96 protein-coding genes, 3 tRNA genes and 3 pseudogenes (2 of these 102 running past the window's edge) are annotated in these 115,343 nt (G+C 64.0%); 43 read left to right on the top strand and 59 right to left on the bottom strand.

The features are described from left to right. Positions 1–1,268 carry the 3' portion of a TonB-dependent siderophore receptor gene (locus tag AC4D6D_RS11385; protein ID WP_491325366.1) on the top strand. It extends 829 nt beyond the left edge of the window, so only the last 1,268 of its 2,097 coding nucleotides appear in the window; its start codon lies off the left edge, out of view; the stop codon is at positions 1,266–1,268. Positions 1,269–1,293: 25 nt separating this feature from the next. Here the strand turns inward: AC4D6D_RS11385 and AC4D6D_RS11390 are convergent, their stop codons facing one another. After that, entirely contained in the window at positions 1,294–1,665 is a 372-nt protein-coding gene (locus AC4D6D_RS11390) for a hypothetical protein (protein ID WP_491325367.1), read from the bottom strand. A 269-nt stretch (positions 1,666–1,934) separates the two neighbouring features. After that, positions 1,935–2,750, bottom strand: a complete 816-nt coding sequence (locus tag AC4D6D_RS11395; RefSeq protein WP_491325368.1) for a DUF3800 domain-containing protein — start codon at positions 2,748–2,750, stop codon at positions 1,935–1,937. Positions 2,751–2,828: 78 nt separating this feature from the next. Here AC4D6D_RS11395 and AC4D6D_RS11400 point away from each other — a divergent pair, with 78 nt between their 5' ends. After that, a complete protein-coding gene (locus AC4D6D_RS11400) occupies positions 2,829–3,098 on the top strand; it encodes a hypothetical protein (RefSeq protein ID WP_491327269.1) in 270 nt (89 codons plus the stop codon). Here the strand turns inward: AC4D6D_RS11400 and AC4D6D_RS11405 are convergent. Continuing rightward, positions 3,013–3,258 carry a type II toxin-antitoxin system VapB family antitoxin gene (locus tag AC4D6D_RS11405; RefSeq protein WP_491325369.1) on the bottom strand — a complete coding sequence of 82 codons (246 nt, stop codon included), beginning with the start codon at positions 3,256–3,258 and terminating at the stop codon, positions 3,013–3,015. The two genes, AC4D6D_RS11400 and AC4D6D_RS11405, sit on opposite strands and share 86 nt — an antisense overlap. Positions 3,259–3,915: 657 nt before the next feature. Here AC4D6D_RS11405 and AC4D6D_RS11410 point away from each other — a divergent pair. Further along, complete coding sequence (locus AC4D6D_RS11410) at positions 3,916–4,071, top strand: helix-turn-helix domain-containing protein (protein WP_491325370.1); 156 nt, start codon at positions 3,916–3,918, stop codon at positions 4,069–4,071. 380 nt (positions 4,072–4,451) lie between these two features. Here AC4D6D_RS11410 and AC4D6D_RS11415 read toward each other — a convergent pair whose 3' ends face one another. Continuing rightward, on the bottom strand, positions 4,452–6,209 hold the full coding sequence (locus AC4D6D_RS11415) for a chloride channel protein (protein WP_491325371.1): 1,758 nt from the start codon (positions 6,207–6,209) through the stop codon (positions 4,452–4,454). 87 nt (positions 6,210–6,296) lie between these two features. Between AC4D6D_RS11415 and AC4D6D_RS11420 the strand changes: the two genes are divergently transcribed. Further along, positions 6,297–6,698, top strand: a complete 402-nt coding sequence (locus AC4D6D_RS11420; RefSeq protein ID WP_491327242.1) for a MarR family winged helix-turn-helix transcriptional regulator — start codon at positions 6,297–6,299, stop codon at positions 6,696–6,698. 278 nt (positions 6,699–6,976) lie between these two features. Here AC4D6D_RS11420 and AC4D6D_RS11425 read toward each other — a convergent pair whose 3' ends face one another. Then, a complete protein-coding gene (locus AC4D6D_RS11425; RefSeq protein ID WP_491325372.1) occupies positions 6,977–7,546 on the bottom strand; it encodes a helix-turn-helix domain-containing protein in 570 nt (189 codons plus the stop codon). 10 nt (positions 7,547–7,556) lie between these two features. On the opposite strand from AC4D6D_RS11425, the gene AC4D6D_RS11430 reads away from it, so the two are divergent. Continuing rightward, a complete protein-coding gene (locus AC4D6D_RS11430; RefSeq protein WP_491325373.1) occupies positions 7,557–8,465 on the top strand; it encodes a DMT family transporter in 909 nt (302 codons plus the stop codon). 10 nt (positions 8,466–8,475) lie between these two features. On the opposite strand, the pseudogene AC4D6D_RS11435 reads toward AC4D6D_RS11430, so the two are convergent. Both AC4D6D_RS11435 and AC4D6D_RS11440 read right to left on the bottom strand, forming a co-directional pair. Then, a pseudogene (locus AC4D6D_RS11435) lies at positions 8,476–8,829 on the bottom strand (site-specific integrase); the annotation flags it as partial. 285 nt (positions 8,830–9,114) lie between these two features. Then, positions 9,115–10,143 carry a LacI family DNA-binding transcriptional regulator gene (locus tag AC4D6D_RS11440; protein WP_491325374.1) on the bottom strand — a complete coding sequence of 343 codons (1,029 nt, stop codon included), beginning with the start codon at positions 10,141–10,143 and terminating at the stop codon, positions 9,115–9,117. 141 nt (positions 10,144–10,284) lie between these two features. Between AC4D6D_RS11440 and AC4D6D_RS11445 the strand changes: the two genes are divergently transcribed. The 3 genes from AC4D6D_RS11445 (at position 10,285) to AC4D6D_RS11455 (ending at position 14,424) form a co-directional block, all read left to right on the top strand. After that, positions 10,285–11,247, top strand: a complete 963-nt coding sequence (locus AC4D6D_RS11445) for a dihydrodipicolinate synthase family protein (RefSeq protein WP_491325375.1) — start codon at positions 10,285–10,287, stop codon at positions 11,245–11,247. Positions 11,248–11,416: 169 nt separating this feature from the next. Continuing rightward, the gene (locus tag AC4D6D_RS11450) at positions 11,417–12,829 is read left to right on the top strand and encodes an MFS transporter (RefSeq protein WP_147215330.1); all 1,413 of its coding nucleotides are present in this window, start codon (positions 11,417–11,419) and stop codon (positions 12,827–12,829) included. Positions 12,830–12,936: 107 nt separating this feature from the next. Then, the gene (locus AC4D6D_RS11455; RefSeq protein WP_491325376.1) at positions 12,937–14,424 is read left to right on the top strand and encodes a carbohydrate porin; all 1,488 of its coding nucleotides are present in this window, start codon (positions 12,937–12,939) and stop codon (positions 14,422–14,424) included. 388 nt (positions 14,425–14,812) lie between these two features. On the opposite strand, the gene AC4D6D_RS11460 is transcribed toward AC4D6D_RS11455, so the two are convergent. From AC4D6D_RS11460 to AC4D6D_RS11480, 5 genes and pseudogenes are all read right to left on the bottom strand, one after another. Continuing rightward, positions 14,813–16,012 carry a PepSY-associated TM helix domain-containing protein gene (locus tag AC4D6D_RS11460; protein WP_491325377.1) on the bottom strand — a complete coding sequence of 400 codons (1,200 nt, stop codon included), beginning with the start codon at positions 16,010–16,012 and terminating at the stop codon, positions 14,813–14,815. Between the two features lie 2 nt (positions 16,013–16,014). Further along, the gene (locus AC4D6D_RS11465; protein ID WP_491325378.1) at positions 16,015–18,135 is read right to left on the bottom strand and encodes a TonB-dependent siderophore receptor; all 2,121 of its coding nucleotides are present in this window, start codon (positions 18,133–18,135) and stop codon (positions 16,015–16,017) included. 131 nt (positions 18,136–18,266) lie between these two features. Then, positions 18,267–18,469, bottom strand: a pseudogene (locus AC4D6D_RS11470) (transposase); the annotation flags it as partial. Between the two features lie 14 nt (positions 18,470–18,483). Further along, positions 18,484–19,305: an alpha/beta fold hydrolase gene (locus AC4D6D_RS11475; protein ID WP_491325379.1), complete on the bottom strand. Its 822-nt coding sequence runs from the start codon at positions 19,303–19,305 to the stop codon at positions 18,484–18,486. Between the two features lie 20 nt (positions 19,306–19,325). Continuing rightward, positions 19,326–20,483: an MFS transporter gene (locus AC4D6D_RS11480; RefSeq protein WP_491325380.1), complete on the bottom strand. Its 1,158-nt coding sequence runs from the start codon at positions 20,481–20,483 to the stop codon at positions 19,326–19,328. 100 nt (positions 20,484–20,583) lie between these two features. On the opposite strand from AC4D6D_RS11480, the gene AC4D6D_RS11485 reads away from it, so the two are divergent. Both AC4D6D_RS11485 and AC4D6D_RS11490 read left to right on the top strand, forming a co-directional pair. Beyond that, positions 20,584–21,081 (top strand): MarR family transcriptional regulator, encoded by a 498-nt coding sequence (locus AC4D6D_RS11485; protein ID WP_147215343.1) that lies wholly within the window; start codon positions 20,584–20,586, stop codon positions 21,079–21,081. Positions 21,082–21,530: 449 nt separating this feature from the next. Then, a pseudogene (locus AC4D6D_RS11490) lies at positions 21,531–21,696 on the top strand (IS481 family transposase); the annotation flags it as partial. Between the two features lie 112 nt (positions 21,697–21,808). On the opposite strand, the gene AC4D6D_RS11495 reads toward AC4D6D_RS11490, so the two are convergent. From AC4D6D_RS11495 to AC4D6D_RS11570, 16 genes are all read right to left on the bottom strand, one after another. Further along, positions 21,809–23,011, bottom strand: a complete 1,203-nt coding sequence (locus AC4D6D_RS11495; protein WP_491325381.1) for an IS256 family transposase — start codon at positions 23,009–23,011, stop codon at positions 21,809–21,811. 131 nt (positions 23,012–23,142) lie between these two features. Further along, complete coding sequence (locus AC4D6D_RS11500) at positions 23,143–24,231, bottom strand: nuclear transport factor 2 family protein (protein ID WP_491325382.1); 1,089 nt, start codon at positions 24,229–24,231, stop codon at positions 23,143–23,145. Further along, positions 24,228–24,986, bottom strand: coding sequence for an SDR family oxidoreductase (locus tag AC4D6D_RS11505; RefSeq protein ID WP_491325383.1), 759 nt, complete (start codon positions 24,984–24,986; stop codon positions 24,228–24,230). Before AC4D6D_RS11505 ends, AC4D6D_RS11500 begins: the two co-directional genes overlap by 4 nt. A gap of 25 nt (positions 24,987–25,011) precedes the next feature. Then, complete coding sequence (locus tag AC4D6D_RS11510) at positions 25,012–27,294, bottom strand: TonB-dependent receptor (RefSeq protein WP_491325384.1); 2,283 nt, start codon at positions 27,292–27,294, stop codon at positions 25,012–25,014. A gap of 89 nt (positions 27,295–27,383) precedes the next feature. Then, positions 27,384–28,721, bottom strand: a complete 1,338-nt coding sequence (locus AC4D6D_RS11515) for an aromatic ring-hydroxylating oxygenase subunit alpha (protein ID WP_491325385.1) — start codon at positions 28,719–28,721, stop codon at positions 27,384–27,386. A 156-nt stretch (positions 28,722–28,877) separates the two neighbouring features. Beyond that, positions 28,878–29,546 carry a TetR/AcrR family transcriptional regulator gene (locus AC4D6D_RS11520; RefSeq protein ID WP_491325386.1) on the bottom strand — a complete coding sequence of 223 codons (669 nt, stop codon included), beginning with the start codon at positions 29,544–29,546 and terminating at the stop codon, positions 28,878–28,880. Between the two features lie 327 nt (positions 29,547–29,873). After that, the gene (locus AC4D6D_RS11525; RefSeq protein ID WP_491325387.1) at positions 29,874–30,596 is read right to left on the bottom strand and encodes a FadR/GntR family transcriptional regulator; all 723 of its coding nucleotides are present in this window, start codon (positions 30,594–30,596) and stop codon (positions 29,874–29,876) included. Beyond that, positions 30,593–31,390, bottom strand: a complete 798-nt coding sequence (locus AC4D6D_RS11530; RefSeq protein WP_491325388.1) for a helix-turn-helix domain-containing protein — start codon at positions 31,388–31,390, stop codon at positions 30,593–30,595. The genes AC4D6D_RS11525 and AC4D6D_RS11530 overlap by 4 nt, the downstream gene beginning before the upstream one ends. Positions 31,391–31,445: 55 nt before the next feature. Further along, positions 31,446–32,756, bottom strand: a complete 1,311-nt coding sequence (locus tag AC4D6D_RS11535; protein ID WP_491325389.1) for an MFS transporter — start codon at positions 32,754–32,756, stop codon at positions 31,446–31,448. Between the two features lie 94 nt (positions 32,757–32,850). After that, positions 32,851–34,260, bottom strand: coding sequence for an FAD-binding oxidoreductase (locus AC4D6D_RS11540; protein ID WP_491325390.1), 1,410 nt, complete (start codon positions 34,258–34,260; stop codon positions 32,851–32,853). A gap of 4 nt (positions 34,261–34,264) precedes the next feature. Next, the gene (locus AC4D6D_RS11545) at positions 34,265–36,394 is read right to left on the bottom strand and encodes a TonB-dependent receptor (protein WP_491325391.1); all 2,130 of its coding nucleotides are present in this window, start codon (positions 36,392–36,394) and stop codon (positions 34,265–34,267) included. Positions 36,395–36,599: 205 nt separating this feature from the next. Then, positions 36,600–37,361 carry an SDR family NAD(P)-dependent oxidoreductase gene (locus AC4D6D_RS11550; RefSeq protein WP_491325392.1) on the bottom strand — a complete coding sequence of 254 codons (762 nt, stop codon included), beginning with the start codon at positions 37,359–37,361 and terminating at the stop codon, positions 36,600–36,602. 10 nt (positions 37,362–37,371) lie between these two features. Next, positions 37,372–38,850 (bottom strand): carboxylesterase/lipase family protein, encoded by a 1,479-nt coding sequence (locus AC4D6D_RS11555; protein WP_491325393.1) that lies wholly within the window; start codon positions 38,848–38,850, stop codon positions 37,372–37,374. A gap of 135 nt (positions 38,851–38,985) precedes the next feature. Further along, positions 38,986–39,618 (bottom strand): pyridoxamine 5'-phosphate oxidase family protein, encoded by a 633-nt coding sequence (locus AC4D6D_RS11560; protein ID WP_491325394.1) that lies wholly within the window; start codon positions 39,616–39,618, stop codon positions 38,986–38,988. 49 nt (positions 39,619–39,667) lie between these two features. Beyond that, the gene (locus tag AC4D6D_RS11565) at positions 39,668–40,645 is read right to left on the bottom strand and encodes an alpha/beta fold hydrolase (protein WP_491325395.1); all 978 of its coding nucleotides are present in this window, start codon (positions 40,643–40,645) and stop codon (positions 39,668–39,670) included. 125 nt (positions 40,646–40,770) lie between these two features. Next, positions 40,771–41,631 (bottom strand): LysR family transcriptional regulator, encoded by an 861-nt coding sequence (locus AC4D6D_RS11570; RefSeq protein ID WP_491325396.1) that lies wholly within the window; start codon positions 41,629–41,631, stop codon positions 40,771–40,773. 545 nt (positions 41,632–42,176) lie between these two features. Here AC4D6D_RS11570 and AC4D6D_RS11575 point away from each other — a divergent pair. Together AC4D6D_RS11575 and rpoD are read left to right on the top strand one after the other, a co-directional pair. After that, the gene (locus AC4D6D_RS11575; RefSeq protein ID WP_147215900.1) at positions 42,177–42,848 is read left to right on the top strand and encodes a cold-shock protein; all 672 of its coding nucleotides are present in this window, start codon (positions 42,177–42,179) and stop codon (positions 42,846–42,848) included. Between the two features lie 520 nt (positions 42,849–43,368). Then, positions 43,369–45,396: an RNA polymerase sigma factor RpoD gene (gene rpoD, locus AC4D6D_RS11580; RefSeq protein WP_147215376.1), complete on the top strand. Its 2,028-nt coding sequence runs from the start codon at positions 43,369–43,371 to the stop codon at positions 45,394–45,396. A 230-nt stretch (positions 45,397–45,626) separates the two neighbouring features. On the opposite strand, the gene AC4D6D_RS11585 is transcribed toward rpoD, so the two are convergent. Genes AC4D6D_RS11585 through AC4D6D_RS11595 form a run of 3 tightly spaced genes read right to left on the bottom strand, consistent with a single transcriptional unit; the run spans position 45,627 to position 51,726 of the window. Beyond that, positions 45,627–47,225 (bottom strand): peptidase dimerization domain-containing protein, encoded by a 1,599-nt coding sequence (locus AC4D6D_RS11585; RefSeq protein ID WP_491325397.1) that lies wholly within the window; start codon positions 47,223–47,225, stop codon positions 45,627–45,629. Between the two features lie 5 nt (positions 47,226–47,230). Beyond that, positions 47,231–48,823, bottom strand: coding sequence for an amidohydrolase (locus AC4D6D_RS11590; protein ID WP_491325398.1), 1,593 nt, complete (start codon positions 48,821–48,823; stop codon positions 47,231–47,233). 17 nt (positions 48,824–48,840) lie between these two features. After that, positions 48,841–51,726 (bottom strand): TonB-dependent receptor plug domain-containing protein, encoded by a 2,886-nt coding sequence (locus tag AC4D6D_RS11595; protein WP_491325399.1) that lies wholly within the window; start codon positions 51,724–51,726, stop codon positions 48,841–48,843. 641 nt (positions 51,727–52,367) lie between these two features. Between AC4D6D_RS11595 and AC4D6D_RS11600 the strand changes: the two genes are divergently transcribed. The 3 genes from AC4D6D_RS11600 (at position 52,368) to AC4D6D_RS11610 (ending at position 56,775) form a co-directional block, all read left to right on the top strand. Next, complete coding sequence (locus AC4D6D_RS11600; protein ID WP_491325400.1) at positions 52,368–54,845, top strand: zinc-dependent metalloprotease; 2,478 nt, start codon at positions 52,368–52,370, stop codon at positions 54,843–54,845. A gap of 49 nt (positions 54,846–54,894) precedes the next feature. Next, the gene (locus tag AC4D6D_RS11605; protein WP_186829879.1) at positions 54,895–55,479 is read left to right on the top strand and encodes an Lrp/AsnC family transcriptional regulator; all 585 of its coding nucleotides are present in this window, start codon (positions 54,895–54,897) and stop codon (positions 55,477–55,479) included. A 420-nt stretch (positions 55,480–55,899) separates the two neighbouring features. Continuing rightward, positions 55,900–56,775 (top strand): OmpA family protein, encoded by an 876-nt coding sequence (locus AC4D6D_RS11610; protein WP_147215389.1) that lies wholly within the window; start codon positions 55,900–55,902, stop codon positions 56,773–56,775. Between the two features lie 62 nt (positions 56,776–56,837). On the opposite strand, the gene AC4D6D_RS11615 is transcribed toward AC4D6D_RS11610, so the two are convergent. Then, positions 56,838–57,353: a GNAT family N-acetyltransferase gene (locus AC4D6D_RS11615; RefSeq protein ID WP_491325401.1), complete on the bottom strand. Its 516-nt coding sequence runs from the start codon at positions 57,351–57,353 to the stop codon at positions 56,838–56,840. A gap of 129 nt (positions 57,354–57,482) precedes the next feature. Here AC4D6D_RS11615 and AC4D6D_RS11620 point away from each other — a divergent pair, with 129 nt between their 5' ends. Beyond that, complete coding sequence (locus AC4D6D_RS11620) at positions 57,483–58,139, top strand: glutathione S-transferase family protein (RefSeq protein WP_491325402.1); 657 nt, start codon at positions 57,483–57,485, stop codon at positions 58,137–58,139. Positions 58,140–58,149: 10 nt separating this feature from the next. Here the strand turns inward: AC4D6D_RS11620 and AC4D6D_RS11625 are convergent, their stop codons facing one another. Next, complete coding sequence (locus tag AC4D6D_RS11625; RefSeq protein ID WP_491325403.1) at positions 58,150–60,216, bottom strand: putative bifunctional diguanylate cyclase/phosphodiesterase; 2,067 nt, start codon at positions 60,214–60,216, stop codon at positions 58,150–58,152. A gap of 273 nt (positions 60,217–60,489) precedes the next feature. Here AC4D6D_RS11625 and AC4D6D_RS11630 point away from each other — a divergent pair, with 273 nt between their 5' ends. From AC4D6D_RS11630 to AC4D6D_RS11645, 4 genes are all read left to right on the top strand, one after another. Beyond that, positions 60,490–61,917: a globin-coupled sensor protein gene (locus AC4D6D_RS11630; RefSeq protein ID WP_147215398.1), complete on the top strand. Its 1,428-nt coding sequence runs from the start codon at positions 60,490–60,492 to the stop codon at positions 61,915–61,917. A 118-nt stretch (positions 61,918–62,035) separates the two neighbouring features. Continuing rightward, entirely contained in the window at positions 62,036–62,830 is a 795-nt protein-coding gene (locus tag AC4D6D_RS11635; RefSeq protein WP_491325404.1) for an SDR family oxidoreductase, read from the top strand. 68 nt (positions 62,831–62,898) lie between these two features. Further along, positions 62,899–63,477: an HD domain-containing protein gene (locus AC4D6D_RS11640; protein ID WP_491325405.1), complete on the top strand. Its 579-nt coding sequence runs from the start codon at positions 62,899–62,901 to the stop codon at positions 63,475–63,477. 79 nt (positions 63,478–63,556) lie between these two features. Next, complete coding sequence (locus tag AC4D6D_RS11645; RefSeq protein WP_491325406.1) at positions 63,557–65,311, top strand: chloride channel protein; 1,755 nt, start codon at positions 63,557–63,559, stop codon at positions 65,309–65,311. A gap of 197 nt (positions 65,312–65,508) precedes the next feature. Here the strand turns inward: AC4D6D_RS11645 and AC4D6D_RS11650 are convergent, their stop codons facing one another. Then, a complete protein-coding gene (locus AC4D6D_RS11650; RefSeq protein WP_491325407.1) occupies positions 65,509–67,434 on the bottom strand; it encodes a CocE/NonD family hydrolase in 1,926 nt (641 codons plus the stop codon). A gap of 236 nt (positions 67,435–67,670) precedes the next feature. Here AC4D6D_RS11650 and AC4D6D_RS11655 point away from each other — a divergent pair, with 236 nt between their 5' ends. After that, entirely contained in the window at positions 67,671–67,865 is a 195-nt protein-coding gene (locus AC4D6D_RS11655) for a hypothetical protein (RefSeq protein ID WP_491325408.1), read from the top strand. Positions 67,866–67,934: 69 nt separating this feature from the next. Here the strand turns inward: AC4D6D_RS11655 and AC4D6D_RS11660 are convergent, their stop codons facing one another. Both AC4D6D_RS11660 and AC4D6D_RS11665 read right to left on the bottom strand, forming a co-directional pair. Beyond that, the gene (locus tag AC4D6D_RS11660; protein WP_147215405.1) at positions 67,935–69,308 is read right to left on the bottom strand and encodes a class II 3-deoxy-7-phosphoheptulonate synthase; all 1,374 of its coding nucleotides are present in this window, start codon (positions 69,306–69,308) and stop codon (positions 67,935–67,937) included. A 191-nt stretch (positions 69,309–69,499) separates the two neighbouring features. Beyond that, complete coding sequence (locus tag AC4D6D_RS11665; protein ID WP_491325409.1) at positions 69,500–72,442, bottom strand: M16 family metallopeptidase; 2,943 nt, start codon at positions 72,440–72,442, stop codon at positions 69,500–69,502. 164 nt (positions 72,443–72,606) lie between these two features. Between AC4D6D_RS11665 and AC4D6D_RS11670 the strand changes: the two genes are divergently transcribed. The 6 genes from AC4D6D_RS11670 (at position 72,607) to AC4D6D_RS11695 (ending at position 76,313) form a co-directional block, all read left to right on the top strand. Beyond that, complete coding sequence (locus AC4D6D_RS11670; protein WP_465144921.1) at positions 72,607–73,185, top strand: NifU family protein; 579 nt, start codon at positions 72,607–72,609, stop codon at positions 73,183–73,185. A 7-nt stretch (positions 73,186–73,192) separates the two neighbouring features. After that, positions 73,193–73,855, top strand: a complete 663-nt coding sequence (gene tsaB, locus AC4D6D_RS11675) for a tRNA (adenosine(37)-N6)-threonylcarbamoyltransferase complex dimerization subunit type 1 TsaB (protein ID WP_491325410.1) — start codon at positions 73,193–73,195, stop codon at positions 73,853–73,855. 8 nt (positions 73,856–73,863) lie between these two features. Then, positions 73,864–74,322, top strand: coding sequence for a GNAT family N-acetyltransferase (locus tag AC4D6D_RS11680; RefSeq protein WP_491325411.1), 459 nt, complete (start codon positions 73,864–73,866; stop codon positions 74,320–74,322). A 164-nt stretch (positions 74,323–74,486) separates the two neighbouring features. Continuing rightward, a complete protein-coding gene (locus AC4D6D_RS11685) occupies positions 74,487–74,939 on the top strand; it encodes a Ros/MucR family transcriptional regulator (RefSeq protein WP_147215417.1) in 453 nt (150 codons plus the stop codon). Positions 74,940–75,085: 146 nt separating this feature from the next. Beyond that, a complete protein-coding gene (locus tag AC4D6D_RS11690) occupies positions 75,086–75,523 on the top strand; it encodes a Fur family transcriptional regulator (RefSeq protein WP_147215419.1) in 438 nt (145 codons plus the stop codon). A 94-nt stretch (positions 75,524–75,617) separates the two neighbouring features. After that, positions 75,618–76,313, top strand: a complete 696-nt coding sequence (locus tag AC4D6D_RS11695; protein WP_491325412.1) for a lysophospholipid acyltransferase family protein — start codon at positions 75,618–75,620, stop codon at positions 76,311–76,313. 190 nt (positions 76,314–76,503) lie between these two features. Here the strand turns inward: AC4D6D_RS11695 and AC4D6D_RS11700 are convergent, their stop codons facing one another. Continuing rightward, positions 76,504–77,166: a hypothetical protein gene (locus AC4D6D_RS11700; protein ID WP_147215423.1), complete on the bottom strand. Its 663-nt coding sequence runs from the start codon at positions 77,164–77,166 to the stop codon at positions 76,504–76,506. A gap of 67 nt (positions 77,167–77,233) precedes the next feature. Between AC4D6D_RS11700 and ispH the strand changes: the two genes are divergently transcribed. The 4 genes from ispH (at position 77,234) to AC4D6D_RS11720 (ending at position 80,812) form a co-directional block, all read left to right on the top strand. Further along, positions 77,234–78,208, top strand: a complete 975-nt coding sequence (gene ispH, locus AC4D6D_RS11705) for a 4-hydroxy-3-methylbut-2-enyl diphosphate reductase (protein WP_491325413.1) — start codon at positions 77,234–77,236, stop codon at positions 78,206–78,208. A gap of 15 nt (positions 78,209–78,223) precedes the next feature. After that, the gene (gene thrB, locus AC4D6D_RS11710; protein ID WP_147215427.1) at positions 78,224–79,213 is read left to right on the top strand and encodes a homoserine kinase; all 990 of its coding nucleotides are present in this window, start codon (positions 78,224–78,226) and stop codon (positions 79,211–79,213) included. Next, complete coding sequence (gene rnhA, locus AC4D6D_RS11715; RefSeq protein ID WP_147215429.1) at positions 79,210–79,647, top strand: ribonuclease HI; 438 nt, start codon at positions 79,210–79,212, stop codon at positions 79,645–79,647. The genes thrB and rnhA overlap by 4 nt, the downstream gene beginning before the upstream one ends. Positions 79,648–79,753: 106 nt before the next feature. Next, positions 79,754–80,812 carry an FUSC family protein gene (locus AC4D6D_RS11720; RefSeq protein ID WP_491325414.1) on the top strand — a complete coding sequence of 353 codons (1,059 nt, stop codon included), beginning with the start codon at positions 79,754–79,756 and terminating at the stop codon, positions 80,810–80,812. Between the two features lie 195 nt (positions 80,813–81,007). On the opposite strand, the gene AC4D6D_RS11725 is transcribed toward AC4D6D_RS11720, so the two are convergent. Both AC4D6D_RS11725 and AC4D6D_RS11730 read right to left on the bottom strand, forming a co-directional pair. Next, positions 81,008–82,090, bottom strand: a complete 1,083-nt coding sequence (locus tag AC4D6D_RS11725; protein ID WP_491325415.1) for an NAD(P)/FAD-dependent oxidoreductase — start codon at positions 82,088–82,090, stop codon at positions 81,008–81,010. A gap of 6 nt (positions 82,091–82,096) precedes the next feature. Further along, a complete protein-coding gene (locus AC4D6D_RS11730) occupies positions 82,097–83,104 on the bottom strand; it encodes an alpha/beta fold hydrolase (protein WP_491327243.1) in 1,008 nt (335 codons plus the stop codon). 131 nt (positions 83,105–83,235) lie between these two features. Here AC4D6D_RS11730 and AC4D6D_RS11735 point away from each other — a divergent pair, with 131 nt between their 5' ends. From AC4D6D_RS11735 to AC4D6D_RS11765, 7 genes are all read left to right on the top strand, one after another. Further along, the gene (locus AC4D6D_RS11735) at positions 83,236–83,895 is read left to right on the top strand and encodes an A24 family peptidase (protein ID WP_491325416.1); all 660 of its coding nucleotides are present in this window, start codon (positions 83,236–83,238) and stop codon (positions 83,893–83,895) included. Positions 83,896–83,993: 98 nt separating this feature from the next. Then, a complete protein-coding gene (cpaB, locus tag AC4D6D_RS11740) occupies positions 83,994–85,016 on the top strand; it encodes a Flp pilus assembly protein CpaB (protein WP_491325417.1) in 1,023 nt (340 codons plus the stop codon). Positions 85,017–85,075: 59 nt separating this feature from the next. Next, complete coding sequence (locus AC4D6D_RS11745; protein WP_491325418.1) at positions 85,076–86,611, top strand: type II and III secretion system protein family protein; 1,536 nt, start codon at positions 85,076–85,078, stop codon at positions 86,609–86,611. A gap of 14 nt (positions 86,612–86,625) precedes the next feature. Further along, positions 86,626–87,267, top strand: coding sequence for a CpaD family pilus assembly protein (locus AC4D6D_RS11750; RefSeq protein ID WP_491325419.1), 642 nt, complete (start codon positions 86,626–86,628; stop codon positions 87,265–87,267). Between the two features lie 3 nt (positions 87,268–87,270). Next, positions 87,271–88,545: a pilus assembly protein CpaE gene (locus AC4D6D_RS11755; RefSeq protein WP_491325420.1), complete on the top strand. Its 1,275-nt coding sequence runs from the start codon at positions 87,271–87,273 to the stop codon at positions 88,543–88,545. 29 nt (positions 88,546–88,574) lie between these two features. Further along, positions 88,575–89,546, top strand: coding sequence for a type II secretion system F family protein (locus tag AC4D6D_RS11760; RefSeq protein WP_147215446.1), 972 nt, complete (start codon positions 88,575–88,577; stop codon positions 89,544–89,546). A 9-nt stretch (positions 89,547–89,555) separates the two neighbouring features. Beyond that, a complete protein-coding gene (locus AC4D6D_RS11765; protein ID WP_147215448.1) occupies positions 89,556–90,569 on the top strand; it encodes a type II secretion system F family protein in 1,014 nt (337 codons plus the stop codon). On the opposite strand, the gene AC4D6D_RS11770 is transcribed toward AC4D6D_RS11765, so the two are convergent. From AC4D6D_RS11770 to AC4D6D_RS11780, 3 genes are all read right to left on the bottom strand, one after another. Further along, positions 90,570–91,967, bottom strand: coding sequence for a hypothetical protein (locus AC4D6D_RS11770; RefSeq protein WP_491325421.1), 1,398 nt, complete (start codon positions 91,965–91,967; stop codon positions 90,570–90,572). Between the two features lie 190 nt (positions 91,968–92,157). After that, complete coding sequence (gene folE, locus AC4D6D_RS11775; protein ID WP_491325422.1) at positions 92,158–92,766, bottom strand: GTP cyclohydrolase I FolE; 609 nt, start codon at positions 92,764–92,766, stop codon at positions 92,158–92,160. After that, positions 92,763–94,289, bottom strand: coding sequence for a phospholipase D-like domain-containing protein (locus tag AC4D6D_RS11780; protein ID WP_491325423.1), 1,527 nt, complete (start codon positions 94,287–94,289; stop codon positions 92,763–92,765). Before AC4D6D_RS11780 ends, folE begins: the two co-directional genes overlap by 4 nt. Positions 94,290–94,686: 397 nt before the next feature. Between AC4D6D_RS11780 and AC4D6D_RS11785 the strand changes: the two genes are divergently transcribed. After that, positions 94,687–95,292, top strand: coding sequence for a hypothetical protein (locus AC4D6D_RS11785; protein WP_147215454.1), 606 nt, complete (start codon positions 94,687–94,689; stop codon positions 95,290–95,292). A gap of 142 nt (positions 95,293–95,434) precedes the next feature. Here the strand turns inward: AC4D6D_RS11785 and AC4D6D_RS11790 are convergent. The 4 genes from AC4D6D_RS11790 to AC4D6D_RS11805 all read right to left on the bottom strand — a co-directional run bounded on the left by AC4D6D_RS11790 (position 95,435) and on the right by AC4D6D_RS11805 (position 96,187). Continuing rightward, positions 95,435–95,511: transfer RNA gene (locus AC4D6D_RS11790), tRNA-Arg, on the bottom strand. Positions 95,512–95,569: 58 nt separating this feature from the next. After that, a tRNA-Arg gene (locus AC4D6D_RS11795) sits at positions 95,570–95,646 on the bottom strand. Between the two features lie 42 nt (positions 95,647–95,688). Further along, positions 95,689–95,765: transfer RNA gene (locus tag AC4D6D_RS11800), tRNA-Arg, on the bottom strand. A 44-nt stretch (positions 95,766–95,809) separates the two neighbouring features. Next, on the bottom strand, positions 95,810–96,187 hold the full coding sequence (locus AC4D6D_RS11805) for a (deoxy)nucleoside triphosphate pyrophosphohydrolase (RefSeq protein ID WP_491327244.1): 378 nt from the start codon (positions 96,185–96,187) through the stop codon (positions 95,810–95,812). 501 nt (positions 96,188–96,688) lie between these two features. On the opposite strand from AC4D6D_RS11805, the gene AC4D6D_RS11810 reads away from it, so the two are divergent. Further along, a complete protein-coding gene (locus tag AC4D6D_RS11810; RefSeq protein ID WP_491325424.1) occupies positions 96,689–96,874 on the top strand; it encodes a Flp family type IVb pilin in 186 nt (61 codons plus the stop codon). A 228-nt stretch (positions 96,875–97,102) separates the two neighbouring features. Here the strand turns inward: AC4D6D_RS11810 and AC4D6D_RS11815 are convergent, their stop codons facing one another. Genes AC4D6D_RS11815 through AC4D6D_RS11830 form a run of 4 tightly spaced genes read right to left on the bottom strand, consistent with a single transcriptional unit; the run spans position 97,103 to position 101,594 of the window. After that, positions 97,103–98,620, bottom strand: coding sequence for a M48 family metalloprotease (locus AC4D6D_RS11815; RefSeq protein WP_491325425.1), 1,518 nt, complete (start codon positions 98,618–98,620; stop codon positions 97,103–97,105). Positions 98,621–98,671: 51 nt separating this feature from the next. After that, positions 98,672–99,544, bottom strand: coding sequence for a tyrosine recombinase (locus AC4D6D_RS11820; RefSeq protein ID WP_491325426.1), 873 nt, complete (start codon positions 99,542–99,544; stop codon positions 98,672–98,674). A gap of 5 nt (positions 99,545–99,549) precedes the next feature. Beyond that, on the bottom strand, positions 99,550–101,439 hold the full coding sequence (locus AC4D6D_RS11825) for a hypothetical protein (protein WP_491325427.1): 1,890 nt from the start codon (positions 101,437–101,439) through the stop codon (positions 99,550–99,552). Next, complete coding sequence (locus AC4D6D_RS11830) at positions 101,436–101,594, bottom strand: hypothetical protein (RefSeq protein ID WP_491325428.1); 159 nt, start codon at positions 101,592–101,594, stop codon at positions 101,436–101,438. The genes AC4D6D_RS11825 and AC4D6D_RS11830 overlap by 4 nt, the downstream gene beginning before the upstream one ends. A gap of 58 nt (positions 101,595–101,652) precedes the next feature. Here AC4D6D_RS11830 and AC4D6D_RS11835 point away from each other — a divergent pair, with 58 nt between their 5' ends. The 3 genes from AC4D6D_RS11835 to AC4D6D_RS11845 all read left to right on the top strand — a co-directional run bounded on the left by AC4D6D_RS11835 (position 101,653) and on the right by AC4D6D_RS11845 (position 105,193). Next, positions 101,653–102,234, top strand: a complete 582-nt coding sequence (locus tag AC4D6D_RS11835) for a shikimate kinase (protein ID WP_147215472.1) — start codon at positions 101,653–101,655, stop codon at positions 102,232–102,234. Then, positions 102,225–103,334 carry a 3-dehydroquinate synthase gene (aroB, locus tag AC4D6D_RS11840; protein ID WP_491325429.1) on the top strand — a complete coding sequence of 370 codons (1,110 nt, stop codon included), beginning with the start codon at positions 102,225–102,227 and terminating at the stop codon, positions 103,332–103,334. The genes AC4D6D_RS11835 and aroB overlap by 10 nt, the downstream gene beginning before the upstream one ends. Positions 103,335–103,798: 464 nt before the next feature. Next, the gene (locus AC4D6D_RS11845; RefSeq protein WP_491325430.1) at positions 103,799–105,193 is read left to right on the top strand and encodes a peptide MFS transporter; all 1,395 of its coding nucleotides are present in this window, start codon (positions 103,799–103,801) and stop codon (positions 105,191–105,193) included. A gap of 60 nt (positions 105,194–105,253) precedes the next feature. Here the strand turns inward: AC4D6D_RS11845 and AC4D6D_RS11850 are convergent, their stop codons facing one another. The 9 genes from AC4D6D_RS11850 to gor all read right to left on the bottom strand — a co-directional run. Next, positions 105,254–106,036: a thioesterase family protein gene (locus AC4D6D_RS11850; protein WP_491325431.1), complete on the bottom strand. Its 783-nt coding sequence runs from the start codon at positions 106,034–106,036 to the stop codon at positions 105,254–105,256. Then, positions 106,036–106,407 (bottom strand): tRNA-binding protein, encoded by a 372-nt coding sequence (locus tag AC4D6D_RS11855; RefSeq protein ID WP_491325432.1) that lies wholly within the window; start codon positions 106,405–106,407, stop codon positions 106,036–106,038. The genes AC4D6D_RS11850 and AC4D6D_RS11855 overlap by 1 nt, the downstream gene beginning before the upstream one ends. Beyond that, positions 106,408–108,432, bottom strand: a complete 2,025-nt coding sequence (locus AC4D6D_RS11860; protein WP_491325433.1) for an ATP-binding protein — start codon at positions 108,430–108,432, stop codon at positions 106,408–106,410. A 54-nt stretch (positions 108,433–108,486) separates the two neighbouring features. Beyond that, positions 108,487–109,539, bottom strand: a complete 1,053-nt coding sequence (gene bioB / locus AC4D6D_RS11865) for a biotin synthase BioB (RefSeq protein ID WP_491325434.1) — start codon at positions 109,537–109,539, stop codon at positions 108,487–108,489. Between the two features lie 95 nt (positions 109,540–109,634). After that, complete coding sequence (gene scpA, locus AC4D6D_RS11870) at positions 109,635–111,785, bottom strand: methylmalonyl-CoA mutase (protein WP_491325435.1); 2,151 nt, start codon at positions 111,783–111,785, stop codon at positions 109,635–109,637. Between the two features lie 50 nt (positions 111,786–111,835). Then, positions 111,836–112,273 (bottom strand): methylmalonyl-CoA epimerase, encoded by a 438-nt coding sequence (gene mce / locus AC4D6D_RS11875; RefSeq protein WP_491325436.1) that lies wholly within the window; start codon positions 112,271–112,273, stop codon positions 111,836–111,838. Beyond that, entirely contained in the window at positions 112,270–113,451 is a 1,182-nt protein-coding gene (bktB, locus tag AC4D6D_RS11880) for a beta-ketothiolase BktB (protein WP_491325437.1), read from the bottom strand. Before bktB ends, mce begins: the two co-directional genes overlap by 4 nt. Positions 113,452–113,553: 102 nt before the next feature. Beyond that, positions 113,554–115,080, bottom strand: coding sequence for an acyl-CoA carboxylase subunit beta (locus AC4D6D_RS11885; RefSeq protein ID WP_491325438.1), 1,527 nt, complete (start codon positions 115,078–115,080; stop codon positions 113,554–113,556). Positions 115,081–115,325: 245 nt separating this feature from the next. Continuing rightward, positions 115,326–115,343, bottom strand: partial view of a glutathione-disulfide reductase gene (gor, locus tag AC4D6D_RS11890; RefSeq protein ID WP_491325439.1) — the end only. The gene runs 1,329 nt beyond the window's last position; 18 of the gene's 1,347 nt are visible here — the last part of the coding sequence; the start codon falls outside the window, past its right edge; its stop codon occupies positions 115,326–115,328.

Raw genomic sequence — 115,343 nt, forward strand, 5'->3', positions numbered from 1 at the left:
TGCAATCCCCATCGAAGAACCTGGGCGCCGCATGGATGCAGGGGCGAGGCCGGGAGACCAACCTGCTCGCCCGCGTGAACTACGATTTCACCCGCAACTGGCGCCTGTCCCTTGCCGCCGGCCAGTCCTACCTGACCCGGAGCCGCGCCTATTCCTCGTTCAGCGGCTACAACCTCGACAACGGCAACGGCACGGTCACCGTGGCGATGACCAGCGGGAACGACTACAAGAACGTCATCTATCGCGGCGACATTTCCGGCTCCTTCGAGACCGGACCGATCAAGCACAATATCCTGGTCGGAGTTTCCTACTATACCCGCAACAGCAACGTGCCGACCGCCGTACGCTATACGTTCGCCCAGAACCTCTACGATCCGGTGGATATTCCGCAGCAGGCCCCGGCACCACGCATCATTCCCAATCCTTCGCGGGTCAAGGACCTCGGCGCCTACGTGCTGGATCGTGCCTCGCTCGGGGACTGGCTACAGGCGACGATCGGCTATCGCAAGACCGACTACAGTGACGTCAGCCGCACCTCCAACTACAAGATCAAGCCCGGTACGTGGTCCTACGGCCTCATGGTGAAGCCGGTTTTCTGGGCCAACGCCTATGCGAACTACATCGAGGGCCTCGAACCGGGGCCGATCGCGCAGCAGATCGCCAATAACGCCGGTGAAATTCTGCCTGCGGCCATCAGCAAGCAGAAGGAAGCCGGAATCAAGATCGAGCCGATCCGCAGCGTGCTGATGACGGCGGCCTACTTCCATATCAAGCGCCCCTCCGCCTATCTGAACAGCGCCAACGTCTTCGTGCAGGATGCCGAGGCCGTCTACAAGGGCGCGGAATTCAGCATCGTCGGCGAAGTGCTGCCCCGTCTGTCCCTCTCGGCGAGCGCTCTCACGCTCGACGCCGCGCAGCAGTCCGGAAATGCTACTGTCGTGGGCAAGATGATCGAGAACATCTCGAAGTTCTCGGGCTCGATCTTTGCCGAGTACCGCGTTCCCACAGTCGAGGGATTGCGCGTTTCCGCAGGCATGTTCCATGTCGGCCGGCGCGCGGTCAATGCGCTCAACCAAGCCTTCGTGCCCGGCTACGAGACGTTTGACCTCGGCGCGAGCTACAGCTTCGACCTGGCCGGCAGTCCGACGACACTGCGGGTCTACGGCGAGAACGTAACGGGCAAGCGCTATTGGGCCTCGACCGGATCGAGTCTGTTGGCGCAAGGCTTGCCCGCGAGTGTCAAATTCAGTGTCTCTTCGAGGTTTTGAGCTGAATTGATAAACAAGGCGCCGCTCATTCTGAGGGCAAGGTCTCGTTGATCACATCCAGAGGATGACGTCTGCGGCGGGCGCGATGGCGGAGAAGTAGGCAGGCGAAGTGGGGCCACACCGCCGATTTGCGCGAAGACTTGATCACGGCGTCTCGGACAATGTTTTTCGATCCGTTGCTTCTGATTTTTAAAGATGCCCAAGCGGCAGGCGAGATCGTACCGGGGGAGGAATGCGGTGAAATCGCACGCCTCATCATGACAATGGCGCTGATCGGAGCGCAAATTCCGGATGACCTGCTCGAAAGCTCGCGCTCGATCCCTATCCGCAGCCCCAGAATACGGACTTTCTCAGCTGGGTCATCGTCGAGGGCATCGCGCTGCGCGGTAATTGTCATCGTCACTCCCGTATACGGGCTCGTGCGTGTACGTGCTCATGTAGGTTGCCGCAGTCGCCCAGTGAAGATCGGCCCGGCCGGTCCGAACCCTCTGAAGCCCAATTGCTGATAGCTGGTGCTGTCAGGCGTCGTGCGGGTCAGCGTTATCTCGACCTCACAGAGGTTCTTGGTAAAACGAGACTTTCCTGGCGCCCTCGAGATCGCGAATGCCAAGGTAGAGGCCTACCAGCGCGTAAACCACACGAAGTTCAAGGGAGCCAACCACGCATCTACTGGTCGTACATGTCCAGACGGGTACTTGAAACTGCGATGCAGATCTCGTACATCGGTGTGGCAGGGAGACCTGTAAGGCGAATTGTCTTGGCCCTGTGCTGAGCGAGCGCTGTGGCTACCCAGGCCCATAAAGTCTGGTTGCCGGCCATCACTCCCGCAAGAATTCTCTGAGCCGCCCTTCGGGGCGGCTCATTTGCATCCCACACTAGGTCAATACCGAATCGCTCGCGCACCCCGCGGGCGTTGTAATCTTCGGCGACGATCCATTTATGCGCGTACGCGACGACGTCCGCCAGCTGCAACAGGCGCGATGCCGCAGAGTCCAACCGAACGACCCTGTTCACGCCGCGAAACCGACCATCATCACGCCTGGCGCGCTCCAGTTCGGCCGCGAAGTCAGGATGTTCATTATGTTGGTTCACGTCGGTGATGACATCCACGTTCGAGACGCTGTCACGACCGAGGATAGCGCGAAAACGCTTGAGCCCGATTTTGACCGTCTCGACCACCGCCTGCGCATAGAGGACTGGCGGGTTGCCTTCCTGCACCGGGCATTTCTGGTTGAGCATCACCACCCGCTCGAGAGCCACATCGGCTACCAGCCGATCGAGGAGGCCTTGCAGATAACCGTCCGACAGTTTGACCGCGTGGATCTCATTCGCGTTGGCTTCGAGCAGGTCGCTGAAGCGCTTGTCCAGATGCCCCGCTTCGTTGGCGAGAACGAAGACCGCGCCGAGATGAAAAGGCGCTACCCCGGCCATCCCGTACTCGTCGACGAAACATAGAATCTTCTTGTTGAGCCGAGCGGCCATTCATCCACCTGCCGCCTTCACCACCTTGGCGATCTGGCGCCGATCTTTCAGTCCCGGCCGAGCGGCGGCTTTTCGGACTTGGCGCGCATGCTCGCCCGCTTCCAGGAAATCGGGTTCGATCTACGCAAGCTTATCGACCAGACCTTGGAGGTCGTATTCATTCGAGATCTTGCCGCGATGGCTGGAGCGCCGCTCGATGCGGCGGATGAGACCCATCACTTCCAGGTCGTCCAGGTATCGCTAAACCTGGCGGTCACTCCAATCAGTGGTCACCATAAAGGTCGTCGATGTGGGTCTTGTCTGCTGGCTTACCTGCACGAGGGCCAGACTTTGAATGCAAAAATTTGACGAAGGCTAAACCCGTTTCGACGAGCGACAGGGCCGCGCCCTGCCGCGCGAGCTCATGCCGCAATGCACGACGAACCGCCTCAGTTAAGCCGATCCCTTGTATGGTAGCTAAACGCCGCGCCATTTGCTCGACCTCGGGATCTTTCACGTGAAGAGACATCGAGTCTTCCTCCAAGATCAACGGTACCCCCTAATGAAGCGTCCCGGGCTTTCCGGGGGCTATCCGGCTTGCCTCGGGCAGCCATATCGAGGGTCTCGAGGGCTGTATAGTAATTTGCCCCTGCCTCGGCGGCCAGCATGTAGCCGAGCGGATCGAACAGGCGATGCTCGGTGTACCAGTGGGCCCAAGGGAGCCATTTTGACGGCCGAAGCACTCACCAGGAGCGCCGGCGCCAGATTACCTACGCCTTGTGGAGCCAGTCGATCGTTTGGCCAAGGCCTTGTCGTGCGAGTGCCCGACACTGTCGACTGGAGGAACAAGGCCTAGGCTATGACGGTGAACGGTAACGGCACCGTGCGATTGCCTCAGTGCCCAAGCGTTGTTCAGCGTAGCCACGAGGTGTATGCTGCGACTCGGAAAGCCCAGCTGCGGCACCGAAAATTCAGCAGCTTAGGCCCGGTCCTATACTGGCTCCGACTCCTGCCGCCCCAGCCAGGTTATGTCGGATTTCGCGAAAATCCGCTCCGAATTGCATGACACGCGATTCTGGAACGTTTTATGTCCGATGACTCACCCGACGCCTTTGATTCGTAACGGCGATCTATCGAGAGTGGTTGGTCCTTGACCAACGGACAATTTCTCTAGCAAACTACGATCATGGACGCGAAACTCGCCTGTGATGCGCTGGCTGCGCTAGGTCGGCCTACTCGCCTCAATATCGTCGAACTGCTATCGACTCATCCGGTCGGTCTTTCCGCGGGCGACATTGCGCGAGAACTCGATTTGCCCCCAGCACGCTTTCGACTCACCTAAGTATACTCGCGCGCGCAGGACTGCTGACAGTCGAGAAAACCGGACGGTCATTGGTATACATGTCAGAAAAGCCCGCGTTGGAAGCCCTTGCCTCATATCTATCGCGTCAGGCAGCATAAGCTCTCAATCAGAATTTAAAGAGCGCCCATAGGTGTCCGCCACGGGAGCGCCGTCCACGCCCTGCGTCAGAATGAACGTTTTCTGCGCGTCTGAGAATCTCGATGCCTTCATCGTCCTTCGCTTCTCCCAGCCAGGGAAGATTACGGCGAAAAACTCTAACTCCAAGCGATCCAGTTTTCCGGGATCAGATCAGATGTGCTTATTCAATGTTATTTTGAAATTGGGCGCCAAAGCCAGTTCCATGTGGATTTCCTGACGAATCAAACGAAGCGTGAGCGTCCGACTTCCGCCATGCGGGATGCGCTGCGAGCCTTGAGCAAATCCTGCCGAGTGAGCAGGCCCAGCACTTTGCGGCTGTTCCGGTCGACGATCGGAATACGGCCTATGCCGGTCTCGATAATCAGGTCCGCAACTGCCCCTGCGGATGCTTCCGGAAAAGCCGCCGGCAGGTCTGCATCGGAGATCGTCTCGCCCAGGGTAGCGTCTTTCATGCCGGTTGCTGTCTGCCAGTGCAGCGCATCTGCGCGGGAAACTATCCCGACCAGACGGTTATCCGCGTCCACCACGGGATAGCTGCGGTGCCGGGCTTCTTCGGCAAAGAACGTCACTGCCTGCGCGGCCGTCATGGAGGCTGGCAGAGTTTCCGGCGCATGGGTCATGATCTGGCCAGCCTGCAGCAGATCGAGCGGATCGACGGTGTATTCCTGAAGGACGTGCCGCCCACGCCGGGCGATTTTCTCGGTCAGGATCGATCGGCGCATGAACAATACGCTGACGGCATATGCACCGGCGGCAGCGGCAACGGTGCAGGGAATGGCCTCGAAATTCCCCGTGAGTTCGACCGCGAAAAGCGCGCCGGTCAGCGGTGCGCGCATTGCTCCGCTCATGATGCCGGCCATGCCGATCATCGCCCAGAAAGACGGGTCTCCGGGCAGAAACTGCCCCAGCAGGAAGCCCGCCGTCCCGCCCAGGATCAGAAGCGGTGCCAACACCCCGCCCGAGGTCCCTGAACCCAGTGCGATCAGCCAGACCAGCGCCTTGATAACCAGCAGTGAAACGACCAGTTTCAGCGCCAGAGAACCGTTCAGTAGCGCTTCGATGCTGGCATAACCCGCGCCCAGCACGCGGGCGTCCACAAGGCCGCCGAGGCCGACCGCTATCGCGCCGATTGCCGGCCACCACATCCAGTGCAGCGGCAGCCTGTGGAACAGGTCCTCGACGCGGTAGAGCGAGGTTGAGAGCAGCATCGCTTCGATGCCCATCACGATGCCAAGCGCTGCCGAAGCGAACAGATCCCACGATGTTCCGGGCAAGGTTGCGGACATGGCGAACATCGGACCCGCGCCCAGCAGGTATGGACGGCAGTAATAGGAGATGATCGCCGCCACCACGACCGGGACGAAACTGCGAGGTTTCCATTCGAACAGCAGGACTTCCACGGCCAAGAGGATCGCGGCGAGCGGCGTGCCGAATATCGCGGTCATGCCCGCCGCCGCGCCCGCGACCAGTAGGGTCTTGCGTTCGGCAGCGCTCAGGTGAAAGCACTGGGCGAAGAGGGAACCGATGGCGCCACCCGTCATGATGATCGGCCCCTCGGCGCCGAAGGGGCCGCCACTGCCGATCGAAACTGCTGAAGACAACGGCTTCAGAATGGCAACCTTCAGGGGCAGGCGGCTTTCGCCGTAAAGAATGGTTTCGATGGCTTCCGGAATGCCATGGCCGCGGATCTTGTCGGAACCGAAGCGGGCCATCAGGCCGACGATCAGGCTGCCGATCACCGGGATCGCGATCACCATCAACCCCACCGAGGCGTCGGTGATGGAAACGGTATCGGCCGAGAGGCGCGTGAACCAGAACAGATTCGTAGCCACTGCGATCAGTTTGACGAGAGCCCAGGCGCCCAGCGCTCCGCCCGCGCCAACCACCGTGGCCATCACGGCCAGCAGCGGCATCCTGCTATCGACGCTATGGTCGCCCAGTGGATGGTTTCCACCAGAGCGAATGGGTGTACCTGACATCTTCTGCTATCGCCTTGCTGCCGCGCTTGGTGGCGCAGATATATCGCAATGCGATATAATACAACCTTGGAGACCGCCGTGACGGCGATGGATACCTCATTGGACGATGCCGACTACGCGGCACTGGCCGAATTCCGCCACACGATCCGCCGGTTTCTGGCGTTTAGCGAGGCTCATGCCGCGCGCGTCGGGTTGACGCCGCAGCAGCATCAGGCTTTGCTGGCAATTCGTGCCACCCCACCCCATCAGGCTACCGTCGGGCATGTCGCCGAGCAACTGGTGCTGAAACCCCACAGCGCGACGGGATTGATCGACCGGCTGGCAGCACTGGGATTGATCACGCGGGAAACGGCCGAAAATGACCGTCGCCGTGCATTGCTCCGCCTGACGGAAAAGGCTCTCGGAATCTTGGAAGAGCTGTCCGCCGCTCACCGCGATGAGATCCAGCGTTTACGCCCGGCGCTGTCGGACATTCTCAGCCAGTTTTGAGCAACGTCATGGCAGGTGAACGGCTGGCTTCTGGAACTGCCATTGACTTGGTAGATAACCACTGGCAGCTGATCCATCTGAAGCGGGAATTCGCTCCACCGTTGCGTTTAAGCGTACCGGGCAAGACCGCTTTTCCGGCCGGGCCTGAGGCGCGTTGGAAGGCGGCGCTGAGAGAGCTAGCAGCCGTATGCCCTTGTCCAGCGTGGCTTGGAATTTCGCCGACATAGCGCCCGCTGCCGGAAAGCCGGAATTCGTGACAAGCTGCGACTTCTTCAGGTTCAACAGACAACGACGCGGGTGAACCTGACCACCTCGTTGCCTACGTTCGTGTAGGAAAACGGCTGTGCGCTGCTGTAGATTGCAAAATCTTGGGCAGTGACGATGACCGCTCCGTCGGCCTTGTCGATGCGCAGCCGTCCTGCGGTTACGAAGATCATCTCGTGCCAGCCTGCCGGATCCGGTTCGGCAATATATTGATCGCCGACCTCGAGCGACCAAGACCACAGCTGAGCTGACACAGCAGCAGGAACGCTGCCGAGAAGAACAGCCTTGCTTGCATCGCCACTTCCCCTCCAGGTCAGTGCTTCAATTCGCTCGGCATTGACCCGCGGATCGGCAACCATGGCCACAAAGTCAACGCCAAGCGCCCAAGCCAGCTTATCCAGGCTGGACAGGCTGATATTGGTGTCGCCTCCCTCAAGGTTCACGATCATCCGGCGGCTTACGCCTGACGCTTCTGCCAGTGCGGCTTGGCTGAGCCCCGCCAGCCGACGTAGACGCTTGAGATTGTCGGAGACATGCGAAAGAACATCGGATCGATCGGCTTGACTGCGCACTATATTGCTCATAACGGGCAGTATGTTGCACAGGTCCTCCGTACGCAAAACCTTTTTCAGCCGCCAAGAAGCTGCTCTGATAGGGATCACCCTAATTTGGGGCTTCACGTTCCTAATCGTGCATTTGGCTGTTGGGCATGCTGGCCCGCTATTTTTCGTTGGCCTCCGCTTTGTTGCAGCAGGCCTGTTAACGACAGTGATGTGCCGCGGCGCGCTTCTTGGCCTCACGAAGAAGGAGTTGTTGGCTGGATCTGCAATCGGTGTAACCATCTTCCTGGGTTATGGATTGCAAACCTATGGCTTGCAGTCGATCAGCAGCAGCACATCAGCTTTCCTAACCGCGCTCTACGTACCGATGGTGCCGCTCATCCAATGGCTGGTGATGCGTCGACCACCGCGTGCGCTGACATGGGCCGGTATTGCCCTCGCTTTTGTCGGCTTGATCTTACTTGCAGGACCTGATGCATGGCATGTCGGCGTCGGAAGCGGCGAGGCTGCTACGCTCCTCAGCGCAGCAGCAATCGCTGCTGAAATCATCTTGATTGGTCGGTTCGCGTCCGAAGTGGACAGTTCCCGGGTCACGGTCGTGCAGCTTTTAGTAGGTGGCCTGCTGTCCTTTGCCGCGATGCCCATAGCTGGCGAGAACATTCCCGCTTTCTCCTGGATTTGGCTGCTCGCTGGACTTGGCTTGGGCATCGCGAGTGCTCTCATCCAGCTGACGATGAATTGGGCACAGAAATCTGTATCGCCCACACGCGCGACAATCATCTATGCAAGTGAACCTGTCTGGGCAGGCATTGTAGGGCGAATTGCGGGCGACAGACTTCCGCCGCTCGTGATACTCGGAGCCGCCTTTATCATTGCCGGTGTGATCGTCAGCGAGCTCAAACCGCGCCGAAGGAGCCACGGCGAGGCTCAGCCAAGTAAGTAAGCGCGAGGATAGGGAAAGTAAGGTCATCCAAGGACCCTCCTCGCAGTTCCAGCCATTTGAATAGGCTGGCGCGAGCATCGGTCATCAGTTCAAACTGAACCGGCCTGCCGGTCTTTTGCTGTAGCCCGTGTTCGAATTTTCAGATCACAACGATATCGCTGATCCTGATCTTCACCAGAGCGCATCCGCGAAGCTTGTTGTCGATAGCGAGGTCAAAGAGGGCTCGGTCGCGGCCCCGCCCATGCTGGTCGAGGAAGAAACGGATCGCCCATATCTGACCGGGTTTGAGCGCTCGCTTTGTGCCAACCTTACGCCCGGCGTTCCACGATACTCGCTCGCGAGCGGCGGGATCAAACTCTGAAATCCCCTGAAGCGTTCTACCTGTGGCCCTGACGGCCACAGGTAGAACGCTTCAGGGGGAGGCCACCCCTAGTCGGTCATTCAGCCGCCGACTTTTCGATCCCATCAGCGGCCGGTCTGCTTTCCGATTCAAGACCGCCACTGCCGACGCAGTAAATCTTGCTTAGCACACAATGCCTTGTTGCAGTCAGAGGGCTTCGCCAAGTCGTGCAATAACGAGTACCCCCCTGTTTCTGTCGAGCATCATTTGAGAAACCACTTAACTTCTCGAGATCCTAAATTTATCGGATCAGTTCTTCGAAGGTGAAGCTGTCGACCTTCGGGGTATCAAAGTGGGCGCAACAAGACGCAGTTTGGCCGACGCTTCCTCTGGGCGCTTTTCAAGCAGTTCCAGCGCGGCGGCGGCAATCTGATCGAACGGGACGCGCAACGTAGTCAGCGGCGTAGGCAAATGACTCACGATTGGAATGTCGTTGTAGCCGACGAGCGACATGTCCTCTGGGACCGACAGGCCGCGATTGGTGAGAGCCGACAAGGCACCGATTGCGGTATTATCGTTCACCGCGAATATCGCGCTCGGTCGTTCCGGGAGGTCCATCAAGGTTTCGGCTGCTTCGGCTCCGGCCTCGATGCTGAAGCTGGATTCGACGATCAGGGCCGGGTCTACGGCGACGTTCGCTTCTTCGAGCGCCTGTCGATACCCCTCGGTTCGCAGCCTGGCACTTGAAGCAAACGTCGGCCCGGCGATGATCCCGATGCGCCGATGGCCGAGGTCCAGCAAATGGCGCGTTGCGAGATAACCCCCGAGACGATCGTCGCCGATCGAGGACAGGCTGGTTCCATCGGTACGCAATGCGAGCACAAAGGGAACGTCGCGTTCCGACAGGCTCTTGGGCAATTCGTCGCCGTCCCTTGCAGTCGCCAGGATCAGGCCGTCCACGCCGCGCTGAAGAAGGGATTCGGCGGCGAGGCGGTCCGCGTCGATGTTGTCGTCGGTCGTCGCAACCAGCGCGACCCGGCCCGTACGAGCGGCAGCCTTGGCGATGGCCTCGTAGAGCATGGCCATGACCGTATCGGTGAGGCGCGGCACGATGACGCCGATCGTCATCGTCTTGCCACGCCGCAGGCTCGCGGCAGAAATGTCGCGCACATAACCAAGCTCTGCCGCGACCTGCTTTACCCGGCGCGCGGTGGGGTTGTCGGATGGGGGCAGCCTCTCATCGAGGATTCGCGACACGGTCGATTTCGATACGCCGGCAGCGGCCGCGACATCGTGCAGCGTCACTCGCGAATGCTTTGTCTCAACGTCGGCGATCATGTCTGCAAGCCCTGATTCTGAGCGTATTTTCACTCCCTGCGAGTGCCTGATCCTTCATGCCGCAAAAACCCTGTTGACACCAGCCTCGTTTTGGAACGATTGTGGGAACGTTCCCGATAACGTTCCAAAATGGAGAGAGAAGTGAGCCTGTACGACCCGACCCCCAATAAGCGCCCCGCACCAACCAACGTCATGGATTTGCGTGGCCTCAACCCCGCACCGGTCACCGTCTTCGACGCTGAAGGCAAAGTCGACTGGGAAGCCAATGCCGAACTCGCCAAGTGGCTGGCGGCCAAGAAAGGTGTGAAGAGCCTTGTGATCCTGGGTCATGCCGGCGAAGGCACGTTTCTGACGCAGGACGAGCAGGTCCAGCTGATCGAGACCTATGTCGCCGCAGTCGGCGACAAGATTCCCGTCATCGCGGGCATCACCGGCGAAGGCACGGAAGTCGCGGCCAAGGAGGCCAAGCGCGCGGCCGATGCCGGCGCCATCGGCGCACTCGTCTACCCCTCGCACGGCTGGCTGCGTTTTGGTTATCAGGACGGCGCGCCGCAGGACCGCTACAAGGCGATCTATGAAGAATCCGGCCTGCAGTGCATCCTGTTCCAGTATCCAGACGCCACCAAGGCGACCTATAACCTGAAGACCCAGCTCGAGATCGCCGCGCAGCCGGGCGTCGTCGCCACCAAGAACGGCGTGCGCAACATGAAGCGCTGGGACACGGAAATCCCCGTGCTGCGCAAGGAATTCCCGGAGCTGCAGATTCTCACCTGCCACGACGAATATCTGCTGCACACGATGTTCGACGTCGACGGCGCGCTCGTCGGCTACGGCAACATCGCGCCGGAACTGCTGTTCCAGCTGATCCAGGCAGGCAAGGCGAAGGACTATGCCAAGGCCCGCGCCATTCACGACCAGCTGCTACCGGTGACCAAGAACGTCTACCACCGCGGTTCGCACATGGAAGGCACCGTGGCGCTCAAGATCGCCTTGCGCGCCCGCGGCGTCCTCAAGAACGCGGTTGTGCGTTCGCCGCTGATCGACCTTTCAGCTCAGGCCGAGCAGGAGATCGAAGCTGCCATGAAGGAAGCCGGCATCGTCTGACCTCCCGGCGAGCGCCGGCTTTCGACGAAGGGTCGGACCGACATAGTTCGGTCCGACCCGATCGGAAAAAGGCGATCGATGCCGGAGCCCGGGCGGCTCCGGCCACTCAACCAGAATAGACGCGCAGGCTCGCGAGGGCCAATAAGGCGCGCATATGGAGAGGCCCAGTATGAGTGCATCTATAGCTTCCAACGGCAGCGTCGCGCATTCGGGCGCGTCGGCGATGGCCAGTGAACGCGCTGCCGCGCTCATTGCCCGGCTCGAACGCCTGCCTGTGACCCGCCCGGTGCTATGGGCGCGCGGGTGCGTCGGCATGGCGACGTTCTTCGATGGTTACACCACGATCGCGCTCGCCTACGCGATGCCGATCCTGGCCAAACAATGGAGCCTAACCCCGTCTGCGACCGCTGCCATCATCTCGTCCGGCTATCTTGGACAGCTGATCGGCGCGGTGTTCTTCGGATGGCTCGCCGAACGCATCGGCCGGCTTCCGGTCTTGGCGATCGCGATCGGCATTTTCGCCGCGATGAGCGCCGCCTGCATTTTCGCATGGGGTCCGCAATCTCTGATCCTTTTCCGTTTCCTGCAAGGCATCGGCACAGGCGGGGAAGTCCCCGTCGCCAGCGCCTACGTCAATGAATTGTCGGGCGCCAAGAAGCGGGGCCGCTTCTTCCTGCTCTATGAACTGCTGTTTCTCGTCGGCCTGACAGCGGCGGGTGCGATCGGCTATCTCATGGTGCCGAGCCTGGGCTGGCAGTCGATGTTCATCGTGGGCATGGTCCCGGTCGCGCTGGTGGTTCCGCTGCGCTTCTTCCTTTCCGAGAGCCCGCGCTGGCTGATCAATCGCGGCCGCTTCGACGATGCCGACAAGGTTATCGCCCGGCTCGAGCAAAGCGCCATTGCCGAAGGCAAGCCGCTCGGCGAACCGCGCGCACCCGCGACCGTGCTCGTTCAGGCCAAGCCCGCCGGGTCGGTCCGCGAGATGTTCGGTCCGCTCTACGGCCCGCGCACGCTGCTGCTGTGGGCAATGTGGTTCGGTGCCTACATGATCAACAACGGCCTTCTGACCTGGCTGCCCACGCTGTACCGCACCGTGTTCGATCTCCCCGTCGATCAGGCCATCGGCTATGGCTTCGCGATGACGGGCGTGGCGCTGGTGGCATCGTTCGTCTGTGCCCTGACCATCGATAAGGTGGGCCGCCGCCGGTGGTACACAGGGGCGCTTCTTTTCGCCGCCGTGCCGCTTACCGCGCTCTACGTGCTTGGCGCCTCCACTCCGGTCATGGTCTTCGCGCTGGCGACGCCTGCTTTCGCGGCGCTCCAGACGGTCACGTACTCGCTCTATCTCTATTCGGGCGAACTCTATCCTACGCGGCTGCGCTCGCTTGGTGCGGGACTCGGCTCGGCCTGGCTGCGCGGCGGTTCGATTGCCGGCCCTTGGGTCATCGGGTTGGTCATGGCGGGTGGGTCGATCGCACCAGTGTTTCTCACTTTCGCTGCAGTGGCGGCCCTGACGGGCCTCGTCGTTCTGAAATGGGCGCCAGAGACTTCCGGAAAAGCACTCGAAGAGCTTTCCCCCTGATGCGTGGTGACGCGGGCGAAATATCGCGGCCGCCCGCGTCGGTCCCATCCAGAGCATGAGCGGCAGGAGACCACGCAAGACGTCTCCGCCGCGGAAGAGGAAAGATCATGAAGATTACGAACATGGCGTGGCCGCTTGCGGCCACTGCCTTCCTGGTGCCCGCGCCTGGCCTCGCCGAGGAAGCGTCGAAGGCGACGACCGTCGAACCGGCGCTCCCAGGTGCGCAGCAGGAGACTTCGACCGGAGCGCAGATCCCAAAACCGCCGGTGCTGCGGATATCTCCGAACTATCCCAAACCTCAGGTGCAGCCAATCCTGTTCCCGCCGACCGACCCGAACACCGCGAAGGGCCCCTTCGCGGGCATCGGCCGGGATCTGGCCGACAAGGGCGTCTATCTGCGCGCCCTGGCCGTGGACGAGTTCGCCGGCAGCGTGTCGGGAGGCCAGGACCGCGGCGTAGGCAATTCCTATGCGCTGCCTTTCGGCGCCGATCTCGATATGGGTCGCATGGTCGGCCTCGAAGGCTCGTTCATCCACGTCTCGATGAACGTGTCACGGGGCACCTCGTTGGCAGCCGATCATGCAGGCAACGCGATCAGCTTCCAGACGCGCTACAAGGCCGTGCAAAACCTTCGTCTGGCCGCGCTGGCAATCGAGCAGAACCTGTTCGACGGCAAGGTCAACATCTCGGGCGGCCGGGTATCGCCGCTGACCTATTTCAATCAGTCGAACCTCTACTGCACCTTCCAGAACAACTCGGTCTGCTTCAATCCCGCGGTCGTCCCGATCCAGGACCGTGCATTGGGCTTCTTCCCTTATGGGACCTGGGGCGGCCGCCTCAAGGTTGCGCCGACCAAGGGGTTCTACGTGCAGGCCGGTATCTTCGAAGCCAATCCGTCTCTCAACGTGACCAACGGGTTCGACTGGTCGACGCGTAACGCGACCGGCCATCAGACGGCATTCGAAGTTGGTTTCCAGTCGTCCGACCCCAAAGCGCGAAATCCCTGGCACATTCGGATCGGCGGATATCACAACACCTCCGACGTCGCCGACCCCTATCTCAACGCGGACGGCCGGCCGCGTATTACGGCGGGCGGAAGCGCTCTGGCCCATGACGGTCAGGCAGGCTGGTATGTAATGGGCGATGCCGTCGCCGCACACGTGGGCGGCGATACCAAACGTCCGGTGACTGTGTTCGGCGGTGTCATAGCGTCGACGAACGATTACGTGCCTTTCAAGGGCCAGGCGATCGCGGGCGTCATCGTCACCGGTCCTTTTGGCGGTCGTCCCCAGGACACCCTGGGCCTGGTTGGCAGCTACATCCGTCTCGGCTCGCGGCAGATCGACTTCCTGCAGGCCTCGCGTTTGCGAGCGGGAGGAACCGATCGCGTGCTTGCCGGAGAAGGCGTCTTCGAGCTGAACTATAGTTTCGCGGCGGCGCCGGGGATCAGGATCAATCCGAACGTCCAGTACGTGATGACCCCCGACAACCTGCCTCGACCCGCCGCCGTCCGCCGTTCGAGGGATATCCTGGCGTTCGCCTTGCGCCTGACGGTCGATATAGCAGGAATTCTGGGCTTTCCGGCAGTCAAATGAGTTAAGCGTTTCCCCCCATCGGGTTGAACTGCCCTGCTTCGAAACGAAATTGGCCTGCAGAGCGGCTTGGATTATCCCTCAGTATTGCAGTGCCGCCCCTTATAAGGACGCTCAGCGGACAATTTCACGTTCTCAGCAGCCGACCTTCCGCTTCGATTTTCTGAATCGACACTTTGACTGGCTCGGAAAGCAAAATTTAACGAATTGAATTCGAATATATGTTCAATAAGACGAATAAATTGCAGTCATTATTGCGAATATCGTTCGAATTTTTGCGAAGAAATCGAGATTCTTGAACGTTGCCGTTCAACAAAAAAGCTCGCAATATTGCCATTTATTTATACTTTATAATCCAATTTATCCGGCTATGACCATAGAGTCGTCATTGTTAACTCGCGCCACCGATCGCGCCAGGCGTCAGGACGAGCGCCATGATGACCAGCGCGGTTCCCACATATGCCCAGGCGCCCATACCGGACCAGGCAATCCGGCCTGCGCTCCGCTCACGCTTTTCAGCCTTCTCCAGTCGCTTGGCGTAGATGATGACGCCTGTCACCGACATGCCGGTCAGGATCACGCCGAAGATGAACCAGATCACTTTCGTCGCAAGACCACCGAACGTGCCGAAGTGCAGCGGATCGGCCATCTCGGATATTCTCTGATGCACATCCAGATCGCGCCCATCGAGCGAGGTGAGCACACCACCGTTCGCCGGGTCGAGCGCCACGCCATTGGCGCGGTCGCGGACCAGCCAGGCTTCATCCTGGCCGAGGACGACCACGCCGTTTTCTTCGGTGAAGCGGATTTCCCGAATGTCGAGCGAAGGACGTGCGCGCCGGGCGGTGGCGACCAATCGGTCCAGCCGCGCGCCTGTCGGCACGGGCGCCATCGCTTCGATCTTCGCAAACTTTGGCACCGGCGCGTTTCCGCCCAGCGTTTCCACCAGATACCAGAGCCCCGTCAAGGAAATCAGGGCCACGAACCAGAGGCTCCACAGTCCGCCAAGGCGGTGCAGGTCGCCGCTCAGCTTGCGGGCATTGCCGCTCCTCGGCACCTTAAAGAAGCCGCGCCACCACTTCTTGTAGGTGACGATCCCGGTCACCAGCGAGGCCAGCAACAGCAGCGCGAGTGAACAGACGATCGGTATCCCGATCTTCGTCGGCAGCATCAGGTGGCGATGGGCCTGGCGCAGAAAGCGGTGCACGTTCGCCCAACCATGCGTGCCGGTCACCCGGCCGCTCCAGGGATCGACATAGACCCGCAGCGGCGCGCCCTTGCCCCTGTCGATCCAGGCTTCCGCCGTGAACCACGGGTCGATGGGCGCATAGAGCGTCTGCAACCGGCCATGCGGTTCTGCCTGCGCCGCCGCTTCGGCAAGCTGGCCCCAGCTGGCTTTGGGGCCTTCCTGTGGCGTGGTCCGCATCGCGGGGGTGACGAGCCAGTCGATCTCGTGCGCGAAGACCGCCAGCGTGCCAGTGGCCAGTACGAAAGTCATGAAGACGGCGAGCTTCAGACCGGCCCAGCTATGGACCTGCCACCAGAGCGACCGTCCCTTGGCGCCGTTCTTTCCTCTGGCCGTTTTCGCCACGATCAGAACCCGAAGCGAAGCTCGGCAAGGAAGGTGCGCGGCTCGCCCGGGAAATGCCCGCTCTGTGCGGAAAAGCCCGATGCGGCGTAGACCTTGTCGAAGATGTTATCCACCCGCAGCAGCAGCTGCGCGAAGCCCAGGCTCTTGGTGATCGAAGCGTCGAAGGTGGTGTAAGGCTTCACCGCCTGCCCAGATAGGCTGATGCGACGCGAGACGTGTTCCCCACCCACGGCGAAGGCGGTGCCGATCACAGGCACCTGATAGCGGGTCCAGAAGCCGACTTTGTGCTTGGGCGCATTGGCGAACCGATTGCCCACAGCATTGACGATCGCTTGCCCTTCGGCCGTGCCGGTGATCTTCGTGTCGTTGTACCCGTAGTTTACCAGCAGCACCCAGTTGGGGGTGAGGTCTGTCGTCAGGTCCAGCTCGAAGCCCTTGCTGGTGACTTCACCGATGGGCGCGAGCTGATCGACGCCATTGACCGGCTCCAGCGTGGGATCGACCTGCAGGATGTTCTTGCGCACGATGCGATAGACCGCTGCATTGGCCTGCAAGCGGCCATCGAACAACTGCGTCTTTACGCCGCCTTCGAGCTGGTTGCCGGTGACCGGTGCGAAGGGGCCGCCGGCATCGCTGTTCTGGTCGGCCGCTGCCTGCGGCTCGAAGCTCTGCGACCAGCTGGCGTAGAGCGAGACGTCCGGCCGTGGCTTGAAGATCGCGCCGCCGCGCAAGGTCACATCGCTGTCCGAGTAGGTGGACCGCGCCGAGACGGTGCCGTTCATGCTGGTGGTCACGCCATCGTCGAACTTGTCGTACCGCACGCCGCCGACCAGCAGCAGCGCATCGGTGATGCTGATCTGGTCCTGCAGGTAGGCACCCTTGCGCTTCGTCCGGGTATCGGTGGTCGTGAAAGGCAGCAGGGCCGCGCGTGCGGCGTCGCCTTCTCCGCGACCGTATACGGGATTGCTCAGGCTGAGCGAGGTTACCCCGGCGCGCAGGATGCGCGAGTTCAGCATGCTCTTTTCATCGTACCAGTCAGCGCCGGTCTGGAACTTGTGCTCCATGCCCAGGATGTCGACCAGGGCGGTGAGGTTGGCCATCAGCGACAGGCCATGGACCGGCCGGATCTGGTCGCGGAATTCGCGGCGGACCAGATCGGGATTGGCCGGATCGAGGCCGCGCGGCTCGTGATATTTCTGCGTCTCGGTGGCCTTGAAGTAGCGCACGCCAGCATCGAAAGTGACGCGCTCGCCGAGCGTGGTCGCATATCGCGCCTGATAGGCCCGCGAACGCAAGTTCAGGAAATCGGTCTTCTCGTTCGCGTTCCAGCGGATGCTGGTGAGGAAGTTGCCGGCATTGTCCACCAGCACGCCACGCAGGCGGTTGCCCTGCAATTCGCTGTCATAGATCGTCGCCTGCAGCGTCAGCTTGCCGCCTTCGTTCGTCTTGATCGCCAGCCCTGCATCGCCGATGCGAGACTTGTTCTGGGTGTTGCGGCGATAAGGGTCCATCGATTCATAGAAGCCGCCTAGTCGGTAGGTGATGATGCCTTCCTTATCGACGGGCCCGGTCGCTTCGGCAGACAGGCCGATGCGATCATAGTTGCCACCGGTGATGACGGCGCGCAGGCCCGTCTCGTCCTTGGGCGTCTTGGACACGTAGTTGATGATGCCGCCCGGCGATCCGGGGCCGAAGAACAGGCCTGCCGGCCCCTTCAGCACTTCCACGCGATCGACATTGAAAAGCTGCGGCACGGAAAACCCGATGAACGGGTTGCCCCGCTGGCCGTCGTAGAAGGACTGATCCTGGCGGAAGCCCCGGAACGTCACGCCGGCATAGCTGAAGAAACTGACGCCCGAGATGTTGCGATAGATGTCCGTCGCATCGCGTGCGCCTTGGTCGGCGAACAGTTCCGAATTGATGACCTGCACCGCCTGCGGGATGTTCATCGGGTTTTCCGCAACTTTGCCCACTGTCGTTTGCTCAACACGATAGAGCCGCTGCGCACGGCCGGTGACGATTATGTCGCCTGCTGCGCCGTCGGCATCCGGTACCTCTTCCGCAAGCGCAGGAACCGCGAGAATCGAAGCGGACGCGATCAACGCGATCCTGAAAGACGACATTTGTATCCCCCGGCGCCACAACAATGCGAATCATTCGCATTACCGCCCCTACCCTTTGAGGGCTTATGCGCCAAGGCTATTGCGAAGTATTATCGGCAATGCCCTGCCCGAAGGCCTGCCTCGCCAGAGTCGATGAGCAGCCTCCGGATCATTAGTTCCGGATCGATTGAGGGCCGGCCTGTCTCGCTGTAAAATGTCCACAGCTTCTCCCGGATGCCGCCGAGATCGACAAACCGGTCTATCGCCCGCAACAGATAGCTCTGGGGAACATGCTCTTCCAGGCTGAGCTATAAAACAGCGCCTCCTGCATTACCGTCCGATTGCCCACATCCATTCGATAGCCGGGCTTCACACTTCAAACTGAACGGGCCTCGCGGTGCCGAGAAATTGCAGCATGATGCGTGAGAATTCGTCGGCGCTGTCCACGTTCGAAATGTGCGCGGCACCTGCGATCACCTGACAGATGCCGTCGGGAACACGCTCGGCCATGGCGAGACTGAGGCCGGGCGGAGACATGCGATCCCATTCGCCGGCGATGAACAGGACGGGCATGGCAAGCTCCCCAAGGCCGTTCGCGCGGTCGAAATCCGTAATGCCGCGCGCGACATGCGCCAGCGACGAGCCATCGGCGCTGGCCGCGATGCCGTGCCAGACCTGCCATGTGCCTAGGCCCTCCGCTGACTCCTGAAACGCCGAAGAGACCAGCGACGGCCAGTTCTGCTCCAGTCGCAAGGCCGGGCCGTGGGGCTGTTCGAACGTCCTCGCCCAGCCTTCGGCCATGGCCTTGAACTGGGGCGTTGCGGTCCGGTCGAAGCTGTTGGCCACGATCACACGGCCAACGCGCTGGGGATGGCGCAACGCCAGTTCAAGCGCCACCATTCCCCCCAACGACAGGCCGACGAGATCGAATTCGTCCAAGCCCAAATGCGCGATCAGGGCTTCGGTATCGTCGGCCAGATCCTTCACACCGAACGGTGCCATAAGGGCGCCGGAAGCGCCGTGCCCCGCATGGTCCGGAACGATTGCACGGTAGCCCGCGGCTTTCAGCTCGGGGACCTGAGGTGCCCAGGCCCGGCCTGAGTTGCTGATGCCATGGAGCAGCAGCACCGGACGTCCTTCCCCGATATCGACATAGTAATTTGTGCGACCCTGCACGGAGTAGAAGGCCATGTGTGTTTCCTTTCGGGGGTTCAGGAGAGGCGTGCGCCGGGCCGCAGTCGAAGGGCCATGAGCGCGAGAATGAGGCACAGGGCGGCCATCAGCCACCATGCAAGCGTGAGATCGGAAAGATGCTGGCGCAGAATTCCCGCGATCAGGGGAAGGATCGCGGCCAGCACGTAGCCGCCGCCCTGCACGAAACCGGCGATCCGTCCGGCTTCCGCAGCATCTCGGCCATGGTCCATGGCGACAATCAATCCGAGGGGGAACAGTGCGCCGATACCAAGGCCACAAAGCAATACCGCGCATCCTGCCAACGGTAACGGCGCGAGGGAAAGGCACAGAAGTCCGGCCACCAGGGCGCCGATGGCCAGCAGCATGATCGGCCGCCTGTCCGCACAGCGCCCGACCGCCATGGCGACGCCGATACCGGCGGCAACTTCGGCAAGCGTCAGAGCGGACAACAGCGTGCCGGCGTCCTGCGCGGACAGGCCCAATCCCGTATAATACGGCGGCAACCAGGCTAGGACGAGCGTATAGGCCCCGGTACCCAAGCCAAAGAAGGCCAGCAGCAGCCAGCTCCTGGGGTAATTGGATACCGCGCCTCCCGGTTCCGCGGACGCGCCTGTATTCATGCTGCCCGTCGCCCGCCACCATGCAACCGCGCCGACGAGGGCGGGCAGTGCCCAGATACCCGTTGCCAGTGCCCACCCCTGCGCAGGCGCGATGCGCGGCGCCGTAAAGCTGGCCAAGGCCGCGCCGCCCATGATCGCGGTGGAGTATAAGCCCATCAAAATCGCTGTTTGCGAACCGGCGCGGTGCCGGATGATCGTCGGCATCATTGCCTGCACCACGGCAATGCCTACGCCACCGATCACGGCGCTCGCCAGAAGGACGGGAATTATTGGCCACAGCCAGCGCATCAGCCCGGCGAGGACGAGCGCCGCAAGTCCGGCCGCTACCCCGCCCCGCTGCCCCAGCATCGCCTGGACCCGCCCGGTGCCTAGCAGGCACAGGCCCATGAGTAGGACCGGTACGCTGGTCAGCAGACTGGCCTGCATATCGTCCATCCCCGTGTCGAGTTGGATCTGGTCCAATAGCGGTCCGATCGCGGCAAGCGAGGGACGCAGGTTGATGCCGACGAGCAGGATTAAGGCCGCAAACAGCAGCCGACCGGGTGGTCTGATCATAGTGCTACTCCGGTAGGCGGCCGTGCTTGCAGCAAGGCTTGCCTCTGATATAACTCTACGTAGAGACAAATGTCTTGACGTCAAGATACATGGAGCAACGATGGACAGGGCAGAGTTGGCAGCAGGCCAATGGGCGCAAGAACGACCAGACCTCGATACCAGCCCGATGATCCTGCTGGGGCGATTGGCCGAGGCGGCGCTGAGGACGGCACGGGATCATCTAAACCCGCTTTTTGCCGAGCATGGATTGCAGCCCGGAGAATTCGATGTCCTGGCCACCTTGCGGCGCAGCGGCGCCCCCCATGCGCTGACGCCCACCGATCTCTACGAGGCGGCGATGATCTCCTCTGGCAGCATGACCAACCGGATTGACCGGCTCGAGAAGGCTGGCCTCGTCGAACGTCGCCCCAATCCCGCTGACAAACGTGGAACCCTGGTGGCATTGACGGCTGATGGGCTGAACCTGATCGACGCGCTCATCGCCCTGCACGTCGCCAACCAGCACAACGTTGTCAGCGGCCTGGATCTGCGCGAGCAGGAGATACTGAGCGAACTGCTTGCAAAATTGCTGGCGACAACGAAAATTAGCGCGGCTTAATCTGCGGGCGTCTTCCCGGCGGCCTTCCACATGGTGCGATTGAGTTCCTGCTGCGTAAATTGGGTACCGGACACCCGCCACGCGGGCGTTAGGGATAGGGCGGTTCCCTCGCATCAACTGCAGGACAAGGCCGGTTTGCGATGTTCGTCTGAGACTCCGGAATGGCCAGAATTCGAGCGTAAACCTGTTTGTATGCTCGAGCCTTTTCGGCCGCTAAGCCGTCAATCTTTGGTCCCAGCCGCAGGCTGTCCGCAACTCCGGCAGGTACCGACCAGACCCGGTCGTTCTGAGTTGCGCGGATCAACGTCCGGTCTTGCCGGCAACTATTGATCTGGCTGTTTGAAGCGGAAAATTTCCAATGCGCCCCCCTTTTGCCACTAAAGACTTCACTAAGCCCCTCGAAATCACGGCTTTTCTTGGGCAATAACATACTAAAAACCGTATAAGCGGATCTGCGGCAACACGTTGCAGACTGGCTGATAACCTACAACCTTGCCAAGCAGCTCAGGGCTTTGAAGTTTAGCCCCCCTCGAAGCCATCCACCTACTCTGGGGATCAAAGCCAGAAACATTTATCGCCAGACCCAGCCATCACATGCTGGGACCAAACACCTAACCCCGTAATCAGCGCAACCGCGCCATCTAGACGAACCGCATCTAGATCGTGTCCCGGGGCGTGGTATAGCTGAAGCCGAGAAGCCGCGCTTTTCGGCGTCAGTCTGGGCCGCTCATGCTCCTGGGACTGCCGAGAGCATGGTGATAGGATTGTCGCTGACCGGTGCCATGGTTTCAAGGGTCATGTATCGGACACGCTGGACAGCCCATTCATCGGATTGTTCCATGAGGATGGCGCCGATGAGACGGGTGATGGCAGCCTCATTGGGGAAGATGCCGACGACGTCCGTACGGCGTTTGATTTCGCCGTTGAGGCGCTCGATGGGATTGGTGCTGTGTAATTTGGCCCGGTGCTCGCGCGGGAAGGTCATGTAGGCCAGCACATCGGGTTCGGCTTCATCCATCAGGTTTGCCAGCTTGGGCAGTTTGGGTCGCACCTGATCGGCCACGGCACGCCATTGCTGGCTGGCGGCCTCGGGTGTTTCCTGAGCAAAGGCGGTGGCGATGAAGGCGGAGACAACCCTGCGGCCGCTTTTGCCGGCATGAGCCAGCGCATTGCGCATGAAGTGAACCCGGCAGCGCCGCCACGTGGCACAGAGCAGTTTGGAGACGGCTGCCTTGATGCCTTCGTGCGCGTCGGAGATAACCAGCTTGACGCCGCGCAGCCCCCGGCGCGTCAGCTTGCGCAGGAAGGCGGTCCAGAAAGGCTCGGCTTCCGAGGCGCCGATGTCCATACCCAGCACTTCGCGGCGACCGTCGCTGTTCACGCCTACCGCGACGATCACCGCCACCGAGACGATCCGCCCGTTCTGACGGACTTTCACGTAGGTCGCATCGATCCACAGATACGGCCAGTCGCCCTCGATCGGGCGATCCAGGAAGGCGTGCACCCGCTCGTCGAGTTCCTCACATAGGCGGCTCGCTTGGCTCTTGGAGATGCCGTCCATCCCAAGCGCTTTGACCAAATCGTCCACCGAGCGAGTGGAAATGCCTTGGATATAGGCTTCTTGGATCACCGCGGTCAGCGCCCGCTCTGCCATCCGACGCGGTTCGAGGAAACCGGGAAAGTAGCTGCCTTTGCGCAGCTTCGGGATGCGCAACTCGACAGTACCGGCTCGCGTCTGCCAGTCGCGCTCGCGATGGCCATTGCGCTGGACAAGCCGGTCCGGAGACTTCTCGCCGTAGCCAGCGCCGGTCAGGTCGCCGACTTCCATCTCCATCAGCCGCTCGGCGGCAAACGAGATCATCTCGCGTAGAATATCCGCGTCCGGGGTCTTCTCTACCAGCGAACGCAGGTGCATCATCGGATCGGTCATCGTGATTCCTTCCGTCAGGTTCGAGTGTCGCAACCCAAACCTATCCGAAAATCACTGTGACCACCTCAACGCTCAGCTACACCACCTCCCGGGACGCGATCAGCATCTATTCGGTTGTCTCCGTTCACTGCTCAAACTGCGCCATGACTATTCAGTGAAAAGACCGGATCGCCCTGCCCTCGCGAACCATGAAGATCGAGAGCCGCGTACATACCCCCGGTCATATCCCGCGTGCTGGGTTCGCGGCGCGCCCAGTCGAGGACGAAGGTTCGCTCCGCGATTGCCCATTGCCCGCCGCGGCGTTCATATCGATCGATGTACCGGCCACCTGTGAGCGTGTCCGTTCGTTCGTCCCCGCGGCTGGTGGAGACTGCGATGACATAGGTTTCGCCGATGGCTCGATCGCCCTCAACCTCGATCCACTGGTTGGCGATGGAATGGAAAGTCTGTTCGTAGGCTTCCTCCACCAGCCTGCAGATCTCCAAGGCGAAATCGCGGCCATTGCCATTGAAGGCGCCGCTCACGATGGTGGCATCCTCGTGAAAGACCTGCGCCAGCAAAGACGCGTCGGCGCGGTCCACGCCGCGGCAATAGGCCATGGTGAGGTCCGCGATCTGCTGACGTGAAATCACCGCATCGATTTCCCGTTCGCTATATGTCATCGGCTCCGATCCCTTTCTCATGTTCCTGGCTCGCGCCTGGGTCAGCAGCGCGATCCCGGCATCGGCCGCGCCGTGTCCGCCCACCGGCATCTGGCTATCGAGCGAGCCCAAGCCCGGCAGCGGCATGCCTCCGCGCCAATTCAAATTCGTGTCGAGCACATATGTGCGGTGGGTCAGGCGCCACTGGCCCGAGCGCTTCTCGTGCCGGTCGAGGTAACGGCCGCAGATGAGGTGCTGCGTGGCCGGTCCCTCCTCGCCCGCGCTGGATGCATAGGCCATGACGTAGCTTTCGGAGCTTGCCCGTGCGCCGTCCGTCTCGATCCACATCTGGGCGGTTCGATGGAGCGTGACGGGACCGGCTCGTTGGGCCGCCGAGAGAATGGTCGCGAACTCGGATGCCGATCCGGCAAAGAAGCGATAATCCACCGTGGCGTCGTCGTGGTAGCAACGTGCCAGCAAACCCGCATCCGCCCGGTCCACGCCTCGGCTATGACAGGCGAGCACGTTCGCGATCTCCTGGCGATCCGCAAGCCAGCCGATGTTTTCGGCGCCGTTCATCGAACCGTCTCCCCATTGTCGATAACGATATGCGTGCCGGTGATCTGACGCGATTCCTCCGAAGCAAGGAACAGGACCAGGTTGGCGACATCCTCGGGACGGCCCTGCCCATGAGCATTGACCTGATCGAGACCGGCATCGTCCTGTGACAATTGGTCGAGCGCCTGCCGGGTCATCGGCGTGTCATGTGCTCCCGGCGCAATGGCATTGACCCGGATGCCGTAACCCTGCTCCTGACAATGCACGGCAACGCTGCGGGTAAGCGCGATGATCCCTGCCTTCGCCGCACTATAGGCCGGTATCGCGGCGATCCCTTTTAGCGCTGCGACCGAGGCGACATTGACAATGGAGCCGCCCCATGGCCCATCGGCTCGCCGCGTCATGTAGGGAAGAGCGGACTTGCAGCCCAGGAAGCATCCTTCGACCATGACCTGCATCTGAAGCCGAAAGGTTTCGAGTTCGCACTCCTCCACATGCCCGAAGCGGACCAGCCCGGCATTGTTGACCAGCACATCGAGCCGGCCGAACCGGGCGAGCGTCTTCGCGACAACATCCTGCCACTGAAGCTCGTCACGCACGTCATGCTCCAGGAACAGCGCTCCGGGGATGGAAGCGGCGACTTCTCGGCCGAGATCGGCCTGAAGGTCGGTGATGACGACGCTCGCCCCTTCCGCTGCCAGCAGCCGAGCATCCGCTGCTCCCAGACCGGAAGCGCCGCCGGTAACCAGTGCCACTTTTCCCGCGACACGGTTCATACTGCTCTCCCTTGCCGCTGCATCATCAGAAATCGAAGCTTACCGAGCCGCCCCACTGCCGCGGCGGGGCATAGCCCGCGAGACCGGCGTAGCCCGGACTGTCGTAGACCGTCGAAAGATAGCGGGAATCGAGCAAGTTGGTGGCCCAGAGGCCGATCGACCACGCGCCGCCATGGGGCTTGTAGGTCAGCGACGCATCGACGAGATGCGTGGGCTGGATCTTCGATCGCGGCGTGTCCAGGATCGCCGTGTAGTACTTGGAACTGGTGTAAGTATAGCTGACATCGCTGACGAGGTCCGCATCGTCGCCCAGCGGGATCACGAAGTTCGCGCCGAAACTGGCATTCCACTTGGGCGCGTTCTGAAGGCGATAGCCTTCCAGATCGAGGATCTGCCCTGAGAGCGGATCGCCATAAAGGAACGTCTTGTACTTGGCGTCCAGGTAGGCGAGCGAGGCGCGCAGGGTCATGCCGTCGACGGGAGCGGCCGTCGTTTCCAGTTCGAATCCCTTGATCTCGGACTTGCCGGCGTTGAGAATACGGTTGCCTTGGGTATTGGTGTCCGTGTCGAAGTAGATCTGTGCCACCTGCATGTCGCGGTAGTTGGTGTAGAACGCAGCAAGGTTCACGCGCAGGCGCCGACCCAGCAGATCGGCCTTTACGCCAGCCTCGAAGGTATCCACCTTCTCGGGATCGTAGGGGTTCTCACCGTCCGCGGGGACGCCGACACGCGCCGTGAAGCCGCCGGACTTGAAGCCCCTCGCCCAGCTTGCGTAAAGCAAGGTATCATCGGCGATCTCGTAGTCGGCGCCGAGCTTCCAGCCGATATTGTCCCAGCTCTTGCTGCCGCCGACGGTGAAGCTGTCGATGACGGTATTGCCCTCGCCGGTGTAGTTGGAGCCCGCCGGATCGCCGATACTGGTGATGAGGCTCGGCGCCGATCGCGTCCTTTCATGAGTATAGCGTATACCGGCCTGGAACTTGAGGCGGTCGGTCGCTTGCCAATAGGCCTGCGCGAAGCCGGAGAGCGAATAGTTGTCCTGATCCTGAAGGTTGGTCTGAAGCAGGCCAGGCGCCGCGAATTGCAAGCGGTAGGCCTGCACGTGGTCGTAATGGTTCTTGAGGTAGAAACCGCCGACGAGGACGTTCAGAGTGTCCGACAGTTCCAGATTGGTACGCAGTTCCTGGCTGAACTGCCAGCCGACCGTACGGCGATAGGTATCGTTGAGAAACAACGGCGTTCCGTCCTGGTCGGTATATTCGCGAAGTTTGAAGCGCTTGTAGCCGGTGATCGCAGTCCAGTCCCCCAGGCCGGTATTGCGCCAGTTCATCGTCAGAGTGCCGGAGTAAGTGTCCATGTTGCTCTGGTCGGGAACGGAATTGTTGGCGCCGAAATACTTATCGGGCGCGACACACATGCCGGTGGTGGCGCAGGGACTGACGTACATGCCCTCGGTGCCGGGTGCCACGTAGAGCACTTCACCTGGCCTGGCGCCGTTTATGACGATGGGCGAGCCGTTGCGCGCATTGACGTATTCGCCCTGGAGCGTTGCATCGAAATTGGCGCTGGGCGTGAAGCGCAAATAGGCGCGCACCGCGTCCAGGTTCTTGCGGCCGAGATCGGAGCCGTCCACCACGTTCGTCACCCAGCCCTTGCGCTGCGTATGAATGCCCGCGACCTTGAGGGAGAGCACGTCCTTCACCAGCGGCGCCTCGATCGAGCCGGTCAGATCCATGCGGTTGTAATTGCCGTAAACCGCCTTGACGTGACCGCCGAACTCGCCGGTAGGCTGAGCGGTGACTACGTTGATGACGCCGCCCGTCGTATTGGCACCGAACAAGGTCCCTTGGGGGCCGCGCAGTACTTCGATGCGATCCACGTCGTAGAGATCGAGAAGTGCGCCCATCGAAAAGAACTGCGGCACACCATCGACCACGATCGATACCGTGTTGCCGGCATAGGGATCGGGCTCGATCACGCCGATCCCGCGGACGGTGAAGACGGCGCTCTGCGGTGTGTTGGCAAAGTTGTCGATCTGGACGTTGGGAATCTGGCCTTGTAACGCCTGGAGCGAAGTGCCCTGCGTACTGGCCAGGGCATCGCCGCCGACGGCGGTGATGGAAATCGGCACATCCTGGAGGTTTTCGGACTTCTTCTGCGCGGTGACGACGATTTCCTGAATGCCGACCGCCTGAGTGTCGGCAGACTGCGGGATGTCCGCATTCTCCTGCGCGAAGGCGGTCTGCGACAGCATCGCAGCACCGACAGCAAGGGCGAGGCGTGAACTTGCATCAAGCCAGTTCTTCATCTTCCTTCTCCCAATTCATGTTATTTTATTATTCGAAATTTGTCTTTACGTTTTCCTGTAAAATCATATCGACGATTAGGGACGCCTATTTACCGGCGGCCTTCCAGATAGTCGTTCAAGACTTCGTGGAAGAACCGCACGCGGGTCTCCTGCCCTGCAAGGTAAGCGTCCAGATAGCCGCGCGAATGCATCCCGCGTTGCTGCCCTTCGGCCAAGAGCATGTCCTGATAGACGATCTGATCCTTGATCTCCGGTACGCCGCGGCCGTTGTCGAAGGCGCGGTGCTGCAACTCGGCCTCACGAAGGGGCTGTGGCCCGGCCATGACCGAGTCCACCATGGTCTGCCCTGCGACGGGAAAGGCCATGCACCACAAGTCGAAAGTGCATTTGTTCGGATCGGTCGGATGCGGCTCGGTCCTGAAGAACACGAGGTTGTCAGGCAGGAAACTGATGGTGACATTCGGAAAGATCACCGTGTGTGGGCTGTCGGTGATCTCCTCGTCGTCCATATGCTCGTAGTGAACGTAGCCGCGCTCCTTCCAGAGCCGCTTCTTGGCGGCCTTGAGGTCCAACCAGCCCTGCATCGCCTTCGTTTCGAAATCGGGATAGGTGTCCGGGTCGATATCCCAGGCTCGCAGGATGGTATCGAAAGGGTGGTCCACCCCCTCAGGCAAGCGGTCGGAAAGCGAAGGCCGCATGGGCTGCACGGTGCGACCGTGCCCCCCCGGCCACATCTCGTGCCTGGCGGTATCGACGTCCTGGTCAATCCATGGCGGCACTTGTGGATGTGCGGTACGGGTGTGATAACTCTCCGAGAAGTTGTCCGTGGCGAATTTCCAGTTGGTGTTCAGATCTATCTTCATCCAGAACACGCGCACGGCCGTATCCATGGGGTAATTACGGTAGAGTTCCGGCATGGGCGCCAGGAAATCCAATAGTTCGGGCGCGTCCTCGTCCATCGTGTACCAGACGAAGCCGCCCCAGGTTGCGCAGCGCAGCTCCTTCAGCTTCAACTTTCCGCAGGGATTGCCCTGAGGAAAATCCTCCGGATCCTGCGCACGCGCCAGTACACCGTCCTTGCCCCAGACCCAGCCGTGGTAAGGGCACTGAAAGGTGTCCTGCGAACTGGCATTCCAAACCAGTCGTTGGCCACGGTGGCCGCACACGTTGTAGAAAGCCTTTATCGAGCCGTCATCCTGAAGGACGCAAAACACGGACTCGTTCATGAAGTCATGCACCACGTAGTCGCCCGGTTCTTCCAGTTCGGCAGTTCGTCCGGCAACGTGCCAGATGCGGGTCCACATGTGGTCCCATTCCCGCTTCATGAAATCGGTGGAGGTGTAGCGATCCCCCGTGATCGGGTCGCCCCTGAGGTTCGCAGCGTCGCGTCCGTCGATTGCAGGCGCAAGGATACCCTGGCTACCCATCTCGTTTTCCTTCCCGCATTTGCCCGATCCGGCCCGGCCGCCTGTCGGGGACCACGGTCGGCGCCTCTCACCTTGCGCATCGATTTACCGAGGTTCGATGTCGTCCATGGAGGGGAAGATAACAAATTTGGTCGATCGACCGACCTATTAAAACAATCAGGCCTGCAAGCCGACAAGACCTGCCGTAAAAAAGCGCAAGGCCGGATGGGCAATGCCCTCAAGGTTCCCGGCGGAGAAGTGGCCGTCAGTCAAATCGTCCAGAAATCCAGGATCTTGCACCATGAAGATCAAAGCCGCCTCGATCAGATAGACAGCGGCGAGAAGGTCGCTTTCCGCGATTTTCGGAAGATGAACCCGCAGCCTGTCCGTGAGCATTTCGGAAATGACCCCAAGTTTGGCCAGGCTCGGCCGCAGCTCCGGCATCCGATAGGCGCTCATCAGGTGAGAGGTCATGACGATGTAATTGCGCAGTGGGTCCTCTTCACGCGAAGATGCGCTAAGAAAGGGAAGGATGAAGGCCGTTACGATCTCTTGCGGGCCGAACGTGTGTCCATCGGACTCTGCATTCTCGAAGCTCGTTGAGATCCTGGCCCGCAAGACCGGCAACTTGCGCTCCAGCGCCGCGTCGAGAATAAGGTGCTTATTGCCGAAATGATAATGGACCACACCCATCCGAACCCCCGCCTGCGCGGCAATATCGCGCAAGGAGGTTCCGAGGTAACCGCTTTGCGCGAAGAGCACTTCGCATGCATCCAGGATAAGATGCCGTGTCGCTTCCCCTTTTGCGGAGACACGGCCAGCGCGCTGGGTGGCTGACGTTGACATGTGACAGGTCATCGCGTGAAAACGAAGTTTCAGCAAGCCAGGGTCAGTCGAAAACGATACCTTAGAAGCATCAGGCTTTGAAGAAGCTTCAGCCCCTCTCGATAGACGCGCGATCTCCGGACAACAGGAAAGTTCACTTACGTGATCCCTGGCGAGCATTGGCACGCGGGGACCCTGTCCCAAATCGAGTTCGACCTGCTGCTCCAGCGAGTTGATCGCGGGCCAATCCTCCGGTCATGCTGGCCCCCGAACCTTCAAACAGGAAACTTCAATCACAGCCCCCCGCCTTCAATTTCGAAAAAGCTGAAGCCTGTGGTCGCCTCCCCCTCAGCCCCGGGCGTGCAGCAGCAGGTCGCCGATCGAGGCGTCGAAATGAGCGGTCATGGCAGCGGCAGCCTCTTGCGGATCGCGATCGGCGATGGACTGAGCGATACGGCGATGGAGCGCTAGAATGGCCGCTTTCTCTTCATCGGTCTGGCGGGTCTCCCAGGCACGGGGCACGGCGAATTCCATCTGCGGCTCGAACGAGCGCACGATCTGGCTGAACAGGAAATTGCCCGAGGCGGCGGCGATAACTTGATGGAAAGCGGTATCGAAAGCGGTGATCTGCTCCATGTCACCATCCGCCCTAGCCATGGATTCGGCGAGCGCCAGAATCTGCCCGGCCTGAAGATCGCTGCGCTTCTCGGCCGCGAGAGCAGCAATACGGACTTCCACGGTGCGGCGCACGTCCCAGACTTCGGCCACGCTGATCTGCGAGGTAGCCACCGCGTGATCGAGCGAGGTCCCGATCACCGAGCCGTCGATGGCGCCCACGCGCGGGCGGCGACCATTGCCGACGTCGATCAGGCGCAAGGCCGCGAGCGCACCGAACGCCTCGCGCATGACCGCGCGGCTGACCCTGAGGTCAGCGGCGAACTGCCCCTCGCCCGGAAGCGTATCGCCCACCTTGAGGTCGTTCGAACGGATGTAGCCGCGTACGGCCTGCACCGCCTGTTCGACCAGCGAGCCGCCGTCTCCGCCCCGCCCTTCCATCGTTCTTGCCGTCATGCCGCCAATCTTCCTGCGCGATAATGAGTCGGTGCCTGCCCGAACTTGCGGGCGAAGGCGCGGGTGAAGCTCGCATTGTTGAGATAACCGCAGCGATAACCGATCGAGGATACCGGCAGGTCGGTCGAAAGCAGCATCTGCCCCGCCTCGCGCAGGCGTTGTTCGGCGATGGCATCGGCCACGCTGCAGTCGAACAGCTCGCGAAAACCGCGCGTGAGCTTGGCGCGGTTGAGGCCCGCGGCGCGCGCGATCATGTCGAGCGTGAGCTTTTCCGACCAGCGCTCATCGATGATCCGGCGCGCGGCGAGCAACCGGCGCGTATCGGCGCTGGACATCACGCGGTCCTGGCTGACGGGTACGAGATCGCCCTGCCCCTGCGCGCGCAGGATATCGCAGAGCAGTTCGATGCTCTTGGCAAGCCGATAGGGCGTACGCGCCATCTCCGGCAGGTCGCAATCGCGGATGGCCAGGGCAATCGCGCGCAGGGCGGCGGGGAGGTGATGAACCGTACCGTCGCCGGGCAGTGCCGCATCGCCGAGTATCCGTTCGCAAGCCGCGCGCGCGACGAGCAGGATCACCTGCTCCTCCCTTCCGGTGCCAAGCGCTTCATCAAGCGCCTGCCGATCGGGCGCCGCGAAATAGCGCAAAGTCGCGGGGATGCCGACCGATCCGAAAGTCATCACGAAGGCCACGGGCACGGGCGGCGGATCGAACGAAGGCAAAGGCCCCTCGCCGACCAGGCTGATCATCTCGGGCGATACGTCGATCGCGGTCATGGGGGATTGTTTTGTCATGGCCCCTCCTCTCCTGCGCCGAGAATAACCTATCTGACAGCTTTCGCAAGAGCTATCAGATAGGTTCCAGGGTTGCGGATCCAGGCGCCCGGCGCATCGCCTGCAGGAACGCCGCGACCGACACCAGGCCCACCGCCGTTCCGACGATCGCCAGCCCCTGTCCAAGATGTGCCTCGCCGCCGAGCAGGCCGCTGACCCAGGCGACCAGCGACGGCGCCACGCCGAAGCCGACCAGTCCTGCCAGCGCGATGAAGGCGCCGATGCACAGGCCGCGTAGCTCGTTGGGGATCAGTACGGTCAGGGCTACCGACGTCACGAGGCCGGTGATCGTACCGCAGAACATCAGCAGGCCGACCGCTACTGCAAATAGCGGCACGCTCGGCGCGATCGGGAACAGCGCCGCCGGCACGCCTGCCGCAGCGGCCAGGACCGCGCCGATCAGCAGGCCGCCCCTGCGCCCGGTCTTCTGGCCGAGATCGGCAGCCAGCCCGCCGAGGATCGACCCCAGCACGCCGGCCGAGAAGATCAGCGCGCCCATCCATCCGGCGAAAGCTTCCGGTGCGAGACCATAGCTGCGCGACAGGACCGGGGAGGCCCAGATGCTGGCGGCGGCATCGGCCATCACGACGCTCACTTGTCCGACGAACAACGGGATCAGGAAGGCGCGCCGGGCCCAGAGTTCCTGGACGACGACCCGGAACGGCGCATGGATGCTCGCTTCCACTTCCCGGCGCTCGGGTTCGCGCATCGCCAGCAGCGGCAGGATCAGGCAAAGGCTGATCGCGGCGAGCAGGACATGGGTGCCGCGCCACGGTGCCAGCCCCTGCGTCAGCGCGACAGGCGCATGGAGCAGCGCTCCCAGCAGCCAGCCCGCCAGCGCGAAGGCCCCGGCTTGGCCGAGGCACTTGCCCAGCGTCACCACCAGCATGGCGCGGCCGCGCTGCTCGGGCGCACAGAGGTCGGCGGTCAGCGACAGGGCGCAAGTCAGCGCGCCGGTCGTGCCGATGCCCGCCATCATTCGCGCGAGGAACAGCACCGCCAGGTTCTGTGCAAAGGCGGTCAGCAGGGTTCCGGCGGTCCAGACCAGCCCGAGCAGAAGCAGCAGGCGCACCCGGTTGCGGCGATCGACGAGGATGCCGATGGGGATCGAGAAGACCACCAGCGGCACGGCGGCGGATACGCCCTGCACGAGGCCGAGGGCATAATCGCTGAGCCCCATTTCCGCCTTGGCGCCTTCCTGCACCATGCTGAACGAGCCCATCATCGTGAACCCGCCCGCCATGGCCAGCGCCAGGATCAGCAGCGGCAGCAGCCGATGGCGGAACGCGAGCGGCGCGCGGGGTGCTTCGAGCGTGAGGCTGGTCATTGATGAAATCCCGATATGACGCCCGGTCGCCTGGGGGGTACCAAGGACGACCGGGCGGTTCCGCCCCACCCGGCGGAACATGGCGTCTGCGTTCTCAGGCCGAGAACGGGAAGATCTTGCCCGGATTGAACAAGTCGCGCGGATCGAGCGCCCGCTTGATGAGGCGCATCATCTCCACCGCCTCGCCCAGTTCGGCGAGCAGCCAGTCCTGCTTGCCGAGGCCGATGCCGTGCTCGCCGGTGCAGGTGCCGTCCATCGCCAGCGCCCGCTCGACGAGTCGGGCATTGATCGCCTCGACTTCTTCCATTTCCTCGGGCGCGTTCGGGTCCATCGAGAAAACGACATGGAAGTTGCCGTCTCCGACATGGCCGAGGATCGTGCCGGGCACGCTGGAAGCCTGAAGGTCGCGCTTGGTCTCGGTGATGCATTCGGCCAGGCGGCTGATCGGCACGCAGACATCGGTGGCCCAGCCGACCGCGCCGGGGCGCAAGTTGACGGCGGCGTAATAAGCCTCGTGCCGCGCCTTCCAGAGCTTCGAGCGTTCCTCCGGCAGGTTCGACCAGCGGAAAACGCTGCCGCCGTTCATGTCGGCGATCTCGCGCACGGTCTCGACCTGCTCCTCGACATAGCGGCTCGAACCGTGGAATTCGAAGAACAGCGTGGTCAGTTCCGGATAGTCAAGCTTCGACCAGCGGTTGACAGCCCTCATCTGCATGTCGTCGAGGATTTCCACCCGCGCCAGCGGCACCCCGAGCTGGATCGACTGGACGACGGTATCGACCGCCCCTTCCAGCGTTTCGAAGCTGCACACCGCCGAGGAGATCGCCTCGGGAATGGCGTGGAGGCGCAAGGTGACTTCGGTGATGATGCCCAGAGTCCCCTCGCTGCCGATCATCAACCGCGTGAGGTCGTAGCCGGCCGCCGACTTGCGTGCCCGGCGTGAAGTGCGGATGTCGCGTCCGTCCGGCGTCACCACCCGCAGCGACAGGATCGCCTCGCGCATCGTGCCGTAGCGTACCGCATTGGTGCCCGAGGCGCGGGTCGCCGCCATGCCGCCGATCGTGGCATTGGCGCCGGGGTCGATCGGAAAGAACAGTCCCTGATCGCGCAAGTGCTCGTTGAGCTGCTCGCGCCGCACCCCGGCCTGCACGGTGCAGTCGAAGTCCTCGGCATGAACGGCGAGGATCGCATCCATCTGGCTGAGATCGACGGTAACGCCGCCGCAGACCGGCAAGGCATTGCCCTCGATCGATGTCCCGGCGCCATAGGCCACGATCGGCACCTCCGCCGCGACGCAGAGCTGTACCAGCGTCACGACATCCTCGGTCGAGCGGGCGAAGACCACTGCGTCCGGCAGCGCGGGCTCGAAATGCGCCTCGCTCTGGCCGTGCTGGCTGCGGACGGCCTCGCCCGTGGCCACGCGCTCGCCGAAAGCGGTGCGCAAGTCTTCGAGGAAGCCCTCCGGCAAGGGCTTGCGGGGCGGTTGGGGAGGAGACGCGCCCATCGGATCAGAACCGGAAGCTCGCGCGCACGCCGTAGCGCCGCAAGTCGCCGATGATGCCGAGGTCCGATGCCGGAAGTCCCGCCAGCGCGAGAGTGGTCTTCTCGATATAGGAGTCGAAATACTTCTTGTTGAACAGGTTGTTGCCGAAGACCGACAGTTCGATACCATTCTCCATGCGGTAGGTGATCGAGCCGTTGAACAGGACGTAGCTCTTGAGAATGGTCGGCGTCGTCTGGTTGAGACTGGCGGCGGAGCGGCTGCCCTTGCCGTTGACGCTGGCGTTGAAGGTCAGGCTGTCCGACCCGAGCGGCACGACGTAATCGCTGGAGAGGTTGAACATCCAGTCCGGCTGGAAAGTCAGCCGGTCGGTCGCCAGCGTGCGCCCGGTGACGGCGGTGTACTGCGAGGAGTCGGTCAGTCGCGCATGCATGTACGTGGCGCCGCCCGAAAGCGTCCATTGCTCGACCGGTCGATAGCTGAACTCCAGTTCGGCGCCGTAGCTTTCGACATCGCCCGAATTGAGATCGACGGTGACGAGCCCGCCGGTCGAGGAGGGAGCGATCGAATTGAGGCCGATGTAGTTCTTGTAGTCGTTGTAGAAGACATCGCCCGAGAGCGTGAAGCTGCGGTCCGCCGAAACGTACTTGGTGCCCACTTCATAAGTCCAGGCGGAGTCGCCCTTGTACTTGCGGACGGGCGCGGTCACCGCGTTGAACCCGCCGCCGCGATAGCCGCGCGCCACCGAGGCATAAGTCATCAGCTCCGGCGTCCAGTGGCGCGTCACCGAAAGGCGGGGCTCGACCTGGTTGGACTTGAGGCCGACGCTGCCCGCGGCGCCTGCGTTGATCGCGCCACTGGCGGAACGATCCTCATGGTCGTAGCGCAGGCCCAGCGCCACTTCCCAGTCCGGGTTGGGCTTCCAGAACACCGTGCCGAACGCCGCATAGGTGTCCGCCTTGGTGCGGTTGCTGTTGTTGTTGGTGAGACCGAAGGGAACGATCAGCGTCGACTGGTCGGCGCGCGTGCTCTCGCGGCTGTAGAACAGGCCGAACAGCGTGGAGAGTTGGTCGCTCAGCTTGGTGTCGAAGCGCAGTTCCACGGTCTTGGTCCGCAGGCTGTCGCTGGAGGACTGGCGCACGATGTTGAGCGGGCCGAAATCGCCGTCGGTATCGGGCGCGCTGCTGTTGCGCGCGTCGTAGGCGGCCTGGAGCGTGACCGTCGTATTGATCGCCTCGATCGGGCTTTCGACCTTGGCGTTGACGCCGCGATACTTGTAGGTCGTGGTGCCGAGCGTGTTGAACTGATTGGTGCGCGCATAGTCGGTCGGGCCGGTGACGCGGGCATAAGGGACATTGGTGCCCTTCACCCAGTCGTAATAGCCGTTGACCACCAGCGTCAGGTTCTCGCTGGGGGTGGCACGGATCGTGGCGCTGACCGAGTCCGTATTGAACCTGTTCGACTTGCCGCCGATCGTGGTGTTGTTGATGAAGCCGTCCTGCTGGCGGTGCGAGGCGCCGACGCGGACGGCGAGCTTGTCGGTGACGATCGGCGCCGAGACCGAACCGGAGACCAGCCAGGAATCGTCCGGCCCGGCATAGCTCGCCTGCCCGCGTGCCTCGAATTCGTTGCCGGGCTGGCGGGTAATGACGTTGATCGCGCCGCCCAGCGTGTTCTTGCCGTAGAGCGTGCCCTGCGGCCCGCGCAGCACCTCGATCCGCTCGACGTCGAGCAGCGGGTTGTTGAGATAGGCGGTGTTGGGGCGATAGATGCCGTCCACGAACAGGCCGACGCCGGGCTGGACCGACTGGACCAAGGTGACGCCGACACCGCGGATCGAAACGAAGGCGCGCCCGGCCCCGTCGCTGCTGATGTTGAGACCCGGCGTGAGAACGGCGGCCTCGCGCACGGAATTGATGTTGCGCTTGGCCAGGGTGTCGCCCGAAACGGCAGTCACGGCGACGGGCACATCGAGCAGGGTCTCGGTGCGCTTGCGGGCGGTGACGACGATTTCCGCCGAACCCGCATCGCTTGCGGCAGCCGGAGCCTTCTGCGAGGCGGCGTCCTGCGCAACTGCCGGAGATGCGGCCAGAGCCAGCCACGATGCACCAAGAGACAGGCAAATCCCGAGTTTCATAGATCCTCCCTCCAGTCGCTCGCCGAGGTCAGTGCCTGGCAAGTCGGCCAATCAACCTATAAGACAGGTCTAACCTATCTTATAGGTCCTTAGGGAGTCTTTTCGAGTTTGCCGATCGGCGCAAAGTGTTGGCCGATCGGTGTTAGGAACATGGAAACAGGCGTACACCAGGCCGAAGCAGAGCCTCTCCACGACAACCGAACACCTACCAGCAGGTATAGCCGCCATCGGCCAGCACGATGCTGCCGGTCATCAGACTCGCCGCATCCGAGGCGAGGAAGGCGACCACCGAGGCCACTTCTTCCACTTCGCCCAGCCGCGCCATCGGCGTGGAATCGATCCAGCGCCGGTACATCTCACCCTGCTTGTCCGCGAACTCGTTGAGCGGGGTGCGGATATAGGTCGGCGCAACCGCATTTACCCGCACGCCGCGGTCGGCCCACTCGGCGGCGAGACTGCGGGTCAACTGGTGCACCGCCGCCTTCGAGGCATTGTAGTAGCTCTGCGGCTGGGGCCGGTTGACGATGAAGCCGCTCATCGAGCCGACATTGACCACGGAGCCTCGCCCGGCCTCCAGCATATGGCGCCCGAAGGCACGGGCGCACCAGAAGGTGCCGTTGAGGTTCACGTCGAGGACATTGAGCCAGTGCTCGTCCGCAACCGCCTCTGCGGGCGTCTCGCTGCGGGCGATCCCGGCATTGTTCACCAGCACGTCGAGCGCGCCGAGTTCGTCGGCGATCCGCGTGACTTGGGCGGAATCGGTCACGTCCATGACAACGCCCTCGCAGGCATGACCCTTCTCGCGCAGGGCCGCACGGGCGGTCTCGATCGCCGTTTCGGACAAATCGGCAATGACGACATGCGCGCCCAGCTCGGCCAGGGCCTCCACGCAGGCAAGGCCGATGCCGCTTGCCCCGCCGGTAACGAGTGCGCGGCGGCCGCCCAGCTTCAATCGGTCGAGATACATGGGAAGTCCTTCAGGGCAGGAACGGGGCGATCGGGAACGGCGGCTCCTCGATCGCTTCGCCGCGTTCGAGCTGGAACACGGCGCGATGCGCGCGGGTGAACTCCGGCCATGGCAGGCTACCGTCACGGGCGAAGTCCACCCAGATGCGGTGGATGCGGTCTGCCAGTTCCTGCGGCGGCGCTTCCCCGCAGAGCCCTTCAGGGCCGGTCGTGCTTGCCAGCGTGTCGAAAACGAACGGCAGTTCCATGGCATGGGCCGCGCCGAGACCGCCAAACAAAGGAGAGCGCCACTCGAACTCGTACATATGGGTGCGCCCCCGGTGCTCCTCGGCAAAACGCCGGGCGGGCCAGCGGAACACGAGATCATGCGCGGCATCGGTGAAGGCATGGCCCGGCTTCACGCCCTTCACGCCCATGCCGTAAGCCTTGAGCAGCTTGCGGGCCTGCGGATGGACGCGGTGGAACACGTAAGTGGCGAGCAGCCGCCCGATCTTCTCCCTGAGGCCGGTCGGCACGAAATAGAGGTTCATTTCCTCGGCATTGGTGCCGATCAGCAGATCGACCTCGGCGCCGCCCCCGGCCTTCAGCGCATCAAGCGGCTTCATCGGCAGTACGTCGTCGCCGTGGACCGGCACGAAGCGACTGATCCCGAAGACCGGCTCGTGCCCCTCGGCATCGCGCAGGTCCAGCCGCGTGGACGGCTGGCTGACTTTCTCCGCAGCGTCGAGCAGGGCCTCGCCCGGCTCGACGCTGCGATAGCCCGCCTCGTCCGGAGTGATCCGCAGGAGTTTGGCAAGCTTGCGGACCAGCCTTTGCGCCACGTCGATGTCCCGCGTCATGCGGCCGTGACCGCTCTGGACGATGGCGCGGCGGAACTTCCCCCTGGCCAGCGGCGAGGCGACCAGATCGGCGATGGCCATGCCCCCGGCGGACTCGCCGAAGACCGTGACATTGCCCGGATCGCCGCCAAACGCTGCGACATTGCGCTGTACCCAGTCGAGCGCGAAAAGCATGTCGCGCAGGCCGAGATTGGTCGGAATGCCCGGTATCGGCAGGAAACCCTCGACGCCGAGGCGATAGTTGATGGCAATGAAGACGATGCCCTCCCGCGCGAAGCTGCTACCGTCCTGTACCGGCGCATCCTTGCTGCCGAGCACGAAGCCGCCGCCGTGAATGAACACCATGACGGGGCGGCGCTGATTGTCGTCCCCGTCCGGCATGCAGACATCGAGCGTCAGGTAATCGTCGCCCCGTCGCCACCCCTCGCCCACAAGCGCGGCCACATCCAGGCCGGGGATCGCCTTGACCCGCTGGGGTGCATTCGGGCCGGGAGCAAGCGCATCGCGAATGCCGTCCCAGGATGCAGGATCATGCGGTTCGGCGAAGCGCGCCGGGCCTACCGGCGGCGCAGCATAAGGCACGCTCCTGAACCAGACGACTTCGCCTTCGACGGCGCCCCGTATCTTTCCCGCAGTCGTCCGGACGATCACTCTTGCCCACTCCCTTTGTCGCTACTCGCGATTTCCAACGCAAGAATAACGGTTCGGGGTTCACATCCCAGCAGCTTTCGCTGTGCAGATCGGCGCAAATCGATTGCCTTTCGGCCCGTTACAGCTGACCCGGCCTCACCCGTTACCTTCCTGCATTTCAAGCCGACCGCGCAGCGCCGCGTTTTCCGCCTCCAGTTCGGCCATCCGCTCATGCAAAGGTACAAGCGCCTGCTCTATCTCCCGTTCGGTAAAGCGCGGAGTGATGTGCTGCGGGCAGTTCCAGTCGAACGCCGCCAATCGTAGCCGGAAAATCCGCTCCGGCCGGGCCTTGTAACCGGCATCCAGAACGCGTTCGGTCAAAGCCGGATCGGCGTCCAGCGACAGTTTCTCGACATGGGCGTAGATCTTGAGCCGCATTCGGCGGGGATAATCCATCAGGATCAGGCAGGCCCGGTCGTTGGCGGCGAGGTTGCCGGTGCTGATGTACTGGCGGTTGCCGCGATAGTCGGCGAAAGCGAGCGTGCGGTCGTCCACCATCTTGAGGAACCCCGCCGGGCCGCCGCGATGCTGGACATAGGGCCAGCCGTCCTCGGATACCGACCCCATGTAGAAGCTGTCGCGCTCGGCGATGAAGGCGGCCTCGTTCCTGGTGAAGCGGTCGAACTCACGATCCCCCTCGAAGTGGGCCCATTGCCGGTCCGCGCCCATTTCCGCCTGGGCCGCGCAGACGCTGGGCGTCATGGCGATATCCAGAAATCCGTAAGACATGATGTGTCTCCGATATTGCAGTCGGGAAGCCCTTTCACGGGCCGGCCGGTCAGCGGGGCGCGACCTTGCGGTCGAGGAAATCGCGGATCAGCGGGGCCATCTCGTCCAGCTTGTCCTCGAGAGCGAAGTGCCCGGTGTCGAGAAGGTGGAGTTCCGCCTCGGGCAAGTCGCGCAAGTAGGGGTGAGCGCCCGGCTCGGGAAAGATCTTGTCGTTCCTGCCCCAGACGATCAGCGTCGGCGGCTTGCGCTCGCGGAAGAACTGCTGGAACTGCGGATAGAGCGGCACATTCGTGCGATAGTCGTAGAACAGATCGAGCTGGATATCCTTGTTGCCCGGCCGGTCGAGCAAGGCCTGGTCGTGGACCCAGTTGTCCGGGCTGATGCGTGACAAGTCGCTGACCCCGTCGGTGTACTGGAATATGGTCGCCTTCTGCGTCACCAGCCAGGCCTGTGCCTCGCGGTCCTTGGCCGACCCGGTCTTCCAGTATGCCTTGATCGGATCCCAGAAGGCGCCGAGTCCTTCATCATAGGCATTGCCATTCTGGACGATGAGACCGCTCACCCGCTCAGGGTGCTTGATGGCCAGCCGGTAACCGACCGGAGCGCCGTAATCCATCACGTACATAGCATAGCGCTGCGCACCGAGCTGGGCCATCAATGTATCCACCATGTCGGCATAATGGCCGAAGCTGTATGTGAACTGCTTGTGGTCGGGCGCATCGCTCTGGCCGAAGCCGGGGTAGTCCGGGGCGATCACGTGATAGCGGTCGGCCAGCAGCGGGATCAGGTTGCGGAACATGTGCGAGCTGGTGGGGAAACCATGAAGCAGCAGCACGACCGGACCATCCGCGGGACCGGCTTCCCGGTAGGCCATCTTCACGCCGTCGATGGTCGCCGTGCGGTAGTGGACGGTTACCCGCGCGGTACTCGTCGCCGCGGCGTCCTGCGGGGAGGCTGCCATCACACATGCTGGCGCGGCGATTGCCGCAGTCGCCAGCATCAGGGAAAGGATCAGTCGCTTGGTCATGTCTTCCACCTTGTTCGCCGCTGCGCGCTCTGCATCAGCTTGTGATGGAAGATGTAATTCCTATGCACTTCTGCGATAATCAGCTCAATCAGGAAGTCATTATTCCTGATTATGGAACAACCCGATCATTGCAACGCGGCGTTGTTCCGCAGTCGCTCGACGGTCAGGTCGACGAACGCCCGCACCTTGGCGGTAGCGTGGCGCCCCTCGACATGAACCACGTGAACGGGGATCGGGCTGTCCGCATGGTCTTCGAGTACCGCTTGCAGACGCCCTTCCTCCAGCGCCGGGGCGACCTGATAGGACAACACGCGGGCAATGCCCCATCCCTGTTCGGCTGCCGAAATGGCGGCCTCATTGGTATTGCAGAGCAGGCGCGGATGAACGGTGACGCTGGTGCGGCCGTCCGGACCGAAGTGCCATTCGGGCGACACCCAGGCTCCCGTGGGCATGATGACCCGGTGCGCGGCAAGCTCGGCCGGCTTGCGAGGAATGCCATGCTTTTCGAAATAGGAAGGCGCTCCGCAGACAGTCCGGTGGACCCAGCCGACCCGGGTGGCACTAAGGCCCGATGCGGGAAGATTGCCAATCCGGATGGCCACATCGATGCCCTCCTCGACGATGTTCACCGGGCGATCGACGAACAGGGTCTGTCCGGTCACGTTGGGAAAGCAATCGAGGTATTCGAGCAGGATCGGCAGCACATGCATCCGCCCGAACATGACCGGCCCCGTAACGGTCAGCGAACCGGTGGGATTGCCGTGCGACCCGGCTGCGGAGGCTTCGGCTTCCGCAATGTCGGCAAGGATGCGGCGGCAGTCTTCGAAATAACGCTGCCCGGCCTCGGTCAACTTGACCGAGCGCGTCGTTCGGGTGAGCAACCTGACGCCGATCTGCTCCTCGAGCGCGGAGACCGCCCGGGTAACGGCGGGGGGACTGAGGTGCATCTGGCGCGCTGCTTCTGCAAAGCTGGCTGTCTCTGCCACCCGGGCAAAGATCCTCATGGATTGCCAGCGGTCCAACTCCATCCCCTCAACGTCACGCAAATATCAGGGCAAAGTCTGCTTCGAAATTTGCCTCGCGGTCAACGCCGCAGGGAAGAATTCCCCATCATCACATAGTCGTGCAGGCGCAAGGATCACCTGTTCCGGCGTGGGCGTGAACAGGACCGGCGCTGCTTGACAGCCACTTGTTGCCGCAACGCCAGTTTATTCAACTCCGACCGACAGGCCGACCGCTCCGGGTTCTGCGCAACCTGCTTTCGGCGATCTTTTGCCGCTCGATATTTTTGAGATTTCGGAAAAATTCGTCCGCACAGCCGAGTCCAGCGCTGTAATTTTCGTGCAGAACATCGTGTCCTACCGTAATGCTCACAAACCGCTCCGGATACAACCACCTTTGGACATGCCATTTTTATGAGGTATAAGGGGGTCTGCCATGTCAAATCAGATTGACTGTCCAGACACCCTGCGTGCTGCGTTCATGCGTACGGGTAAAATTCTCCGAGCGCAGTGAAGGTACGTTTTTATTCATGTCTTTTGACAGAGGAAATCGCGGTAACGGCCGCGACAGGTTCGGCGGCAACGATCGTTTTGGCGGAGGAAATGATCGATTCGGCGGAAACGACCGATTCGGTGGAAACGATCGATTCGGCGGCAACGATCGTTTCGGCGGCGGCTCGCGCGGTGGCTTTGGCGGACCGCGTGGCGGCGCGCCGGCGCAGGTTATCGGCGAAGGAAGCGGCGTGGTGAAGTTCTTCAACCCGGATAAGGGCTTCGGCTTTATCCAGCGCGAAGACGGTGGCGACGATGCGTTCGTGCACATCAGTGCCGTACAGGATGCCGGTCTTACGACGCTTGCCGAAGGCCAGCAGCTTGCGTTCCAGCTGGTCGATCGTGGCGGCAAGGTTTCTGCGACCAATCTGTCGATCGTCGGCGAAGTGATCGTTGCCACGAGGCGCGAATCCGCACCTGCGCAGCGCCAGTCGACTGGTGAACGGACCAACGGCACCGTGAAGTTCTTCAACGCGACCAAGGGCTTCGGCTTCATCACGCGTGAGGACGGCCAGCCCGACGCCTTCGTGCACATCAGCGCCGTCGAGCGTTCCGGTCTGTCCGGCCTCTACGAAGGCGACCAGATCGAATTCGAAATCGAGATCGATCGTCGCGGCAAGTCTTCCGCGGTCAATCTGGTCCAGCGCTGAGATTTCCGGCCCTGGCTCGCCTTCGCGAACCAGGGCCTTGCCTTCATGCGGACTGAACTGCATGCATCGACCTCCTCCTGACGGTTAAAAGCCGACAAGAGAAAGACTGCAGATCAGTCCGCATTGAAGCATGAAAGCATCGTTTCCCTGATATCTCGGGATCGATGCTTGCTTGACGGCGATCGACGGCATCCCGCAGCGGATCCGGAATTGACGTTGGAAATGATATTTGGAAATCGGGCACAAATGTGCCTCACCCGTTGCAGCGCCTACTTGTAATTACAGAAAATAGACAAATCTTAGGCGATCCCCGCCCACCAGATATCGTGGATATCGAGTGTTTCAACTGCGAACCAGTGGAGCCGGAGTTCGGTACAGCCGCCGCCCGGCAGCAAAGACAAATTCACCGGACAACACGGCTAGCGCTTTGGAACCTTGTCAGGCAAGGCATTTTCAGACACCCGTCCCGTCCCGGTGAAGCGATCACTGCGGCAGAGGCGAATCCGATAAAGGCTAACGAATGAACAACGACGATCACAGCGCGGACGACGACGCACCGCTGATCGACAACGACCGCGGTTCGATCAAGCGATTGATCGCGAAGGCCAAGCGCCTCGGCGTGATATCTGTCAGCGAGCTGAACGCTGCGCTGCCACAGGATCAGATGACGACCGATCAGATCGAGGACGTCATGGCCGCGATCTCGGAAATGGGTGTCCGAATCGTCGAGAACGAGGACGAGGACGAGGCCGTCGAATCCGACGCGGAGCAGGATTCCGAAGAGGACAACGACGGAGAGACCGAGTTCGCCGAGCGCGGCGAAGGCTCCCGTCGGCGCGCTGCTGACGGCAAAAGTGCAGACCTTGGGCGTAGCGACGATCCCGTGCGTCTCTATCTGCGCGAGATGGGCGCAGCCGAGATGCTCAGCCGCGAGGGCGAAGCTGCCATTTCCAAGCGGATCGAAGCCGGCCGCGACATGATGATCCTGGGCCTCTGCGAAAGCCCGATCACCTTCCACGCCATCATCCAGTGGTCCGAAGCGCTCAACAACGGCGAGATGCAGCTGCGCGAGATCCTCGATCTCGACGCCATGCTGACCAAGGAGCCGGCGCCCGAAAGCCTCAATGAGGACGGCGAGAGCGATGACAACGGTGAGATCAGCGAAAAGACCGCCGGCCCCTCGTTCAAGGACGACGACGATTCCGACGAGGATAACTCCGAGGAACTGGACGAGGACGGCAACCCGATTCCCAAGCGCCAGGCCGAGGAAGAGGAAGAGGACAACACTCTCAGCCTCGCCCAGATGGAAGCGGCCCTCAAGCCCGAAGCGCTTGAGAAGTTCCTGCTCATCACCGGCCTGTTCCAGACTTTCGAACGTCTCCAGTCGGAACGCCTCGAAGCGCTGGCGCTCGGCATCGATTTCCCGGCCGCCAAGGAAGACCAGTACCATTCGCTGCGCGAGGAACTGACCGCGCAAGTGGAATCGGTGAAGTTCCACGCGACGAAGATCGAATACCTCGTCGACAATCTCTACGCCTTCAACCGCCGCCTGACCGCCCTCGGCGGCCAGATGCTGCGCCTGGCGGAGCGTCACAAGGTCAAGCGCGCCGACTTCCTGGACGCCTACACCGGCCGCGAACTGGACGACACCTGGCTGTCTGAGGTCGCGAAGAAGGACAAGAAGTGGGCGGCTTTTGCGGAAGCGGAGGCCACTGGGGTCGAGCGCATCCGACTCGAAGTCTCGGACATCGCCGCCGCCACCGGCATGCAGCTTGCCGAGTTCCGCCGCATCGTCAACATGGTCCAGAAGGGCGAGCGCGAAGCGCGTATCGCCAAGAAGGAAATGGTCGAGGCGAACCTGCGCCTGGTGATTTCTCTCGCCAAAAAGTACCTGAACCGCGGCCTGCAGTTCCTGGACCTCATCCAGGAAGGCAACATCGGCCTGATGAAGGCGGTCGACAAGTTCGAGTACCGCCGCGGCTACAAGTTCTCGACTTATGCGACCTGGTGGATCCGTCAGGCGATCACGCGTTCGATCGCGGATCAGGCCCGCACGATCCGTATCCCGGTCCACATGATCGAGACGATCAACAAGCTGGTCCGCACCAGCCGCCAGTTCCTTCATGAGAACGGCCGCGAGCCGACGCCGGAAGAAATGGCCGAGCGCCTGTCGATGCCGCTCGAGAAGGTGAAGCGGGTTCTCAAGATCGCCAAGGAGCCGATCTCGCTCGAAACGCCGATTGGCGACGAGGAAGACAGCAGCCTGGGCGATTTCATTCAGGATGCCAACGCGGTCATCCCGGTGGACGCGGCGATCCAGGCAAACCTCAAGGAAATGATCACCCGCACGCTATCGTCGCTCACCCCGCGTGAGGAACGCGTACTGCGCATGCGCTTCGGCATCGGCATGCATACCGACCACACGCTTGAAGAAGTTGGCCAGCAGTTCTCGGTCACCCGCGAACGTATCCGCCAGATCGAGGCGAAGGCGCTGCGCAAGCTCAAGCATCCGAGCCGGTCGCGGATCATGCGCGCGTTCCTGGATTGACGATCGCACCCGGTTCTCTGCTGCGCACCCCTGAATATCGAGGTTTGCGCAGCAGAGCCGCGGGCACGTCTCGACGAACAACAAGGCGCCCCGCTCTTCTCCGTCGAAGAGCGGGGCGCTGCCTTTTTCCGGCAAGTTCATCGCCGCCGGAGCAGGCCAAATAAAGAGACCGGCCGGAGCAGTTCCAGTCTCGTCAGGGTGTTGATCGCTCCGGCCGGTGACGCCTTGGGCTAATCGCCCGCGCCGGAAGTTTCACGCCCGGCCGCCTCGTAATCGACGCCGAGCTGTTGCAGGTAGGAATCGTACTTCCTGGGATCGTAATACTGCCCCTGCATAGAGGGGCGGATCTGTGCCATCGTGCGGGCATTGCGGTCGATCGCGGGCATGTCGGTCGGCGCGATCAGCGGGTCGTACTTCTGGTCCTTGAGCTGGACGTCCTTCATCCAGGTCTTGGCATCGCTGATGAGCTGCGGCGTGGTCATCAGATCGAGAATGGTCATCGCGACTGCCTTGGCACCGACGACGGTGCCCTTGTGCGCGATCGGCGTGGCCATCGCCATCGCGGCTGTGGCGTGGTGGAAGATCACGTTGGGAATGTTCGCCGGATAACCGATGGTGACGGTGGGCACCGTCCACATGACATCGCCGATGTCGTCCGATCCGCCGAAGCTGGCATCTCCGCGCGTCTCCGGCGTGGAAAGCGGCATGACCTTGTCCGATAGCGGCGCCACCTTGAGGTGATTCTTCACCTGCACCGCCCTGGCAAAGGCCTGGTCGGCGGCGGACCACTGCGGCACGCCCACCGCCTCGATATTGGCGTAGAGCGCCTCGGCCAGCGGCTTGTTGCCGTAGTTCGGCGCGGCGAAGCCCAGCACCTTGCGGCTGACCGTGGTGCCCGTGGCCAGCGCCGAGGCTTCCGAAATCTGGTTGCCCACTTCGTAGAGATTGCGCAGCGAAGCGAAGTCCTTGTCGCGGAAATAGTACCAGCTGCTGGCCTTGTCCGGCACCACGTTGGGCTGGCCGCCGCCGTTGGTGATGACATCGTGCGAACGCTGCGTGAGCGGCAGGTGCTCGCGCCGGAAGTTCCACATGACATCCATCAGCTCCACACCGTCGAGCGCGCTGCGGCCCTCCCACGGCATCCCGGCCGAGTGCGCGGTCTTGCCCTTCCACTCATACTCGACCGAGATCATGCCGGTGAGGCCGAGATCACCCCAGCCGGTGCCGAACCCGGTATTGACGTGCGCGAAGATCGAGGCATCGACATCCTTGAACATCCCGGCGCGCACGTAATAGGCCTTGGTCGCCAGCAGTTCCTCGGCCACGCCCGGCCAGAGCATCAGACGGCCCTGGATGCCGTGCTTCGTCATCACCTGCTTGGCGGCGAGCGCAGCGGCGACCATCAGCGGCATGCCGGAATTGTGGCCCTCGCCGTGCCCCGGCGCACCTTCGGTCAGCGGCTTCACATCGGCGACGCCGGGCACCTGCGACACGCCGAGCAGCCCGTCGATATCGCTGCCGAGCGCGATCTTCGGGCCGCCGCTGCCCCATGTCGCAGTGAAGGTGGTCGGCACGCCCGCCACGCCGCGCTCCACCTTGAATCCGTTCTTCTCCAGAATTCCGGCGAGGTATTCGCTGGTCTTCACTTCCTGGAAGCCCGGCTCGGCGAACGAGTAGATTTCGTCCACCATGATCTGGATCTGCTTGCGCTGCGCCTCGACGGCGGCGGCGACTTCCTGTTTCAGCGCCGGATCGGCAGTCGCCTGCGCGGCAGCGGGGATCAGCGAGGCCGCAGCGAGTGCGGCGGCAATCAGGATACGTTTGCTCATCCCGCTTACTCCGTCGGCTTCGTCAGGGTCGGGTATTTGACACCCAGCTGGTCGAGATAAGTCGGATACTTGGCCGGGTTGTAATAGTACTTCTCCATCATCGGCCGGTAGAGCTGCATGTTGCGCTCGTTGAGCCAGATCGCGGGCACGTCCTTATCGGTCAGGACCGGGGCGTAACTGTCGGTCTTCAACTGGACATCGGTGAAGTAGGTCTTGGCGTCGGTGACGAGTTGCGGCGTCGTCACGATGTCGAGCACGGTCATGGCCACGGCCTTGGCGCCCGCTTCCACGCCCTTGTGCGCGATCGGCGTCGCCATCGCGAAGGCCGAAGTGGAGTTGTGGCCGATCATGTTCGGGATGTTGGAGGGGAAGCGGATGGTGATCGTCGGCACCGCCCACATGATGTCGCCGATATCGTCCGAGCCGCCGCCGGTGGAAGGCTTGCGGTTCTCCGGCGTCGAAAGCTCGGTGACTTCCGACTTGAGCGGCTCGATCTTGCGGTCGTTGAAGGTCTGCGCCGCCTTGGCGAAGGCCTGGTCGTCGGCGCTCCACTTGGGCATGCCGACCGCCTTGATATTGGCATAGGCCGCCTCGGCCAGCGGCTTGTTGCCGAAATTCGGCGCGGCATAGCCCAGCGTCTGCTGCGTCACCGTAGTGCCGGTGGCGAGCGCGGCGGCCTTGGCGATATCGTTGCCGGTCTCGTAGAGCTTGCGGATATCGGCAAAGGTGCGCTCGCGGAAGAAGTACCAGATGCTGGCCTTGTCCGGCACGACGTTGGGCTGGCCGCCGCCGTTGGTGATGATCATGTGCGAACGCTGGGTCAGCGGCAGGTGCTCGCGCCGGAAGTTCCAGGCGACGTCCATGATCTCCACCGCGTCGAGCGCGCTGCGGCCCTCCCACGGCATGCCCGCCGAATGCGCGGTCTTGCCCTTGAAGCTGTATTCCACCGAGACCATGCCGTTATTGCCCATCTCGCCGTAGCCGGTCGAAAAGTCGGAACTGACGTGGGTGAAGATCGAGGCATCGACGTCCTTGAACATCCCGGCGCGCACGTAATAGGCCTTGGTCGCCAGCAATTCCTCGGCCACGCCCGGCCAGAGCATCAGGCGCCCTTCGAGGCCGTGTTTCGTCATCACCTTCTTCACCGCGATGGCCGCCGCGACCATCAGCGGCATGCCGGAGTTGTGCCCCTCGCCATACCCCGGCGCGCCTTCCACGAGCGGCTTCAGGTAAGGCAGGCCGGGGGTCTGCGAGACGCCGAGCACGTCGTCGATATCGCTGCCGAGCGCGACTTTCGGACCGCCCTTGCCCCAGGTGGCGGTGAAGGCGGTGGGAATCCCCGCCACGCCGCGCGTCACCGTAAAGCCGTTCTTCTCAAGGATGCCGGTGAGATACTCGCTGGTCTTCACTTCCTGGAAGCCGGGTTCGGCAAAGCTGAAGATCTGGTCGACCATGACCTGGATCTGCTTGCGCTGCGCCTCCACTTCGGCGGCAACTTCGTCCTTGAGCGCCTGCGAAGCGGCGGCCTGGGCAGGCGCGCCCGCTAATACGGTCGTGGCGAGAGCGGCAGCGAGGGCGGCGCGCTTGAAAGTCTTCATGGTGCGATTATCCTCTCTTAGAATTCGACCCGCGCCGAGACACGGAAGGTGCGGCCGATCACGTCGTAGCGGCTGCGGTTGGTCTGGGCATAGGCAGGCACGTTGTTGCCGTCGGGACCGTTGCCGACGAGCACCGGATCCTTGTTCAGCACATTGTTGACGATGAAAGTCAGGTGCCCGATGCCGTTGTTCATCGCCGGGAACTTGAAATCGACCGAGGTGTCGAAATAGACCGCACCCTTGATCGAGTTATCGTTGATCGTGCGGTACTGCGCGGTGCTGGTCGGGCAATTGCCGTCGCACGAAATCCAGTCGTTGCCGTAGACGCCGTTGGTGAAGCCGCGCGCGACCAGGTTGAAGGTGACGGGATCGATGTCGTAGAACGCGCTCAGGCGGTAGACCCAGCTGGGCGAGGCATATGTGCCGCTGGTCAGCACGCCCGCATAGTCGATCGGGAAGCTGATGCCATCGTCGACAACGTTCTCGATATAGTGGGTGGTCTGGCCGTGCAGGCGCAGATTGCCGGGACCGACCCGGGTGGAATAGCTCGCCTCGATATCGAAGCCCTTGGTCTTCTGCCGCGCGAAGTTGATCGGCGTGAGGTCGATCGTGCTGAGCTGTCCGTTCACGAACTTGATGTTCGGGCAGTAGGAGCTGATGCCCTGCTCGTAGCACAAGTCCACCGTCTGCTGCGCGGTGATCGATCCGATCGCGTCCTTGATCTTGATCTGGTAATAGTCGAACGAGAGCGAGAAGCCCGGCAGGAAGGTCGGTTCGAACACCGCGCCCAGGGTCCAGCTATCGGCCACTTCGGGCTTGAGATTGCGGTTGCCGAAGGCGTTCTGCACGAATTGCAGCGATCCGGTCTGTGGGGCACTGGCGCCGGTCGGGATGATGACCGAATTGGTGCGCGCCGTACCCGCCGCGAACAGCTCGTCGAGGTTGGGCGCGCGGATGTCGTGGCTCAGGGTGCCGCGCAGGCGCAGGCTGTCGATCGCCTGCCAGTTGGCGCCGACCTTCCAGGTGCCGACCCAGCCGGACGTCGAATAGTGCGTCCCGCGCGCGGCGGCATTGACGTTCATGCCGTCGAAGATCGGCACGTCGAGTTCGAGGAAGCCCTCGTAGACGTCGTACTTGCCTTGGTTCACGCGGAAGTTGCCGTAGAGCCAGCCGGAATTGTACTGCGGATCGACCGAGCCGTTGATCTGCTCGCGCCGCCATTCGACGCCGGTGGCAAAAGCGAGATCGCCCGCAGGCAGCGCGAAGGCCTTGCCCGAGATCGTCGCGGCGGCAACGTCCTGCTTGATGGTCTGGTGTCGCAACGGCTGGTTGCCGTCGTTGAAGACATAGTTCAGCGCCTCCTGCGAAGGCCCGTTGGTGCCGAGCCGATCGATCGGCACGCAGCCGTTGCCCGGATTGCTGAGCGTGGAGCGACACACGATATTGCCGGAAGCGTCGAACACCGCATCCTGCGCCAGCGTCATGCGGGAATTGATCCAGCTGTTGGTCAGTGCCTCACGCGCCTTGGTGACGCCCTTCTGATAGTAGACGTCCCAGTTCATCGGCTTCTCGAAAAGGTCGAGCGTGCCCTTGGCGCCGACGACGCCGCGATAGACCTGGCGCTTGATGTTGCTGCCGGGGATCGGGAAGCCGGCGTTGGACGTGCCCACGGTGATCGCGGACAGTCCCTGCGCCGCCATCGCCGCGGCAACGGCCGGATACTGGCTGAGCAGGTAGGCGTTGTCCGCCGCAATGCTCACCCCGGTGCTGGGGGTCTGCTGATAGGAACTGGCGCTGACCGAACTGTTGTAGGAGAACTGGCCGAAGATCTCGATCGCGGGCGTGATCTCGAAGCCGACGCGCTGGAACACGCTCAGGCGCTTGTCGAGCGGGACGAGCGTATTGGTGCCGAGATGGCCGTCCAGCGTCGTTTGCCAGTCGCCGCCGATCATCCACGGATTGCTGGCGCTGGTGGTGCCATAGGTTAGCTGCCCGGTCTGGCCCTCGCCCAGGAAATAGGTGCCGCGCAGCGGTCCGCTGGTAATGAGGCCGCCTGCGGTATAGCCCGAGGGACCGATGCCGCTGCCGACCAGGCGCTGCGGCTCGCCGTTGGTGGCGGTGTAGGCGGGGTTGTTGATCTGGAAGTAGCCGCTGTCGTTCCAGCCCCGGCGGATGCCTTCCTCGCGCTCCTGCTTGAAGTAGGAGACGTTGGTGAGCAGGTGCAGCCGGTCATCCAGCAGCGAGAAGCCCGCCGTGCCGGTAAAACGGTAGTTGAAGGCATCGCCGTAAGTCGAGATGCCGGTATCCGCACCCAGCTTGAAGCCCTTGAACCCGGTATCGAGAATGAAGTTGACGACGCCGCCCACCGCATCCGAACCGTATGCGGCGGAAGCGCCGCCGGTGATGACCTCGACCCGCGTCACCAGATCCTGCGGGATCGTGTTGATGTCCACGGTACCGCCCACGGTCGAGGCCACCGAGCGCTGGCCGTCGACCAGTACCAGCGTACGCCCGACACCAAGCCCGCGAAGGCCGATCGAGTTGATGCCTGCCCCCGCGTTGGACAGGCCGCCCGAGGAGTTGCCCGAAGTCCCGCTGCCGGCGATGGCGGGAAGCTGGTTCACGAAGTCGGAGATGTTCGCCGGGGCCTGCGCTGCGATGTCGGCCTCGCCCAGCACGGCCACGGGAGTCGGCGCGCTGTAACCGTCGCCGACGATACGCGAGCCGGTGACGACGATGTCCTTCAGCGGCTCTTCTTCGGCGGACGCCGCCTCTTGCGCCAGAACCGGCGCGGCCAGGAATAGCGGAAGCGCCGCGCCCGCCATGAGCAGGGTGCGAAGCGAACGCGCCGGAAAGGTTTCCATCGTCCCCGGCGCTGTCGAGGTCTGGACTGCATTGCGCATTGCGAAAACTCCCTGTGACTGAACCCTCTTCGCCACAGGCGCCCTCATCCCGATGGATGGAGAAAAGGCGCAGACTCCCTGGCGCACGAATGCACCCACCGTCATTGCGGTGCCGCTTCTGCGGACTGGTGAGCAACCCCTGAACTCGCTTCCGCATCCCTCTTGCGAGAAGCCCATCATCCGGCAGTGCCCGTCTTGTATCGGCCCCTTTTCGAATATCGGTAGGTGCCGATCCGGACTTCCGCCTGACAAGACCGATACTATCCGGAAGGGTGCGATTGATCCCAAGAAAGTTGGGACATTTTTGACAGGGCCGTGATGGATTTCATCGCCAATTTCGGGTTTCACGCAAGATTGGTGCACACCACCCCATGTCTAGCGCACTTTCCGGAACGCGGGACTGTCATGATTCGCGAAATGCAGTGCAGCATGGCGGTGACCGCTTTCAAGTCGTGCAGACAGTCTCGCATCCGCGCAGGAATTTCACGCTGATCTCCGATGTCGCGCAGGATTCCATCAATCGCACGACATTCGCCCCCGATAAGTTCGGGGAAGCTGCACCGGGTTTGCGCTAGGCTTTGCTGCATCGGCGAACGAGGGTTCATGATCTCGCCGAGAGCTTGCCAAGGGGAACTATCTCGATGCCGTTCGTCGCCCGTATGAAGCCCGGTCTCGCCGCCGGTTGTGCCGTGTTCGCCTGCATGACCGCCCTGCCCCTGGCTTCCGCATGGGCCGCGCCGGTCACGGTGACATCTTCCACGGATGGCACGCTGCTGCCAGTGCAGGTCGATACGGCCAAGGGCAAAGTTCTGCTGACCCTGCCCGCCGCCGCTGCGGATGGAACCTCAGGCCGTTATCTGTTCACCCAGTCGATCAAGACCGGTCTCGGCTCGGCTGCGATCCGCCTCGACCGGGGCATGCAGGGCGACACCAAGATCCTGGCCTTCCGCCGGATGGGCGGCAAAGTCGCGGTCGTGTTCGAAAACCCGCGTTACCGCGCCACCGGCGATGCTGGCGTGCAGCACGGGGCCAGGGCCAGCTTCCCGTTCAGCACTGTCGCCATGCTGGATATCGTGGGCGAAAGCGGTGCCAAGAACAACGAGAGCGTAACCGTTGACCTCACCCCCCTGCTGATGACCGACGTCATGGACCTGGCCGGCGCCATCGGCGAAAGCGCCAAGGGCTACAAGCTCTCCGACAAGCTCAGCGCCCTCGATCCCGCATCGGTGAAAGTCTTCCCGAAGAACGTCGAACTGGAAACGGTACAGACCTTCACCGCCGACAGCGCGGGCCGCGAACTCGATACGCTCGCGCCCGACGGACGCATGGTAAGTGTCACCGTCCATTCCTCGCTGGTCGCCCTGCCCGAACCCGGCTTCGTGCCGCGCAAGTTCGACATCCGCTCGGGCAGCCATGCCACGCAGGCCTACGACTTCGGCACGCCGCTCGGCTCGCCGATGCTGGTGGAATATTCCAACCGCTTCCGTCTGGAGAAAGTCGATCCCTCGGCCGCACGCTCGTCGGTCAAAAAGCCGATCGTCTTCTATATCGACAGCGCCGCCCCCGAACCGATCCGCACCGCATTGGCCGACGGCGTGCGCTGGTGGGCCGATGCCTTCGACGCGGCGGGCTTCGTCGATGCCTTCAAGGTGGAAATCCTGCCACCCGGCATCGATCCGCAGGACGTGCGCTACAATGTCGTCAACTGGACCGACCGCCAGAACCGCAGCTGGTCCTACGGCGGCGGCGTGATCGATCCGCGTACCGGGGAGATCGTCAAGGGCGTAGTCGTGCTGGGCGCCCTGCGGGTGCGGCAGGACATCACCATCTTCGAAGGCCTCGTCGGCACCGCGCAAAACGACAGCGGCGGCCGCAACGACCCGGTCCGCGCGGCCCTCGCCCGCATCAGCCAGCTCGGCGCGCACGAAGTGGGGCATGCCATCGGCTTCGTGCACAATTTCAAGGCAAGCCTCCAGGACCGCGCCTCGGTGATGGACTATCCGGGACCGAAGGTGGGCATCGTCGACGGCAAGCTGGACCTCGGCGACGCCTATGCGACCGGCATCGGCAAGTGGGACAGGTTCACGGTGGACTGGCTCTACGGCCAGCCCGCGCCGGGCGTCGACGGCGATGCCGAAGCCGCCGCCAAGGCCGATGCGGTCCACAAGGCGGGCCTGATCTTCGGCACCGATATCGACGGCCGCGCATCCGATCTCGCCGTGCCCGGCGTCAACATGTGGACCGAGGGGCAGGACACCCCCGCCGACCTCGCCCATACGCTGGAGGTTCGCCACATCGCCCTTGCCGATTTCGGCCCCGGCGTTCTCCACTCCGGCGAACCCCTGTCCAACTTGCGCCGCAAGTTCGTGCCGATCTGGCTGTTCCACCGCTATTCGATCGATGCCACCGGCAAGCTGGTGGGCGGTGTGAACTACGAATATGCTGTGGTCGGGGATGGACGCGCCGCGCCCTCGCCGGTCCCCGCCGCCCGGCAGCTGGAAGCGATCGACGCTCTCGTCGCCACGCTTTCGCCGCGGGAACTGACCGTGCCCGCTGCCCTCGCCATGGCCCTGTCGAGCGGCACCAGCGCCCGTACCGACGTGGAAGCCGCGCCGGAAGTGCTGCGCGGCGCCGGATCGGCGGTGTTCGACCCGCTTGTCGCCGCGCAAGTGGCCGCGCAGATGACGCTCGACAGCCTGCTCGCCCCCGCCCGCCTTACCCGCCTGCACATCCAGCACGGCTACGACGCCGCCCAGCCCGGCGTCGGCACCCTGCTGGCCAGGCTCTCGCCGGTGATTGCCGTACACGGCGATGCCGTGTCGCGCCGAATCGCGCAGACCACGCTGCTCGCCCTGGCCGCCGCCCGCCGCGATCCCGAGACTCCGGCCGACGTCGCCGCCCTGCTCGACGGCTATCTCAAGGACAGCGCCCGCACATTCGCCAAGGCTCGCGGCAGCAGCGAGGATGCCCTGTGGCAAGTCTCGATGGCAGCACTGCTCGGCGATCCCGAGCGCCTCGAAGCCGAGATCGGCAAGCAGAGCCGCCCCCGCCCGCCGATCCCCGCGGGGATGCCGATCGGCGGCGACACCGGCTGGTTCGACAACATTCTGTCCCAATAATTCCCCTCCCCACGCCCTTTTGTTTGAAATCGAGCGGATACCCGGCAATATGGTTTCGAAAATCAAAAAAGGGGGTCACAACAAGATGGACATGCAGTCCAGCAAACTGCACTGGCTCGATGCTGCGCGCGGCAGACCCGCCCAGCACGAATTGGACGACACCGATCTGCGTTTGATGCGCGCGCTCGTCTCGGACGGGCGTGCCTCGGACGTATGTCTGGGCGAGAAGGTCCATCTGTCGAGCACGGCGGTCGCCCGCCGTCGCAAGATCCTCGAAGAATCCGGCTATATCACCCACTACTCGGCCAACCTCAACGTCCGCTCGCTGGGCTACGGGGCGCTGGTGATGGTCTCCATCGAACTGGTCTCGCAGGCGGAATCCGTGCTTCAGGATTTCGAGAAGGCCGTGCTGGACAGCCCGTCGATGCAGTTCTGCGCCTTCGTCACCGGCGATACGGACTTCCTGATGATCCTCAACGTCCAGTCGCTCGAAGACTACGACATGATCTACCGCAAGGAGCTCTCGGTCCTGCCGCACGTCCGCCGCATCCGCAGCAGCTTCGTGCTGCGTGAAGTGGCCAGCCGCCAGATCGCGCCGGTCATTCTTCAAAAACCGCTGCAAGCCGTCAAATAGCGGCGCGCCACCCATCATCTCCAGTTCCCTGTCGGGGTCGGGCCGCAATGCGACCCGGCCTCGCTGCATATGGGGAGACTTCGCCTCCGGACTTGTTCAGGAAGAGCGATTCTCCGGCGCGCGAGCCCCACTCTGCTGCCCCTTCCGGCAACGGTTCGTCGCAAGACGCTCTCGAATTACCCGTAGTATGAACGGCGACGCCGGGGCCGTTCATGTGCCCGCAAGGTTAATCTGAACACCCAGGAAGTCCAAGGTGTCCCGATGCAGCAATCGCTGCCCATCTTACGAAGTTTAGAAAGCGAGCCAGAAGAGGTTCCAACCGCCGGATACATCATCTCATCGATGATGAAAACGAAGGATGGTTGGACGAAAAGCTGCTATTAAGCAGGCCGTACTGCTCGATTTTGGAGGAGTAGCGCTATGAATATCATTTCAAAGACCCCCAAAGCTCTTGTAATGCTTGCATTACTTTCCGGTGCCGCATCGGTCGGCGTTTCGGCACAGACCCAGGAAACGCCCGATGCGGACGTTTCCGCGAGCTACAACGCTCCCGCTCCTGCAGCTGCGGCAACCGAAGGTCCCGAAGTCAAGGGCATCATCTCGGCCCGCAGCGGCGACAAGGTTCAGGTGACCACCGAAGACGGCACCAACACCGTCGTCACCGTCAACGATGCCACCAAGATCCGCGCCAGCAAGGGCTTCCTGGGCCTTGGCAAGGGCAAGCTGGCGGCGACCTCGCTGCTCAACGGCCTGCCGGTAACAGTGAAGACCCTGCAGTCGGGCGGTGAACTGGTGGCGAGCCAGATCAATCTCCAGAACAGGGACCTGCGCACCGCGTCGATGATCCGCAACGGCACCGCGCAGGGCTTCGCCGAACAGACCGCCGCCACCGAAGCTCTCCGCGGCCGCATGGCAGACATCGACAAGTACAACGTCAAGGGCACGACAAACGTGAACTTCGACACCGGCAAGGCTGTGCTTTCGCCGGAAGCCAAGGCCGAACTCTGCACGGCCGCGAACACTGCCGAAGGCATGGACAACGCCCTGCTGCTCGTCGTGGGTTACACCGACTCCACCGGTAGCGAGGAACTGAACCAGGAACTCAGCGAAAAGCGCGCCAGCCGCGTGGTGAACTACCTCCAGCAGGCCTGCCACTGGAAGCCCTATCGCATGCTGACCCCCACCGGCATGTCGGAGGCCGATCCGCTGGCGGACAACAGCACGCCGGAAGGCAAGGCGCAGAACCGCCGTGTTGCGGTGAACATCCTCGTCAGCAAGGGCCTGGATGGTCTCTAAGACACCCGGATAAGTCAAACGCGGGGGCGGCCTTGGCCGCCCCCGTTTCCGTTTGCGGCCTCTCAGCCCTGCGGCGTCTCGCGATCATCCAGCACGAGTTGCAGGAAGGCGAGGTCCAGCCAGCGCCCGAACTTCATGCCGACTTGCGGCAATAGCCCGACCTGCTCGAAACCGAGCTTTTCGTGCAACGCGATCGATCCCTGGTTCCCGGCCTCGATCCCCGCAACCATCACATGCTTGCCGATCGCCCGCGCGCGTTCGATCAGTTCCCTCATCAGGACCTTGCCGGTCCCCCGGCCGCGCAGATCCGCGCGGACATAGACGGAATGCTCGACGGTATGGCGATAGCCGTCGAAGGCGCGCCAGTCGCCGAACGAAGCATAGCCGAGCACGGTCCCGTCCTCCTCGACGGCGACGAGCACCGGATAGCCCGCGTGTTCGCGGTCCGCCAGCCAGGCGCGGCGATTGGCGATATCGACCGCCACTTCGTTCCAGATCGCCGTCGTGTTGAGCACCGCGTCGTTGTAGATCGCCGTCACGCTCTCCAGATCGCCGTCGCGCGCGTCCCGAACCTGCATTGCCTGTCTCCTTGCCCGCTTCGAGCGGGGCTCCTGCGGCTACTATAGCGGCTCACCGCGAAGGCAAGCGGCTGGAACTATCCGGGCCATCCGCCTGTTTCTGCTCCAGCATCCAGAGGAAGCCTTGCGATGACCATTACCCTCTCCGTCTTCGCGCAGTCGCCCGATCGCGGGCGAGGTCTCGCACGGGACATGGGCGTGCGCTGGGCGCTGGAGGAAGCGAGGCTTCCTTACGAAGTGCGCCTTGTCTCCTTCGCAGCCATGAAGGAACCCGCGCACCTTGCCCGCCAGCCCTTCGGACAGATCCCGAGTTACGAGGAGAACGGCCTCGTGCTCTTCGAATCCGGCGCCATCGTGCTCCATGTCGCGGAACGTGCGCCCGCCCTGCTACCGGACGAACCGCGCGCGCGAGCGCAGGCCATCACCTGGATCTTCGCGGCCCTCAGCACTCTGGAACCGCCGCTCGTCGAGTTCACGATGGCCGCGCTCTTCGAGAAGGACCAGCCCTGGTATGAGGCCCGCCAACCCATGCTGGAGGCGCGGTTGCGCGCTCGCCTGAGTCAATTGGACGCCCGACTGGGAGACGACGACTGGCTGGGCGGCTCCTTCGACGCCGGAGACCTCATGACGATCACCGTGCTGCGCCGCCTCGGCAGTACCGGCCTGCTCGCGGACTACCCCCGCCTCGCCGCCTATGTCGCGCGCGGCGAGGCGCGCCCGGCCTTCCAGCGTGCTTTCGCCGCTCAGCTTGCCGTCTTCACCCGATCGCAGGCCGCTTCCGGGTGAGGCCGACAGGTCAGGCCACTTCGACGGCTTTCTGACCGGCGCTTTCGAAGTAGCCCGGCACATCGTCCGCCTCGATCGGGCGGCTGTAGTAATAGCCTTGCAAATGCGTGCATCCCGCACTCTTGGTGGCGCCGATCAGATGGGCGTCGCTGATCCCCTCGGCCACGACTTCGGCGCCGACGTGGCGCGCCATCGTGACCGCCGCCTCCAGCACCGCCACCGAGGCCGGGTCCTGCCCCAGGTCCATGACGAGGCTGCGGTCGAGCTTCATGCGGTCGAACTTGAAGCTCTTCACCATCGACAGCGAGGAATAGCCGGTGCCGAAATCGTCCAGGGCGATGCGGAAACCCATGTGACGCAGGAGGTTGAGCGTCAGCAGTGCACGGGTGTTGCGCTCGATCGACAGCGATTCCGTCACTTCCAGGAACAGGCGTGATGGCGCGATGTCGTGGCGCTTACAGCAGTCGAGCAGGAAGGCACTGAACCCATCATGCTGCAACTGCAGCGGCGAGAGGTTGATGCTCATGTGCAGGTCCGGCCACATCGCAAAGTCCCGCAGCGCCCGCTGGATGATCCATTCGCCGAGACGGACCATGAGCCCGCTACGCTCGGCGGCCGGGATGAAGGTGGAAGGCGGCACTTCCCCCAGTTCCGGATGCTTCCAGCGCACCAGCGCCTCAACTTCGCGCGTATCGTCGCGCACCGCATGGATCGGCTGGTAGACCATGCGCAACTGCTGCTTCTCGAAGGCGGTTTCGAGGTCCTTCTCCAGCGCCCGGTCGACCGCGCGTTCCTCCGCCATCGAGGCGGCGAAAGCCGTCGCGCAATTGCGCCCGCCTTTCTTGGAGGCATAAAGCGCCATGTCGGCATTGCGCAGCGTGTCGTCGATATCGAGATCTTCCGTGCCAAGGGTCTCGGCGAAACCGAGCGAGACGGTGACCGCCACCGCATATTCGCCCAGACTGAAGGGTTCGCGCACCATGTCCACCAATCGGCTGGCCAGTTCGCTACCTTCACCGTCAGCCGAAACGGGCATGCAGAGCGCGAACTCGTCGCCGCCGACCCGCGCGATTATGCCGTCCGGACCAAGCGTCGAGCGCATGCGTTCCCCGATCAGGCGCACGAGTTCGTCCCCCGCCGCATGGCCGTAATCGTCATTGACGTGCTTGAAGCGGTCGATGTCGATCAGCATGAAGACGAAGCTCGCGCCGAGCCGTGAAGCCAGCAATCTGGGAACGTCTTCCTGGAAGGCCCGCCGGTTGGGTAATCCGGTGGCGGCATCGCTGAAGGCCAGATTCTTCACGGCCTTCGCGTTCCGGCGGAAGGTTTCGAGCGGTCCCGACAGCGCCTTCAGCTCCTTCAGGCGGAACGTCCCGATCTCCAGGTCGAGATCGCCTTCGGCCAGTCCCTGCAGATGGCCGTGCATCCGGCGGATCGCGGGCAGGATATTGCGCAGGATGTCGAACAGCACCAGCAGCACCACCAGGATCGTCACGGCTCCGGTAACGAAGACCAGCATCTGCCAACGCGCGATGGAAGCGATCAGCCGCTTCTGCTCGGCCTCCCGGTCAGCCCGTGCCCGGGCGACGATCTCTTCGGCAAAAGCCGCCATCATCGTGTTGCGTTTCTCGATCCGCTCCACCAGCGCCTTTCCGGCCACGCCTCCGGCCTGCACTTCGAGGATAGCCGTCACATGGCGATCGAGATCGGCGAAGGGATTGGCCCGCTCGGGCAGGTCGTAGAGCGCCACGCCGCTGCCGCGCAGCTTGCCCAGCTTCTCGTCGATGGCGATGGCGGCATCGGTGAGCTCGTCGCTCGTGCTCGTCCGGTTGCTGGCCACCAGCCCGCGATTGGTCGCCATCCGCAGTTTTCCAACAGCTTCGGCGAACTGGTCCGCGTTCTCCGCGATCGCCGATGTCCTGATCAGCGCGTTGCTCTGTTCCCGTAGACCGAACGCCTCGCGCTGGGTCACGACCTGGAGAACCACGCCGAGCACGGCGATCAGGCAGAGCGCTCCGACCAACCGCGTTTCGAGAGACGCGAAGAAGCGCCCCCATCCGGAATTCGTATCTGACATCTTGCACCCGATTTTTCGCAGCCGGGTTTGTCCCCCTCCCGGCTTTCGATGCCCGAGCGCTAGGACGGATTCTCTAATAATTTCTAATCTTTTTAATTATTTAATGCCATTTTCCGTCATCATGGTGTCACAATATGCGATCGGGCCTCCACCCCCTTTCCAAAGCTCTTCGAAAATTCGCCGGACCACCGCCGGAAGCGGTCTCGGTTCCTCTATAATAAGCTCATAAAACGATTTCATTCCGGTCGGTTGCAAGCCGCACAGGAGATTAGATTGACTGTAAAGACCGTCGAGGAACGGCTGGATTTCCTCGAGTTCGACGCCGCGCAGCGCCGTGTCCTCACCGCCGCGCAGCCCCTGCTCCGCAAGTGCATTCCCCCTGCCCTCGACCGCTTCTACGCCAAAGTCCGCAAGACCCCGACGATGGCGCGCATGTTCAGCGGCGAGGCACACATCAACTCCGCGAAGGGCGCGCAGGTCGGTCACTGGATGGGCATCGCGACGGGCCGCTTCGATGCCGAATACTACGCTGCCGTCACGCGCATCGGCAAAGTCCATGCCCGTATCGGACTGGAGCCGCGCTGGTACATCGGCGGCTATGCGCTGATCCTCGAAGAGATCATGGCCGGCGTAGAGCGCGCTTCCAGCCCCTGGCGCCTATTCACCCGCGGCGTGAATCCGGGCAAGCTGTACCGCGCGCTGATGAAGGCCGCCATGCTCGACATGGACCTTTCGATCTCGATCTATTTCGAGGAAGCCGAAGCCGAGCGCAACCAGGCGATCTCCGCACTCGACCGTGCGATGTCGCGTCTCGCTGCCGGAGACCTCATCCACGATATCGACGATCTTCCCGCCGGGTTCCTCTCGCTCAAGAACTCGTACAATCGCAGCCTTTCCAACTTGCGGCAGACCATCGGCTCGGTGGTGAAGGCCTCGGACGCCATCTACGGCGAATCGGGTGCCATCGCCCGCGCCTCCGAGGATCTGGCCCAGCGCACCGAGAGCAGCGCGGCCAACCTCGAGGAAACCGCCGCCACCCTGCTCCGTGTCGAGGAGCGCGTGAAAGCCACTGCCAGCGGCGCGCAGGAAACGCTGGGCATCGCCGGTGAAGCGCTGAGCGCCGTCACCCAGGGCCGCGACGTCGCAGGGGATGCGGTGAAGGCCATGCACGTGGTGCATGAAAGTGCGCGCGGGATCGATGCAGTGATCGAAGGCGTCGACAAGATCGCTTTCCAGACCCGCGTGCTGGCCATGAACGCCGCCGTGGAAGCCGGTCGCGCCGGAAACGCCGGACGCGGCTTTGCGGTCGTCGCCGACCTCGTGAGTTCGCTGGCCATGCGAGCCGAGGAAGAAGCCCGCAAGGCCCGCGACGGCCTTTCCGCCACGCGTTCGGAGATCGACCAGGCGGTCGCCACCGTCTCGCGCGTGGATCGCTCGCTGGAGACGATCGCCGGGGAAGTCGACCGGGTCCACTCGCTCGTCGAAACGATGGCGCGCGACAACGATGCGCAGGCCACCGCCATTTCCGAAGTCAGCTCCACCGTCGGCATGCTGGAGCGCACGACCCAGCAGAACGCCGCGATGGTCGAGCAGACCTCGGCCGCCGCCCGCACCCTGATCTCGGACGCCACCCTGCTGGCGGATCAGGCCGGTCGCTTCCAGATCGACGAGCAGCGCGCGCCCGGCAGGAAGGTCGCATAAGCAACTGCAGCATTGCGCGGGGGCGATACTTGTCCCTCCCGTGCAATCATGCCGCGCAAGGCCATCGGAATCTGCGCTAGCTCCTGAGCAAGCAAGATTTACGGGAGAAGCCTTCGCCATGAAAATCGACACCACGCTGGCCGCCGTCGTCACCGGCGGCGCTTCGGGCCTCGGCCGGGCGAGTGCCAAGGCCCTGGCCGACGCGGGCGTGAAAGTCGCGGTCTTCGACATCAGCGAGGAAGCAGGCGAGGCTTTCGCCGCCGAGATCGGCGGCGTGTTCTGCAAGGTGAACATCCTCGACGAGGACAGCGTCGAAGCCGGTTTCGTCAAGGCCCGTGCCGCCCATGGGCAGGAGCGCGTGGTCGTCCACTGCGCCGTGGTGGCCGGCGGCGGCAAAACCGTCTCGTTCGACAAGGCCACGGGCGGCTACAAGCGCATGGCCACCGAGCAGATCGCCCGCACGGCGGAAGGCGTGTTCACCGCCTCCTACCGCGTCGCCTCGATCGCGGCCCTCGGCATGGCCGGTGCCGATCCGCTGAACGAGGACGGCGAGCGCGGCTGCATTATCTTCACTTCCTCCGCCGCTTCGCAGGACGGCCAGATCGGACAGGTCGCTTATGGCGGCGGCAAGGGCGCGGTGAACGCCATGGTCCTGCCGATGGCCCGCGATCTCATGGACCTCGGCATCCGCGTCAACGCCATCCTCCCCGGCACGTTCGCCACGCCGCCGATGCTGCGCGTGAAGGAAATGAACGAGGCGGTCTACGAAGGCCTGGGCCGCGCCGTGCCTTTCCCCAAGCGCCTCGGCAACCCGGAGGAATTCGCCTCGCTCGTGCTCGAACTGACCCGCAACACCTACTTCAACGGCCAATGCATCCGCCTCGACGGCGGCATTCGAATGCCGCCGAAATGAGGCAACTCCGGCCTTGAGATTTGCGCCCCCGACCTTCAGAGCACCTTGCATCCGGAGGCGCACAGGCAATGCAGAACGTCATCGATTTCGTAATGGAGCTGGACCGGCTCAAGGCCGTCACCCGCAAAGTGAAGCCGATCGGCCTCGACCGCTACGAGAACGCCGCCGAGCATAGCTGGCAGATCGCCCTCTTTGCGGTGGCGCTGGCGCCCTATGCCTCGGGCACGCCGGATATCGGCCGGGTAATGGCGATGCTGCTGGTCCACGACATCGGCGAGATCGAGACCGGCGATGTCATGGTCTTCTTCGAGGAAGGCCTGTCAGACCGCAAGCAGGCCGAACGCGCGGCCATCGACCGGATCTTCGGCATGCTCCCCGAAACCGAGGCGAACCACTTGCGCGGCCTCTGGATCGAATTCGAGGAAGAACGCACCGTCGAAGCCCGCTTCGCCCATGCCATCGATCGCGCCATGCCCGCACTGCTGAACTTGCGCAATGAAGGCCAGAGCTGGCGCGAGAACGGCATCAGCCACGAACGGGTGGTGAAGCGCCTCAAGCCCCAGATCAGCCTCGGCGCTCCCGCCTTGTGGGACTATCTCGAAAGGGAGCTGGAAGCGGCCCAGGCGAAAGGCTACTTCGGCGCCTGACCCAAAGCCCCGATTTTCCCCTTGCTCCCCTCGCCAGCCGCCTTGACAGTCCCCCGCGCAAAGGCCCAATCGACAAGCGATGCGACGCCCCGCCGTTAACGCCCTGAAAGCCCTGGTCATCCGCCAGCGGCAGCGCATGCGCGAGAGCGAGCTGGCGTTCATCGTGCTCGCCGTACTGGCGGGCATCGCCGCGGGCTGGCTGACGAATCTTCAGGGTTTCCTCGCCCACACGCTGCAACAGCTGTTTTACCAGATCGAAGGCAATCGCCTGAGCGCGCTCGGCGAGATCCGCCATCCCTGGCGGCTGCTCGCCCTGCCCTTCGGCGGCCTCGTCCTGATCGGCATCGGCTACCTGCTGCGCCGCCGCCGCCGCGCTCCGATCGACGTCGTCGAGGCCAATGCCCTGCACAGCGGGCGCATTCCCTTCATCGACAACCTCATCATCTCCGCCCAGACCATCATTTCGAACGGCGCCGGCGCCTCGGTGGGACTGGAGGCAGCCTATGCGCAGATGGGCGGCGGTGTCGCTTCGGTGCTCGGCCAATGGTTCAAGCTGCGCCGCGCGGACATGCGCACGCTGGTCGGCGCAGGCGCCGGGGCCGCCGTGGGCGCGGCATTCGGCGCACCGTTGGCAGGCGCATTCTACGCCTTCGAGATCGTGATCGGCACCTACACGCCCTCCGCCATCGCGCCGGTCATCGCCGCCGCGCTCGGCGCGGCCTTCATCACCCGCGAACTCGGTGTGGAGCCTTACCTCATCGCCGCCTCCAGCGCGCGCGACCTGACCACCGGCGATTACTTCATCTACGCCGTGCTCGGCCTGCTCTGCGCGCTCGTCGGCATTCTCATCATGCGGCTGGTGACGTTCACCGAACAGCATGTCCAACGCTTCACCCGCTTCGCCCGCTGGAAACCGCTGGTAGGCGGCCTGCTGTTGATGCCTTTGGCCTGGGTATCGCCGCAGTCGCTTTCGGCAGGGCACGGCGCCATGCACCTCAACCTCTCGATTCAGCCGGCGATCCATTTCCTGCTCATGGTGCTGGCCCTCAAGATCGCCGCTTCGGTGATCTCGCTCAGCTTCGGCTTTCGCGGCGGCCTGTTCTTCGCCTCGCTGTTCCTCGGTTCGCTGGTCGGCCTGATCTTCGCCGCCGCCGTGCAACTGCTGCCGCTCGGCATCGAACTCGATCCAACCCAGTCCGCCCTCGTCGGCATGAGCGCCCTCGCCGTCTCCATCGTCGGCGGCCCGATGACGCTTGCCATGCTCATGCTGGAAACCACGCACGACTTCGCGCTGATGGGCGTGGTGCTGGCCGCCTCGCTCGTCTCCAGCGCCTTCACGCGCGAGATGTTCGGCTACTCTTTCTCCACCTGGCGCCTCCACATCCGCGGCTCGATCATCCGCTCCCCGCGCGACATCGGCTGGATGCTCAGCCTCACCGCCGGACGGATCATGCGCAAGGACTGGATTGCGGCTCCGGCCAATCTCTCCATCGCCGACTTCCGCGCCCGCGTGCCGCTCGGCTCGGCGAGCAAGGCGATCCTGCTCGACGCGGACGACCACTACGCCGGGATCGTCACTACCTCCTCGGCCTACAACCCCGAACTGCCGCAGGACAGCGAGATCGGCTCGCTGGCAACGCTGAAAGGCACGACGCTCTCGCCCACCACCGACATCCGGGCGATGATCAAGGCCTTCGACGTGGCCGTGGCGGACGAACTGGCGGTGGTGGACGGCGTGGGGCAGGTGGTCGGCGTGGTGACCGAGCGTCATGCCCGTCGGCGGTACTTCGAGGAGATCGAAGCCTCGCAGCGGGAACTGTTCGGGGAAAGTTGAAGTAAGGGAAGAAGCAGGGGCCATCGCCCCTGCACCCCGTTACTGTCGATGTCGCGCCCTGCACTATCCGTAGGCGCGCTCCTTGCGTCGGGAGACATAATGGCTACGCCGCAAGGGGCGCACTACGGATAGGTGGCGCGCAACGAAGACATTCCGAGGGTCCGGGGGATCATCCCCCGGAATCTTCCTCTTGTTCTTCAGTCCTTAGCCACCGGCAACCAGACAGCACTCGCGGCATCACCGCCATAAGTCACCGTCTCGGTCGCCTTCACGTAATCGCTCGCCTTGGCTTCCATGATCGAGGGCACCCAAGACTGCGGATTGCGGTCGTAGAGCGGGAACAGGCTGGACTGCACCTGCACCATGATCTTGTGGCCCGGCAGGAAGACGTGATCCACGTTGGGAAGCGACCACTGGAAGGTATAGCCCTTGCCCGGTTCCAGCGGCTGCGGCTTGTCGAAGCCGTGGACGTAGCGGCCACGGAAGATCTCGATACCCACGCCCAGCTGATATCCCGCCAGTTCCGGATTGGCCGAGTTCTCCTGCGGATAGACATCGATCAGCTTGACCACGTAGTCGCTGTCCTGCCCGCTGGTGGAGGCATGGAGTTCGACCTTGGGCGCGCCCATGATGTGGACCGGCTTGTCGAGCGTGCCGGTCGTGTAGCTGAGCACATCCGGGCGGCCATCGACGAAGCGCTGGTCGTGGACGAGCCAGGTCTTCCACTCCTCGCCCTGCATGTGGACCGGGCGCGGCAGCATCGGCACGGGCTTGGCGGGGTCGGAGACGTAGCTGTCGCTTCCTGCCGAGAGCTTGGACCACGAGAGGCCGTAGTTCCCTGCAAGGTAGAGCGGCGTGTAATCGCCCGCGGGCCACTTCTGCGAGACTTCCCAGCCCGCCTTCGGCCCCTTGGCCCCGGTGGCGTAAGTCAGGACCGGCGGCGTGTCGCAGGCGGGGGCAGCGGTCTTGAGGTGGCAGTCGAAGAACGGCTTCATATAGCGCTGACGGAACTGGCCGCCGGTATCACCTTCCCACTTGAGCGGGCCGAGTTCGCGCGCTTCGTAATTGACTTGGGAATGGCGCCACGGCCCGATCACCAGCGAGACCATGTCATTGGGCGTGCCGTTCGCCTTGAGTGCCTGATAGACCGCCGGGGCGCCGTAGCTGTCCTCCTGGTCCCACTGGCCGACCAGCAGCATCGTCGGCACCGTCAGCTTGCGCTGCGCCAGCAGCTTGTCGACTGCCTGCCCCTGCCACCAGGCGTCGTAGCTCGGGTGCTCCAGCACCTTGCGCACGACGGGCAGGTCGAGGAGGCCGTATGCCTTGGCATATTCCATCGCCGAACCGGCTTCGAGATAGGCCTGGTATTCGTCGGCGGTGCCCTTGGGCACGGCGCCGCCGCCCTTCTTCACCGTCTGGCCGAGGTCGTAATCGAAGCCGAACATGCGGAAGGCGCCATTGTGGAACCAGTCGTCGCCCATCCAGCCGTCGACCATCGGGCTCTGCGGCACGGCGGCCTTGAGCGCGGGATGCGGATCGATGAGCGCCATCAGCGAGGTGAAGCCGAGGTAGGACGAGCCGGTGATGCCGACCTTGCCGTTGCTCTCCTTCACGTTCTTCACCAGCCAGTCGATGGTGTCGTAGGCGTCGGTCGAGTGATCGACCTTGGTCTTGTTGAGCGGGCCGCGTAGCGGGCGGTTCATCACGTAGTCGCCTTCGGACCCGTCCAGCCCGCGCACGTCCTGGTAGACGCGGATATAGCCGTCGTTGACGAAATCCGCGTCCATGACGGGCAGGATTTCCTCGATCTTCTGGCTGCGATTGCGGCTGGTCATGCCGCCAGCGTTGTAAGGGGTGCGGCTGAGCAGGATCGGGCCATCCGTGGTGCCCTTGCGCATGACGATGACGGTATGGAGCTTCTTGCCGTCGCGCATCGGGATCATCACTTCGCGGCGGATATAGTCCGCCTGCGGACGCACCCAGTCATACGAGGCGACCTGCTCGTTCATCATCGTGTCGGTCGGCGGCGCCGCCGAAAGCTGCGAAGCGGCGACAAGAGCGAGCGGTGCGCAGGCGAGGCTCGCGGCGGTCCGGATGGCATTGGGCCGAATGTGTCTTTTCATGGCTGCGTTTGGTGGCGCGTGCATTTCGAGCGGTCAAGCGCTGAAGAACCGGCAATGGCAATTTGGCTGCGAGCCGCACGTCGGTTCGATAATTCGCCGTGAATTCAGATGCCCACGACGATGTCGTTTGTCGGATCAGGTCGGTCGTTTGCAGATCGACCATCGCTCCGGCTGTCGCACGGGCGAAATAGGCCGCGTGCTAACTTATCCAAGATAGTGTGGTGCGGGAGAGGACGGTGGAGCAGACAGAGGCCGAGGAACTGGCCGGAGTTCTGGAAATGTGGGCGTCGCTCACGGATCCCGGCAGCGCCTTGCCCGCCGCTCCGCCCCTGCTTCAGGCCGCCGCCGTCATTCGGCGTCAGGCGGCGATGATCGCTTCTCTAAAGCACGACCTGCGGCAGGCCCGCGCAGCCGAGCGCGTTCTCGACTGATCCCCAAATGCGAACGGGCAGGAGAGCTATGCTCCCCTGCCCGCGCAATGTTTAGCCAAAAACGGCGAATCAAGCCGCCTGCTTCTGCCTTTCGGTCGCTTCCAGATTAAGCAGGTCTGCCAGCTCGAAAGCGAGTTCGATCGACTGCGCACCGTTGAGGCGCGGGTCGCAGTGGGTGTGGTAGCGGTCCTTCAGCGCCTCGTCGGTGATGGCGATGGCACCGCCGGTGCATTCGGTCACGTCCTGGCCGGTCATCTCGATATGGATGCCGCCCGCATGGGTGCCCTCGGCGCGGTGGACGGCGAAGAAGCCGCGCACTTCGGCGAGAATGCGGTCGTAGGGACGGGTCTTGAAGCCGGTCTCGGTCTTGATGACGTTGCCGTGCATCGGGTCGCACGACCACACGACCGGATGGCCTTCCGCCTTCACCGCGCGCACCAGCTTGGGCAGGCCCGCCTCGACCTTGTCATAACCATAGCGGCTGATCAGCGTCATGCGGCCCGGCTCGCGGCCCGGATTGAGCGTGTCGAGCATGCGCAGCAGTGCGTCCGGCTCAAGGCTGGGGCCGCACTTCATGCCGATCGGATTGCCGACGCCGCGCAAGTATTCGACATGGGCCGAGCCTTCGAAGCGGGTGCGGTCGCCGATCCACAGCATGTGGGCCGAGCAGTCGTACCAGTCGCCGGTCAGCGAGTCGCGGCGGGTCAGCGCTTCCTCGTAAGGCAGCAGCAGCGCTTCGTGGCTGGTGTAGAATTCCGTACCCTGAAGCTGGGGAACCGAACTCGGGTCCACGCCGCAGGCGGCCATGAAGTCCAGTGCCTCGCCGATGCGGTCGGCCATCTGCGAGAACTTCTCGCCCCAGGGGCTGCGACCGATATGTTCCATCGTCCACTGGTGGACCTGGCGCAGGTTCGCATAGCCGCCGTGCGCAAAGGCGCGCAGCAGGTTCAGCGTGGCCGAAGACTGGGTGTAGGCGCGCAGCATGCGCTCCGGATCGTTGCGACGCGCATCGGCGTTCGCTTCGATGCCGTTGATGATGTCGCCGAAGTAGCTGGGCATCTCGACGCCGCCCACCATCTCGGTCGGGGCCGAACGCGGCTTGGCGAACTGACCCGCCATGCGGCCCAGCTTCACCACCGGCTGTTTGCTGGCGAACGTCAGCACCACCGCCATCTGCAGCAGCACGCGGAACGTGTCGCGAATGTTGTCGGCGCTGAATTCGGCGAAGCTTTCCGCGCAGTCCCCGCCCTGGAGCAGGAAACCGCGACCGGCGGCGACTTCGGCGAGATCCGCCTTCAGAGCACGCGCCTCGCCCGCAAAGACCAGCGGCGGAAACTTCGCAAGCGTGGCCTCTACCTCGCCCAGCTTCTCCGCATCGCCGTAAACCGGAAGATGGCGGGCTTCCTGAGCCTTCCAGCTTTCCGGGGTCCAATTGCTAGCCACGTTACGTACTCCCGGCGGTTCCTTCGCCTTCTCTCCCCAAGCCGTATGCACGAGGCCTAACCGGCAAGAACCGCAAAACAAGGGGCGCCCTTTAGCGCCCCCGAGTAATTTTTGCAAAGCCGGTTTAGCCGATCAGCGTGATCGATTGCGCCCCGGTGTAGTTTTTCTTGATTCGGCGGTGCATGATCCGCTCACTTCGCCGCGACCGCGCCCACCGCCTTGCCTTCCGGCATGACCTCAAGCCGCCAGGAGTTGTTCTTGCCGAGATAGCGGGCGGCGAGCGCCTGCATCTGCTGCGGCGTGGCGGCCGTGTAGTCGTAGAGGATCGTGCGGACGGTGCCGATCCGCGACGGATCGTACGTCGCGCCTTCAAGCTGGCCCATGAAGAACGAAGTGCTCGAAGCCGCCCGCGTCACCTGCTGGCGCATCGGCTCGGTGACGAGCGCGAGTTCCTGCGCCGTCGGCGGATTGTTGATAAGATCCTGCGCGATTTCGTCGGCGGTCTGGAAGAACACCGTGGTCGACTTGGGATCGAGCTGCGCGACCGCCGTGATCGAACCGCCCGCCGCCATGTCCACCGGCCACTGCGAATAGACGTAGGGCGCATAGGCCACGCCCAGCTTCTCGCGCACGGCATCGAGCAGGCGGTTGGTGAAGAGCTGCGTGAGGATTTCGAGCTGACGCGATTCGCGGATGCCCATCGAGCCGCCACCGGTCGGCCACGAGATCACCGCCGCCGCCTGGTCCGGATCGCCGTGATGCTGGAGCACGATCGGCGTATCGGAAGGCTTGGGCACGGTGACGTCCGCGAGACTGGCGGTCGAAGGTGCCGGGGTACGGGCCTTGAGCGCGCCGAAGGTCTTCTCCAGCGCCGTGATGGTCGAGGCCTTGTCGAAGTCGCCGTAGATCTGCACTTCGACCGGGCCGCTGGCCAGCGCCTTGCTCCAGACCTTCTTGAACCCGGCTGCCGTGGTCCTCTCGATCGCCTCGGGCGTCGGCGTGGCGAAACGGGGGTCCTTGCCGCGCTGGTAGAATTCGAGATCGCGGGTCAGCACGCCCTGGGGGGAGGTGGCGTAAGTGGCGTACTGAATCTTCGCGGCGGCCTTGGCGCGGACCAGCGGCTGCGGGTCCCAACGCGGCAGGTCGAGCTTGGCGGCGAAGAGATAGAGCTGGTCGGCCAGATCCTGCGGACGGGTTTCCGCCTGGAACTGGAAGGTGGCGTCCTGAACCTCGAAATCGAAGCCCATCTTGCGCCCGGTCGAGATGCGGTCGAGGTCTTCCTGACCCAGCGTGGCCAGACCCGAACCGACGAGCGCAAATTCGCCGAGCGCGATATAAGGCGCATCCTGCGGCGCGATCGAGCGCTTGCCGCCGCCGAAGCGGACCTTGACGGTAACCCGGCCCGGCTCTTCCTGAACCGGCCAGAGCATGGCCTTCACGCCGTTCGCGAAAGTGAGCTGCTCGATGTCGAGCAGGCCGGTCGGGGTCTGCGCGGTGGCCTTGTGGGGTGCGCCGATGGCGGGCAGCTTCTCGAACGACACCGGCTTTTCGTTACCGGCGGTGCGGATCGAGGCGTCCGGCTTGATCGGCTGGAGCAGTGCGGTGCGCAGCGTCTCGTCGGTGGCGCCGCCCTGCTTCTGCGTGGTGAAGATCGCCCGCGTCACCGTGCCGCTGAACAGCGTCTGCGTATGCTTGAGCACGTCGGACGGCGTGAACAGGTGCTTCGATTCGCGGAAGATGCGCAGCACGTCATTCGGCGCGGCGACGGTCTCGCGGATATCGAGCGCATTGACCATGTCGTCGGCCAGCTTCGAGCCGGGCAGGATGCGCTGCTGCTCCACGGGAACCTGGAATGCCACGTCGAGTTCGGCAACCTCGCGGTCGATCTCGGCCTGCGTCGGCGGCTTGGTCATGGCATCGGCGATGACCCCGCGCACGTCGCGCAGCGCCGCCTCCCAGTCGTCGCCCAGCGGCGTGACCGAGACGAACGTGGCATCGGCCGAACGCGAGACGTCGTCCTGGTTGACCGAGGCCGAGAGGAAGCTGCCGCCCGCGCGGGCCTTCGATTCGAGGCGGCGATTGATGACCGCCTGCGCAATCGAATCGACCATCAGGCCCTGATTGTAGACGACATTGTCCGTCACCTGCCGCCAGGGGCGCAGGATCGCATACATCAGCGAAGGCGGCAGGTCGGGCTCGACGAGCACCTTGGTCTCGCCGACCGGGTTCTTCGCATCGGCGCCCTGCGGCGCGACCGGATCGCCGAAGCTCGGCGCCGGGCTCAGCTTGCCGCTGGCCTTCCAGTCGGAAAACCACTTCTTCACATAGCTTTCCAGCGTCGCCGGATCGGCATCGCCCGCCACGATCACCGCGACATTATCCGGGCGATACCAGCGCGAGTAGAACGCGCGGACCGAATCCGGCGTTGCCGAAGTCAGGGTTTCCACCGTGCCGATCGGCTCACGCACGGAGAGCGGCTGTCCGGCGTAGAGCGTCTTCTGCATCGCGTCCTGCACGCGCTTGGCGGCGCCGCCACGCTCACGCATCTCGGCCAGCACGATCGGCAGGTCGGACTTGAGGTTGGAGGCCGACAGCGTCGGCGCCGTCACCATGCCGCTCATCAGCTTGAACGTCTCGTCCAGCGAGGTCGGCGTGGCGTTGGGCAAGTCGAGCTTGAACACGGTCTGCGTGGTGGAAGTCACCGCATTGGTATCGCTGCCAAACGTGGCGCCCAGACGCTGGAAGGCGGCGATGGCCGTCCCCTCAGGGATGTACTTCGACTGGCGGAACAGCATGTGCTCCAGCAAGTGCGCGTAGCCGCGCTCCGAATCGGTTTCGTATAGCGAACCGGCATCGACGCGAATGCGGATCGAGACCTGCCCCGGCGGCACGCCGTTGCGGCGCACGGCATATTTCAGGCCGTTGGACAGTTCGCCGAAATGCCACTCGGGATCGCGGGGAATGTCGCTGCCGCGGTAGAGCCAGGGATCGCGGTCGCCGGGCAGCGTTTCCGCCACCGGTGCCTGGCCTGGAACTGGGGCGCCGGGCACTTGCGCAAGAACGGACTGAACCGGAAGGGGTGCCAGCAGCAGGAAGCAGGCGAGCGAGCGAGCGGCGCGCGAAGATTTCGTCATCGGGAGGGGTATAGGTTCCGGTTCGATTAAGGGCCAGTGAATAGCGTGGCGTATGAAGTCGCGGCATAAAAGTGCCGGATCGCAGCCTTGTTCCCGCGCCGCGCAAAGTCAATTGCAGCTTGTGGACTTGACCCTATCCCCGCAGCACCTAAATCGCGTGGATCATGTACATCGAAACCGAAGCCACGCCCAATCCCGCCACGCTCAAGTTCCTGCCCGGACGGCAGGTCATGGCAGCCGGCACCCGCGAATTCACCTCGCCCGAGGATGCGGAAGCATCGCCGCTGGCGCAGGCGCTGTTCGACCTCGGCGACGTGACCGGGGTGTTTTTCGGCCAGGGCTTCGTCTCGGTGACCGCCGCGCCCGGCGCGGAGTGGTCGGACCTCAAGCCGCAGGTCGTTTCGATCCTGCTCGACCATTTCGTGTCGGAAGCCCCGCTCTTCGCGGGCGGCGACGCCAGCGGCTTCTCGGTTCCGCTTGAAGAAGACACCGATTACGGCGACGATCCCGCCGATGCCGACATCGTCGAGCAGATCAAGGACCTGATCGAGACCCGCGTGCGCCCGGCCGTGGCCAACGACGGCGGCGACATCGTCTATCGCGGCTTCCGCGACGGCGTGGTCTATCTCGCCATGCAGGGCGCCTGCTCGGGCTGCCCCTCGTCCAGCGCGACGCTGAAGCAGGGTATCGAGAGCCTGCTGAAGCACTACGTCCCAGAAGTCACCGAAGTCCGGGCTGCCTGACGCCCGCATGACGGAGAAGGCAGGAGAGCCGTTCATCGGCCGGACACTGGTGATCGATAGCGCGACCGAGGCCTGCTCGGTCGCGCTTTTCGATGAAAAGACACGCGTTGCGGGCGACTTCCGCATGCTCGGGCGCGGCCATGCCGAAGCGCTCGTGCCGATGATCGCCGCCCTGCCCGATCGCGGCCGCGCGGCGCGGATCGTCGTCGCGCTCGGCCCCGGCAGCTTCACCGGCGTGCGCGTCGGCCTCGCCGCCGCCCGGGCGCTGGCACTGGCCTGGGGGTCCGAGGTCCTCGGCTATTCGACGCTCGCCATGGTCGCCGCCATCGCGCGCGATCAGGCGGGCGCCGTACCCGTAGGGGTGGCGATGACCGGCGGCCACGGCGAATGGTTCACCGAGAGCTTTGCCGCGGACGGCAGCCTCACCCGCGCCCTCTCCTCCCAGCGCCCCGAAGACGCTGCCGCGAGCATGACAGAAGAAGTCATCGTCGGCACCCAGGCCGAAGCGCTCATCGGCCGGCGCGGACACGGCACGGCTCTGGCCGTCTGGCCCGACGCCCGCGCCTTCCCGCTGCTTCCCGAAGGCGCCCTGCTGACCGATACCCGCCCGCTCTACGGCCGCGCGCCCGACGCGCGTCTGCCCGGCGGACTGCCCGGCCCACTCAGTTGACCTCGCAAATGACCGACGACCTCGACCGTATCATGGCCGTCATGGCCAGCGCATTCGACCCGGCCTGGGGCGAAGCCTGGAACCGCCGCCAAGTCGACGATGCCCTGACGCTCGGAAACTGCCACTACTTCCTCATCTCGCCCGAAGGAAAACCCGCCGAAGCAGGCGATGAAGCGGTCGGATTTTCTCTGTCCCGCACGGGCTTCGAAGAAGAGGAACTGCTGCTTCTTGCAGTGGCGCCCGAACATCGCCGCCTGGGATTGGGGCGCTCCTTACTGGAGGCTCTCAAACAGACCTCTACGCAGCGCGGTGCGAAACGCCTTCTGCTTGAAATGAGAAGAGGAAATCCGGCAGAGCGGCTCTATTCCAGCATGGGCTTCTATCAGATCGGCGAGCGAAAGGACTATTACCGGTTGCTGCACGGAGAAAGGCTCGACGCCCTGACCTTTGCTTGCGACATCGGCTGATCTCTACACCGACTATTGGAAATTCATTTTCCATTACAAGTGTCGCAATTAGGGACGTCTTTTTATACACCTTGTATTCCCGAACGAAATGGTTCAGAGCGACTATGCAGGGCTTAAATGGCTCGCGGGTTCCAGAAATGGAAATAATAAAGAGGTCGTATACAATGGAAAACATTCAGGCTGACGTCAAAGAGACGCTGATCACGCTCACGTCCGACATCGTCGCTGCTCATGTCAGCAACAACAATGTCAACGTCGAGGACCTGCCTTCGCTCATCACCAATGTCTACGGCGCCCTCGCCGGACTTGGTGGCACGCCCGTCGTCGAAGAAGAAAAGCCGGAACCCGCCGTCTCGGTGCGCGCTTCGGTGAAGCCCGACTACATCGTCTGCCTTGAGGACGGCAAAAAGCTGAAGATGCTGAAGCGCCACCTCATGACGCACTACAACATGACCCCGGAAGAGTATCGCGCGCGCTGGAACCTGCCCGCCGACTATCCGATGGTCGCCCCCAACTATGCCGAAAAGCGTCGCGAACTCGCGAAGAAGATCGGTCTCGGCCGCAAGCCCAACGCCAAGCGCGGCCGCAAGCCCAAGGCTGCCCCCACCGCAGCCTGATTTCGGCGCCTGACGGCACCGAAACACCGCATCCACGAACGACGCCGATTTCCACAATCAGCAACTCCGGCGACGTTCACAGGTTGTGATTAAAGGCACGGCAGCCTATCTAGGTTGCCGTGCCTTTTCATTGATACGGGTCAAACGTGAATCAACCTATCGACCTCGAAGCCCTCTGCGCCGAACGCGGCCTTCGGATTACCGAACAACGCCGCATTATCGCCCGAGTGCTCTCCGAGAGCACCGACCACCCCGACGTGGAAAAACTCCACGAACGCGCCACCGCGCTGGATCCCGGCATCTCGATCGCCACGGTCTACCGCACCGTGCGCCTCTTCGAGGAAGCCGGCATCCTCGACCGTCACGACTTCGGCGACGGCCGCGCCCGTTACGAGGCCGCACCGGAAGCCCACCACGACCACATGATCGACGTCGAATCCGGACAGGTCATCGAATTCGTCGATCCTGAACTGGAATCGCTGCAACGGCAGATCGCCGAAAAGCTCGGCTTCCGTCTCGTCGACCACCGCATGGAACTCTTCGGCGTGCGGATCGATCGCGAGGACGGCGAAACCCGCAAGTGATCGCCCTAAAGTGATTTCGGGGGCTCAGCCCACGGCAATCGAACGCAAAAGGCGGATCGCGCCCTGGGGTTGGCCCTTGGTTGCGATCCGCCTTTTGGCATTGCTGCTCCTGCTCCTGACCTGCATTCCAGCCTACTATCTGCTGACGCTCTTCACTGCCCGCAATCCGGTGCCCCGCCTGTTCCTGAGACATGTCGGCACGATCTCCGGCCTGCGCGTAACCATGCAAGGCACGCGCCCGGCACCGAACACCTTCTTCCTTGCCAATCACCTGAGCTGGCTCGACATTCCCGCGCTCTGTGGTGCCACCGGAACGGCCTTCGTCGCCCAGGACGGTCTCGCCGAGTTCGCCCCCCTGCGCTGGCTCTGCTCACTCAACGACACCGTCTTCATCGCCCGCCACCGCCGCAGCACCGTCGCCGCGCAAGTCGAGCAGATCCGCAGGACCCTGAACGATACCGGCGCGCTGACGATATTCCCGGAAGGTACGACCGAAGGTGGAAGCGCATTGCTGCCGTTCAAGTCGTCACTGCTTTCGGCCATAGGCGCGGACGACGCCGAACTCACGGTGCAGCCGGTCTGGCTCGACTACGGAAAAGACGCCGCAGAAATTGCCTGGGTCGGCGAGGAATCGGGGCTGGACAACGCCCTGCGCATATTCGCACGGGCAAGGCCCTTGCACGTGACGCTGCATTTCCTGCCGCCGCTGGTCGGTGAGGAACGGCGCGATCGCAAGGCCATGGCGCGAGGGGCGCAAGGGGCGATCGAGCGAGCAAGTGGGAAAGAATGAAGAACAAGCAGGGGAGCATAGCCCCCCTGCACTCCCACTAACGTCTAGGTCAGGCGGACCAACAGCGTCGTGCACCCGTGGTTGCGTCGGGGAACTTAATGGCTGCGCCGCAAGGAGCACACACCAGATACGTCGCCAATTTCGAGGGTCTGGGGGATCATCCCCCAGGACTTCTCTTTTTCTCTTAAAATCAACGTGTAGCGTTATAAGCGAGCTGCGCCTCGTCAAGCTGGAACCCGACCAGCACCTCGAAGCTCGAACGCGCGACCGCGGCCTTCACGGTCGGATCCGACAGCGGATCGACGGCGGCATCGGCATCGCCCGCCTTGCGCTTGCGGGTGATCTTCTCGCGAATGTCGGCAGGCAGCGTGGCGGCGGCGCGGTCGATGACGGCCGAGCCGACGGCGTGGAACTGCGCGCGGTCCTGGCCGTCCGCAAAGTTCAGCGTGACGCGGCCGACGCGCTTGGAGACCACCGCCGAGCCGCCCTGAAGCACCGAGACGAAGTAGGGCAGCGTTACCTGCCGGGCTCCCTGCTTGTCGTTGCGGCGGGCAAGAACGTCGAATTCCACTTTCGCGACGACCTTGTCGCCGGCCTGTTCGTTGCAGGTCGTGCGCACGTTGGTCATCGCCGCTTCGAGGTCGATATTGGCGGCGGTGCGATCGTTCGCCACGCGGAACAGCGTCATATCACCGGTATAGTCGGGAATGCCGACGGCCGGGCAGGCCGAACGCACGGCGGTGATGCCCACGCCCGAATCGACCACGATCTCTCCCTTCTTGGCACAACCGCTCAGCGCGGTCACCGCGGCTGCGGAGCAGAGGACAGTGGCAGTCAGGCGGCGTGCATTCATCGTGAGGTTCCTCGAAGACGTCGGCTTGCCCTAGCGGCGCAAGCGGCAAAGCGCTAGAGGCCCATTCATGAACGCGCCCTTTCCGTCTCCGAACCCGCCCTTTTCCGGCAAGCCCCTGCGCCTCCTGATCGCGGCTCCGCGGGGCTTCTGCGCCGGTGTCGATCGCGCCATCGAGATCGTCGAGCGCGCGCTCGAAATATACGGCGCGCCGGTCTACGTGCGGCACGAGATCGTGCACAACAAGTTCGTGGTCGACAACCTCAAGGCCAAGGGCGCGGTCTTCGTGGAAAGCGTCGACCAGGTGCCGGACGGCGTGCCGGTGATCTTTTCGGCCCACGGCGTGCCCAAGGCGGTTCCGGCCAAGGCCACCGCGCGCGGCCTCGAATGGCTGGATGCGACTTGCCCGCTCGTCAGCAAGGTGCATCGCCAGGCCGAGCGCCAGATCGCCGACGGGCGCCATATCCTCTTCATCGGCCATGCCGGGCACCCGGAAGTGATCGGCACTTTCGGGCAAGTCCCCGAAGGCAACATGACCCTGATCGAGACGGCAGATGACGTGGCAAGGGTGGAAGTTCCCGCCGACCGCGAACTCGCCTATCTTTCGCAGACCACGCTCTCGGTGGACGATACCGCCGCGATCATCGAGGCGATCCTGACGCGTTTCCCCAATGTCGTCGCGCCGAAGCAGGAAGACATCTGCTACGCAACGTCGAACCGCCAGGCCGCTGTGAAGCAGATCGCGCCAGATTGCGAGCTGGTGCTGGTGATCGGCTCGCCCAAGAGCTCGAATTCGCTGCGCCTCGTCGAAGTGGCCGAGCGCGCCGGTTCGCGCGGGCAGATGATCCAGCGGGCTGCCGATATCGATCCGGAATGGCTGTCGGACATCGCGACTCTGGGCCTCACCGCCGGGGCCTCGGCACCTGAGGAACTGGTCAACGAAGTGATCACGCGGATCAAGGAACTGCGCGAAGTCGAATCCGAGGAACGGGTGACCGCCGAGGAAACCATCACGTTCAAGCTGCCGCGCCAGCTCGCCCGCTAAGGAACACCCTACCTCATGGCAGTCTATACCCGGCTCGGCGCGGAAGAGATGTCCGCGATCATCGAGACCTTTGGCGTCGGCACACTGGTTTCGGCCAAGGGCATCGCCGAGGGCGTGTCCAACAGCAACTGGCTGATCGAGACGCAGCAGGGCGACGACGCCCGCCGCTTCATCCTGACGGTCTACGAGAGCCGGACAGACATTTCAGACCTGCCCTTCTTCCTCGACCTGCTCGACCACCTCGCCGCCCGCGACTGCCCCGTGCCGCGCACCATGCACGACCGCGACGGCGCCAGCCACCGCTTCATCGGTGAGGGCGAGAACCGCAAGGCACTGGCGCTGATCGAGTTCCTGCCCGGCGTTTCCGTTTCCGAGCCGACCCCGGCGCAGGCCCGCGCAGTTGGCGCGGCACTGGCGCAGATCCACCTTGCCGCCGCCGATTTCGGACAATCGCGCGCGAACTCGCTAGACCTGCCGGCATGGCAGCAACTGCTGGGCGACTGCACCCGCGAGGGTCTGGAATCGATCGATCCCGACCTTGGCGCCCTCGTCGAGCGCGAACTGGCCGAACTGGCGGGTCAGTGGCCCTCCGACTTGCCGAGCGGCGTGATCCATGCCGATCTCTTCACCGACAACGTGCTGATGCTCGGCAGCAAAGTCACCGGCCTGATCGACTTCTACTTCGCCTGCACCGATCTGCTGGCCTACGATGTCGTCGTCACCCACACGGCCTGGTGCTTCAGCAACGACGGCACGCAGTTCCTGCCCGACCTGTCGCGCGCGCTGATCGAGGGCTACGAAGCCGTGCGCCCGCTTTCCGAGGCCGAGCGCGCCGCCCTGCCGCTGCTCGCGCGCGGCGCGGCGATCCGCTTCCTCGCCACCCGCGCCTACGACTGGCTCAACACGCCGGAAGACGCACTCGTGACGCCGAAGGACCCGATGGCCTTTGCCCGCCGTCTCGAATTCTATGCCGATCCGGCCAATTCCGGCATATTCGCGGCATGAAGCAGGTTCAGATCTTCACCGACGGCGCCTGCAAGGGCAATCCCGGCCCCGGCGGCTGGGGCGTACTGCTGCGCATGGGCGTCCACGAAAAGGAAATGTCCGGCGGCGAGCCGGACACCACCAACAACCGCATGGAGATGACCGCCGTCATCAAGGGCCTCAACGCCCTGACCGAACCTTGCGAGATCACGCTCCAGACCGACAGCAAGTACGTGATCGACGGCATCACCAAGTGGGTCCACGGCTGGAAGAAGAAGGGCTGGGTCAACGCCAGCAAGCAGCCCGTGCGCAATGCCGATCTCTGGCATGACCTGATCGAGGCCGTCGCCCGCCACAAGGTCCACTGGGAATGGGTGCGCGGCCACTCCGGCCATGTCGAGAACGAGCGCGTCGACAAGCTCGCCAGCGACGCGGCGGTCGCGGCAGGCAAGTAACGGGAGCGCAGCCCTGCCCGCTTCCGAACCCCGCCTCCCCCCCTTCCCCGTCATCCGGGCCCTCCCCGTCATCCGGAATCGCCTGCGCGAGGAAGCCCGCGCCCTCGTGACGCCCGGCCCGCGCATGGCCGACGAATGGGCCTGTGTCGCCTCGGTCATGCTGGCGATCCTGTTCGCCCACCTGATCGGCGCCAGGTTCGTGGCCTGGGCAGCCTTCACCGCCTTCGTCCTGCTCAAGAGCGAAACCGCCGAAACGCTTCTTCGCGGCGTGCTGCGCATCGCCGGGACCGCGATCGGCTCGCTGCTGGCGCTGGCGATCGTGCCCTATGCCGCCCACTCGCTGCCGCTCGCCATGGCCAGCGCGGCGCTGGTCGGCGCAGTCGGCCTCTACGGCATGATCACCGCCCGGCGCGCCTATGCCTGGCTGCTGTTCGGCCTGACCTTCGAGATGATCCTGCTCGACAAGCTGGAACACCCCGACCTCGACACCATCCATTTCGCCCAGACCCGCCTGCTCGAAGTGATCGCCGGCACCGTGGCCTGCGTGATCGTCAGCCTTTCCGCCGCCACGCTCTCGGGCAGGAAATGGCTCGCCGGACGCAAGCCCGCGCCCGAGCGGATGAAGTGGCACCCCCACGCCGCGCGCCACGCCGCGCAGGCGGGCATCGCCATTGCCGTGCTCCCGGTGCTCCACGCCCTGTTCCAACTGCCGCAGATGGCCCAGGCCGCCGTCACCGTGATGGCGGTAATGATCGTGCCGGTGAACGGGATCGGCGCGAGCGGCTTCGCCCCCGTGACCCGCCGCCTGTTCCAGCGCACGCTCGGCTGCCTCGCGGGCGGAGGCCTCTCGCTGGCAGTCCTGCTTCTCGCACAAGGTAGTGCGCCGGTGCTGATCGCGGGGACCTGCCTCGGCATCGTCATCGGCAGGCATATCGAGAACGGACTGCCGAACGTGACCTACCTCGGCCTTCAGTTCACCCTCGCGGTGCTGGTCGTGCTGGTGCCGGATTCCTACGCCGACGCGGAAATCATGCCCGCCGTGCACCGCCTCATCAGCATCTTCGTCGGGATGGCGGTGCTGGAGCCGGTACTGCTGGTCTGGCACTTCATCGCGCCGGGGCGGAGGGTGAGCGGGTCAGATTCGCAGGCTGAGAATAACGAGTGAAGAAAAGGACAAGCAGGGGAGCAAAGCCCCCCTGCACCCCCATTACTGTCTAGGTCATGCCCAGCCTATTCGTTGTCCGCTCATGGTGGCGTCGGGAGACCTAATGGCTGCGCCGCAAGGAGCGCACTTCGGATAGGTCGTGCACAACGACGACATTCCGAGGGTCTGGGGGATCATCCCCCAGGACTTCCCCTTCTAAAACCTTCCCGGCCCAAACGGCCGAGGATCGACCTCACCACCGTCCCGCCCCAGCAACAACCCCGCCCCCAACACCGCCGCAGCAGGTGCCGTCTGAATGCCGAAGCCGCCTTGCCCCGCGAACCAGAAGAACGCAGCGTCCTCAGGATCGAAACCATAGACCGGCAGCCGATCCGGCGCGAACGAGCGCAGGCCCGCCCAGCGGTGCTCCACGCGCAGGACCGGGCGATCGACCACCTGCTCGAACCTGTCGATAGCGAGCGCCACGTCGATTTCCTCCGGCGCGGCGTCGCAGGGGGAGCTGGGCGTTTCGTCGTGCGGGCTGAGCCAGAGGCGGCCGCTTTCAGGCTTGAAGTAGAACCGGCCCGCGACATCGAGAACGAGGGGAAGCGTATCCGGCGCGGATGGCTCGATCGCGACCTGGGCGATCGTGCGGCGATAGGGCGCGATGCCGAGCGGGCGAACGCCTGCCTTGCCTGCCACCGCATCGGCCCAGGCCCCTGCCGCGTTCACCAGCACGTCGCAAGTCACGCGGCGTCCATCGGCCAGCGTGAGCGACCAGCCGCCCGGCACGCGCTCGACAGCAGCGAGGCCCGCGCGGCACCATAGCTCCACGCCTGCCTTGCGGGCGGAGGCCAAGTAATGTTGGTGGAGTGCAGCCACGTCGATATCGCAAGTGCTCGGCTCCAGCACACCGCAAGTCCACTCGGGCTTGAGATCGGGGATGCGCGCGGCGATTTCGGCGCGGCCCAGTGTCGATACCTCAATGCCGACGCCGCCGTACGTCTCGGCGAAAGCGGCAATCTCGCGTTCTTGTCCGGTCTTGCCGATCGTCAGGGCGCCGCGCGGGGTCAGCACGCCGAGGCGGTGCAGTTCGGGACCGGAGGCCGTGGTCAGCGGCTTGACCTGCGGGCCGCCGTAGCTCTCGGTCCAGAACGCTGCCGAGCGACCGGTGGCGTGATAGCCGGGGCGTTCCTCGGCTTCGATCACCAGCACCCGTGCCTGCTCTCCAATCCGGGCGGCCAGCGAGGCGCCTGCCATTCCGGCGCCCACTATGACGATATCGAACCTGCTATCCATAGGGCCTCAGCCCCTAACGGGCGCCGTCCGGTTCAGGAAGTCCCGAATGGCCGCGAGGGCGCGATCGCGGACCGGATCGCTCTCGCGCAGGAGTTCGTGGCGCGCTTCGTGACCGAAGGCCAGGAGTTCGGCATGCGGCAGCCTGCGGGCGGCGCGCCGGATCGCGGGCCAGGAGACGAGGCCGTCGCAGCGCGTGGCCAGCAGCAGCACCGGCACCGGCACCGCTTCGAGCACGCCCTTGTCGTCCAGCAGACGAATCGAGGCGAGTGCCCGTTCGATCCAGCCCCAGCTGGCCGGTCCCATGGCAATGCCGGGTCGGCGGCTGCGCCACCAGTCCTCGTCGGCATAGCGGGCCTTGTCGTGGGTCAGCAGCCGCGAGCGGGCCTGCGGCAGGAGTTCCGGCTTCTCGCTGTGCTTCCAGGCCGGACGGCGCGAATCGCCGAGCCGGACAATCCCGCGCGCAATGGCGTGGAGCAGGCCCGGCGGAACGCGGGCCGGGTGGATGCCGAGCATGGGCGCGGAAAGCACCAGCGCGTCCGGCCCGACCTTCCCTTGCGCGACAGCGCGCAGAGCGAGATGACCGCCCATCGAGTGACCGACCAGCACATGCGGCCCCGGACGCTCTGCCGTCCAGCCGCGCCAGAAGGCGGCGAGATCCTCGATCCAGAGGTCGAAGCCGGGAACATGGCCAGTGGTGGCATCGAAGCCGAACCGACCGCTCAGCGCCTGCCCGCGCCAGTCGATCGAACTGACCGCCCAGCCTTCGAGATGCCATTGCTCCAGAGTTTCCAGCCACTTCTCGTAAGCGTCGCCGCGTCCCGGCAGGAACAGGATCGAGCCGCGCGCCTCCGTCTCGCCGGGAGCCGCGGCGGGCCAGTCGATCCGGCGCAGCGGCTCGGGACCGCTCGGGCCGGTCCAGAAACTCTCGACGACGCCTTCGGGGATCGCTCGCCTTGCCTTTGCCGCCTCCCGCGCGATCTCGCTGAGGGAGGGCTTGTTCTCGGTTGCCTGGATGGTCACGTGGCTGACGTAGCCTTCGATTGTGTGGTTACTGTTTGGTAAGCGATATCCGCTAGATGAGGCCCCGGCCAAGGGGGAACTCACGAATGCCGAGCGGAGCTTTTTCGTATGCATTGCTGCTGGCATTGGCAATCGCCCTGCTCGTTGCCGCCTTCACCGATCTGAAGCGCCGGGAGATCGACAATACGCTCAATCTCGCCATCGCGCTGGCCGCGCCGCTGTGGTGGTGGTCGCTGGACTTCGGCTGGAGCGACGTGGCGTGGCAACTCGGACTGGCCCTGCTGACTTTCGTCATCGCCTGCGTCCTCTTCGCGCTGCGCCAGATGGGCGGCGGCGACGTCAAGCTGCTTGCGGCGCTGGCGTTGTGGTTCGCGCCGGGCAGTTTCGGGCAAGTGATCGTGTTGATGGCGATGATCGGCGGCGGTGCCTCGATCGCGATGGCCGCCTTCAATATGGAGCGTATTTCCGGCGAGAAGCTGCGCGACACACTTGGCTGGGTCGTCGCACTCGGCTGGGTCTGGGCTGCGGCCTGCGTGGTCTATGCTCTGGCGACGCATCAGCCGGTGATCTCCTCGGCGCGTCTCGATGCCGTCCACAAGGCCCTGCCGCAGGCCTGGATGCTGGCACTGGCGACACTTGCGCTGGTGATCGTGTTCCTGCTCGGCTTCCGCCACATCATGCGCCGACAGAAGTCGCGGCTGCCGATCCCTTACGGCGTCGCGATTTCGGCCGCTGCCCTGTGGGTCATGGGCGAGCAGGCGCTTTCCAACCCGATCGTTGGGTGAACCCGATTTTAACCAATTAACGCGATTGCATACGCACTTGCTCCAGAGATCTCGAACAGGGGCGTTCGGTCTCGGAGCCTTTCAGGGGTCGCTTAGACATGGATAGGAAGAAGCTGGTGCTGCTGGTTGCCGCGCTGCTGATCGCAGTGGTGACGGCAATGGGTGCCCGCTCGATGTTCGCCGGTTCCGCCGCGCCGCAGGCGCAGGCCGTGGCGACTGCCCAGCCGACCGGACCCAAGGTCCTCGTCGCCCAGCGCGCGCTACCGGTGGGGACGATCATCACCGCCGACGCCGTGTCCTATCAGGACTGGCCGAAGGAGCTGGTGAAGGACGCCTACTTCATCAACGGCCAGGCCGACATGCAGAAGCTGCTCGGCACCGTCGTCCGCTTCCAGATCACGGCAGGCCAGCCGGTGACGCAAGGCGCCCTCGTCGCCCCCGGCGACCGCGGCTTCCTCGCCGCCGCGCTCGGACCGGGCATGCGCGCCGTGACCATCCCCGTTTCCGCCAAGACCGGCGTCGGCGGCTTCGTCTTCCCCGGCGATCATGTGGATCTCGTGCTGACCCAGCAGGTCAGCGGCAGCGACGGCGGCCAGGCCCTGCGCGCCTCCGAAACGATCCTGCGCAACTTGCGCGTGCTCGCGACCGACCAGGCCACCGACAACGAAGTGGTGGACGGCAAGACCGTGGTTCACGCCTTCAGCACCGTCACCCTCGAAGTGACGCCACGCATCGCCGAAAAAGTGGCTGTGGCGCAGGAGATCGGCACGCTCAGCCTCTCCCTGCGCGCCATTGCCGACAGCCAGGGCGAGTTCGAGCGCATTCTCGCCAGCGGCGACGTGAAAGTGCCCGAAGGCGCGACGCGCGCGCAGGAAGAGCAGCTCATGCGCAATGCCCTGAACCGCCCGATCGAAGGCAGCTCCACCTACATGACCGGCGGCGACGTCTCGCGTTTCCAGCGCTCCAGCCGCCCGGCGACGGGTCCGGAAGTGGCCGCCCGCACCGCCGTCGCCAGCGCACCGCAAGGTCCCTCTGCCGCAGCAGCACCCGTCCGCACCGGGCCGGTGGTGCGCGTCACGCGCGGCAAGGAGACCACCGAAGAATCCGTGGGTAGCCATTGATGACTGCCCGCCCGCCCATGCCGCACTCCGGTCGCTTCCATTCGCCGAAGGTCCAGCCGATGCAAACGCGCCTTCTCAAGTCCCTGCTGATCGCTGCCTGCGCGCTCGCACCTCTTGCGGTGGCGGCCCCGGCGCGTGCCCAGTCGGTCGTGAACCCTGTGCAGGACGTCTCGCTGTCGATCGGGAACGGCCAGCTCGTCAACGTGCCGGGCGCCATGGCCGACGTCTTCGTCGCCAATGACGCGGTGGCCGACGTGCAGGTCAAGTCCGCGCGCCAGCTCTACGTCTTCGGCAAGGCGGGCGGCACCACCACCGTCTATGCCAGCAATGCGGCGGGGGCGGTGATCTGGTCCGCGACCGTCCGCGTCGGCTCCAACCTCGACAGCGTGGACGCCATGCTGCGCCTTGCCATGCCCGAGGCGAAGATCGGCGTTTCGACGATGGGTTCCAGCACTTTCCTGCTGACCGGCACCGTGAAGACACCCGAAGACGCCGCCGAAGCCGAGCGTCTCGTGCAGGCCTATGTCGGCAAGGAGGCGAACGTCATCAGTCGCCTGCGTCAGGCCACGCCGCTTCAGGTCAACCTGCAAGTGCGCATCGCCGAAGTGAGCCGCTCGCTGGTGAAGTCGCTGGCCGTCAACATGTCGACGATCGACAGCTCCAGCGGCTTCAAGTTCGGCCTTGGGCAGGGCACGATCAAGCAGCACTCGCCCGGCCTTCCCATGGGCGTGGGCGGTTCCGTGGAAGTCACCCTTCCCGACGGGACCAAGGTTCCGGGTTCCAGCGTGAGCACGGCATCGGCAGGCAGCACGCTCGCGGCGGCCGGCAAGCTGTTCGGCGTGAACATCCTGGGCTCGCTGGACGCAGGCGAGACCATCGGCCTCGTCACCACCCTCGCCCAGCCCAATCTCACCGCGCTCTCCGGCGAGACCGCCGAGTTCCTGGCTGGCGGCGAATATCCGATCCCGATCAGTCAGGCCCTCGGCACCACCTCGATCGAGTTCAAGAAATACGGCATCAGCCTCAGCTATTCGCCGACCGTACTGGCGAGCGGCCGCATCTCGATGCGCGTGCGTCCCGAAGTCTCCGAACTGTCCAGCCAGGGCGCGGTCAACTTCAACGGTTACGAAGTGCCCGCCCTCACCGTGCGCCGCACCGAAACGACTGTCGAACTCGGCTCCGGCCAGAGCTTCATGATCGCCGGACTGCTGAGCAACAACTCGCAGAACACCATTCAGAAGCTGCCCGGCGCAGGCGACCTGCCGATCCTTGGCTCGCTGTTCCGCTCGACCAGCTACCGCCGCGGCGAGACCGAACTGGTCATCGTCGTCACGCCCTATCTGGTCAATCCGGTGGACGCCTCGAAGATCGCCCTGCCGACCGACGGCTTCAATGCGCCGAACGATCTCCAGCGCGTGCTCGGCAACATGGAGAGCGACGGCGTCAGCGCCAAGAAGCGGCCCGAAGCCACTTCGGAAGGCGCCGCCAGCGGGCCGAGCGTCGGCGAAGCCGCACCTGCGACCGGCAAACCAGCCAAGCGCTCCGCCGCCGACACCCGCAAGGACACCGGCCCCCGCCCCGGCTTCAGCCTGTGAGAAAGATGCTACCAATGCCTACCCCCATCCGTCTCGCCGCCGGATCGCTGGCGCTCTCGCTCGGCCTGCTGCTGGCTGGTTGCGGCGGAATGCCGACCAATCGCTCGATGAACAGCGTGCACCAGCCGGTGGTCGAGCGCGTAAACTACACGCTCGACGTGCGGACCGACGGCGCGGGCCTCGGCTCGGGCGAACAGGGCCGCCTTGCCGGTTGGTTCAAGGCCATGGGCCTGAAGTACGGCGACCGCGTCTTCGTGGACGATCCTTCCGCCAATCCCGCGGTGCGCAGCGCCGTGGAAGCCGTGGCCGGACGCTACGGCCTGACGCTGGCAGAAGGCGCGCCGGTGACGGACGGCTATGTCGAGGGCGGCAATGCCCGGATCGTCGTCGCCCGCTCCAAGGCCTCGGTTCCCGGTTGCCCGGACTGGTCGGCGCGCAGCGACTTCAATCCGAACAACGGCCTGACCAGCAACTACGGCTGCGCCACCAATGCCAATCTCGCGGCGATGGTCGCCAATCCGGAAGACCTCGTTCACGGTGCCGAGTCCACCGGCGAGACCACGGTGATGACCGCTTCGAAAGCCATCGACGCCTACCGCAAGGCGGAAGCGACCGGCGGCAACGATGTCAAGCAGACCTCCAGCAAGGCAAACTGAGCCATGAACGCACCCTGGAAATCCGGTGGCCCCGGCAGCCGCGACCAGTTCGCCGCCTATATGTGCGATGAAGCCTCGCTCGACGTGCTGCGCCCGATCGCGCTCGAAATGGGCTGGCAGCCGGAGAAGTGCAACAAGGGCGGGCTGCGCAATGCCGTCCAGTCGCTGTCGATCTCCGCCAGCCCGAACATCCTGCTCGTCGATCTTTCGGAAAGCGGCGATCCGCTGAACGACATCAATGCGCTGGCAGAAGTCTGCGAGCCGGGCACCGTGGTCATCGCCGTAGGCCAGGTCAACGACGTGCGGCTCTACCGCGACCTGCTGGCCAGCGGCATTCAAGACTACCTGCTGAAGCCGCTCTCGCCCGGCACCGTGCGCGACACCCTGGCCCAGGCCCAGGCGGTGTTTGCCGCGCCGCGCGTGCAGGACGGTGCCGCGGCCAAGTCGCATATTTCGACCGCCGTGATCGGCACACGCGGCGGCGTCGGCGCCTCGACCCTGGCGACCTCGCTCGCCTGGCTGTTCAGCGCCGACGACAAGCTGCCGACGGCCCTGCTCGACCTCGACATCCATTTCGGCACCGGCGCGCTCTGCCTGGACCTCGAACCGGGACGCGGCCTGACCGACGCGATCGAGAACCCCAGCCGCATCGACGGCCTGTTCATCGAGCGCGCGATGATCCGCGCCAACGACAATCTCGCGATCCTCTCGGCCGAAGCGCCGATCGGCACGCCGCTGATGACCGACGGCTCCGCCTTCCTCCAGCTTGAGGAAGAGTTCCGGCAGGCCTTCGAGATGACCGTGATCGACATGCCGCGCAACATGCTGATCAACTTCCCGCAGCTCGTGGCCAACGTGAACGTAGTGGTGCTGGTGGTCGAACTGACGCTGGCCTCGGCGCGCGACGCGATCCGCATGTTGTCCTGGCTCAAGACCCACGCTGCCCATGCCCGCGTGATCGTGGTCGCCAACAAGGTCCAGCCGAGCCTCGCCGAAATCACCAAGGCCGATTTCGAGGCCTCGATCGAGGCATCGCTGCAACTCTCGATCCCCTACGACCTCAAGGCCGCATCGATGGCCGCGAAGCTGGGCCAGACTTTTGCCGACACCAACCGCAGCAACCGTGCAGGTGCGGCCATGCGCGACCTCTCCCGCCTGATCCTCGAGGAAACCGGCGGCACCGCGAGCGCCGCCGCCGTCAAGCCCTCGCTGCTCGGCAAGCTCGATCTCAAGGCCTTCATGGGCAAGGCCGCGAAGAAGGAAGCCGCGCCCCGCTGAGGGCGCGCATGGGGCCTCGGGAGTCGGCGATGAACATGATGCAGCTTCTGCTGGTGGCGGTCGGCCTGCTGAGCGTGGCGGCGCTGGTCTGGACCGCCTTTGCCGGTCCCTCGCCCGCCAAGGAATCGACGCGGCGCCTCAAGTCCGTCCGCTATCGCCATTCGCAGAGCACCACCGATCGGGTCGAGGCGCAGATGCGCAAGGCCGTCGCCGCGCGCCGCCCCAAGGTCCACAAGATTGCCGGTTCCGGCTCGCGCATCGATGCGCTGGCGCTGCGGCTGCACCGTTCGGGCGTGAGTTGGTCGCTGAACCAGTACCTCTCCGTCTCGGCGGGCGTAGGCACCGCCGTCTTCCTGCTGACGCTGCTCAAGACCGGCGCGCTGCTGCTTGCGCTGGCCTTCGCGCTGTTCGTCGGCCTCGGCATTCCGCATTTCGTGCTGAACAAGATGATCGCGCGGCGGACCAATGCCTTCAACGGCAAATTCCCCGATGCCATCGAACTGCTGGTGCGCGGCCTGCGCTCCGGCCTGCCGGTCACGGAAACGCTCGGCGTCGTCGCCAAGGAAGTGCCCGGTCCGGTCGGCGAGGAATTCAAGCTCGTCACCGAGCGCATCAAGATCGGCAAGACCATGGAGGACGCGCTCCAGGAAACCGCCGACCGCCTCGACATTCCGGAATTCAACTTCTTCTGCATCACCCTCGCCATCCAGCGCGAAACCGGCGGCAACCTTGCGGAGACGCTGGCAAACCTGTCGGACGTGCTGCGCAAGCGCTCGCAGATGAAGCTCAAGATCCGCGCGATGAGTTCGGAATCCAAGGCTTCCGCCTATATCGTCGGCGCCCTGCCGTTCATCGTCTTCTTCATGATCTGGTGGATCAACCCCGGCTACATCGGCAAGTTCTTCACCGACGACCGCCTGACCGTGGCCGGCCTCGGCGGCGCGATCTGGATGGGGATCGGTGCCTTCATCATGGCCAAGATGGTCAGCTTCGAAATCTGAGCGAGAGACATGCCAGACCAACCCGCCGGTCCCACCCTTCTCGGTTTCGACGTCATCTTCGTCGGCACGCTGCTGGCGATGGTCGCCGCCGCCGCCGTGATGCTGGCGATCTACGCCGCCGTGACCGTGCGCGACCCGATGGCCAAGCGCGTGAAGGCGCTGAACCAGCGCCGCGAGGCGCTCAAGGCGGGGATCGCCGCCGCGCCGCGGAAGCGCCAGAGCGTCGTGCGCCGCAACGAGACGACCGACCGCATGGGCGCGTTCCTGGGCGGACTGAAAGTGCTCCAGGACAGCCAGCTGCGCGTCATCGAGCAGAAGCTGGCGCAGGCGGGCATCCGCAACAAGGAATGGGCCGTCGCGGTCGTCTTCGCCCGGCTCGTCGCCCCGATCGTGATGGGCGGCATGGCGGCGTTGGTGATTTACGGGATCGACTATTTCCCGCAGTGGGGCAGCTTCAAGAAGTTCATGGGCTTCGCGGCGATGCTGATCGCCGGCTACAAGGGGCCGGACATCTTCATCAAGAACATGATCACCAAGCGCACCCATGCGCTCCGCAAGGGCCTGCCGGACGCGCTCGACCTGCTGGTGATCTGCGCCGAGGCGGGCCTCACCGTCGATGCCGCCTTCGACCGCGTCGCCCGCGAACTGGGCCGCGCCTATCCCGAACTGGGCGAGGAATTCTCGCTGACCTCGATCGAGCTCTCGTTCCTTACCGAGCGGCGACAGGCCTTCGAGAACCTTGCCTACCGCGTCGATCTCGATGCGATGCGCGGGGTCGTCACCACGATGATCCAGACCGAGCGCTACGGCACCCCGCTCGCCTCGGCCCTGCGCGTGCTCTCGGCCGAGTTCCGCAACGAGCGCATGATGCGCGCCGAGGAAAAGGCCGCGCGCCTGCCCGCGATCATGACCGTGCCGCTGATCCTGTTCATCCTGCCGACTTTGTTCGTGGTCATTCTCGGCCCGGCGGCCTGCTCGATCGCCGACGCCTTCTCCACCGGCGAACCCCAAGCACCGAAGTAGTTAGCGCCGACAGGGCACGTAGACCTGCACGCCGTCCGGCCCGCGATAGATCCGCTGCCAGCGCCGCGAGCGGGCCAGTTCCCCGGCAAGCGGCGCGTTGTGCTCCTCCTGGATCACGAAAGCCGCAGGGTGCCACTTGGCGATGACGTCGACGAGCGGGACGTAGCCGTTCTCGATCCCGCCGTTGTACTGCCATTCCTCGCGCGCATAGCGGTAGTAGCGACCGTCGTAGGCCACGCGCCAGTGCGGCCATCCGGCATCGATGACCGCCCCGCCGAAGGGAAAATCGGCATAGACGGTGCCGCGAACGCCCTGCTTCTTGAGATAGGCGACCGCGCCGAGCGGGATGTTCGGCGCGAAATGGGTTGGTACCAGGAAGGGCATCGCCACGCCGACGAGAACCACCGCAGCGATCGTCAGCCTGCCTGTATCGCCGCTTTCGGGGTCCTTGCCATCGCCGATGCGCCCCCCCGCGCGCGCGATGGCCGGCACCATGGCGACGGCCCAGAACAGCACGAAACGATAGGCCGTCGCGGTCAGGACGAACAGCGCCAGCGCCACCAGAAGCTCGGCAGGATCGACGCGCCGCGCCTTGCGCGCCAGCAGAAGCAGCGCGGCAAGCGCCGTCATCAGCACCGGCACGGCGTTGAGCCAGTTCCCCTCGATCCACAACGGCCGCCATTCGCTGGCGCCGATGGCGAGGCTCATCTCGGCATTGGTGGCGGAGATCGTCAGCACCGAAAAGCCGTCCGGTGTCGCGAACATAGCGGCCACCGCCACGACCGTCAGGATCGCCGAAGCTATCGGCAGCGCTCGGCGGCGATCGCGTAGCCATGCGAGGCCACCCGCCGCCGTATGCAGGCCCAGTGCCAGAATCCCGACACTGACCGAGGGATGAAGGTTCTGCCACAGCACCAGCAGCGGTACGCCGAGCGCGACCGTCGTCGTCGCCCGCAAGTTCAGGCGTTGCAGCGCGAGCAACAGTCCGAAGCACAGCGCGGCATAGCTCTGCGGCCGAATACTGGCGGTCGGCAAGGCGGCGGCGAAGGACAGAACAAGTGCCAGGGCGACCGCTCCCCGCGAGGCACCGCGCCAACGGCAGGCCGCCGCAACCGCCCAGAAACCGCCGAGCCAGCACAGCGCATCATAGACCCGCAAGGCTCCCCAGCCGCCATGGCTGCGCACGAAGGCCATGCTCGCCTGCGCCAGCCAGCCGACGGCGGGAAGCGGCTCTCCGAGATGAAGCGCGGCAAACGGCTCGCGCCAGACCGGGCCGCCGCGATCGAGAATGATCTCGCCCAGCTTGAGCTGCCAGAAGATATCGACGTCCCAGACGCTTCGAAACAGCAAAGCCGCCAGCATTGCCGCAGGCACGAGCACCGGAAGCCAGCGGGCCATTCGCCCGCCGTTTCTCGTTTCAGCGCCTTCGATCCGTCCGCTCATTCTGTCCCCCGGAGCCCATGCGCCAGCCTTCGGCAGAAGTCTCCGCGTCCGGCCCTTGCTTCCCCAGCCCGGAGGACTCTGCAAGCCCTCCGCGCCGGAAACCCGCCCGGAAACGGGGATAATTGCGCCGGAACTCAGCAGCCCATCAGTAGCCCATCAGGCTGAGCACTTCCTTGCGGCTGCGCTCGTCGTCGAGGAACGTGCCCATCATGCGGCTGGTGATCATGCTCACGCCCGGCGTGCGCACGCCGCGCGCGGTCATGCAGGCATGGCTCGCCTCGATCACCACGGCCACGCCCTGCGGCTGGAGATGGTCCCAGATGCACTGCGCCACTTCGGCGGTCAGGCGCTCCTGGATCTGGAGGCGGCGCGCGAAGCCGTGCAGCACGCGGGCCAGCTTCGAGATCCCGACGACATGGTCCTTCGGCAGATAGGCGATCGCCGCCTTGCCGATGATCGGGGCCATGTGATGCTCGCAGTGCGACTGGAACGGAATGTCCTTCAGCAGCACGACTTCGTCATAGCCGCCGACTTCCTCGAACACGCGGCTGAGATGCACCGCCGGGTCCTCGCCATATCCCTGGCAATATTCCTTCCACGCGCGCGCCACGCGCTTGGGCGTGTCGAGCAGCCCTTCGCGCGACGGATCGTCACCGGCCCATTCGATCAGCGTGCGAATCGCGTCCTGAACGTGTTCGGGGACGGCCGGCTTGCCCAGCGGGTTGTCCTCGTCGGGACCGTCTAGGCTGCTCATCCCTTCTTACTCCTTCGCAATCTGTCCATGAGGCGCAGCCGCATGAGCTGCCCCTTGCGGCGGAAGAGACCGCGCCGCTCGATCGGCTCGAACATCTCACCGGGACGTTCCGGATCGAGCAGAGCACTTTCACCGAGCGCTCTTTCAGCTTCGGACAGATGTTTCAAGGGCAAGGGTTCGAGATGTTTGCCCGAAGGCACAAGGCTTTCTATGGCCGCGAGCATCGAACCTTGGCGATCCAGCGCCGCGACGATGGTTTCCTCGCTCACGCCGCAGTGCTCGGCAAGCAGGCGGTGGCGCAGCCCGGTGATCGCCGGGGAGACATGGCCGTTGGCCGGGCGCGCCGCGTCGATGAAGACGTCGCACTCGGAATCGAGCCCCATCGAACGGTTGTTCATATTGGCCGATCCGACCCGCAGGATCTCATCGTCGACGATCATCAGCTTGGCATGGACGTAGATCGGCGTCCCATCCGAGGCGACCGGGTGGAAGATGCGGAAACGACCGGCATGATCGGCATCGTTCAGCGTATGCACGAGTTCGACCCGCGCAGTGTCCATTGCGATCTGCTCCAGCCAGCCGTCGGCGGTGAGCGGATTGATGATGACGAATTCGGGCGGATCGGGTTCCAGCAGCCGCTCGCAGATCGCCTCCGCTATCGCCCTTGAGGCGAAATACTGCGTCTCCGCATAAATGAATCTCTTCGCCCGCCGAATCTGCTCGACGAAGAGTTCCTCGATCTCGCTGACTTGCGGACAGTCGCCATATTCCGCGCGGGTGCGGGCGATGCCGATCTCGACGTTCTCGAACTCGGCCGTGAGACCATCGGGCCATGGGCTGAAGTCCTGCGGCGCACAGGGGGCCAGCTCAGCCCCGCCCGCCACCTTCCAGCGCTCGCGCCCGAGATCGCCCAGCGCCGCGGCAACCTCGCCTTCCATCACCATCGTCACGTCGTGCCACGGGCCATAGAGCCTGCCGGTCGGACGCCGACGCCGGGTGTCGTTCGGCAAGTGGTCGGGCGTGTCCCAGCGGTCGGAGGTCATGTCGATCCCCCCGCAGGCCGCGAAGACATCGTCGATCACCACGATCTTCTGGTGATGGCTGCACCCCACCGGATGCGCCGCGTCGAACTTGAAGTCGATTCGCTTGCGCAAGGCCCAGCGCACGAGATCGATCAGCATCGTGCCGCGAAGCAGCGACTTCATCAGCGAGAGGTTCCACTTGAGCAGCAGAATCTCCAGCCGCGGATTGCTTCTGACCAGGTACACGATGAAGGACCCGAGCCGCGCCGGAAACCGCTTGCGCCGTCCGCGCTGCCACCAGCGCCGCCCTTCCGAAAGCAGGATGCGCGAATCGAAATCCCAGCCGATCATGAAGATGCGCTGCTGCGCGTCCTCCATGATCCCGCGCATCAGTTCGAAATAGTCCGCCGCGTCGATCACCACATAGGCGCGCTTCGCCATGGCGTAGCGCCAGACCGATGGCGACACCCCGTGCTCGCCGTTAGCCGATTCCTGTATCATTACCTGCCTTGCTGGAGCACCCGTTGCAGCGGATCAAGCATTCAGATGAACGAGGGTTCCCTCCCCCATTTGTCTGACAGACGGCACAGCCTGCCGCCGCCCCAGACGCGAACTGGCGGATTTCCGCCGTTTCATCGCAGAAAAGCGCCATTTTGGCGGTTGATCCGGCACCATTCAGGGGCCATTCCGTTTCGCGTGTGCAACATGCACCGTTAACCCCGCTCCTTCTTGTCGCATGAGATGCGGAGCGGGATTTTCCGACCTTCGGGTCGGAACAAACAGTCCGGGTCGTGACTTTTCCGGACCACCATTCACGCTTCCGCACGTGCGACTGCGTATCGGAAGCCCCCCGAGCCGGAGGCCGCAGATCGGTCTTCGCATCGAGAAGGAGTACGCCATGAAGAAATCTCTCATCGCCGCCGCGATCGCCGCCGCGACCCTAACCCCGGCTGCCGTCATGGCGCAGGGCACGGCCGCAACCGCTGCCGCCGCACCGACGGTGGGCGCCAAGGTCTATGGCCCCGATGGCTCCGAAGTCGGCACCGTGGAAGCGGTGCAGAGCGGCGTCGTTACCGTCAACACCGGCACTGCGCGCGCCGGCCTGCCGGTCGCTTCCTTCGCGACGCGTGAAAAGGGCCTGACGATCGGCATGAACAAGGCCGATCTCGAAGCCGCCGTGAACGGCGCCAAGGCCGAGAGCAGCGCCGAACTCGCCACGGCCTTCGCCGCCGACAAGCCGATCAAGAGCAGCGACGGCGTCGTTCTCGGCACCGTGAGCAAGGTCGAGGGCGAAGACGTCTTCGTCACGCTCAGCAACGGCTCGGTGGCGCAGCTCAAGAAGTCCTACTTCGGTCTCGGCGCCGACAAGTCGCTGACGCTGGGCATGACCGCCACGGCGTTCAACTCGCAGCTTCAGGCCAGCGCGGGCGGCCAGCCGGGCGCCGACGCCCAGGCCGCGCCTTCGGCCACCGCCGGTGCCGCCGCGACGCCCAGCGGCCAGTAAGCGCCTGTAAAGGCACGAATCGAAAGGGCCGGGAGCGCAGCCGCGTTCCCGGCCCTTTTCTTTTCAAGCCATGCAGGCCGACGCATACGAAAAACCCCGCTGGAGCATCATGCTCTGCGGGGCTTTTCGTATGTCTTGCAAGTGGTGCGCCCGGAACGATTCGAACGTCCGACCCTCAGATTCGTAGTCTGATGCTCTATCCAGCTGAGCTACGGGCGCACAATTTGCCCTATGTGGTGCCACTTCAACTTCAGGACAAAAGCCCGCGAAGGAGAAATGGTGCGCCCGGAACGATTCGAACGTCCGACCCTCAGATTCGTAGTCTGATGCTCTATCCAGCTGAGCTACGGGCGCAAATTTCATTTTCCAACCAATGCCCAAACCCCCGAAGGAGAATGGTGCGCCCGGAACGATTCGAACGTCCGACCCTCAGATTCGTAGTCTGATGCTCTATCCAGCTGAGCTACGGGCGCGTTGGAGAGGCGCCAATAGGAGTCGTTCGCCCTGCCGTCAACGCCTATATCGCATTCCCGAGCAAGAATGTGGATAAGTTGGCAGCGAGCGGATAATCGAGCGGCGGCATCGCCAGATCCGGGATCGCCTCCAGGCTGCACCAGTCCAATGCCTGCGCCTCATGCGCCTGCGGTTCACCCCGCCATTCGCGGCATATATAAAGAAGAATGACGACCGCCCGGCCGGACTGCCCTTCCGAGGGCGCCAGACTGCCGCTGCTGGCGAAGCCGACAGACAGTAGGGAATCCCGCGAGAGATCGACGCCGAGTTCCTCGTGCAGTTCGCGCACGGCGGCGTTCTCCGGCGTCTCGCCCGGCTCGACCTTGCCGCCGGGAAACTCCCAGAGACCGCCATGCATCGATGCGGCAGGCCGCTGCTGCATCAGGATTCGTCCGTCGGGTCGTACCAGGGCCACCGCCACGACCAACAGTGGAGGCAGCAGCGGGGGCGACGGGGGTGTAAAAGAATTTTCCAGCTTCGCGCCCTCCTTTAGGAACTCTTTAACGATGAAATGGTATTTCAGGAATATATCGGGGGCATTGCAAGCAATCATGGCTATAAAGTCGATTCTCCAGCGTATATCTCAAGATAAGCGCGGCGCTACAGCAGTAGAATATGCCCTTATCCTCGCCATGATCGTACTTGTCATGCTCGTCGCCCTGAATGGCGTCGCATCGGAAACGATCCGGTTATGGACCGGGGTTTCCCAGAAGTCCGCGGATGCGATCTCAGGAAAGTAACAAGGTTTCTCGCTTAAGTTTTCTTCAACACTTGTGACGTAGTTCCAAGCCTGTCCAAAGCGCCGAAGCGAGTGCCTCATAGGGTAAGCCGGGGGGCGGGGCGGACCGGGTACACCAGATTGCTTTCATTCAGGAGACATCAGATGAAGTTTCTCGCCAAGCTGCGCCGCAACGAACAGGGCGCCACCGCTATCGAATACGGCCTGATCGCCGCCCTCATCGCCGTTGCCGCCATTGCCGCCATGCAGGGCCTGGGTTCGCAGCTTTCGACGACGTTCACCAAGGCCGAAACCAAGATGGCTACGAGCAACGACAAGGCCCCTACCTGAGCCTGAGATCCAATTCTCTAAATCAGATTTTTTGGAAGAGCGGTGGGGAAACCTGCCGCTCTTTTCGTATGGCAGAATACGTCGGCACTCCCAAACACATCACAATACACCACGTCATCCTGAACTTGTTTCAGGATGACGTGGTGCGAGGTTCATGACCAGTGCTGAGTGACGTCATAGAGCGCGCGAGACCTCAGGATAACGGGTGAACAATCGCCAAGCTGAACATCAATACGTCACCAGCTTCACCTTTTGCCCCGCTGCCAGCCGCGCATTGCTGTCCAATCCGTTCAACACCAGAAACCGCTCCAGCGCCGCATCGGTATAGGCCATGCGCGCCGCGAGCGACTGCACGGTGTCGCCAGCCTTTACAGTCACCACCGCCAGACGACGCGGCTTCACCTGTCCGGCATCCGCAGCGGAAATGCGGCGCAGGCTCTTGAACATCGGGTTGAACACCCCTGCCCCGCCGACGCGCGTGATCGTCAGGAAGTGATAGGCCTTACCGCCCCCGAAATCGTAGGCGAACACCGCCACGTCCACCGGCCCGCTGGACGCCTGCACCCGCGCCACGCCGTAAGCGGCGGTAAGCCCGTTCACCGTGGTCCGCTCGATACTGGACGGCTCGATCCGCGCCTGCCCCGATTCGGTCAGGCTGGAAAACACCGTCTGGATATAGGCATCGAGGCTGGTCCCCAGCGGCCCACCGGCAAATTGCGCCTTCCCCGAATCGCCATTGATCGAGACCGCCTGCGTGCCGTTCACCAGATAGAAGCCCTCCGGCGCCTGAAACGCGAGGCGCAGGTCCGGGTGGGTGAACCTGCTGCCGTCGATGATCCCCTGCTTGGGATCGTCGCCATAGACCAGTCCGTCAATCCGCATGAGGAACACGTCGCGATTCGTCGTGCCGGTCGCGGCACTGCCTGCCAGCGACAGTGCATCGCGCACGCGTGAGGCGGGATCGGGGTGAGTCGAGGCCCATTGCGGAACCTGGCTCGAACTCCCGCGCAATTGCGCTTCGAGCGCGTTCTGCCGCGCGAGGCTGTTCAGCACCGTTGCCATTGCGCGCGGATCGTAGCCAGCACGCTTCAGGTAGGTAATGCCGAGCCGATCCGCTTCCAGCTCCTGCGTTCGCGAATATTTGAGCGTCAGCATCTGCGAGCCTTGCGAGGCCAGTTGCTGTCCGAGTCGCCCGAAAGCACTGTCCCCCAGCAGCACGCCCGAGAGAATCGACCCCAGCGCTCCCAGCAACTGGTTGCGCGAGGCCGCCTGCTGCCGCTTGGCCGAGTGACGCGCCGCGACATGCCCCACCTCGTGGCCGAGCACGCCCGCCAGTTCCGCCTCGTTGTTCATGAGCGCCGTCAACTGGCGCGTCACGTAGATATAGCCACCCGGAATCGCGAAGGCATTGTTCACCGGCGAGTTCAGCAGCGTGACCGTGAAATCGCCCTTCGCATTCGACAGGCCGGACTGCACGGCGATGTTCTTGCCGACCTGCTCGACATAGGCGGCCTGCGGCCCGGTCAGGCCGCCACCAAACTCGGCCAGCAGATCGGGATGGGCCTTGGCGCCCTGCTCCTTGTCGGCCCGGCTGATCGAGCTGACGGTAGCCGGATAGGCCGCCGCCGCAACGGCGACTCCGGTAGCACTCGGCGCGAGAGCGAGTACCGATGCCGCCGTTATCGCGCTCCACTTGCGCCGAACCAAATTACTTACAACCACCGCATTCCCCTCCGCCAAGGACATTCCTTCAGGTCTTTCCCGTTCTGCAACGGGATCTGCAAGCGCTTGTTCCCGTCACCCACGCGCCAGCGGATGGCGCGCGTTCACGAGCGCGACGAGGCGCGCGGAATCGACATGGGTATAGATCTGGGTCGTGGCGATGTCCGCATGGCCGAGCAGCATCTGCAGCACCCTGAGGTCGGCGCCGCCTTCCAGCAAGTGCGTGGCGAAGGCATGGCGCAGCACATGCGGCGAGACCCGCGTGGGATCGATTTCCGCCCGCACCGCCAAGGCCCGCAGCAGCTGGAACAACCGCACCCGCGTCAGATGGCCGCTCTCCCCGCTCGACGGGAACAGGAACTTCGAATTGCCGCGCGGCACCGCCAGCCAGCGCGAGAGCACCGTGCGGGCGCGTCCGCTCACTGGCACCATGCGCTGCTGCCCGCCCTTGCCGGTGACATGCAGGAAAGGCGCGTCACGCGGCACCGCCGCCAGCGGCAAAGAGACCAGCTCCGTCGCGCGGAGACCCGAGCCGTAGAGCAGCTCCAGCAGCGTCAGCAGCCGCACTGCATCGGAACGCTCGCTCGCCGCCTCGGCTTCGGCGGTGGTCAGGAACCGCTCGACTTCCTCATGCGAGAGCAGGCGCGGCAGCGGACGACGCGTGCGCGGCTTGGGCAGCGAACCGGAAGGATCGTCCGCCCGCAGCCCTTCGTCCACCAGAAAACCGTAGAATTGCCGAAGCGCCGAGCAGCGACGGGCGAGACTGGACGCGGCAAGCCCATCCCACGCCTCCCCCAGCCCCGCCAACGCATCACCGTCCGCCGCCGCGAGATCGCCGAGTTCCTCCGCCGCCGCGGCAAGATCACGGCGATAGGCCGCAAGCGTGTTCGCCGCCGCACCGCGCTCGGCGGCCAGCATCGCCAGAAACCGCTCGGCGTTGTCCGCCATGGAAATCAGGCCCGTGCCACGGCTTCCGCAGCAATCATCCGCGCCTCCGCGTCGAGGCCGACCGTGCGCAGGGCCGAAACGATGTGGTAGAGATAGCGCGGCGTCATGCGCTGCCAGCTGCTGCCCTGCATGCCGAGGCCCGCCAGCATCGCCACGCTGGCGGCATCGCCGTCCCGCGCCGCCCGCTCGATCGCGGTGGTGAAGCGCGTGGCGCTGTCCAGTTGCATGCCCCACTCGTTCGAATAGCGCGTGGCCGCGCCCTCGTCGATGCGCCCCAGCCCCGCGAGGCCCGCCACGAGAAACGCACTCTTGCGCTTGTTCTGGCTTTCGTCGTCGCCGTAGTAGCTGTCGACCGCTCCGGTATCCACCGCGCGAATGCGGCCCGGCGCCGCCAAAGTCAGCAGCCCCCAGCCCTGACTGCCCGAAGGCACGATCGGCGACCATGCCAGCGCATTGGTGTCATAGCCCGCCGCCAGCATCGAGGCGATCAACGCTCCGGCATCGCTCTCCAGATCCTTGCTCGGCGCAATGCGCGCTGCGGCGGCGGCGGTCAGCACCTGCCGGGCATAAGCGGCCTGGCCGCTCACGCCGGTCCACAAGGTCTGCATCGCGGCGATACGGGCCGACGGGGATTCGAGGCCATAGGCATCACGCAGCGTCTCGGCCCGCTTCTGCCAGTCTCCCGTCACGTCGGGATCGGCGTAGAGCTGCGAATAGAGGTCGACCATCGCCGCGTTCGAGAGCACCCCGCTCGCCCCGGCTCGGTCGGCGGCGGCGGCACGGCGCGACAGTCCGACCATCGGCGCCAGCGCGGTGATGCTGTCGTAGGCGGGGCCAGCACCGACCATCGTGCTTTCCGGCGGGTTGAGACCTACACCGATGGCAAGGCCATAGCGCCAGGGCGTCATCGTATCGACGCCGTCCCACTCGATCGTCACCGCCTTGCGCGACCGTCCGGCAGCGCCTGCGTATTTCTGTGCGAGCAGGGAATCGATGCGCGGCATCTTGCCGCTGACGCGGGCCTTCTCCAGCCGCGAGAGCGCCGCCGCGCCGCTGCCCCGGAAGGCATCGCAGATCGACTGGGCCGCGCTCCACTCGATTCCCGCACCTTGCGCCCCCTGAATCGAGAGCACCGGGCACATGCCGGTGAAGTCGGCGGTGCGCTGATAGATGTCGAACGCCTCGCGGGTGATGTCCGGGGTGAAGTTCGAGATATCGAGGCCCTGCATCACCGCACGCGCGGCGTCGCTCTCGCCCATGCGAATCAGCAGGCCGACGCGCAGCGCCAGGAATTGCTGCGGGCTCATCCCCGCCGGAGCCTGAAGGCGCGAGGCGAGCGCGCGGCGCAGCAGGATATGGCCCCAACGCGAGACCAGCGTGCCGCGATTGGCAGCCAGCGCGGTTTGCACCAGATAGGGGTTCTGCGTGGCGAGCGAGCCTGCCGCCATGCCGCCCTCGCTCTCGTCGACAAGACCGACTTCGTCCATCGAACGGCGGGCGCCCGCGGGCATGTCGAGATTGAGCTTGTCGGTAAGCAGCTGCTCGAAGTCCTCGGGCGACATGCTCTGGAGTTCTTCCAGCGTCGGCATGCGCTTCAGCGTGCTCTTGCCCGCGGCATCGACGGTCACGAAGGAATCGGGCGAGAAGCTCGGCGCCAGTTCCGGCAGCGGCTGCACAACCGGCGTCGAAACGCTGGTCGTCGCGGGACGGGGCGCAGCCGGTGCGCTCGTCGCGGCGGGACGACTGGGCGCGGGGGTCGGCGTGGGCTCGTCGAACATCTTCGGAAGCAGCGATTCCGGCGCGTCCTGCGCCACTGCCCATGCAGAAGTCAGCGCGAGCGAAGCGCCGATCAGCAGGTGCCATGCCCTGAAATGCGTTCTGATACGCACGGTCATTGCGGCAACTCCGGCACCGGAACCGGCTGGACGATATCGCGCACCGGCGAGCGGCCACCGTTCGTCCAGGCAAAAACCATCAACGCGATCGCCAGCAGGACGATGGAAACGGCAGCCACGCCTGAGAACTTGCGCCTGCGTTTTGGTATCGTCACTCGCCTTCCTTCACCGATGCTTGCGCTGCGACCTAGCGCAACTATAGGCGATGGAGCAATGGACGTTCAACAGACCCGGTTTTCCGCGCAGGAAATTGCCGCTCTCGCGCGGCGCATCGATCGCCCCATCGTGCTGGTCGGGATGATGGGCGTGGGCAAATCGAGCGTGGGCAAGCGCCTCGCCACCCTGCTCGACTGTCCCTTCGTCGATGCCGACGAGGAAATCGAGCGCTCGGCGCAGATGACCATCCCCGAAATTTTCGAGACTTACGGCGAATCCTACTTCCGCGACGGCGAGCGCAGGGTGATCTCGCGCCTGATCGAGGGCAAACCCCATGCCGGACCCTGCGTGATCGCGACCGGCGGCGGCGCCTTCTGCAACGAAGTGACGCGGCAACTGATTCTGGACAAGGCCATCACCGTCTGGCTCGACAGCGAGGTGGACACCCTGGTCGAACGCACCGCGCGCAAGGACAATCGGCCGCTGCTGCAAGGCGGCAATCCGCGCGAAATTCTCACGCGGCTGCGTGAGGACCGGCAGCAGCACTATTCGCTGGCCCCGATCCACGTCATGAGTCACAGCGGTCCGCACGTCCAGACGATCAACAACGTCCTTCAGGGAATTTCGCAATGGCTGTAATCCCCGTCGATATCGCCGGTCGCCCCTACGAAGTGCGCGTCGGCGCCGGGCTGCTCGCCGAACTCGTGCCGCATTGCCGGGGGCGCCTGCGCAAGCGCGGCGTGCCGATCATCACCGACGCAAACGTCCATGCCGCCTGGGGGGCGGTGGTCGAAGCCAGCCTGCGCGACAACGGCCACGAGCCGCACTGGCGCATCCTCCCCCCCGGCGAGGCCACGAAATCGTGGGAGGAACTGGCCGCCACGGTAAACTGGCTGCTTTCGCTCGAAGTGGAGCGCGGCGACCATATCATCGCGCTCGGCGGCGGCGTCATCGGCGATCTCACCGGCTTCTGCGCCTCGGTGCTCAAGCGCGGGTGCAAGTTCATCCAGGTGCCGACAACCCTGCTCGCCCAGGTCGATTCGAGCGTCGGCGGCAAGACCGCGATCAACACCCCCGCCGGCAAGAACCTCGTCGGCGCGTTCCACCAGCCCTCGCTGGTGCTGGCGGACCTCTCGGCGCTGGAAACCCTGCCCGAGCGCGACCTGCTGGCGGGCTATGCCGAAGTTGTGAAATACGGCCTCATCGACGATGCCGACTTCTTCGCCTGGTGCGACGCCAATGCCGCCGCGATGCTGGCGGGCGACAGCCAGCTTCGCGAATATGCGGTGGCTCATTCGGTGGCGAGCAAGGCGCGGATCGTCGCGGAAGACGAATTCGAGACGACCGGCAGGCGCGCCCTGCTCAATCTCGGCCACACGTTCGGCCATGCGCTGGAGGCCGAGACCGGCTTCTCCACGCGCCTGCTCCACGGCGAGGCGGTCGCCCTCGGCATGGTGCTGGCGGCGCGCTACTCCGCCCGCCGCGAGCTGATGCCGCGTGCCAGCGCCGAGCACATCGCCCGTCACATCGGCGAGATCGGCCTGCCTGCCAGCCTCAAGGCCCTCGGCCTCGACTGCGACGGTGCCCGCCTCGTCGAGCATATGCTGCACGACAAGAAGATGGACGCCGGTACCCTGCCCTTCCTGCTGCTCAAGGGGATCGGTCAGACCTACCTCGACAAGCAGGTCTCGCTGGAAGACGTCGCCGCGTTCCTCGACGAGGAATTGGCGCGAGACTGATGCCCGGCCGACGCTGAGCCTTCCTATCTCACTCGTCATCCTGAACTTGTTTCAGGATCCATGTCGCCGAACAAACCGCCGCTGATGGTCAGAAATGGATCCTGAAACAAGTTCAGGATGACGAGGTGCTATAGGCGGTGGAGCGCGCCAAATTTACGGCTCTATCCCGTTGAAATTCCGGCGTGCCGTGCCCTGCATGCGGCGTATGCGGCAACGAGTCGCGCTTGCCCTGCGTTTCCGAAGCATTCCTGCAATGGAATTTGGCGCCGATCGCAGAACCTTTCACGAGGTCCGGGGGCGTACGGGAAGGCGACAGGTCGATCGGGTCTGTCGCCTTTTCCGTTTGAACAAAGACGCTTGGGACCGCCGCCCCGGCCCGCCTCTTTTGCTCGACGTGACATTACAATGACGCGCCACTATGGTGCGCCCTCGGATAACAAAAGTACCGGGTCGCACTAGACACCATGACACTTTCAGAAGCCACTCCCGAACTCGACTTCCCCGAGGAAATCGAGCGCAACGACCGCGCTTTCCTGGGCCACCCCAAGGGCCTGGGCTATCTCTCCTTCGTCGAGGGCTGCGAGCGCTTCTCGTACTATTCGATGCAGACGCTGCTCGTGCTCTATATGGTCAAGTACCTGCTGCTGCCCGAGAACATCGGCAAGGTCGTGGGCCTGTCGTGGCTGCGTGGCTGGCACTATTCCGGGCTGGAGGGGCAGCCGCTCGCTTCGGCGATCTTCGGCGATTATACCTCGCTGGTCTACCTGACCCCGATCCTCGGCGGCATCGTCGCGGACCGCTGGCTGGGCCGCAAGGCGACGTTGATCGCGGGCGCCGTGGTCATGTCGCTCGGGCATTTCCTCATGGCTTTCGAGGGCATGTTCCTGCTGGCGCTGATGTCGCTGGTGGTCGGCGTCGGCCTGTTCAAGGGCAATATCGCCAGCCAGGTCGGCGAACTCTACAAGCCCGGCGATCTGCGCCGCGCCATGGCATTCCAGATCTTCTACATCGCCATCAACGTCTCGGTGATCGCCGCCCCGCTGATCGCCGGTACGCTGGGCGAGAAGGTGGGCTGGCACTACGGCTTCGGCACCGCCGGGATCGTCATGGTGCTGGGTCTGGTCATCTACCTCAAGGCCGGACACTGGCTCCCTGCCGACAACCGCGCCCCGAAGGGCGAAAAGGCACCAAAGATCCGCCTGACCCGCTCCGACTGGCCGCGCCTCGGCGCCCTGGCCGTGCTGGTGCCGGTGCTTGCCGTCGCGATGATGAGCAACCAGGAAATCTTCAACGCCTACCTCGTATGGGCGGACGACAAGTTCCAGCTCACCTTCTTCGGCGACACCCTGCCCACGAGCTGGATGATCACCGTCGACGCCACTCTCAGCTTCTCGATGCTGGTCGTCGTGGCGGCGTTCTGGAAGTGGTATTCCGCCCGCACCGGCCGCGAACCCGACGAACTGGGCAAGATGATCATCGGCTCGGTCTTCAGCATGATGGGCGGCATGTGCCTGGTGATCGCCGCCGCGACCGCCGGAAATGCCAAGATCGGCCTGTTCTGGCCGGTGATGTTCCACTTCTTCAACTCGATCGGCTTCGCCCATATCATGCCGGTCAGCCTCGCCCTGTTCACCAAGGTCGCCCCGCGCGCGCTCAACGCGACGGTCGTGGGGATCTACTACCTGGCCTTCTTCGGCGCGAACAAAGTGGTGGGCGAAGTGGGCGGCTGGTATTCCTCGATGGATACCGTGTCGTTCTGGCTGCTCCACGTAGGTTCCGCCACCGTGGGCCTGATCGCCTTCGCCGCGTTCAAGATCGCGCTGGGCAAGACGCTCGCGGGTGAGCCGGCATCGGCCTGATAGCAAAAAGGCGCCCCTGCTCAGGCAAGGGCGCCTTTTTGGGCTCAAGCGGAAAATCGCTCAGCCGAATACCGCGACCGACTGCATCCCCGCGATCACCGGCCTGCCCGCTGCATTCCACTGAAGGATTTGCTCGCTCGCCCCGCCGTTGCGCGCGAATTCGCTGGTCGAGCGCAGCAGCCACCAACCGTCCTCGGTCGTCGGCACAGGCTCCAACATGTTGACGTGCCATTGCATCGAGCTGATCGGCACGCGGAAGCCCAGCAGCGGCAGCACCGCCGTCGGCAAGGCATCGCCGATCAGCACTGCCTCCAGCGCCGGGTCGAGATTCTCGCGCGCCTTGAGCCGCACCCACCAGCACAGATCCGCTTCGCCCAGTGCCGACTTCGGCAGGGCAAAGCGCGCATCGAAGTTCTGCTTCAGGAACTGCGGCGCATGGTCCATCGGCACCGGGCTGGCATCGGCGACCGGACTGGTGCCCTCGGGCAGCGGATAACCCGCGATATCGGCAGCGCTCTCGATCTGGCGCATGAACACGAAGCTGGCGCTGAAACCGACGCCCTTCTCGTTCGACAGCTCGGCTGCAACCCAGGTGGCATTGCGCCCCTTGCGCACGATCCGCGCTCGCGCCTCCACGCGGCCGGCCAGCGGCGCGATCATCGCGAACTGACCCGAACGCAGCGGCGGCAATTCGGGATCGACACGCTGCGCCGCTGCCAGCGACAGCGCCGAAGTCAGCCCGCCGTAAGCGGTGCGGCCCTGAAGCCAGTCATCGGTGATATCGAACGCGAAACCGCCGTCGATTTCCTCCGCCTCGGCCAGAAGCGCGGCAAAACCCGTCATCAGAACAACCTCGAACCGTTAGGCACCATCTGGTCCGGCGCGAAGAGGACCACACGCCCCTCCTCGTCCGCGAAGCCGAGCGTCAGCGCCTCGGACAGCGCCTTGCCGATCTGCCGCGTTGGAAAATTCACGACCGCCGCCACTTGCCGCCCGATCAATTCCTCAGGCGAATAGAGCATGGCGACTTGCCCCACGCTCTTGCGCTCGCCAATGCCGGGGCCGAAATCGATCCGCAGCTTCAAGCTCGGCTTGCGCGCGCCCTCGTAGACCTCCGCAGCGACAACGGTGCCGACGCGGATGTCCACTTTCAGGAAGTCTTCGAAGGATATCTGCTCGGCCGCGGGTGCTGCGGGGTCGTGATTGAGATGCATTTATTCCATTTCGAGGATCACGGCGTCCACCGCAAGGCTTTCGCCGGCCTTGGCGTTGACGGCCTTGACCACGCCGGACTTCTCGGCGCGCAGGATGTTTTCCATCTTCATCGCCTCGACCACGGCGAGCGGCTGGCCGGCCTCGACCTTGTCGCCCTCGCCCACGTGAAGCGCCACGAGCAGGCCCGGCATCGGGCAGATCAGGTACTTAGAGAGATCCGGTGGGATCTTTTCGATCATGTGCCGGTTCAGCGAGGCCACGTGGCTGGGCAGGATCAGCACGTCGTGGATGCAGCCGCGCGTGGTCATCTTCAGGCCGGTGCGCGTGGGCGCGACGCGGATGCCGATGGCCTCGCCGTCGATCTCGGCGTCTATCATGCGGTCGCCCGGCGTATATTCCATCGCGAGATCAACCGAGATGCCGTTCACGGTGACGTCTTCATCGTCGATGACGACCTCGTAAGGCGCCTTGTCGATGGTGACGGTCCATTCCGACGGCGGTGCCAGACGGCGCGGCGCCAGCTGGCCGTCGACCCGGCGCGCACGGTCGGCCCGCGCGGTGGCGACGAAGGCCGCGACGGCAGCCAGCTTGCCTTTCAGTTCCTCCGAAGCAGGCGCGCCGGTGAAGCCTTCGGGATATTCCTCGGCGATGAAACCGGTGGTCAGCTCGCCCGAGCGGAAGCGCGGGTGCTGCATGATGGCCGAGACGAAATCGATGTTGTGGCCAAGGCCTTCGATCTCGAACAGGTCGAGCGCGGCAACCTGCTTGTCCGCCGCCTCGTCGCGGGTCTCGCCCCAGGTGATCAGCTTGGCGATCATCGGGTCGTAGAACATCGAGACTTCGCCGCCTTCGTAGACGCCGTCATCGACGCGAATACCGTCCACACCGCGGCGGCCGTTTTCCGCGCCGTCATCTGTCCAGCCGTCAACCGGCGGCTGATAGCGCACCAGGCGGCCGGTCGAGGGCAGGAAGCCGCGATAGGGATCTTCGGCATAGACGCGGTTTTCGATGGCCCAGCCGTCGATCTTCACGTCGGCCTGCGTCATCTCCAGCTTTTCGCCGGCGGCGACGCGGATCATCTGTTCGACCAGATCGACGCCGGTGATCGCTTCGGTAACCGGGTGCTCCACCTGAAGGCGGGTGTTCATTTCCAGGAAGTAGAAGCTCTCGCCCGTCGGGTCCGCGCCCGAGACGATCAGTTCCACGGTGCCCGCCGAGTAGTAACCCACCGCGCGCGACAGGGCGACGCACTGTTCGCCCATGGCCTTGCGCATCTTCTCGGTGACGAAAGGCGACGGCGCTTCCTCCACCACCTTCTGGTGGCGACGCTGGATCGAGCATTCGCGCTCGTTCAGGTAGAGAATGTTGCCGTGCTTATCGCCCAGGATCTGGATCTCGATGTGGCGCGGATTGAGGATGAACTTCTCGATGAAGACGCGGTCGTCGCCGAAGGAGTTCAGGCCTTCGCGCTTCACGCTCTCGAAGCCCTCGCGCACGTCCTGCTCGCTATAGGCAAGGCGCATGCCCTTGCCGCCGCCGCCGGCCGAGGCCTTCATCATTACCGGATAGCCGATCTCGTTCGAGATACGCACCGCGTGCTCGGTATCCTCGATCTCGCCGACGAAGCCGGGCACGACGTTGACCCCGGCCTGCTTGGCGAGCTTCTTGGACTCGATCTTGTCACCCATCGCGGCGATCGCGCCCACCGGGGGACCGATGAACGCGATGCCCTCTGCGGCCAGCGCCTCGGCGAAGGAGGTCCGCTCGGACAGGAAACCATAGCCCGGATGGACGGCTTCGGCACCGGTCTGCTTGCAGGCCTGGATGATCTTGTCGGCGATCAGGTACGACTGCGCGGCGGGCGCGGGGCCAATGTGGACCGCCTCATCGGCCATCTGCACGAACGGCGCGCGGGCATCGGCGTCGGAATAGACCGCCACCGTCTGGATGCCCATCCGCCGCGCGGTCTTGATGACGCGGCAGGCGATCTCGCCCCGGTTTGCGATGAGGATTTTCTTGAACAAACCCGTCCCTTTCAAATTCCGCCGCCGACCTCGCAGGCCGCGTCCGGTTTACATCTATTCCGCAGCTTCCAGCTTCGCACAGCCCTTGGGCATGCGCTGGGCTTCGACCTGAGCCTCGGTGAGTTCGATCGCCATCGGCTTGATGCCGAGGCGCGCGAACATCGCCGCGTCATTGTCGTCGCCCGAGTTCGGCGCAGTCAGCAGCTTGTCGCCGGTGAAGATCGAGTTCGCGCCAGCCATGAAGCACATCGCCTGCGTCATTTCGGACATCGATTCGCGCCCCGCCGAGAGGCGCACCATCGACAGCGGCATGGTGATCCGCGCGACCGCGACGGTGCGCACGAATTCCACGTCGTCGATCTTGGCGAGCGGCGTGTCGGCAAGCATGTCGCCCAGCACCGTGCCCTTCACCGGAACCAGCGCGTTGACCGGCACCGACTGCGGGTGATCGGGCAGCGTCGCCAAAGTGTGGACGAAGCCCACGCGATCGGCGCGCGTCTCGCCCATGCCGACGATGCCGCCGGAACAGACGTTGATGCCCGCCATGCGCACGTTCGACAGCGTATCGAGGCGGTCGTCCATCGTGCGCGTGGTGATCACCTGATCGTAACGCTCGGGCGAGGTGTCGATGTTGTGGTTGTAGTAGTCGAGGCCCGCTTCGGAGAGCATGTCCGCCTGATCGGGCGTCAGCATGCCCAGCGTCATGCAGGTTTCCATGCCCATGGCGCGCACGCCCTTCACCATCTCGATGATGGCGGGCATGTCGCGGTCCTTGGGGTTGCGCCAGGCGGCGCCCATGCAGAAGCGGGTGGAGCCCTGGTCCGCCGCCTGCGCCGCGCGCTGCAGCACCTGCTGCACTTCCATCAGCTTGGTCGCCTTGACGCCGCTGTTCGCCGAAACCGACTGCGAGCAATAGCCGCAGTCTTCCACGCAGCCGCCGGTCTTGATCGAAAGCAGCGTGGAAAGCTGCACTTCGTTGTGCGGATGGCTGGCGCGATGGACTTCGGCGGCGCGGAACACCAGTTCGGTGAACGGCAGGTCGAACAGCGCCGCGATTTCCTCGCGGGTCCAGTCGTTTCGTGCAGTGACGGCGGGGGTCTCGGTCATAGTCATTCCTCAGGCGGCCGGTCTGCGCGCGGGATGACGCGCGGCCAAACCCCTGTCATAGAGCCAAGCGCGGCGTCGATCCAGCATCGCCGTCCTTATTCCGCCGCTTCCAGCGTGGACCCAAGCGGCGGCATGTTGTGGCCAAGCAGGCGCAGCACGTCGGCGGCGCATTCCACCACGTTGGTGCCGGGGCCGTAGATGCCCTGAACGCCTGCGTTGCGCAGGAATTCATAGTCCTGCGGCGGAATGACCCCGCCGGCGATCACCTTGATGTCGCTGCGCCCCGCTTCGCGCAGTTTCTGGATCAGCTCGGGGATCAGCGTCTTGTGACCGGCCGCCAGCGAGGACGCGCCAACCACATCGACCGCGCTCTCCAGCGCCAGCACCACGGTTTCCTCCGGAGTCTGGAACAGCGGCCCGGAAACGACGTCGAAGCCCATGTCCCCAAAGGCGGAGGCGATCACGTTGGCGCCGCGATCGTGGCCGTCCTGCCCCATCTTGGCGACCAGCACCTTGGGCTTGCGGCCGAGGCGGCGCTCCACCGCCTGCACGCCGTCCAGCACCTGCTGCCAGCGGCTGTCGCCCTCGTAAGGAGCGCCGTAGACGCCCTTCACCGGGGTCGGCTGAGTGCCATAGCGCTGGAAGCTGTCTTCCATGGCCGAACTGATCTCGCCCAGCGTCGCACGGGCGCGGGCGCACTCCACTGCGAGCGCGAGCAGGTTGTTCTCGATGCTGGCGGGCGCGGCGGCACCGTCGCGCAGAGCCTTGAGCGCAGCTTGGCACGCGGCCTCGTCACGTTCCGCCTTCATCTTGTTGATGCGGGCGATCTGGCCTTCGCGGACCTTCGCGTTGTCCACTTCCAGCGTTTCCAGCAGGTCTTCGCTGGCAAGGCGATACTTGTTGACGCCGACGATCACGTCGTCGCCCCGGTCCACGCGGGCCTGACGGGCGGCGGCGGCGGTCTCGATCATCGCCTTGGGCCAGCCGGCAGCGACGGCCTTGGCCATGCCGCCTTCGGCCTGCACGCGCTCGATGATCTCCCACGCCTGATCGACCAGCTGCTGCGTCAGCGCCTCGATATAGTAGGACCCACCCAGCGGATCGACGACATTGCACATGCCGGTCTCTTCCTGGATGATGATCTGCGTGTTGCGGGCGATACGAGCCGAGAAGTCGGTCGGCAGCGCGATCGCCTCGTCCAGCGCGTTGGTGTGCAGCGACTGGGTGCCGCCCAGCATCGAGGCCATCGCCTCGATCGTGGTGCGGATCACGTTGTTGTAGGGGTCCTGCTCCTGCAAGCTCACACCCGAAGTCTGGCAGTGCGTGCGCAGCATCTTCGAGCGTTCGTCCTTGGCGCCAAGCTCCGTCATCACCCGGTGCCACAGCACGCGCGCGGCGCGCAGCTTGGCCACTTCCATGAAGAAGTTCATGCCGATGGCGAAGAAGAACGACAGGCGGCCCGCGAACTTGTCGATATCGAGACCCGATGCCACGCCGTACTTCACGTATTCCGCGCCGTCGGCGATGGTGAAGGCCAGTTCCTGCACCTGCGTCGCCCCGGCTTCCTGCATGTGATAGCCGGAAATCGAGATCGAGTTGAACTTCGGCATCTCGCGGCTGGTGTAACCGAAGATGTCCGAGATGATCCGCATCGAAGGCTCGGGCGGGTAGATGTAGGTGTTGCGGACCATGAACTCCTTGAGGATGTCGTTCTGGATGGTCCCGTCGAGTAGCTTGCGGTCTACCCCCTGCTCCTCGCCCGCCACGATGAAGAAGGCCAGGATCGGGATCACCGCGCCGTTCATCGTCATCGAGACCGACATCTTGTCGAGCGGAATGCCGTCGAACAGGATCTTCATGTCCTCGACGGAATCGATGGCGACACCGGCCTTGCCGACGTCACCCACGACGCGCGGATGGTCGCTGTCGTAACCGCGATGGGTGGCAAGGTCGAAAGCGACCGACAGGCCTTTCTGGCCCGCCGCAAGGTTGCGGCGATAGAAGGCGTTCGATTCCTCGGCAGTGGAGAAGCCCGCGTACTGGCGGATGGTCCAGGGGCGGCCGGCATACATCGAGGCGCGCACGCCGCGCGTGAACGGCGCGAAGCCGGGAAGGCCGGGATCGACGGTCACGTCCTCGGCGGTGTAGAGCGGCTTTACCGCAATACCCTCGGGCGTGTTCCAGGTCAGGTCCTTGCCCTTGACCTCCTTGTCGGCGGCCGCCTTCCAGTCGTTGATGTCTGCCATTGTCCGCATCCCTTCCGGCCCGCTCTCATTGCGGCGGGCCGTAATCTTTCTCAGTGAGCGCCCTTGGGCGTTGCCATGATCTCGGTGAGCTGACCGCCCATGTCCCTGGGATGGACGAAGAAGATCAGCGTCCCATGCGCACCCACGCGCGGCTCACCCAGCACGCGCTTGCCGAGGCCTTCGAACCAGGCCTTGGCTGCGTGAATGTCTGGCACCTCATAGCAGATGTGGTGCTGGCCCCCGAGCGGGTTCTTCTCCAGCCACTTGCCCACGGCGGAGTCCGCCGCAGTGGGCTGGAGCAGTTCGATCTGCGTACCGGCCGTGCCATCCTCGCCGGGTGTGTTGACAAAGCAAACGCGCACTTGCTGGCTTTCCAGCACGAACGGCTCGGTAATGTCGGTGGCACCCATCACGTTGCGATAGAACGCGATCGCGGCGTCGAGATCGGGCGTGGCAACGCCGATGTGGTTGAGACGACCCAGCTTCACGCCACATTCTCCAGCACGAGAGCGATGCCCTGCCCGCCGCCGATGCACATGGTGACGAGGCCGTATTTCCCGCCGGTGCGCTTCAACTCGTACATGCACTTGATGGCGAGCATCGTGCCGGTGGCGCCGACCGGGTGGCCGATGGAGACGCCCGAACCGTTCGGATTCACCTTCTCCGGATCGAATCCCAGCACCTTGGAAACAGCGGCGGCCTGAGCGGCGAACGCCTCGTTGCTCTCGATCACGTCGATCTGGTCGAGCGAGAGGCCCGCGCGCTTCAGCGCTACCGGGACCGCCTTGATCGGGCCTTCGCCCATGTAGGCAGGATCGACGCCGGCATGCCCCCAGGCGACGATCTTCGCCATCGGCTTGAGGCCCCGCTTCTCGACTTCCGAAGCGGTCGCCAGCACCACGGCGGCAGCGCCGTCGTTGATGCCCGAGGCGTTGCCGGCAGTGACCGCGCCGTCCTTCTTGAAGGCGGGCTTCATGCTGCCCAGCGTCTCGGCAGTGGTGTCGGCGCGGACATGTTCGTCGGTATCGAAAACGGTGACGCCCTTGCGGGTCTTCACTTCGATGGGAAGGATCTGGTCCTTGAAGCGACCTTCCGCGATCGCGCGAGAGGCGCGCTGGTGGCTGGTCGCGGCCAGCGTGTCCATGTCCTCACGGGTGACGCAGTGGCGTTCAGCCACATTCTCGGCGGTGATGCCCATGTGGTAGTCGCCGATGGCGTCCGACAGGCCTACGGTCAGCGCGTCTTCCTGCGTGTTGGCGCCCATCTTCTTGCCCCAGCGAACGCCGTGGTCGTGGTAAGGCACGTTCGACATCGATTCCGCGCCGCCCGCGACGGTGATCCCCGCCTCGCCCAGCTTCATCATCTGCGCGGCCGAAACGATCGCCTGCACGCCCGATCCGCAGAGGCGGTTGAGCGTCAGCGAAGGCACTTCGAAGGGCACGCCGGCATTGATGCCGATCACGCGGCTGAGCATCTCGTCCCTAGCGCTGGTCGGCATGACCTGGCCGATGACGATATGGCCGACGTCCTCAGGCGAAACGCCCGCGCGGGCCAGCGCCTCGGTCACGACCTTGCCGCCGAGATCGGACGGCATGAACGATTTCAGCGAACCGCCGAAATCGCCGACTGCCGTGCGCACGCCGCTGACGATGTATATGTCTTCCATGACCTGACTTCCCAATTTTTTTTCTCACGCCTGCCGTCTTTCGCGGCCTGAAGCGGATCGCGGTACTCTCCAAAAGGAGATGCACCGCGATCCTTCACGCGATCACAGCGGAATGTTGTCGTGCTTCTTCCAGGGGTTTTCGAGGCTCTTGGTCCGCAGCTTGCGTAGGCCCAGCGCGATGCGCTTGCGGGTCGAGTGCGGGTAGATCACCTCGTCGATATAGCCCCGGCTCGCCGCCACGAAGGGGTTGGCGAAGCGGTCTTCGTATTCCCTGGTCTTCTCGGCAATGCCCTCGGGCGAGAGGCCGCGGAAGATGATCTCCACCGCGCCCTTGGCGCCCATCACCGCGATCTCGGCGGTCGGCCAGGCATAGTTGAGATCGCCGCGCAGGTGCTTGGAGGCCATGACATCGTAGGCGCCGCCATAGGCCTTGCGGGTGATCACGGTGATCTTCGGTACGGTCGCCTCGGCATAAGCGAACAGCAGCTTGGCGCCGTGCTTGATGATGCCGTTGTGCTCCTGATCGGTGCCCGGCAGGAAGCCCGGCACGTCCACGAAGGTGATGATCGGGATGTTGAAGGCATCGCAGAAGCGCACGAAACGCGCGGCCTTCTTGGACGAGTTGATGTCCAGCACCCCCGCCAGCACCATCGGCTGGTTGGCGACGACACCCACGGTCTTGCCCTCGATACGGCCGAAACCGACGATGATGTTGCCGGCATGCAGCGGCTGGACCTCGAAGAAGTCGCCCTCGTCGAGCGTCTTCCGGATCACCTCATGCATGTCGTAAGGCTGGTTGGCCGAAGGCGGGATCACCGTGTCGAGGCTTTCCTCGGCACGGTCCCACGGATCGGCGCAGGGACGCTCGGGCACTTCCTCACGGTTGTTGAGCGGCAGGAAGTCGAAGAAATCGCGCGCCGCCAGCAGCGCCTCGATATCGTTCTCCAGCGCGAGGTCGGACACCGAGGTCTTGCTGGAGTGCGTGACCGCACCGCCCAGCTCTTCCTGGGTGACGACTTCGTTGGTGACGGTCTTCACCACGTCCGGCCCGGTGACGAACATGTACGAGCTGTCCTTCACCATGAAGATGAAGTCCGTCATGGCCGGCGAATAGACCGCGCCGCCCGCGCAAGGCCCCATGATCAGCGAAAGCTGCGGCACCACGCCCGATGCGAGCACGTTGCGCTGGAACACTTCGGCATAGCCGCCAAGCGACGCCACGCCTTCCTGGATGCGCGCGCCGCCGGAATCGTTGAGGCCGATCACCGGCGCGCCGACCTTCATCGCGTTGTCCATCAGCTTGCAGATCTTCTGCGCGTGACGGTGCGACAGCGAGCCGCCGAACACGGTGAAATCCTGGCTGAACACGAAGACGAGGCGGCCGTTGATGGTGCCCGATCCGGTAACGACGCCGTCGCCGGGGATGCGCTGGCTCTCCATGCCGAAGTCGGTGCAGTCATGCTCGACGTAGAGGTCGAATTCCTCGAAGCTGCCTTCGTCCAGCAGAATGTCGAGACGCTCCCGCGCGGTCAGCTTGCCCTTGGCATGCTGCGCGGCAATGCGCTTCTCACCACCACCCAGCTTTGCTGCGGCGCGGCGCTTCTCCATTTCGGCGATATTGGCGGACATCCGGGTTCCCTTGGAAAGTGACCTTGACGGCACGAATTATTGCCTCTGCTAGGCAGTTCCAAGGGGCAAGGTCAATAGATTTAATTGATCGGTTAAATGACAAAAGTGGCAGGTTCGTACCGATTTCGCCCCGCCGATGTGTTAGAGCCGCGTCAGATCGCCTCCGCGCAATCATCGCGCCATGCAAAAGGCGCCGCGACCGCATGAACGGTCACGGCGCCGGATGATTGCCAGGCCGCGCAGCCTTATTTCATCAGCACAAG

This window comes from Novosphingobium sp. BF6, from assembly GCF_058273105.1.

Bases quoted from the DNA above. Each gene is read 5' to 3' on its own strand.
- AC4D6D_RS11755 (WP_491325420.1), top strand. From the start codon at position 87,271: ATGAACGCACCCTGGAAATCCGGTGGCCCCGGCAGCCGCGACCAGTTC.
- folE (WP_491325422.1), bottom strand. From the start codon at position 92,766: ATGAGCAGCCTAGACGGTCCCGACGAGGACAACCCGCTGGGCAAGCCG.
- AC4D6D_RS11540 (WP_491325390.1), bottom strand. From the start codon at position 34,260: ATGGGCGCGTCTCCTCCCCAACCGCCCCGCAAGCCCTTGCCGGAGGGC.
- AC4D6D_RS11855 (WP_491325432.1), bottom strand. From the start codon at position 106,407: ATGCATCTCAATCACGACCCCGCAGCACCCGCGGCCGAGCAGATATCC.
- AC4D6D_RS11450 (WP_147215330.1), top strand. From the start codon at position 11,417: ATGAGTGCATCTATAGCTTCCAACGGCAGCGTCGCGCATTCGGGCGCG.
- AC4D6D_RS11625 (WP_491325403.1), bottom strand. From the start codon at position 60,216: ATGTCAGATACGAATTCCGGATGGGGGCGCTTCTTCGCGTCTCTCGAA.
- AC4D6D_RS11885 (WP_491325438.1), bottom strand. From the start codon at position 115,080: ATGTCCGCCAATATCGCCGAAATGGAGAAGCGCCGCGCCGCAGCAAAG.
- AC4D6D_RS11500 (WP_491325382.1), bottom strand. From the start codon at position 24,231: ATGAACGGCGCCGAAAACATCGGCTGGCTTGCGGATCGCCAGGAGATC.
- AC4D6D_RS11430 (WP_491325373.1), top strand. From the start codon at position 7,557: ATGTTGCACAGGTCCTCCGTACGCAAAACCTTTTTCAGCCGCCAAGAA.
- AC4D6D_RS11770 (WP_491325421.1), bottom strand. From the start codon at position 91,967: ATGGCCCGCTGGCTTCCGGTGCTCGTGCCTGCGGCAATGCTGGCGGCT.
- rpoD (WP_147215376.1), top strand. From the start codon at position 43,369: ATGAACAACGACGATCACAGCGCGGACGACGACGCACCGCTGATCGAC.
- AC4D6D_RS11565 (WP_491325395.1), bottom strand. From the start codon at position 40,645: ATGACCAAGCGACTGATCCTTTCCCTGATGCTGGCGACTGCGGCAATC.
- AC4D6D_RS11685 (WP_147215417.1), top strand. From the start codon at position 74,487: ATGGAAAACATTCAGGCTGACGTCAAAGAGACGCTGATCACGCTCACG.
- AC4D6D_RS11810 (WP_491325424.1), top strand. From the start codon at position 96,689: ATGAAGTTTCTCGCCAAGCTGCGCCGCAACGAACAGGGCGCCACCGCT.
- AC4D6D_RS11505 (WP_491325383.1), bottom strand. From the start codon at position 24,986: ATGAACCGTGTCGCGGGAAAAGTGGCACTGGTTACCGGCGGCGCTTCC.
- AC4D6D_RS11510 (WP_491325384.1), bottom strand. From the start codon at position 27,294: ATGAAGAACTGGCTTGATGCAAGTTCACGCCTCGCCCTTGCTGTCGGT.
- AC4D6D_RS11485 (WP_147215343.1), top strand. From the start codon at position 20,584: ATGGACAGGGCAGAGTTGGCAGCAGGCCAATGGGCGCAAGAACGACCA.
- AC4D6D_RS11835 (WP_147215472.1), top strand. From the start codon at position 101,653: ATGGACGTTCAACAGACCCGGTTTTCCGCGCAGGAAATTGCCGCTCTC.
- AC4D6D_RS11745 (WP_491325418.1), top strand. From the start codon at position 85,076: ATGCAAACGCGCCTTCTCAAGTCCCTGCTGATCGCTGCCTGCGCGCTC.
- AC4D6D_RS11620 (WP_491325402.1), top strand. From the start codon at position 57,483: ATGACCATTACCCTCTCCGTCTTCGCGCAGTCGCCCGATCGCGGGCGA.
- AC4D6D_RS11595 (WP_491325399.1), bottom strand. From the start codon at position 51,726: ATGCGCAATGCAGTCCAGACCTCGACAGCGCCGGGGACGATGGAAACC.
- AC4D6D_RS11725 (WP_491325415.1), bottom strand. From the start codon at position 82,090: ATGGATAGCAGGTTCGATATCGTCATAGTGGGCGCCGGAATGGCAGGC.
- AC4D6D_RS11585 (WP_491325397.1), bottom strand. From the start codon at position 47,225: ATGAGCAAACGTATCCTGATTGCCGCCGCACTCGCTGCGGCCTCGCTG.
- AC4D6D_RS11760 (WP_147215446.1), top strand. From the start codon at position 88,575: ATGAACATGATGCAGCTTCTGCTGGTGGCGGTCGGCCTGCTGAGCGTG.
- AC4D6D_RS11390 (WP_491325367.1), bottom strand. From the start codon at position 1,665: ATGACAATTACCGCGCAGCGCGATGCCCTCGACGATGACCCAGCTGAG.
- AC4D6D_RS11395 (WP_491325368.1), bottom strand. From the start codon at position 2,750: ATGGCCGCTCGGCTCAACAAGAAGATTCTATGTTTCGTCGACGAGTAC.
- AC4D6D_RS11455 (WP_491325376.1), top strand. From the start codon at position 12,937: ATGAAGATTACGAACATGGCGTGGCCGCTTGCGGCCACTGCCTTCCTG.
- AC4D6D_RS11650 (WP_491325407.1), bottom strand. From the start codon at position 67,434: ATGAAAAGACACATTCGGCCCAATGCCATCCGGACCGCCGCGAGCCTC.
- AC4D6D_RS11615 (WP_491325401.1), bottom strand. From the start codon at position 57,353: ATGCAGGTTCGGGACGCGCGCGACGGCGATCTGGAGAGCGTGACGGCG.
- AC4D6D_RS11525 (WP_491325387.1), bottom strand. From the start codon at position 30,596: ATGACGGCAAGAACGATGGAAGGGCGGGGCGGAGACGGCGGCTCGCTG.
- AC4D6D_RS11600 (WP_491325400.1), top strand. From the start codon at position 52,368: ATGCCGTTCGTCGCCCGTATGAAGCCCGGTCTCGCCGCCGGTTGTGCC.
- rnhA (WP_147215429.1), top strand. From the start codon at position 79,210: ATGAAGCAGGTTCAGATCTTCACCGACGGCGCCTGCAAGGGCAATCCC.
- AC4D6D_RS11645 (WP_491325406.1), top strand. From the start codon at position 63,557: ATGCGACGCCCCGCCGTTAACGCCCTGAAAGCCCTGGTCATCCGCCAG.
- AC4D6D_RS11700 (WP_147215423.1), bottom strand. From the start codon at position 77,166: ATGAATGCACGCCGCCTGACTGCCACTGTCCTCTGCTCCGCAGCCGCG.
- AC4D6D_RS11845 (WP_491325430.1), top strand. From the start codon at position 103,799: ATGACACTTTCAGAAGCCACTCCCGAACTCGACTTCCCCGAGGAAATC.
- tsaB (WP_491325410.1), top strand. From the start codon at position 73,193: ATGACGGAGAAGGCAGGAGAGCCGTTCATCGGCCGGACACTGGTGATC.
- AC4D6D_RS11560 (WP_491325394.1), bottom strand. From the start codon at position 39,618: ATGTCTTACGGATTTCTGGATATCGCCATGACGCCCAGCGTCTGCGCG.
- AC4D6D_RS11815 (WP_491325425.1), bottom strand. From the start codon at position 98,620: ATGTCCTTGGCGGAGGGGAATGCGGTGGTTGTAAGTAATTTGGTTCGG.
- AC4D6D_RS11440 (WP_491325374.1), bottom strand. From the start codon at position 10,143: ATGATCGCCGACGTTGAGACAAAGCATTCGCGAGTGACGCTGCACGAT.
- AC4D6D_RS11825 (WP_491325427.1), bottom strand. From the start codon at position 101,439: ATGACCGTGCGTATCAGAACGCATTTCAGGGCATGGCACCTGCTGATC.
- AC4D6D_RS11550 (WP_491325392.1), bottom strand. From the start codon at position 37,361: ATGTATCTCGACCGATTGAAGCTGGGCGGCCGCCGCGCACTCGTTACC.
- AC4D6D_RS11535 (WP_491325389.1), bottom strand. From the start codon at position 32,756: ATGACCAGCCTCACGCTCGAAGCACCCCGCGCGCCGCTCGCGTTCCGC.
- AC4D6D_RS11635 (WP_491325404.1), top strand. From the start codon at position 62,036: ATGAAAATCGACACCACGCTGGCCGCCGTCGTCACCGGCGGCGCTTCG.
- AC4D6D_RS11850 (WP_491325431.1), bottom strand. From the start codon at position 106,036: ATGACGGGTTTTGCCGCGCTTCTGGCCGAGGCGGAGGAAATCGACGGC.
- AC4D6D_RS11465 (WP_491325378.1), bottom strand. From the start codon at position 18,135: ATGTCGTCTTTCAGGATCGCGTTGATCGCGTCCGCTTCGATTCTCGCG.
- AC4D6D_RS11610 (WP_147215389.1), top strand. From the start codon at position 55,900: ATGAATATCATTTCAAAGACCCCCAAAGCTCTTGTAATGCTTGCATTA.
- AC4D6D_RS11750 (WP_491325419.1), top strand. From the start codon at position 86,626: ATGCCTACCCCCATCCGTCTCGCCGCCGGATCGCTGGCGCTCTCGCTC.
- AC4D6D_RS11575 (WP_147215900.1), top strand. From the start codon at position 42,177: ATGTCTTTTGACAGAGGAAATCGCGGTAACGGCCGCGACAGGTTCGGC.
- AC4D6D_RS11590 (WP_491325398.1), bottom strand. From the start codon at position 48,823: ATGAAGACTTTCAAGCGCGCCGCCCTCGCTGCCGCTCTCGCCACGACC.
- AC4D6D_RS11515 (WP_491325385.1), bottom strand. From the start codon at position 28,721: ATGGGTAGCCAGGGTATCCTTGCGCCTGCAATCGACGGACGCGACGCT.
- cpaB (WP_491325417.1), top strand. From the start codon at position 83,994: ATGGATAGGAAGAAGCTGGTGCTGCTGGTTGCCGCGCTGCTGATCGCA.
- AC4D6D_RS11475 (WP_491325379.1), bottom strand. From the start codon at position 19,305: ATGGCCTTCTACTCCGTGCAGGGTCGCACAAATTACTATGTCGATATC.
- bioB (WP_491325434.1), bottom strand. From the start codon at position 109,539: ATGACCGAGACCCCCGCCGTCACTGCACGAAACGACTGGACCCGCGAG.
- AC4D6D_RS11765 (WP_147215448.1), top strand. From the start codon at position 89,556: ATGCCAGACCAACCCGCCGGTCCCACCCTTCTCGGTTTCGACGTCATC.
- ispH (WP_491325413.1), top strand. From the start codon at position 77,234: ATGAACGCGCCCTTTCCGTCTCCGAACCCGCCCTTTTCCGGCAAGCCC.
- AC4D6D_RS11805 (WP_491327244.1), bottom strand. From the start codon at position 96,187: ATGCAGCAGCGGCCTGCCGCATCGATGCATGGCGGTCTCTGGGAGTTT.
- scpA (WP_491325435.1), bottom strand. From the start codon at position 111,785: ATGGCAGACATCAACGACTGGAAGGCGGCCGCCGACAAGGAGGTCAAG.
- AC4D6D_RS11820 (WP_491325426.1), bottom strand. From the start codon at position 99,544: ATGGCGGACAACGCCGAGCGGTTTCTGGCGATGCTGGCCGCCGAGCGC.
- AC4D6D_RS11665 (WP_491325409.1), bottom strand. From the start codon at position 72,442: ATGACGAAATCTTCGCGCGCCGCTCGCTCGCTCGCCTGCTTCCTGCTG.
- AC4D6D_RS11605 (WP_186829879.1), top strand. From the start codon at position 54,895: ATGGTTTCGAAAATCAAAAAAGGGGGTCACAACAAGATGGACATGCAG.
- aroB (WP_491325429.1), top strand. From the start codon at position 102,225: ATGGCTGTAATCCCCGTCGATATCGCCGGTCGCCCCTACGAAGTGCGC.
- AC4D6D_RS11670 (WP_465144921.1), top strand. From the start codon at position 72,607: ATGTACATCGAAACCGAAGCCACGCCCAATCCCGCCACGCTCAAGTTC.
- AC4D6D_RS11405 (WP_491325369.1), bottom strand. From the start codon at position 3,258: ATGTCTCTTCACGTGAAAGATCCCGAGGTCGAGCAAATGGCGCGGCGT.
- AC4D6D_RS11520 (WP_491325386.1), bottom strand. From the start codon at position 29,546: ATGTCAACGTCAGCCACCCAGCGCGCTGGCCGTGTCTCCGCAAAAGGG.
- AC4D6D_RS11415 (WP_491325371.1), bottom strand. From the start codon at position 6,209: ATGTCAGGTACACCCATTCGCTCTGGTGGAAACCATCCACTGGGCGAC.
- AC4D6D_RS11425 (WP_491325372.1), bottom strand. From the start codon at position 7,546: ATGAGCAATATAGTGCGCAGTCAAGCCGATCGATCCGATGTTCTTTCG.
- AC4D6D_RS11530 (WP_491325388.1), bottom strand. From the start codon at position 31,390: ATGACAAAACAATCCCCCATGACCGCGATCGACGTATCGCCCGAGATG.
- thrB (WP_147215427.1), top strand. From the start codon at position 78,224: ATGGCAGTCTATACCCGGCTCGGCGCGGAAGAGATGTCCGCGATCATC.
- AC4D6D_RS11495 (WP_491325381.1), bottom strand. From the start codon at position 23,011: ATGACCGATCCGATGATGCACCTGCGTTCGCTGGTAGAGAAGACCCCG.
- AC4D6D_RS11480 (WP_491325380.1), bottom strand. From the start codon at position 20,483: ATGATCAGACCACCCGGTCGGCTGCTGTTTGCGGCCTTAATCCTGCTC.
- AC4D6D_RS11545 (WP_491325391.1), bottom strand. From the start codon at position 36,394: ATGAAACTCGGGATTTGCCTGTCTCTTGGTGCATCGTGGCTGGCTCTG.
- AC4D6D_RS11780 (WP_491325423.1), bottom strand. From the start codon at position 94,289: ATGATACAGGAATCGGCTAACGGCGAGCACGGGGTGTCGCCATCGGTC.
- bktB (WP_491325437.1), bottom strand. From the start codon at position 113,451: ATGGAAGACATATACATCGTCAGCGGCGTGCGCACGGCAGTCGGCGAT.
- AC4D6D_RS11640 (WP_491325405.1), top strand. From the start codon at position 62,899: ATGCAGAACGTCATCGATTTCGTAATGGAGCTGGACCGGCTCAAGGCC.
- AC4D6D_RS11410 (WP_491325370.1), top strand. From the start codon at position 3,916: ATGGACGCGAAACTCGCCTGTGATGCGCTGGCTGCGCTAGGTCGGCCT.
- AC4D6D_RS11785 (WP_147215454.1), top strand. From the start codon at position 94,687: ATGAAGAAATCTCTCATCGCCGCCGCGATCGCCGCCGCGACCCTAACC.
- AC4D6D_RS11680 (WP_491325411.1), top strand. From the start codon at position 73,864: ATGACCGACGACCTCGACCGTATCATGGCCGTCATGGCCAGCGCATTC.
- AC4D6D_RS11420 (WP_491327242.1), top strand. From the start codon at position 6,297: ATGGATACCTCATTGGACGATGCCGACTACGCGGCACTGGCCGAATTC.